We start from the raw sequence: 113,547 nt of genomic DNA on the forward strand, positions 1-113,547 counted from the left end.
GGGTACGGGGGAGACGCCGACCAGCCTGCGGACCCGGTGCGGGGCGACCGTGAGGACCCGCTGGGCGACGCTGCCGCCCATCGAGTGGCCGATCAGCGAGAACCGGTCCCAGCCGAGGTGGTCGGCCAGGCCGATGACATCGGCGGCCCCCTCGGAGGTCGTGTACGCGCCGGTGGCGTCCTTCGCCTCCCCGTATCCGCGCAGGTCGACCACCGCGTACTGGAACGAGGCGAGGTCGAGGTCCGCGAGCACCGGCGCGTACGCCGAGCGGTCGGCGAACCAGCCGTGCACGGCGATCACCTTGTGCGGACCTTCGCCCAGCAGGACATGGGGAAGCGAGAAGGAGGCCACGGCGACTCCGATCGGCGTCAGCATGAGTGTGAGCGTGAGCATGAGTGTGGGTGTGCGGAACGGGCCGGTCGACGGGCCCGCGAACCAACCGTGGCCCCCACGCCCCCGTACCGCAAGGGCACGGCTTCAACCGGGGTGCGGGCGTAAGAGGCCCGGCCGCACCCGTGCGGGGAGACCTACGATTCCGCCGCGGCCTCGTCCACGGCCCTCCGCCTCAGCTCGGCCAGCCGCGCGTCGGCTGCCGCTCGGCCCTGGTCGGTGTCCTGGAGCGAGCGGTACAGACGCTGGGCGCGCATCGCCTGGGTGTAGTCGCCGATGAGTGCCAACTCGTCGGCGAGCACCGCCAGTTGCGCAGCGTCAGGACCGGTGTCGTCCAGCTCGCGGATCAGATACGTGCGGGCCACCTCCACCATCCCCTGCTCCCGGGCGAGCTCCAGCCAGGTGGACTCCGGTTCGTCGTCGGGGTCCACCCCATAGTTGGAGGCGTCGAACGAGCGTGCCCAGTCCTGGACTTGACCGGCCTCCTCGGGGAGCCCGGCCAGGCCGCACCAGGTGTCGTAGGTCGTCTCATGGACCTCCCGCAGCAGCGGCAGATCCTCGGCCAGGCAGTGCAGCCCCACCAGCACGACGGCGAGCCGCAGTTCGTCGGACATGGAGGCGTTCGCCGCCTCGTGCTTGAGGAGGTGGCGCAGGAGGGCCCGGTCCGTGTTCCGCCGGTCGTACTGCGCGGCCCGCAACGCCGCCACCCGTCGGGTACGGTCGCCGGCCACGCCGTCCCAGACCGTGCGGTCCCCCGTGCGCAGCAGGGCGAGGTCGGTGCGGCCCTTGGCGAGCACCTGCTCCCACAGGGGAGGGCGCGGATGCGGGTCGAGGCGCTGGTACGCCAGGTGCTCGACGGCGTTCAGGAGGAGGTGGTCCGGCTCGGTGCGCAGGAGCGCGGCGTGCAGACGCGCGACGAGCCGCACGGGGGAGCACTCCGAAAAGCCGAGCGCCGCCCGCAGTTCGGCGCGGCGCGCGTCGAGATCGGGCACACAATCCTCGCGGAAGTCGCCCTCCGTGTCGGCGATCTCGGTGAGGATCCGTGCCTCGCCGTCCGTGGGCGAGAGACCTACGTAGTCATGCCAGCCGGGCAGGCCGACGAGGATCTCCAGGGCGTCGTCCACGCTGTCCCCGATCACCCCGGCCGACCCCTCGGAGTCGGCGTACAGAACGGCCCCGTCCGCGCAGAGGAAATACGTGCCCCCGGAATCATCCCCCGCGATCGGTTCCAGCGGTCCGCCCGACGCGAGGCGGACCTCTTCGACGTGGTCCGCGCGGGACAGGTCGAATGCGAAAGGGAACGCGGCCAGCTCGGCCAGACGCGGGTCCCGGCGCAGCAGACGGAGAGCACGTTCGGTCATGCATCGAAAGTAACAGTGGTCACTGACAGCAGACCCACAACAGGACCTCCCGCTTCCCATTACGGTTTCCGAGACTTTTCTTGCGGAATGAGGGATTCGTGGAACTTGGCGGGTGCGCCAGGAGTCTTCCCCTGTGAGAGGCGGCCACTGACCGGGCCGCTCAACCGGCCGCACATCAGGGGCCATTGCATTGCATTGCGGAACACGGGGGTGTTCATCTTGACCGACATCATTGAGCGCGTCACGGACCGGCTCACCGGCACGTCCGCGGCCGGTGAGCCGTCCGCGGCAGCGGGGGAGCTCACGCCGTACGTCACACCGCTGCCGGTCCCGCCGGTCCTGCGGCCGGACTCCGTCGACGTACGCGACGAGACGGATGTGCCCGCGGAGACGGAGATCGCGCTGCGCCCGGCCTGGATCCGGCTGCACCCACAGCTGCCGCCCACCCTGATGTGGGGATACGACGGCTGTGTCCCGGGCCCGACGATCGAGGTCCGGCGAGGTCGGCGCATCCGGATCGCGTGGACCAACCGCATCCCGAAGGACAGCGAGTATCCGGTCACCGCGGTGGAGGTGCGGTCGGCCGACCCGAACCCGGCCACCCTGCCGGGGCGCGCGGGCGTCGAGCCGAACAAGGACGTCGCCGCGCTGCCCGCGTGGTCGGTGACGCATCTGCACGGCGCGCAGACCGGCGGGGGCAACGACGGGTGGACGGACAACGCGGTGGGGACCGGCGACGCGCAGCTCTCCGAGTATCCGAACGACCACCAGGCGGTGCAGTGGTGGTATCACGACCATGCCATGAACATCACCCGTTGGAATGTCCAGGCGGGGTTGTACGGCACGTACCTCGTCCGTGACGACGAGGAGGACGCGCTCCATCTCCCCTGCGGGGAGCGGGAGATCCCGCTGCTGCTCGCCGACCGGAACCTGGACACGGACGAGGACGGGCGTCTGAACGGCCGCCTTCTGCACAAGACCGTCATCGTCCAGGACAAGAACCCGGAGACGGGAAAGCCGGTCTCGCTTCCCTTCACGGGCCCGTACAGCACGGTGAACGGCAGGATCTGGCCGTACGCGGACGTCGACGCGGCATGGCACCGCTTCCGCCTGGTCAACGCGTCGAACGCCCGTATCTACGACCTCGTCCTGGTCGACGAGGACAACGAACCGGTGCGGGGCGTGCTGCACCAGATCGGCAGTGACGGCGGCCTGTTGCCGCGTCCGGTCCCGGTCGACTTCGACGAGGCGCTGCCCACGCTGACCGTCGCCCCGGCCGAGCGGATGGACCTCCTGATCGACTTCCGTGCGCTGGCGGGCCGGCGGGTGCGGCTGGTGAACAAGGGCAGGGGGCAGGCCCCCGGAGTGCCGGACCCCGCCAACAACGTGCGTTACCCGCAGGTGATGGAGTTCCGCGTGCGGGACACCGAGGTCGACGACCCCTTCTCGCTCCCGGAGGTCCTCTCGGGCTCGTTCCGCCCGCTGAGCCACGATGTCGAGCACGGCCACCGGCTGATCGTCCTGACGCCGCCCGCCACGAAGGGCGGTGGGGGCCACCCCGAGATCTGGGAGATGACCGAGATCAAGGACGCGGGCGACTTCCGGGTCCCGACCGAGGGAATCATCCAGCTCCGGGGCGCGGACGGACAGACCAAGACCTACCGCCGGACCGCCCGTACGTTCAACGATGGCCTGGGCTTCACCATCGCCGAGGGCAGCCACGAGCAGTGGAGCTTCCTGAACCTCGCGGTGAACCCTCCGGTGACCCACCCCATGCACATCCACCTGGCCGACTTCCAGCTCATGGGCCGGGACGCCTACGACACGTCAGGCTTCGACGTCACGGTGGGCGGCACGTTGTCTCCGGTCACCTTCGACCCGAAGAGGGAGATCCCCCTCGCCCCGAACGAGCGCGGATGGAAGGACGTCTTCCTGGTGCCCGGCGGTCAACTGCTCCGGGTGATGGGCAAGTTCGACGGGGCGTACGGCCGCTTCATGTACCACTGCCACCTCCTGGAGCACGAGGACATGGGCATGATGCGCCCCTTCGTGGTCATGCCGAAGGAGGCCCTGAAGTTCGACCACGGGGCGGGGCATGGGGGCCATGACGAGGCAGGACATGAGGGAGGTCACGCGGGCTGACAGAGCCCGCGGGCGGCGATCCTTCAGCTACGGGGGCGTCGCGATTCCTTGATGGCGTGCACACCGCTGATCGCAGCGGTGAACCACAGGAGGGCGGAGCTGACCGCGATCCCGCTCTCAACGTGCGCTGCCGCAGTCGCCGCTATGTAGACGGCGGCTGCGACGAGGACGCCAGACGCGATCGAGGTCGCATCCCGCCACGGCGGCACGACCGAATTCCGTCCCGCGATCAGCCGGATCGCGATGGAGAGGACGACGGCGATACAGGCGCTGTACAGGACCCACATGATCAAGAACCTCAACTTCTGCTTGCGGTAACTGCCAGATTATTCACCGGGCAGAAAGAGCCCGGCGGCAAACTTGATCTTGACGCAGCGCTTGTCGTTCTTGGCGCTGCCGCGCCTGGGGGTGGGGCGCCCCGGCCGCACACCTGGACATCACTCGTTCGTGAATCGTCGCGCCGGGTCACGCCGGGTAGGGCTGTGGCCGGAGGCGAGCCATGGAACAGACTGCGTTGCGTCCCAAGCCGATGCCAGGACAGGAGCCCGGCAGCGGCGGCAGGTCGACCGCCGGCCGGAAGCTCCGCATCGGGCGGAAGCTCGGCACGGGCCGGAAGTTCGGCATCGGGCGGAAGGACGGTATCGAGGAGGAGGGCGGTGCCGGGCAGAGTCACGGTGCCGGGCGGAAACCCGGCACCGGCCACAGATCCGGACCGGGGCACCGGCCGCACGCCGCGCGGCGGAGGGGGCGGCGGCTGGTGACCCTGCTCCTCGGGCTGCTCGTCTCGGCCGTCCTCGTGCTGACGGGGGTGGGGCTCGGCACCGTCAGCGCCACCGTCATCGGCATGAGCAAGCTCGCCGACATGCGGAAGGCGGCGCAGGCACAGGGAGGCCAGCCGGGCCGCCAGGCAGGACCCGGCGCCCCCAACGCGGCCCCCGCGCCCGCCCCTACCGCGAAGCCACCTCAGAAACACCCCGCCAAGCCGGCCAAGCCCGACGCGCGGATCGAGGGGGCACGGCCCGCCCTCGGTGTCGAGGCCGTCGACGCCCCGGCCGGCCCCGGAGCCCTGCTCATCGGCGTGCACAGCCCGGGACCGGGCCACACGGCCGGTCTCGTACGCGGCGACGTCCTGCTCGCCCTCGGCAAGACCCGCGTCGGCTCGGCCAAGGCACTCGCGGCTGCCGTCGCCGACGCGGCCCCCGGCAGGAACGTCACTGTGACCGTCCGGCACGGGAACGGAGCGCGGCAGATGTTGACGGTGACACCGGGCTTCGTCACGTGACGGCCGCCGCGGCCCGCTCGGGCAGGCGTGGCGGGGTACGACTGGATCGGCGTGCGCGACCCGTTCCGTCCCCGCTGCGGCACGGGCAACATCGGCGCGCGCAACCCGTTCCCTCCCGCGCTGCGGTACCGGCGGCACCGGCCCCCGCAACCCGCTCGCGTACGCCCGGCGGTACGGGCAGGATCGGCGTACACGACATCGCGCCTACGACGACCAGTGGCGCGCAGCAGCAAGCAGCCCTGGAGGCCCCATGCCCGGCACCCCCATGACCGGCAGTACCCCCACGCCCTTCGCCCCCGCCCCCTTCACCGCCGCCGACTACAAGGCCCGCATGGACCGCGCCGCCGCCTCCGCGGCTGACGCGGGGCTTGCTGGGTTGCTTGTCGCGCCGGGGCCCGATCTGGCCTGGCTCACCGGCTACCGGCCTACCGCCGACACCGAGCGGCTCACCGTCCTCGTACTCGCGGCGGGGCAGGAGCCGACGCTCGTGGTGCCCACCCTGGAGGCCCCGGACGCGGCACTGGCGGCGGGCGCGGGCGCGCTCTCCCTGCGTGACTGGACCGACGGCAAGGACCCCTACGCCGCCACCGCCCCGCTCCTGGACGTCGACGGGCGCTTCGGGATCAGTGACAACTCCTGGGCCATGCATCTCCTCGGCTTCCAGAAGGAGCTGCCCGGCACCTCCTACGTGTCCCTCACCGAAGCGCTCCCCATGCTGCGCGCCGTCAAGGACGCCGCGGAACTGGAGCGCCTCACGGCGGCCGGTGCCGCTGCCGACTCAACGTACGAGGAGATCAAGAAGGTTCCCTTCGCGGGCCGCAAGGAGAGTGACGTCGCCGCCGATCTCGCGGATCTGCTGCGGCGGTTCGGGCATTCCCAGGTCGATTTCACCGTCGTCGGGTCCGGCCCGAACGGCGCCAACCCGCACCACGAAGCGGGCGAGCGTGTCATCGAGAACGGCGACATGGTGGTCCTCGACTTCGGCGGCCTGCTGCACGGCTACGGCTCGGACACCTCACGCACCGTGCACGTGGGCGAGCCGGGCGCCGAGGAACAGCGGGTGCACGACATCGTGCGCGAGGCACAGGAGGCAGGCTGCCGCGCGGTGCGGCCCGGGGCCGCCTGCCAGGACGTCGACCGGGCGGCCCGCGCGGTGATCACCGACGCCGGGTACGGCGAGTACTTCATCCACCGCACCGGGCACGGCATCGGGGTCACCACCCACGAGCCGCCCTACATGATCGAGGGCGAGGAACTGCCGCTCGTGCCCGGCATGTGCTTCTCCGTGGAGCCCGGCATCTATCTGCCGGGCCGTTTCGGAGTGCGTATCGAGGACATCGTGACGGTCACCGAGGACGGGGTGCGGCGCCTCAACTCCACGCCACGCGAGCTGGCGGTCGTCAACTGAAGCCGCCCGGCGGCCTCATGGCATCGCAAGGACCGCGCACGACTCGGCGGGCAGCCGAAGCAGCCCGTCCGCGCCGGGCGCGGTGACCGGCTCCCACGCCGCGAGCACCCGCGCCCCCCGGCCGCCCAGCGGCACGTCCACCGCCTCCTTGCCGATGTTCACGGCGATGCGCAGATCGCCGCGCCGGAACGCGAACCAGCGCTGCTCCTCGTCGTACGCGACCCGCAGCGCCGCCAGATCGGCGTCGAGGAGGTCGCCGCGGGTGCGGCGCAGGGCGATGAGGCGGCGGTACCAGGCCAGCACGCGCGCGTGGGGATCGGTCAGGGGCTCGGCCCAGTCGAGACAGGAACGGTCGCGCGTGGCCGCGTCCTGCGGATCCGGAATGTCGGCCTCGGCCCATCCATGCGCGGCGAACTCCCGGCGCCTGCCGAGCCGTACGGCTTCGGCGAGTTCGGGATCGGTGTGGTCCGTGAAGAACTGCCAGGGCGTGCCCGCGCCCCACTCCTCGCCCATGAACAGCATCGGCGTGAACGGCCCGGTGAGGGTGAGTGTGGCCGCGCAGGCGAGCAGGCCGGGGGAGAGTGTGGCGGAGAGCCGGTCTCCTTGTGCGCGATTGCCGATCTGGTCATGGGTCTGCGCGTAGCCGAGGAAGCGGTACGCGGGCGTCCTTGCCCGGTCCACGGGACGGCCGTGTCCGCGCCCCCGGAAGGTCGAGTAGGTGCCGTCGTGGAAGAAGCCGCCCGTCAGCGTCTTGGCGAGCGCGGCGAGCGGCGCCCGGGCGAAGTCCTCGTAGTAGCCGTGCGATTCGCCGGTGAGCGTGGCGTGCAGTGCGTGGTGGAAGTCGTCGTTCCACTGTGCGTGCAGACCGAGCCCGCCCTCCGCGCGCGGAGTGATCACCCGGGGGTTGCCCTCATCGGACTCGGCGATCAGCGAGAGCGGCCTGCCGAGCTCGTCGGCCAGCCCGTCCACGGCCGCCGAAAGCTCCTCCAGGAAGTGCCGCGCGCGCGTGTCCCGCAGCGCGTGCACCGCGTCGAGGCGCAGACCGTCGAGGCGGTAGTCCCGCAGCCAGGCCAGCGCGCTGCCGATCAGATACGCGCGGACCTCGTCCGAGCCGGGCGCGTCGAGATTGACCGCAGCGCCCCACGGCGTGTGATGGGTCTCCGTGAAGTAGGGCCCGAACGCGGGCAGATGGTTGCCGGACGGGCCGAGGTGGTTGTGGACCACGTCGAGCACGACGCCGATGCCGTGCGCGTGCGCGACGTCGACGAAGCGTTTCAGCGCGTCAGGTCCCCCGTACGGCTCATGCACGGCCCACAGCGACACGCCCTCGTACCCCCAGCCGTGCCGCCCAGGGAACGGGCAGAGCGGCATCAGCTCCACATGAGTGATGCCCAGTTCGGCGAGATGGCCGAGCCGGCCCGCGGCCGAGTCGAGCGTGCCGTCCGGTGTGTACGTCCCCACGTGCAGCTCGTACAGGACCGCCTCCCGCACCGAGCGCCCCGCCCAGGGCGCGCGCCACGCGTACCGCTCGTGGTCGACGACGGCGCTGAGGCCGTCGGGGCCGTCGGGCTGGCGCCGCGAGCGCGGGTCGGGCAGTACGGGGCCGCCGTCGAGCGAGAAGCCGTACCGCGCCCCCTCGGCGGCCTCCGCCTCCACCGTCCACCACCCCGCCCGGTCCCCGGCGCGCTCCAGCACGTGCGTGGTGTCCTCGCACAGCAGCGTGACGCGTTCGGCTCCCGGTGCCCACACCTCGAACTCCACCGACAGTTCCCCCTTGTCCGCCATCAGTCTTCGTCCGTCCGTACGTCATCCGTGGTGACGCCCGTCCATCGTGCTTCAGAAATGATCGGCCCGCGATCGTTCCGCGTTTTCTGGACACCCCGGCCCGGCTGACCGACAATCACGAGGGTGACGTCGTCCTTTGAGATCCATACGTACCCCGCGCGGCTGACCGACGCCGAGCGCGACAGGGCGCTGGAAGTCCTCAGGGAGGGCGCCGCACTCGGCAAGCTGTCGCACGACACGTTCGTGCGGCGCATGGAGCTCGCGCTCGCCGCTCGCCAGTCCGACGAACTCGCCGCGCTCACCGCGGACCTGCGGACCGAGGGACGCCTTTCGCGGGCGGTGTTCGGCACCGTCGGCGCGGTCTCCGGATTCACCGTTCGGCTGCGCAGGGCCTGGCAGGCCGAGCGGCTGCCGAAGCTGCTCCTTCCGGTGCCGACGAGTCCGTACCCCCTGCGGATCGGCCGCGACCCGGCGAACGGGCTGCGGCTCAGCCACGAGACGGTCTCCCGGGTGCACGCCGAGCTGTGCAGGCAGGCCGGCATGTGGGTGCTGCGTGACCTCGGGTCGACCAACGGCACGTCCGTGAACGGCCGCAGGGTGATCGGCGCGGCCGTCGTCCAGGACGGCGACCAGGTGAGCTTCGGGAAGATGGCGTTCCGGCTCGCTGTCTCCTGACCTTCTCGCGGTCAGTCGCCCGCCACGCGCGCGTGGCGTGCCGCCGCGACCGCCGTGCGTGACTGGTGCTCGACCTGGTCCGCCAGCGGCACCCAGCGCGCATCGAACTGCTCGGCGAACGCCTCGCTCCAGTGCATGACGAGCCGCTCGAGCCGGGGCGCGGCCCGGTCGCCCGCCGCGTCCAGGACCCGCAGCAGCATCGCCGCCGCCCGCAGCGGAAGGCGCCGCCCGAAGGCGTCCACGCTGCCGATGTACGCCATCGACGTCCCCGCGGGTGGCCGCCGCGCCCAGTCGTCGGCGAGGCCGGGCACCAGATCGAGCGCCCAGCGTGCCGCGCGCAACAGCGGGCCTTCCGCTCCCGGGAGCCGCGGGAGCGCCTCGCCGAGGATGTCCTCGACCAGGCGGGCGTCGTGGCGCAGCCGCCGCGAGAAGCCGCGCAGGGCCATCACCGGGGCGGGGTGGGGAGCGGCGTCGTCCACCCGGTCGCTCGCCCACATCGGCACCTCGACGATGGCGGTCAGGCCGCCGTACCGGTGGGCGTGGTGCCAGGTCGTGTTCCGGGCGTCCTCGGGGAGGCTCGGATAGGCGGCAGCCGAGCCCGGGCCCGGCAGCACATGCACCCCCGGCCCCGAGACCGGCCAGCCCGCGGCGTCCGAAGCCCCCGTCTCCACCGGGATGCGCAGCTCCGCCGCGGATTTGGCGAACGGCTCGGCGAGCCCCGGGATGTCCCGCGTCAGCTGCACCCAGCTGCCGCCGAGATCCGTGCCGTGCAGGGACACCTGCAAGTAGGGCCGCAGTTCGTCGATGACGCCGGTCAGGGCGCGCGTCTCGGGCGGCAGCCGGTCGGGAGGCAGCACGGAGGGCGACCACTCCGGCTGCTCGGGTCCGGCGGGACGGAAGAAGTGCCGGTGGTAGTCGTACAGCGTGCGCGGGGCGGGCGTGCGGTGCAGGCTCGCGCCGTCCGGGTCGGCGCAGAGCAGGAAGTGCCAGGAGGTGTCGGCGCGCAGGGCCTCGTCCCGCAGTGTCCACTCCGCGAGGTGCAGCAGCGTCGAGCCGCCGGTGGGCTCGTTGGCGTGCGCGCCCGCGACGACCAGGACGGCGCGGGGGGAGCGGCCGACGGAGAGCAGGTGCAGGGGCCTGCCGGCACGAGAGGCGCCCACCTGGCGCAGGGTGCTCAGCTCGGGGCGGTGTGCCGCCAACTCCCGGGAGGCCAGCAGGAGTTCGGCCACATTGGGATAGCGCTGCTCCGCCAGTTGACTCACCCCCGTCTTGTCCGCTGACGCAATCCGCAGTACGCCACGCGGCAGGGCGGGTGTCAAGCGTGCGGCCCACGGGACGTCACCCCGGGTGGCGGCGGTGTACTGGCACGCCACCACACCACCACGCCACCCGAATGGGCGTACGGGAACCGCGCGGGCGGCCCCGCGGTGATCCCCGGCTCCGCGGGACGCGATCCGTACCGCTTCGAGGACCCCGACCGCCGCCATCCTGGCCGGACTCGGGCTGCGCTGGGCGCCCGGCTTCAGGGCCGCGCCCCAGGGGCTCATGGCACGGGCGCCGCGCCTGCTACTCGTCCGCCCCCGCTGAGACCCGCTCCAAGAGCGCCACCGGCAGCTCCCCGAAAAGCTCCGCCACGCGCGCGTGCCCCGTGAACTCCCGCCCCGGAGTGAGCAGATCCGCCCACCGCCCCTCCGGAAGCGCCAGTTCCGTCGTGCGCCAGCCGCCCGCGTCGGCGAGCCGCGAGGAGAGCCGGGTCGCCGCCGAGATCACCTCTCCGGAGCGCGTGAAGGCCACGCAGTGCGGCGCGCCAGGCCCGAGCGCCGCCAGGGGCTCGTACGTCGCGGCGCCGCCGAACAGCTCCGGGCGCCGCCTCCGCAGCCGCAGCGCGGTCGCCGTCAGGGCCAGCTTCTCGTCGGAGAGCTCCCAGCGGTCCCGGTGCTGCTCCAGGTGTTCCAGGACGTGCGGCTGGAACCGCACGGGCCCCCGGTTGTCCGGGTCCACCAGGGCGCGGTACTCGACCTCCGTGCCCTGGTAGACGTCCGGCACCCCGGGCATCGTCAGCTGGAGCAGGGTGGCGCCCAGGACATTGGCCCGTACGTGGGGCCGCAGCGCGCCCGCGAACTCCGCGACCGTGTAGAGCGGCGGTCCGCACGGCCCCGCCTCCACAAAGGCCGTCACGGCCTTCTCGTACGCCTCGTTCGGCTCGGTCCAGCTCGTGTGCAGGCCCGCCTCGCGCACATGCTTGAGCAACGCCTGCTGGAGCCGCTCGTCGTAGGGGAAGCCGAAGCCGACCGCCGTCTGCCAGGCCGCCCACGCCAGTTGGGGATCCGGCGCGCAGGTGCCGCCCACCCGGGCGGTCTGCTCGGTCACGTCGACCAGGAGGTCGGCCCACCGCTCCGGACACTGGGTGAGTACGGCGATGCCCGCCCGCACGTCGGCGCTGCGCTTCGTGTCGTGCGTGGTGAGCACCGTCCCCGAGTAGGGCCAGTCGCGCTGCACGCGCGCGCAGTAGGCGTGAAACGCCTCCGGAGCCACCGCCGGGCGCTCCGGAGAGCCGCCCACCTCGGCCGCGGACAGCAGCGGCGCGTGCCGGTAGAACGCCGTGTCCTCGACCGCCTTGGCCCGCAGCGCCGACGAGATCTGCGCGAACCGCGCGCGAAAGCCGTCGACCGCGGGCCCGGATCCAAGGCGTCCGAGCGCCAGGTCCCGTACGACGTCGACCGCCTCGGCCTCCTCCCGCACCGCGAAGGCCGCCTTGGCCTCCTCGGCGGCCGCCACGGTGAGCACCGAAGCCGGTTCGGCGCCCCCGGAGACGTACGGCCGGTACACGGGAAGCCGCACGAGCAGTTCCAGGAGCGCGGTGCGCAGCGCCCACGGCGCGTGGTCGCGCAGGGCCGGATCCGGGGCGCAGAGCGCGGTCGCCTCGCGCGTGAGGCGGTCGGTCTCGGCGGCCAGCTCATGGGTGAGCACCTTGTACGCGGCGCGCCGCACCGTCGCGTCCCAGTCGCCGCCCCTGTCCACCTCGGGCGCCGTGAACCGCCGGTACTGGCCGAGGAGTTCACCCGCTCCGGCCGGGTCCGTGAAGAGGCCGTCGAGGTGACGCAGCGCGTCGTAGCCCGTCGTGCCCGCGACCGGCCACGCGGCGGGCAGCCGCTCCCCGTCGGCGAGGATCTTCTCGACGACCGTCCAGCGTCCGCGCGTGGCCTCGTGGAGCCGCTGGAGATACGCCCCGGGGTCCGCGAGCCCGTCGGGGTGGTCGATCCGCAGCCCCTCCACGACCCCGTCCCGCAGCAGTTCGAGCACCTTCGCGTGGGTGGCGTCGAACACCTCCGGATCCTCGACGCGCACCCCGATGAGGTCCGAAATGGTGAAGAAGCGCCGGTAGTTGAGTTCGGTGCGGGCGAGCCGCCACCAGGAGAGGCGGTACCACTGCGCGTCGAGGAGCCGCGGCAGCGGCAGATCCCCGGTGCCTTCGCGCAGGGGGAACGCGTGCTCGTGGTAGCGCAGGACGTCCCCGTCGACCCGCAGCCGCTCCAGCTCGTCCCCGAGCCCCCGCCCGAGCACCGGAAGCAGCACCTGCCCGCCGCCCGCGTCCCAGTCGATGTCGAACCACCGCGCGTACGGCGACCGGGGCCCCTCCCGCAGCACCTCCCACAGGGCGTGGTTGTGGCGCGGTACCGCCGCCATATGGTTCGGCACGATGTCCACGACAAGTCCGAGCCCGTGCGCCCGCGCGGTGCGCGACAGCGCCCGCAGCCCCTCCTCGCCGCCCAGCTCGTCACGCACACGCGCGTGGTCCACGACGTCGTAGCCGTGCGTGGACCCCGGGACGGCATCGAGCACCGGCGACAGATGCAGGTGCGAGACACCGAGCGAGGCCAGATAGGGGACGGCCGCCTCGGCGGCGTCGAACGGGAACTCGGGCTGGAGCTGCAATCTGTACGTGGCCGTGGGCGGTGGCGGGACCGCGGGATCCGAGCGCTCTGGCGTCATGCGAACGTACTTACCCGCCTGGCGGGCTTTCGTGTCATCGACTCATGCATGTGGCCACAAGGGCGTCGTTAACGTCGGACGATGGACACCAAGGCACAGGCCGAGCGGGGAGAGCACGCCGACCGGGGACTTCTGGACACCTACCGGGAAGTGATCGGGCACACCGGGGCGCTCCTCCCGGTGATCTCGTTCCTCGGCAGGCTCCCCGTCGCGATGATCCAGTTCGGCAGTGTCCTCCTGGTGACCGAGACCAGCGGCTCGCTCGCCACCGGCGGTGTTGTCGCCTGCGCGCTCGCGCTCGGCCAGGTGACCATGGGCCCGCTCGTCGGCCGCCTCGCCGACCGGCGCGGCCAGCGCTCCGTCGTCCTCGGCTTCTCGCTGCTCAACGCCGTGGCGATCGCGGTGTACACGCTGGGCGCCCTGCTTGAGCTGCCCACGGCCGCCCTTGTCGTCCTCGCGGTGCTCGCCGGCGCCAGCATCCCGGGGATCGGCCCGCTGGCCCGCGCACGCTCCGTCCCGCTGGTCCGCCGGGCGGGCGGGGACGGCCGTCTGGTCAACACCGTCCTGTCCATGGAGAGCACCATGGACGAACTGTCCTTCGTGCTCGGCCCCGCCTTGGTCGGCCTCGCGGCCGTGCTGGGCCATCCGGCGTACGCCTTCGGGGCGGCGGCGCTCCTGGTCGCCCTCTGCGGCTCCGGCTTCGCGCTGCACCCCACGGGCCGGACAGCGGAACCGACGGCACGATCCCACGCCGACGCCGGCCGCCCGCCCCTGCCGCGCGAGGTCGTCGTCGTACGCGTCGGGCTCGTCTTCGTGGGCGTCCTGCTCGGCGCCTGTGGAGCGGGCATCACGGCCCTCACCGAGGAGTTGGGGCAGCCGGGCCAGGCGGGCCTCGTCTACGCCGCCATGGGCGTCATGAGCGCCGTCGTGGGCCTCTCCATGGCCGCGCTGCCCGAGCGCTTCGGCCTGCACGCCCGCTGGCGCGTGGCGACGGCCGCCGCGGCGCTGCTCTCGCTGCCGCTGGTGTGGACGGACACCATGACCGGGCTGTACCTCGTGGTGACCGTGTTCGGCGCGATCTACGCACCGAACCTCATCACCGGCTTCGCGCTCACCGAACGCTCCTGCCCGCCCCAGCGCCTCGCCGAAGGGATGACCTTCGCCGCGAGCGCCTTCGTCGGAGGCCAGGCGGTCACGCTCGCCGTGGCGGGCCGCCTGGCCGAGTCCTACGGGCCCGAAGCCGCGTTCGCCCTCGGCAGCGCGGCCGCCGCCGTCGCGTTCCTGGTCGCGCTGGCGGCACGGCCAAGGACGGACGACGGCGAGCGCGCCCCCGTGGTCACGCGGGACGCTGCAGGACGGTGAGGCTCCGGTGGGTGAGCGTCAGGCGCTCGCCCGCCCCCGCCTTCGGCCCCGTGTCCGGCGGCACGCCCTCCGGGCGCGCGGTGTCGACGACGACCTGCCACTGGCGGCCGTGATTGACCGGAATGACGAACTCCAGTGGTTCCGGAGAGGCGTTGAACATCAGCAGGAACGAGTCGTCGGCGATCCGCTCACCGCGTGAGCCCGGCTCGGAGATCGCGTTGCCGTTCAGGAACACCGTCAGCGCCCGTGCCTGCGACGCGTCCCAGTCCTCCCGCGTCATCTCCTCGCCCTCCGGCGTGAACCAGGCGATGTCGGAGAGCTCGTCGTGCGTCCCCTCGACCGGACGGCCGTGGAAGAACCGCCTCCTGCGGAAGACGGGGTGGTCGCGCCGCAGCCACGCCATCGCGCGCGTGAACGCCAGCTGCGTGCTCTCGCCCTCGGGCCAGCGCACCCAGGCGACTTCGTTGTCCTGGCAGTAGGCGTTGTTGTTGCCCCCTTGCGTCCGCGCGAACTCGTCGCCGTGGCTGAGCATCGGGACGCCCTGGGAGAGCATCAGCGTCGCGATGAAGTTGCGCATCTGCCGCTCGCGCAGTTCGAGGACCTCCGGGTCGTCGGTCTCGCCCTCGGCGCCGCAGTTCCAGGAGCGGTTGTGGCTCTCGCCGTCCTGATTGTCCTCTCCGTTGGCTTCGTTGTGCTTGTCGTTGTACGCGACCAGGTCGTGCAGCGTGAACCCGTCGTGGCAGGTCGTGAAGTTGATCGAGGCCAGCGGGCGCCGCCCGTCGTCCTGGTAGAGGTCCGATGAGCCCGTGAGCCGCGAGGCGAACTCCGCCAGGGTGCGCGGTTCGCCGCGCCACAGGTCCCGCACCGTGTCGCGGTACATGCCGTTCCACTCGGTCCACATCGGCGGGAAATTGCCCACCTGGTAGCCGCCCTCGCCGACGTCCCACGGTTCGGCGATCAGCTTGACCTGGCTCACCACCGGATCCTGCTGCACCAGATCGAAGAACGACGAGAGCCGGTCCACCTCGTGGAACTGCCGTGCGAGCGTCGCCGCGAGATCGAAGCGGAAGCCGTCCACGTGCATGTCGGTGACCCAGTGCCGCAGCGAGTCCATGATCAGCTGGAGCACGTGCGGGGAGCGCATCAGGAGCGAATTGCCCGTCCCCGTGGTGTCCATGTAGTAGCGCTGGTCGTCCGCGAGGCGGTAGTACGAGGCGTTGTCCAGGCCCCTGAAGGAGAGCGTCGGTCCCAGGTGGTTGCCCTCGGCCGTGTGGTTGTAGACCACGTCGAGGATCACCTCGATGCCCGCCTCGTGCAGCGCCTTCACCGCCTGCTTGAACTCCAGGACCTGTTCGCCCCGGTCGCCCCAGGAGGCGTACGCGTTGTGGGGCGCGAAGAAGCCGATCGTGTTGTAGCCCCAGTAGTTGTTCAGGCCCATGTCGACCAGACGGTGGTCGTTCACGAACTGGTGCACCGGCATCAGCTCGAGGGCCGTCACACCCAGCTGCGTCAGGTGATCGATGACCGCCGGATGCGCGAGCGCCGCGTACGTGCCCCGTAAGTCCTCGGGGAGATCCGGGTGCCGCATGGTCAGGCCCTTCACATGGGCCTCGTAGAGCACGGTTTCGTTGTACGGGGTCCGGGGCGGCCGGTCGTCGCCCCAGTCGAAGTACGGATTGACCACCACGGAGGACATCATCTGTGGCGCCGAGTCCATGTCGTTGCGCTTGTCGGGGGCGCCGAAGCGGTAGCCGTACACCTCCTCTCCCCAGTCGACCCGGCCGCTGACCGCGCGTGCGTACGGGTCGAGCAGCAGCTTCGCGGAGTTGCAGCGGTGCCCGCGCGCGGGCGCGTACGGGCCGTGCACCCGGAAGCCGTACCGCTGGCCCGGCATCACACCCGGCACGTACGCGTGCAGCACGAAAGCGTCGGACTCGCGCAGCTCTACAGCTGTCTCCGAGCCGTCGTCGTGCAGCAAACACAGCTCTATTCGTTCGGCGGCCTCCGAGAAGACCGCGAAGTTCGTTCCGGCGCCGTCGTACGTGGCGCCGAGTGGATACGCCTGCCCTGGCCACACCTGCATGCATATGACTCTTCCACTATCGCCCCCTCGGCTCGGGGTGACTTTGGCCAGAGTCTCCCCGAAAGTGGGGCAACCACCCAGGAGTTGAGACCGTCTAACGGGTCGACCACATACTCGGTATGCCCCTTCTTGGGGCTGGTGGGGGAAAAGGGGAGTAAGTGCGAGAGCTAGTCAGACGCCACCTGGGGAAGGTGATGGCGGGCGCGGCAGTCGCGGTGGCCGCCACCGCGGTGCTGGTGGGCGTCACATTGCCGGGGGCGGGCGAGTCGGGGGACCGCCAGACCAACGCGGCGGACGCGAAGCAGAACGCGATCGCGAAGGACGGCGTCGTCGAGGCCGCGCCCGACGAGGGCGAGAAGGGCATAGGCAGCGACCCGCTGACCGACGCCGAGATCGAACGCGCGGAGAAGGCGTCGGTGACGGGGGCCCTGCGCTCCAGCGCCAGGGACGTCGAGGGCGACCGCGGCCCGCAGCTCCTTTCGACGAACCTCAGTGACCAGGAGCCCACCGACACGGGCGCCGCGGCCCCGCGCAGGGCAGAGGTCGTCTACTACGACTACAAGAAGGACGCCGTCATCACCAAGACGGTCAACGTGGAGACCGGCAAGGTGGAGAACACGACCACCGCGCAGAACGTCCAGCCGCCGCCCAGCCAGGAAGAGCTCGCCGAGGGCGCCGGGCTGCTGATCGCCGACCCGCTCGGCAAGGGCCTGAAGCAGGACTTCAAGCACGCCACGGGCAAGGCGCTGACCGGTCCGGGACAGCTGCAGCTGAGCGGCATGGTCTTCCGCAAGGAGACCATCAAGCAGGTCCCGTCCGACCTCACCGAGTGCGGCAAGCACCGGTGCCTCCAGGTCGTCACCAAGGTCAAGAACGGCCCGTGGATCGACACCCGGTCCCTCGTCGTCGACCTGAGCACCCGCTCCGTGGGCCGCCTCGGCTGATCTTGGCCGACCGCGCACGACACCACACTTCTGCTTCTCCTCGTACGAGGGAGTTCACACCGCAATGCACGTCAACAGAGTTTCGCGCGCCCGCAAACGGGCCACCATGGCCCTCGCGGTCTCCGCGCTGATCGGCGGCGCCGTCACCGTCGCCTCGCCCGCATCGGCCGCCCCCCAGGCGCCGAACGCCCCCGCGGCGGCGGCCGACTGCAGTGACGCCTACAAGATCGAGCAGACCGTCGACGGCGGCACGACCTGGCGCATGTGCTGGCACTACAACACGCTCTCCGGCCTGATCCTCGACAAGATCAGCTACCAGCCCAAGGACGAGGCCAAGCCGATACCCGTCCTGACCAGCGCCCGGCTGGCGCAGGTCCACGTCCCCTACGACGACGGCGAGGCCGAGTACGACGACGTCACCGGCACCGACTTCGGCCAAGCCCTGCAGAACCTGAACCCGGGCGAGTGCCCCGGCGGCACCATCAAGACCGTGAAGGTCCCGCAGCGGGGCGACGTGAAGGGGCTGTGCGCCACCACGCGCGCGCGTGGGCACGCGTACCGCCTCAACGACGACGAGAGCACCGGCGGCACCGGCAAGGTCTACACCGACCAGGGCAAGGACCTGCTCGTCTACACCGTGAACAAGGCGTCCTGGTACGAGTACATAACCGAGTGGCGGTTCTCCTCGGACGGCACCATCACCTCCCAGGTCGGCGCGACCGGCAGCCTCTCGCCGTACGACTACGACGGTGGCGACAGCCGCGGCTGGCCCATCGGCAAGGGCGACCAGGCCAAGGCCGAGAGCCACGCCCACAACGTCTTCTGGCGGCTCAACTTCGGCCTGGACGGCTCCTCGAAGGCCAAGGTCGAGCAGTACGACTCCAAGGTCACCCCGCCCGCCGGCCAGGGCAGCCCCACCACGAAGACCACCCGCACCAAGGTCACCAAGGAGCTCGCGGGCGACCGCAAGGACATGCGCTGGTGGCGCGTGGTCAGCGGGGCCGGCAAGAACAAGGACGGCCACCCCCGTTCGTACGAGATCGTGCCCGGGGCCAGCAACAAGCACGCCGGACGCCCCTTCACCAAGCACGACGTGTACTTCACCGAGTACAAGAAGTGCGAGCAGTACTCCAGCAACAACCCGGGGTGCGCGAGCGGCGCACCGACCAGCGTCGACAAGTGGGTGAACGGCCAGTCCCTCACGCACCCGGTCACCTGGGTCCATATCGGCTTCCACCACATCGCCCGTGACGAGGACCAGCAGCCGATGCCGGTCCACTGGCAGGGCTTCTCGCTGGCCGCGCGCGACGTGACCGCTATGAGCCCGCTCACTCCGCAGGACCTCGCCGACCAGAACGGCCAGCCGACGCCGGTCGGTTGAGAATCCACCCTTGCCATCCGGCTGCACCGGCCGCCGCTCCCGGAGTACCCTTCCTTGATCGTTGAACGGGGGAGTGCTCGGGGGAGCGGAAGGGGTGCGCCGGGTGAGCTCGGGAGGGCGGGAACTACCCACTGGTGACGAGGGTCACGAGGGGAGTTCCGTGGACGGCCCGCCCGGAGCGGTGTCCTTGGCGCGGCCGATGGAGATGGGATCTCAGATCGGACCCGAACTGGACTGGGGCACCGAGGCCTGGCGCGAGGTGCGCACACGCGCCCAGCGCGCCGGGCGGGCCTACATCTGGCTCAATCTCGTGGAGCAGCGGCTGCGCGCCGTCGTGGCCGCTGTGCTGCGCCCCATCTACGAACCCGTCCACGCGGACGACTGGGTGGTCGCCGCAGCGGGACCCGCGGGGCAGGAGTGGGTCCAGCGGGCCGTCGCCGTACGCGAAGTGAGCCGCCGCAAGGGCTACTTGCTCGACCCGGCCGACGACAACGTCCTCAGCTTCCTCACACTGCCCCAGCTGCGCGAACTGATGGTGCAGCACTGGCCGTGCTTCGAACCCTATTTCGACGACCGCCGGGACGTCGAACTCGCCCTGGACGAGCTGGAAGTCACCCGCAACGTCGTCTCCCGCAACCGCGCCCTGTCCACCGCCGTGCTCGCCCAGGCCGAGCGGGCGTCGGCGAAGCTCCTGGACATACTCGGCGCGGGCACCGACACACCGTCCGCGCGCCGGCTGCCGATCGACGCCGTCGAGTCCCTGGTCGGCGACCGGTACGCCGATGTGGTGGGCGTCCACTCCGACCGGGTGCGGCTGCTGCGGCAGTTCCCTGCCGAGGACATCTTCGGCGGGGCGCGCCGGCTCGACGCGATCGGGATAGGCCTGAACCTGCTGGTCCAGAACTTCTCCGGGCGTCGCCTCGTGCGCCTCGCGGAGTCCGGCTGCCGGGTGCGGCTGCTCTTCCTCAACCCGGCGAGCAGCGCGGTCAAGCGCCGGGAGCGTGAACTGGGCCTGAAACGGGGCGAGCTGAGCCGCAGCGTCGAGATGAACATCCTGCACATGCGCCGGGTGCGGGCCCGGCTGCGCGACCCGGGCGCCTTCGAGATCCAGGTCTTCGACGAGACGCCGCGCTTCACCGCGTATCTGGTCGACGGGGACGGCGCGGACGGCATCGCGGTCGTCCAGTCGTATCTGCGCCGGACCCGCGGGATGGAGGCACCGGTGCTCGTGCTGCGCGGGGGCCGCCGGGTGGTGAAGGCGGATGAACCGGACGAGGGCGGACTCTTCGAGACGTACCGGGAGGAGTTCGAGCTTGCCTGGGCGGACTCACGACCGGTCTCCTGACCCCTCGCCCCGCCGCCGGACGGACGCCAAGCGGAACGCGGCCCTCGGATTGTCAGTGGCGCGTGGGATCGTGGTGGTCACTGGGGGAAAGCACCACACAGAAGGGGGCGGCCATGGGCTGGCACCGGGAGCTGCTGATCGGGTTCGACCTGGAGACGACCGGGACGGATCCGAGCGAGGCGCGCATCGTCACGGGGGCCGTGATCGAGGTCAGGGGCGATGACACGCTGGGCCGGCGGGAGTGGCTCGCCGATCCGGGGGTCGAGATCCCGGCGGACGCCGTGGCGGTGCACGGCATCTCGAACGAACGGGCCGCCGCGTACGGCAGACCGGCCGCGGAGGTCGCGGACGCGATAGCGGGCGTGCTCGTCTCGTACTGGCAGTCGGGCGTCCCGGTGGTCGCCTACAACGCCACCTTCGATCTGACTCTGCTCTCCGCCGAGCTGCGCCGGCACGGCCTGCCCTCGCTCCGTGACCGCCTGGGCGGCGCGGAACCGGCCCCGGTCATCGACCCGTACACCATCGACCGCTCGGTGGAGCGCTACCGCAAGGGCAAGCGGAACCTGGAAGCGGTCTGCAAGGAGTACGGGGTGCTTCTCGAGTCGGCCCACGACGCCACGTCGGACGCCTTGGCCGCGGCGCGCCTCGCCACCGCGATAGCCGACCGCCATCCCAAGCTCGCCGCTTTCGGCCCCGCGGAACTGCACCGCCGTCAGATCACCTGGTACGCGGAGTGGGCGGCGGACTTCCAGAAGTTCCTCAGGAAGAAGGGCGAGACCGAGGCGGTGGTGGACGGCCTGTGGCCGCTGCGCGAGCAGGTCAGCCCGACCGGCGTCTGATCGGCAGGACCGATCCGGCGTCCGGCCTCTCAGAAGGGGTACCACCGCACACCCGGGTCACCGTCACGCAGTGACGCGACCCGGCGGCGGAACTCGGCCAGTGCCTTCGGGTTGGTGGGCGCGTGCTGCGCGACCCACGCACAGCTGGCCGTCTCCCGGGCGCCCCGGAGCACCGCGCAGCCGTCCCACTCGCGCACATCCCAGCCGTACGCCGCGACGAACCCGTCGTAGGCCTCGGTCGGCACGCCGTACCGGTCACGGGAGAGCGCCATCACCACCAAGTCGTGCTCCCGCAGATCAAAGGAGAAGGTCTCCAGGTCCACCAGGACAGGACCGTCCGCGCCCACCAGGACATTGCGGGGCAGGGCGTCGCCGTGGATGGGGCCGGGTGCCAGCCGGGGCGTGAGCGCCGCGGCCGCCGCTTCGAAGCCGTCCCTGCGCTCCCGCAGATAGTCCGCGTCCTCGACGTCGATCGCGTCGCCGGCCAGCCGCAGCCAGCGCTCGACCCCGCCCAGCAACTCCCGCCGCGGCAGCTCGAACCCGGGTGCCTCAAGCGCGTGCACGAGCCGAAGCAGTGCGGCGAGGTCACGCGGTTCGGCCGGCCGCACGGCCTGCGGCAGCCGGTGCCACACCGTCACCGGATGCCCGTCCACCAGGCGGGGCTCGTCCTCGGCCGCCCGCACCGCCGGCACGCCCGAATCCTCCAGCCAGCGCGCCACCCGCAGCTCCCGCCGCGCGCGGTCGAGGAGCTCGGGCGCCGCGCGCCCGACCTTGATCACCGAGTCGCCGCTGCCGAACACCGCGTTCTCGCCCATCGCGAGCAGCGCCGCGTCCCGCCCAAGCCCCGCCGCGCCCAGTACGTCCCGTGCCCGCGCCTCATCCACCGAATGCCTCCCGCACCACTTGCCACGTTCGCCGGAACAGTCTCCCATTCGCACTGGCCAACAGGCTTGCGCGGCCTGCGAAGGAGCTTGACGTATCAAGATCCCATCAGCACGATGACGGGGGCCGCGTGGGCGGCCAAACCCCGATGAGCCGCCCAAAGGAGCCGATTCCGTGACATTGGCGACCGCGAGGAAGCGGTCAGCGAGAGGCGCGTCCCCCCGCGAACGGGTGGACCACGGCGCCTGGTTCCTGGTGCTGCCCGCGCTGATCCCGATCCTGATCCTCAGTGTGGGCCCGCTCCTCTACGGCATCACGCTCGCGTTCACCGACTCCCAGTCGGGCCGCACCGAGCCGACCGAGTGGATCGGGTTCCTCAACTTCCAGGATCTGCTGCACGACACCCTGTTCTGGGACTCGTTCCGCATCGGGCTGCTGTGGGCGGTCGGCGTGACCGTGCCGCAGTTCCTCCTGGCGCTCGGCCTGGCCCTCCTGCTCAACCAGAATCTGCGCTTCCGCTGGCTGGCGCGGTCGCTCGCGATCATCCCCTGGGCGATGCCCGAAGTCGTCGTCGGCATCATGTGGCGCCTGGTCTACAACCCGGACGCGGGCGTCCTGAACGAGACACTGGGCAACCTCGGCCTCGGTGACGGCCGCGACTGGCTCACGGGGCTGGGCACCGCACTGCCCGCCGTGATCATCGTAGGCATCTGGGCGGGCATGCCGCAGACCACCGTGGCGCTGCTCGCCGGACTGCAGAACACCCCGCGCGAACTGCACGAGGCGGCCGAGATGGACGGCGCGGGCGCCTGGCGCCGCTTCCTCACGGTCACCTGGCCCGCGCTGAAACCGGTCGCCCTCGCCATCACGGCGCTCAACTTCATCTGGAACTTCAACTCCTTCGCCCTGGTCTACGTCCTGACCAACGGAGGCCCCGGCGGCCGCACCCGACTCCCCATGCTCTTCGCCTACGAAGAGGCCTTCCGCTACGGCCAGTTCGGCTACGCGGCGGCGATGGGCTGCGTGATGGTCGCGGTGATCTCGGTGATCCTCGCGTTCCACCTCGTGGGCCGGCTGAAGGGAGGCGACGAGAAGTGAGCACCACACGCACCACACGCACCAGCAAGCCCGCCCGCGCGGGCCAGTACCTCGCGCTCCTCTGCTACCTCGTCTTCCTCGCCTTCCCCTTCCTCTGGCTGATCTCCACGTCCTTCAAGCCGCCGCGCGAGCTGGCGAGCCTGCACCCCACCTGGATCCCCAAGGACCCGACCCTCGCCAACTTCCGCCAGGCCTTCGACGAACAGCCGCTGCTGCGCGCCGCGGGCAACTCGCTGATCGCCGCGGTCTGCGCGGCACTGATCGCCGTCCTCATCGCGACCCCGATGGCGTACGTCATGGCACGGCACCGCACGCTCCTCGCGCGGGCGGCCACCGGCTGGGTCGTGGTCAGCCAGGCGTTCCCCTTCGTCCTGGTGATCATCCCGCTCTTCCTCGTCCTGAAGAACCTCGGCCAGATCAACTCCCTGCCGGGCTTGATCATGGTGTACGTGGTGTGGTCGCTGCCCTTCGCGCTGTGGATGCTCGTGGGGTATGTGCGCGCCGTGCCCACCGAGTTGGAGGAGGCGGCCTCCGTCGACGGCGCGGGCAAGCTGCGTACGCTCGTCTCGATCACCGCGCCGCTGCTCGCACCCGGCATCGTGGCGACGGTCCTGTTCGCCTTCATCACCGCGTGGAACGAGTTCTTCTTCGCGCTCGTTCTGCTCAAGACCCCGGAGAAACAGACGTTGCCGGTCGTCCTCACGCACTTCATTGGCGCGGAGGGCACCGCGGACCTCGGCCCGCTCGCCGCCGCCGCGTTCCTCGCGACCCTTCCCTCGCTCGTCATCTTCGCGCTCATCCAGAAGCGGATCACGGGCGGCATGCTGACCGGGGCGGTGAAGAGCTGATGCGCGCACGGCTCGCCACCGCGGTCACCGCGGCCCTCGCGCTGCTGCTCTCCGGATGCGGCGGCGACTCCGACGGGTCCGACGACGGCCGGATCACTCTCCGCTTCCAGTCGCTCGCCTGGCAGGAGCAGTCGGTCGAGGCCAACAAGGAGCTCGTCAAGGAGTGGAACGCCGCCCACCCTGACGTCAAGGTCGAGTATGTCCAGGGCAGTTGGGACAGCGTCCACGACCAGCTCCTCACGTCCTTCGAGGGCGGTGAGGCACCGGACATCATCCACGACGCCTCGGACGACCTCGCCGACTTCGCGTACGGGGGCTATCTCGCGGACCTGAGTGATCTCCTGCCGCAGCGGCTGAAGTCCGATATCCCGCAGCGCAGTTGGGACACCACGACGTTCGGGGACGGCGTCTACGGAGTCCCGTTCCTCCAGGAGCCCCGCGTCCTCATCGCCAACGCCAAGTGGCTGAAGGAGTCGGGCGTACGGATCCCGACGCCCGAGAAGCCCTGGTCCTGGGACGAGTTCCGGGAGGTCACCAAGGACCTGAGCGACGGCAAGGGCAAGTACGGCGTGGCCTGGCCGCTCAAGGAGCCCGTCTCCGCGACGCTCAACCTCTCGCTCTCGACGGGCGGCCGGATGTTCCACCGCGGCGAGGACGGCAAGGTCGACATCCGCTTCGGCAAGGCCGACGAGATCATGCCGCGCACGGTCCACGACCAGGTCGACACCGACAAGAGCGCGTCCGGCACGACCCTGGGAATGGGCGGCTCCGACACGCTGCCGGGCTTCTTCGGCGGCAAGTACGCGATGGTCCCGCTCGGCTTCTCCTACCGCCAGCAGATCGTCCAGCAGGCGCCCAAGGGCTTCGACTGGCAGGTGCTGCCCGCCCCGGCAGGCGCGGAGGGGCTCACGCAGGGCGTAAGCCCGCAGACCCTGTCGGTCTCTCAGGACACCGCACACAAGAAGGAGGCGGCCGAGTTCATCGACTTCCTTCTTCAGCCGAAGAACATGGTGCGCCTCGCGCAGGGCGACTGGATGCTGCCGACGGGCGAACAGGCGCTGAAGGACCCGGCGCTGCACACCAAGAAGAACGACTGGGCCACGGGCACCGCCCTCGCGAAGGACCTCCGCTCGGCGCCCGCGCAGTCGGTGCGGGGGTACGCGGAGTGGAAGGACAAGGTGGCCACCCCGGCGCTCCAGGAGTACTACAGCGGGGCGATCGGCCTGGAGGAACTGCGCAAACGCCTGGTGAAGGACGGCAACCTGGTCCTGGCGCGCTACCAGCGGTGAGCTGATCGCGATTGCAGGAAACTCCCGGCGACGCGGGGCGTGTCGCCGGGAGTTTCCCGCAATGGGCCGCGTTCAGACGCCGACCGACTCCTCCATCTCCTCTTCCGCCTCCTCCACGGACTCCTGGTGTGGGGAGGCAGCGGGGGATTGAGCCTGCGCGGTAGCCCGCTGCCAGCGCTCGAAGAGACCCGCCACCCCCGTGACCACCAGGCCGAGCAGGAGCCAGCCCGCCAGCGTCCACACGTGTCCGGCGGTGCCGTGGCCGCCGAAGTAGAGGTGGCTGCGGATGCCCTCGACAAATCCGGCGCCGTTCCAGAAGGCGTGCAGCGAGCCGAAGAAGCCGTTCTGGAGTTCCGGCCGGAAGAGACCGCCGGACGACGTGAAGTTGAGCATCACGAAGAGGACCATCATCGCCAGCGTCGTCCAGCGCTTGAGGAACGTATGCAGTCCGACGCCGATGAAGAGGATCCCGGCCGCGTACAGCCACGCCATCGCCCATACGCCCCACAGGCCCTGGTGTACGAGGCCGAAGACGGGCCCGGCGAGCGCCGCGCCGATCAGGCTGACGGCGAACGAGACACCCACGACGAGCCCCGCGCGGGCCCGCATCCGCATCCCGGCCCCCGCGGCGCCGAGGGCCGCCACCGAGGCGTACGAGCCGATGCTCACCGCGACGAGCAGGAAGAACAGGCCCTGGCCCGTGGGGTCGTCGCCCACCGTCGGTGCCACGTCGGAGACCTTCAGGGGGACGCCCTGCTCCGCCGCGACCGGCGTGAAGATCTTCTCGACCGCGATGGCGCTCATGTCGGAGCCCGCGGTGGCCACGAGCACCTCTGGGGTCTTGGCGTCGGGGATGTATGCGCCCGAGATGTCCATCGACCTGAGTGCGTCGACCGCCTCTGCGCGGGAGCCGAGGGTCCGCACGTCGAGGGCGTCGCCCGCCTTGTCCTTGACGGTCTGCGCGAGGACCTGCGTCTGCTCGCCCGATCCGACGACCGCGATCGGCAGGTCGTGCGGCTCCGGCGTGACGAACGCGCCCATGTAGGCGAGGCCCATGCCGAGGCACATCAGCAGCGGCGTCACCAGGTGGAGGAGGACGTGACGGAGCGGGCCGAGTGGTCCGGAGGCGGTTGCCGGGCCGGCAGGTGCCTTGTGGGCGGGCGCCGAGGTGGCGGTCATCGGGAGACCTCTCGAAGTGGTTGGCTTATACACTCATTCTCGGTGTTGTACTGTACAACCATTGGCGGGAAGGGAGAAATCGTGTCCGACCGAGACGGGTCCATCGAGATCATTCAGCGGGAGATGACGGCGTTCGCCCGGCGGGCCCGCGCCACCGCCGCGCGGATGCACCCCGAGCTTTCGCTCGTGTCGTACACACTGCTGAGTCACCTTGAGTTCCAGGGCGGATGCCGGGCCACGGACCTGGCGGCGCACTACACCCTGGACAAGTCGACGATCAGCCGGCAGGTGGGGGCGCTGGAGAAGGGCGGGCTCGTCGAGCGGCGCCAGGACCCGACCGATCACCGGGTGCACGTGCTGCACCTCACCGACCGGGGCAACGAGGTGCTGGCGCAGGTCACCGACGCGCGCCGGGTGGCGTTCCAGGAGCGGCTCACGGACTGGAGCGGCCCGGATCTGGAGAAGTTCGCCGAGTGCCTGCTGCGCTACAACGACGCCGCGTCGCGGGGCGATCTGGACGTCGAATAAGCTTGTACGAGACGTCTCGTCTCGCATATGGTCGGCGCATGACCACAGCACAGCGTGCCCATATCGCCATGTTCTCGATCGCCGCGCACGGGCACGTCAACCCGAGCCTCGAAGTGATCCGCGAACTCGTCGCCCGCGGCCACCGCGTCACGTACGCGATCCCGCACCTCTTCGCCGAGAAGGTCGCCGAGACCGGTGCCGAGCCCGTCCTCCATACGACGACGCTGCCGGGCCCGGACGACGATCCCGAGGCCTGGGGGACCGAACTGATCGACAACATCGAGCCGTTCCTCGCCGACGCGATCGCGACGCTGCCCCAGCTGGCGTCGGCGTACGAAGGCGACGAACCGGACCTCGTCCTGCACGACATCACCAGCTATCCCGCGCGCGTGCTCGCCCGCCGCTGGGGCGTGCCCGAGATCTCGCTCTCGCCGAACCTGGTGGCCTGGGACGGCTACGAGGAAGAGGTCGCGGAGCCGATGTACGCCGAGCTGAAGAGGACCGAACGGGGGCGGGAGTACTACGCGCGCTTTCACGCGTGGCTGGCGGAGAACGGGATCACGCAGCACCCCGATGCCTTTGTCGGACGCCCGCCCCGCTCCCTGGTCCTGATCCCCAAGGCGCTCCAGCCGAACGCGGAGCGGGTCGACGAGACGGTGCATACGTTCGTCGGTGCCTGCCAGGGCGACCGCTCGGCGCAGGGGGACTGGCAGCGGCCCGCCGGCGTGGAGAGGGTGCTGCTCGTCTCGCTCGGCTCGTCCTTCACCAAGCAGCCCGCCTTCTACCGCGAGTGCGTCAAGGCGTTCGGGAATCTGCCCGGGTGGCATGTGGTGCTCCAGGTCGGCAAGCATGTCGGGGCGAGCGAGCTGGGGGACGTACCCGGGAACGTGGAGGTCCGCCAGTGGATCCCGCAGCTCGCGGTGCTCGGGCAGGCCGACGCGTTCATCACCCACGCGGGCGCGGGCGGATGCCAGGAGGGGCTCGCCACGCGGACGCCGATGGTCGCGGTGCCGCAAGCCGTCGACCAGTTCGGCAACGCGGACATGCTGCAAGGTCTCGGGGTGGCCCGGCATATGCCCATGGAGGAGGCCACGGCCGAGACCTTGCGGGAAGCGGTCCTCGGCCTGGTCGACGACCCGGAGGTGGCGCGGCGCCTGGCCGAAGTGGCGGCCGGGATGGCGGGGGAGGGTGGCACGAAGACGGCCGCGGACCTGATCGAGGAGGAGCTGGCGAAAGCGGCCGGGAGGGCCGGGGCGTAAGGCTCCGCGAAGCGTTTCTGTTACGCCCCGGTCATTTCTGTTACGCCCTTGTCATTCGATAACGCTCAGGTAACGCAGGTGGGTTCCAGTATAGGTATTGACTCGTCCTGAAAGGTTGACCGTTACCCCCCACCAAAGGTTGCACGCTCCGGTTCTTGTTACTTGAACCAAGACCTTCTTAGCGTGAGGTGAACGTTCCGCGAACGCCAGGAAGTTGACCCCCATGCGACGAGACATACCGCCCCTCGACGAGGTGCGCCGCATCACCCAGAAGAAGCGCGACGCGTGGTGGACCGTGATTCTGGTCGATCCGGTCGCCACGCCGCTCGTGCGGTGGACGGCGATGCGGACCCGGATCACCCCCAACCAGATCACCTGGGGCGCGTTCTTGCTGGGGCTCGTCTCCGCGGCGTTCTTCGCGCTGGGTGACTGGCAGTGGCTCGTCGCCGGTGCCGTCGTCTACCACTTCAGCTTCATCCTCGACTGCATGGACGGCAAGGTCGCCCGGCTCACCGGAACCGGGTCGGTGTTCGGCGCCTGGCTGGACTTCGTCTTCGACCGGATTCGCGTGATGGCCTGTGCGGTGGCCCTGATGGGCGGCCAGTTCCAACGCACCGGGGACGCCTTCTACATCTGGGCCGCGGTGGCAGTGGTCGCCCTCGACACCCTGCGCTACATCAACGGGCTCGAGATCTTCAAGATCCGTCACACCATGCGCAAGCAGATCAAGGTCCGCATGAGGGCGGCCCGCCGGGCCGAGAACGAGGCCGAGCTGGCCTTCATGGAGGACCTCCTCCGGGACAACCCCGAGGCCGACATCGAGCAGGATCTGCAGAAGACGCTGTCGGAGCAGGGAGTCCCGGAAACCCCGGAGGCTCCGGACGCCGCCCCCAAGCGCCAGGTGATCGACCTGCACCAGGAGTTCCGGCACAAGTTCCCCGCGTATCTGCGGGCGAGGTCCTTCCTGCTGCGCCACCGGATCCGTACGCACCTGGTGAGCGGGATCGAGTTCCAGATGGGCGTCTTCATGATCGGCCCGCTCTTCGACGTGGTGCTTCCGGCGACGATCGTCTCCGGCGCGCTGCTCCTCGTATTCGAGCTGGCGATCATCTACAAGCTGCTGCTTTCGACGCGGGACTTCACGCGCACGATCGACTCCTTCGAGGAGCGCAAGGTCCTGGCCGCGGCGTAGGGGTGTCCAGTCGGCCCGGGCGGTTGTCCCCGTACCCGGGCCGTAACAAGCCCCTTACATCTATGGCGACTTGGTGGGTTTCAGCCCCGTGGTGTCCGATCTGCTGATCGGCACCCGTTTTGTTATTACAGAACCTTGTTGAACAAGTCACAGGTGTATGTAGGTATTGATCTGCGCGCGTCAATCAGACAGGGTTTCGTCCCAACGCCCGGAGATCTTCCGGATCTCAGGGGGCGTCGCAGTGAAGTTTTGAAAACCCCCACATCCCCCCACATCACCACGAGGAGACCCCTCTTCATGGCAACTCACAAGCGTGTCCGTTCGGTGAAGCTCGTGGCGGCGATAGCCACCACGGCCACCGCGGTAGGCGTCACCGTCTTCGCCACCTCGTTCGCAGGCGCGGCAACCCCCGCCGAGGGCAAGGTCTACGGAGCCGACGCCAAGGGCGCCGTGTCCGGCAGCTACATCGTCATGCTCGACGAGAAGGCGAACAAGGGCGCCAAGTCCGACCTGGCCGAGGAGTACGGCGGTTCGCTGAAGCGCAACTACTCCTCCGCCATCAACGGTTTCTCCGCCAAGGACCTCAGCGAGACCGAGGCCAGGCGCCTGGCCGCCGACCCGGCCGTCGGCAAGGTCGTCCAGTCCAAGAAGTTCTCCATCGACGCCACCCAGGACAACCCGCCGTCGTGGGGCCTGGACCGCATCGACCAGGCGGACACCGCCGCCGACAAGAAGTACACGTACCCGGACGCGGCCGGTGAGGGCGCCACGGCGTACGTCATCGACACCGGTGTCCGCGTCAGCCACAAGGACTTCGGCGGCCGTGCCACGTCCGGCTTCGACGCCGTCGACAACGACGACAACGCGGACGACGGCAACGGCCACGGCACGCACGTCGCCGGCACCATCGCCGGTGAGGCGCACGGCGTCGCCAAGAAGGCCAAGATCGTCGCGGTCCGCGTCCTCGACGACCAGGGCTCCGGTACCACCGAGCAGGTCGTCGCGGGCATCGACTGGGTCACCAAGAACCACCAGGGCCCCTCGGTCGCCAACATGAGCCTCGGCGGCGGCGCCGACGAGGCGCTCGACGCGGCGGTCCAGAAGGCGATCGCCTCCGGCGTCACCTTCGCGGTCGCGGCGGGCAACGAGTCCGCTGACGCCGGCCAGGGCTCCCCGGCCCGCGTGAAGGAGGCCATCACGGTCGCCTCCTCCACCAAGGACGACAAGCAGTCGGACTTCTCCAACTTCGGCTCGTCCGTGGACATCTACGCTCCCGGTTCGGACATCACGTCCGACTGGAACACGGATGACGAGGCCACCAACACGATCTCCGGTACGTCGATGGCGACCCCGCACGTCGTCGGCGCCGCCGCCGTCTACCTGGCCGCCCACCCGGACGCCAAGCCGGACGCCGTCTCCAAGGCGCTGACCGACGGCGCGACCCCGGACAAGATCTCCAACCCGAGCGAGGGCACGCCCAACAAGCTGCTCAAGGTCGTCGAGTAACACCCACTGGACCGGCGGCCGTCGCGCCCACCCCCACGGGGCGCGACGGCCGCCTTATGGTGTGCGGATGACGGTCAAGGCATACGCGGCGCTGCTTCGCGGCATCAATGTGGGCGGCAAGAGAAAGCTGCCGATGGGGGAGTTGCGCACGCTGCTCGCCGGGCTCGGATTCGGCGACGTACGCACCCATCTGCAGAGCGGCAACGCGGTCTTCACGGCCGAGGCGGCGGACGACGACACCCTTGCCGGGCGGATCGGCGAGGCCATCCAGCGGCACTTCGGCTTCCCCGTGGAGGTGCTGGTGCGCGACGGGGCGTACTTGAAGGCGGTCGCAGACGCCTGCCCGTTCCCCGCGGACGCGCTCGAAGGCAAGCAGCTGCACGCCACGTACTTCTCCGGTCCTGTGGACACCACCCGGCTCGACGCGCTCGACCAGGCGGCGTTCCTGCCCGAGGAGTTCAGGCTCGGCGACCGCGTGCTCTATCTCTACGCGCCGAACGGCCTCGGCCGCTCCAGGCTGGGCGAGGTCCTCTCGCGGCCGGCCCTGTTCAAGGGCGTCATCGCCACCTCCCGCAACTGGAACACCGTGGCCAAGTTGGTGGAGATGACCGCAGAGAAGACGGGGGAGCCCGACCGTGACTGACCGCACGCCCGCCGTCGAGGCGGCCATCGAGGCCGAACTGCACCTGCTCGCCCCCGAGGTCCGCGCCTCCCCCGAGCTGCTCGGAGAGCTGCTGCACCCGGAATTCACCGAGTTCGGCGTTTCCGGCACCCGCTGGGACCGTGCGTCGATCATCACGGCCCTGACCGAGAGCACCGACCGGACCGGCCGCGCGATCATGACGTCCCGGATGCGGGGCGTCCAGCTCGCCGACGACCTGGTGCACCTCACCTTCGACACGGACAGCAACGGCCGTCTGGCGCACCGCAGTTCACTGTGGCGGCTGTGTGACGGCGCATGGCTCCTCTGGTTCCACCAGGGGACACCGTTCGAAGCGGACCGGCCTTCGGGGGCCTGACCCTGCGGGCCTGATGTGCGAGGCTCGGCTCCATGCGCTACATCATCATCGGGGCAGGGGCGATCGGCGGCACCGTGGGCGGGCGCCTCGCCGAGAGCGGACATGACGTGGTTCTCGTCGCGCGGGGCGCGCACTACGAAGCGGTGCGGGAGGGCGGCCTGCGGGTCAGGACTCCCGACGGGACGCGGACGCACCGGCTTTCCGTCGTCCAAGAACCCGCCGAACTGGGTGAGTTGGGGGCGGACGACGTCCTGTTCCTCGCCGTGAAGACCCAGGACTGCGCGGCGGCCCTCGACGCCTGGAGCGGACGTCCGGTGGCGGGCGGCGGAACCGCGGGCGAGAGACTCGCGCTGGTCTGCGCGCAGAACGGCGTGGAGAGCGAACGCATCGCCCTGCGCCGCTTCCGGCGGGTGTACGGGATGTGCGTCTGGCTGCCCGCGACCCATGTCGAGCCGGGCGCCGTCTCCGCGGCCGGCGCCCCGTACACCGGCATCCTGCACCTCGGCCGCTACCCGAAGGGCACGGACGACACGGCCCGCGACATCTCCGCCGACCTGGAGAAGTCGAAGCTGCTCTCGCCCGTCGTGGCGGACGTGATGCGCTGGAAGTACGGGAAGCTGCTCGCCAACCTCGCCAACGCCGTCGAGGCGGTCACCGGAGTGCTCGGCAGCGACGAGGCCATCGCGCTCTACCGGCGAGCCCGCGCCGAGGGCGAGGCGGTGCTCGCCGCGGCCGGCATCGAGGCGGTGAGCGAGCAGGAGCAGAAGGAGACCCGCGGCGACCGCGTCCACTTCGAGCCCTTCGACGGCTCGGAGCGCGGCGGCGGCTCCTCCTGGCAGAGTCTGAGCCGGGGCACGGGCACGATCGAGGCGGACTACCTCAATGGCGAGATCGCGCTGCTCGGGCGTCTGCACGGAGTGCCGACACCGGTGAACGACGCCTTGCGGAGCGTGGCGAACGCGTTCGCGCGAGAGCGGCGGGAGGCGGGCTCGATGGCGGTGGCCGAGCTGGTGGAGAGCGCGGTCGCGAGGGCGGCCACCGGCTGAGAGGGGCCTCAGTCGGCCACCGAGGTCATCAGGAGCGTCGTACGGCCGTTGTCCTCCGCGACCGCGCGGCCCTGCGTGAAGCCGAGGCGCTTGAGGACGGTGAGGGAGGCGATGTTCTGCGCGTCCACGGTCGCGTGCACCTCGGGCAGGGCCAGCGTCTCATGGCCGTACGAGGTGAGCAGGCGGGCCAGTTCGGTGCCGAGGCCGATGCCCCAGCTGTTACGGGTCAGGCCGTAGACGATCTCGTGGCCGTCGAGCCAGGTCTCGGGTGACGGTTTTATCTCCGCGTGGCCGATATAGCGCCCCTCGTGCCGTACCGCCCAGACCGGAAACTTGTTCTCCGCGTACACGAGGCTGAAGATCCGGCGGAACAGTGAATGGGTCTGCTCCGCGGTCTGCGTCCCGTCTCCGAACCAGTGGCCCACGGCCTCGTCCTGCAACAGCGCGACGAACAGTTCCTCGTCAGCGGCGGCGTAGGGCGAGAGGGTCAGGCGCTCGGAACGGATTACGGGGGTCATCGGCGTGACGCTAGAGCCAGAAGGGAGGCTCGGGCAACCGGATTGGCTTGAACCATACCCCTTCTCACACCGCGGGCCGCGGAAGACCGATCGGGTTGGGAAAGGGCAGCACACCCGCAGCGAGGATCTGCCGCACCGGCCGTTCCAGTGCCGCGAGGAGAGTGTCGGCGTCCCGGGCGGCGAGCGGGCGCAGCAGCCGCGCCGACAGACGGTCCGTGGCGTCCTCGACCAACTCGCGTTCCGTGCGGCCGTGTTCGGTGACGCGGCCGTCCCCGTCGAGCAGGCCACGGCCCCGCAGCCGGTCCACCGCGTGCTCCCAGTCCTCCTCGTCCCACCCGCGGTCCTGCCGGATGGTGTCCGGGTCCACACGGTCGGTGGCGGCGGCGAGCACCAGGGCCTCGCAGGCGTCCAGGCCATGGTCGGCGAGCGTGGCGACATGCGCGTCGCCCCTGAACTCCCGCACGCACGTGACCAGTTGCCAAAGCCGCTGCACCGGGTCGGTCCGCTCGGGCACCTCACGGTTGGCCGTGAACAGCGGGCGGGCCAGCGAGGGGGCGTCCGCGACCATCGCCGCGAGGGGCGGACAGAGGGCGGCTGCCTGGTCGTCGATGTCCGGGACCAGCGCCCGCAGGGCCCGCGCCGTGTAGGCCGCGCGCTCCTCCACGATCCGCCCCGGGTGCGCGTACTGCCATGCGGAGGGCAGGGCCCGCGCCACCATGCCGGGGGCGAAGACCCCGAGCGCGGCGGTCGCCGTACCCGACTCGACCGGGCCCATGGGGGCGGTGCGGGTCGCGAAATAGCCCATCCAGAAACCCTTGAGGCCCAGCGCCCGGCCCATACCGCGGCAGCGCTCCTCGAAGTAGATCACTGCGTGCAGGGGCTCGGTCCGCAGCCAGAGCGTGCGGGATCTGGTGAGGGTCATGAACCCACAAACTAGGCCAGCACGGGAACCCGCGCCACCCGCCCGACCACACGGAACCCGGCGCGTGCCTCGTCGTACCGCCGCACGAGCAGCCGCGCCACCTCCGGTGAGGGGCCGAGGACTTGGGCGAGTACGTCGGCGTCGGCGGCGCCCCGCGCGATGCGGTCCGGCAGAAAACCGGGCGCTATGACGTAGGGCGCCACCGCCACGGTGCGCACACCGAGAGCGCGCAGTTCCCGCACGGCGTCCTGAGTGCGGGGCAGAGATGCGGAGGCGAACGCAGGCCGCACGGCGCACCAACCGGTGTGCCGCCACTCCCGCGCGATTTCAGCGATCACTGCGATCGCCTCCGGGTCGGAGGATCCCGCCGAGGCCAGCACGACCCCGGTCGAGGACTTGTCGGCGGGGCTGAGCCCCGCCTCGTACAGCCGCTGGTCAAGAGCGGTCAGGAGCAGCGGCGAAGGGCCGAGCACCGCCGCCTGCCGGATGCGCAGGCGCGGTGGTGCCTGGCTCAGGACCGCGGGGATGTCCGACTTCGCGTGGAACGCCCGCGTCAGGAGCAGCGGGAGGGCGATGACGTCGCGCACTCCCTCGGCGTCCAGGGACTCGAGGACCTCCGGGACCGAGGGCGAGTTGAAGTCCAAGAAGCCCGTCTCGACCCGAAGCTGCGGCCGTTGTTCCCGCACCCGCCGCACCAGCGCGCGCACCGTCGCGGCATGCCGCGGGTCGCGGCTGCCGTGGGCGATGACGAACAGGACGGGACGGGTACGGGGGAACATGGTGGGCCTCAGCTCTTCACGAGGAGCCCGCGGCTGCGCAGTACGCGCCGCTCGAGCGGGCTGAAGATGAGCAGGTCGATGGCGATGCCGACGATGAGGATGAGGAAGATGGCGAAGAACACCTGCGCCATGCTGCTGTTCGTGCGGCCCGCTTCAAGGAGCTGGCCGAGCCCCATGCCCAGGTCCGGCGACTGCGCGATGATCTCCGCGGCCATGAGCGAGCGCCACGAGAACGCCCAGCCCTGCTTCAGACCGGCGAGGTAGCCGGGGAGCGCGGCCGGCATGACGATGTGCCAGGTGTGGCGCACCCCGGTCGCGCCCAGGGTCCGGCCCGCCCGCAGGAACAGCGGCGGCACCTGGTCGACGCCCGCCACCAGGCCGTTGGCGATCGAGGGCACCGCGCCGAGCAGGATCACCGCGTACATCATCTGGTCGTTGAGCCCCAGCCAGATCACGGCAGGCGGCACCCACGCCACCGAAGGCAGCGACTGGAGTCCCGAGAGGATGGGGCCGATCGCGGCCCTGATGAACCGCACCCGGGCCACGATCAGGCCGAGCGGCGTACCGATCGCGAGGGCCATCAGGAAGCCGAGCAGACCGCGCGATACGGACGTCCAGATGTACTCCAGGAGCGTGCCCTGGAGCCAGGCGTCCTCCACCTCGTGCCAGACGTCGGCGGGCGGCGGCAGCTTGTAGGTGTCGGTCACCTTCGCCCACACCAGGATCTGCCACACCACTAGAACCAGCACGACGGCGGTCACCGGGGGCAGGATCTTCTGCACGAAGGTCTGCCGGAAGGGCGTACGCCCGGTCTGGACCGCGTCCAGGGCGTCGAGACCCGCCTCCAGACCGGCCAGGTCCTGGCTGCCGTCCCGGTCGGTCTTGTCGACCGGGGTGTCAGTGCTGGCCATGTCGGCGGATCTCCCCACGCAGTTGTTCGGTGATCTCGACGGACAGTTCCGCCACGGCGGAGTCCTCGATGCGGCGCGGGTGGGGGATGTCCACCCGCCACTCGTGCGCCACGCGGCCCGGACGCGACGAGAGGAGCACGACGCGCTCGGCGAGGCGGACCGCCTCGCGCACGTTGTGCGTGACGAAGAGGACGGAGACGTCGGTCTCGCGCCAGATGCGGGTCAGCTCGTCGTGCAGGACGTCCCGCGTGATCGCGTCGAGCGCCGCGAACGGCTCGTCCATCAGCAGGATCTTGGCGTCCTGCGCGAGCGCGCGGGCCAGCGCGACGCGCTGGCGCATGCCGCCGGACAGCTCGTGCACCCGCTTGCCGTACGCCCCTTGCAGCCGTACGAGACCGAGGAGCTCCTCGGCCCGCTCGCGCCGCTCCGCCTTCGCGACGCCGCGCAGCTTCAGGGCGAGTTCGATGTTCTTGCCCGCGGTCAGCCACGGGAAGAGCGCGTGCTCCTGGAACATCAGGGCGGGGCGGCCGTCCGTCGCGATGGCGCCCGCCGTGGGCTTGTCGAGCCCGGCCACCAGATTGAGCAGCGTCGACTTGCCGCAGCCCGAGGCTCCCAGGAGGGTGACGAACTCGCCAGGAGCGACATCGAGGGTGATGTCGTCCAGGACGAGCTGCTGCCCGGCGGGTGTGGCGAAGGACTTCGAGACATGCTCGATCCGGGCTGCGTGCGGGGCGGCCGAGATGTCCTCGGCCGCCTTGGCGAGGGTGGTGGTCGCCATGGTCGTCACCTCCTGGGAACTGGTCTGATTCCGGGGTTACTTGACGCCGAGACCGGCGTCGTCGACCGCGGGCTCGCCCTCGGCCTTGAGGACCTTGTTCAGCGGCTTCAGGTCGTAGATGCCCTTGAGGTTCGGCTTGTCCAGGAGACCCGCCTTGACCGCGTGCTTCGCCTCGGAGTCGAGGGTCGCCGCCAGCGGGTCGTCCGTGGTCTGGATGGACTTCCACGCCGGGTCGATGACCTTGGCGGGCAGCTCCTTGCCGGACGCCTCCTTGAGGGCGGCGTTGGCGGAGGCCTTGGCCTTGTCCGGGTTGGCCTTGATCCAGTCATTGGTCTTCACCGAGCCGCGCAGCACGGCCTCGACGACCTTCGGGTGCTCCTTGAGGAACGACTGCGACACGATGATGTTCGTGATCACGAACTTCTTGTCCGGCCACAGGTCGGCCTCGTCGAGGATCACCTTGCCGCCCTCGGCGACCAGCTTCGAGGCGGTCGGCTCGGGCACCCAGGCACCGTCGATCGAGCCGGACTTGTAGGCATCCGGGGTGATCTTGTTGTCGGTGCGGACGACCGAGACATCGCCCTTGCCGCTCTCCGCGTCGACCTTCCAGCCCTTCTCGGCGATCCAGTTGAGGAAGGCCACGTCCTGGGTGTTGCCGAGCTGCGGCGTCGCGATCTTCTTGCCCTTGACGTCGTCCAGGGACTTGATCTTGTCCGGGTTGACCACCAGCTTCACGCCACCGGAGGCCGAGCCGCCGATGATGCGCAGGTTCTTGCCCTGGGACTTGGTGTAGCCGTTGATGGCGGGCGACGGGCCGATCCAGCCGATGTCGATCGACTTCGAGTTCAGCGCCTCGATCTCGGAGGGGCCCGCGTTGAACTGCGTGTACTTCGCCTTCGTCGCGCCCAGTTCCTTCTGGAACAGGCCCTCCTGGTCGCCGACGAGCGCGGTGGCGTGCGTGAGGTTCGGGAAGTACCCGATCTTCACCTCGTCAAGGCCCTCGATCTTCTTGGCCCCGGCGGCGACGTTGGCCTTGTCGTTCTTGTCCGAGTCCGCGTCGGAGCCGTAGCCGCAGGAGGTGAGCACCACGGCGAGCAACGGCAGGGCGGCTACGGCGGCCAGGGCACGGCGGCCGCCGGTGGCACGAGGGAGCGGGAAGCTGGCAGGCACGGGAGGTGGTCCTCTCGTTGGCCCGGCACTCACGCCGTCAGGACGTGGCCGGGAGGTCGGCAGGTTTTCGTCTTCGCTGGTCGAACTCGCGGGGGGTGTGGGCGCGCAGGCAGTGCGCGTACGTCATCACGCACATCGCCCGACCCCGCCCTGCCCGCTGCCGAGGGCGCCGCTGCCGATGCGGCCGCCCTCCTTCGCGAAGGTCGAGAAGTAGTCGATGGAGGTCATGGCTAGAAGTCCCAGCCCTCGTCGTCCGCCGCCGCCGGCTCGGCCTTGTCGGCCGCCTCGGTGGTGGTGGCGAACGCGTCGCCCGCCATGCCCGCCGCGAGCGTGGTGCCGTCCGCCGGGTCGATGAGCAGGAACGAGCCGGTGCGACGCGACGCGGCGTACGAGTCGACCGCGATCGGCTCGGCGGTGCGTACGAGGACACGGCCGATGTCGTTGGCGACCAGCTGGCCGGGGGCCGGGTGCTGGGAGAGGTCGTCCAGGGTGAGCCGCGAGGGGATCTCCTTGACGATGGCCTTGACCGTGCGCGTGGTGTGCTTGAGCAGCACACGCTGGCCGACCTTCAACGCGGTGTCCGCGACGTGGCAGACCGTCGCCGAGATGTCCTGCGAGCTCGGCGGCTCGTCGCCGCTCGGCACGATCAGGTCGCCGCGCGAGATGTCGATGTCGCTCTCCAGAAGCAGCGTCACGGACTGCGGCGTCCAGGCGACGTCCACCTGCTTGCCGAGCAGGTCGATGCCCGCGATCTTCGACGTCTTGCCCGAGGGAAGCACGGTCACGGACTCGCCGACCCGGAAGGTGCCCGCCGCGATCTGTCCCGCGTAGCCCCGGTAGTCGGGGTGCTCGGCGGTCTGCGGGCGGATCACGTACTGGACGGGGAGACGCGCGTGGCAGGAGGTCAGGTCGTGGCTGACCGGGACCGTCTCCAGGTGTTCGAGGACGGTGGGGCCGCCGTACCAGTCCATGTTGGAGGACGGCTCGACGACATTGTCACCGGCGAGCGCCGAGATCGGGATCGCGGTGATCTCCGGGACGCCCAACTCACTCGCGTACGCGGTGAATTCCTTGGCGATCTCCGCGAAGACGGTCTCCTCGTACTCCACGAGGTCCATCTTGTTCACGGCGAGCACCACGTGCGGGACGCGAAGGAGCGCGGCGACGGCGGCGTGCCTGCGGGTCTGCTCGATGACGCCGTTGCGGGCGTCCACCAGGACCACGGCCAGGTCGGCGGTGGAGGCACCGGTGACCATGTTCCGCGTGTACTGCACATGCCCCGGGGTGTCGGCGAGGATGAACCGGCGCCGCGCGGTGGCGAAGTAGCGGTAGGCCACGTCGATGGTGATGCCCTGCTCACGCTCGGCCCGAAGACCGTCGGTGAGCAGCGCGAGGTCGGGCGTCTCCTGGCCGCGGCCGAGCGAGACGCGTTCCACGGCCTCCAGCTGGTCGGTGAGGACCGACTTGGAGTCGTGCAGGAGGCGGCCCACGAGGGTGGACTTGCCGTCGTCGACGGACCCCGCGGTGGCGAACCGCAGCAGGGTGGTGGCCGAGAGCTGCTCGGTGGAGAGCGGCTGCGCCTTGTCGGGTTCGGTGGTGCTGGTCATGGTTAGAAGTACCCCTCGCGCTTGCGGTCTTCCATCGCGGCCTCGGACATCTTGTCGTCGGCGCGGGTGGCACCGCGCTCGGTCAGCCGCGACGCGGCGATCTCGGCGATGACGGCGTCCAGCGTGGTGGCGTCGGAGTCGACGGCACCGGTGCAGGACATGTCGCCGACGGTGCGGTAGCGGACGAGCCGCTTCTCCACCGTCTCGTCGTCCTTGGGGCCGCCCCACTCACCGGCGGTCAGCCACATGCCCGAGCGCGAGAACACGTCCCGCTCGTGCGCGAAGTAGATCTGGGGGAGCTCGATGCCCTCGCGGGCGATGTACTGCCACACGTCCAGCTCGGTCCAGTTGGACAGCGGGAAGACGCGGACGTGCTCGCCCGGCGCGTGGCGGCCGTTGTAGAGCTGCCACAGCTCGGGGCGCTGGCGGCGCGGGTCCCACTGCGAGAACTCGTCCCGCAGCGAGAACACCCGCTCCTTGGCGCGCGCCTTCTCCTCGTCACGGCGTCCGCCGCCGAAGACCGCGTCGAACTTCTCGCTCTGGATCTTCTCGGTGAGCGGCACGGTCTGCAGCGGGTTGCGTGTCCCGTCCGGGCGCTCGCGCAGCTTGCCCGCGTCGATGTACTCCTGCACGGAGGCGACGTGCAGCCGCAGACCGTGCTCGGCGACGACGCGGTCGCGGTACTCGATGACCTCGGGGAAGTTGTGCCCGGTGTCGACGTGCAGCAGCGTGAAGGGGACCGCCGCCGGGGCGAACGCCTTCAGCGCCAGGTGCAGCATGACGATGGAGTCCTTGCCGCCGGAGAAGAGGATCACCGGCCGCTCGAACTCCCCCGCCACCTCGCGGAAGATGTGCACGCCCTCGGACTCCAGGGCGTCCAAGTGGGACAGTGCGTAGGGGCTGTCCGTCCCCTCGGTCACAGTGGCCACAGTGGTGGTCATGCCAGACCCCTCTCGATGAGCAGCGCGCGCACGGCCGCCGCGGACTCCTGCACGGTCTGGTCCTGGGACTCGATGCGCAGATCGGGCGACTCGGGTGCCTCGTAGGGGTCGTCGACGCCGGTGAGCCCGGAGATCTCGCCGGCCGCCTGCTTGGCGTACAGACCCTTCACGTCGCGTACGGAGCAGACCTCCACCGGCGTGGCCACATGGACCTCCAGGTAGGGCGTGCCGCCCCCCTGGTGGCGCTTGCGCACCGCCTCACGGCTGTCGGCGAAGGGCGCGATCACCGGCACCAGGACCTTCACGCCGTTGCGTGCGAGCAGCTCGGCGACGAAGCCGATGCGCTGCACGTTGGTGTGCCGGTCCTCGCGGCTGAAGCCGAGGCCCGACGAGAGGAACTCGCGGATCTCGTCGCCGTCGAGCACCTCGACCTGGTGGCCCTCGTCGCGCAGCTTGCCCGCGAGTTCGTACGCGATGGTGGTCTTGCCCGCGCTGGGCAGGCCGGTGAGCCAGATGGTGGCTCCGGTGGTCACGCGCTTCTCCGATTCATTCTGAGGCTCTGTCATCAGCTGAGGCTCTGTCATCAGTGGATCCCGCACTCGGTCTTGGCGTTGCCCGCCCACCGCCCGGCGCGCGCGTCCTCGCCCTCCAGGAGACGGCGGGTGCAGGGGGCGCAGCCCACGGAGCCGTAGCCGTCCATGAGGAGGGGGTTGGTGAGGACGCCGTGCTCGGCGACGTAGGCGTCCACGTCGTCCTGAGTCCAGCGGGCGATCGGCGAGACCTTGACCTTGCGGCGCTTCTCGTCCCAGCCGACGACCGGGGTGTTCGCCCGGGTCGGGGACTCGTCGCGGCGCAGTCCTGTGGCCCACGCGGCGTACGAAGTCAGGCCCTCCTCAAGGGGCTTGACCTTCCGCATGGCGCAGCACAGGTCCGGGTTGCGGTCGTGCAGCTTCGCGCCGAACTCGGCGTCCTGCTCGGCGACGGACTGCCGCGGCGTGAGCGTGATGACGTTGACGTCCATCACGGCGGCGACGGCGTCACGGGTGCCGATGGTCTCGGGGAAGTGGTAGCCGGTGTCGAGGAACACGACGTCCACGCCGGGGCGCGCCCGGGAGGCGAGATGGGCGACGACGGCGTCCTCCATGGAGGAGGTCACGCAGAAGCGCTCCCCGAAGGTGTCGACGGCCCACTGGAGGATCTCAAGGGCGGTGGCGTCCTCGAGGTCGCGCCCGGCCTGCTCGGCGAGAGCCTTCAATTCCTCGTCGGTGCGCTGCTCTTGACTCTGAACGGCTGTCATATCTCTTCCCCTCCACCGTCGTTGCGCTGAACCCCACGGGCGAGGAGCCCGAGGAACTTCAACTGGAAGGCGCGATTGCACGCGGCGCATTCCCAGGCGCCGTGACCGGTCTCGTTGGGACGCAGGTCCTCGTCACCGCAGTAGGGGCAGTGGAACGGAGCGGCACGCTCGCTCATGACAGTGCCTCCTCGCTGGCACGGCCCACCCAGGTGGCGAAGCGCTCGTCGTCCACGCGCTCCTCCTGGAAGCGCTTGAGGACCCGCTCGACGTAGTCGGGCAGCTCGGCCGAAGTGACCTTCAGGCCACGGACCTTGCGGCCGAACCCGGCGTCGAGGCCGAGAGCGCCGCCCAGGTGCACCTGGAAGCCCTCGACCTGATTGCCCTCGCCGTCCAGGACCAACTGCCCCTTGAGGCCGATGTCGGCGACCTGGATACGGGCGCAGGCGTTGGGGCAGCCGTTGATGTTGATGGTGATCGGCTGGTCGAACTCCGGGATGCGGCGCTCCAGTTCATCGATGAGCTGGGAGCCGCGCGCCTTGGTCTCGACGATCGCCAGCTTGCAGAACTCGATGCCGGTGCAGGCCATCGTGCCGCGCCGGAAGGGGGAGGGAGTGACCCGCAGATCAAGGGCTTCGAGCCCAGCCACGAGGGACTCGACCTGCGCCTCTTCGACGTCGAGCACGATCATCTTCTGCTCGGCGGTGGTACGGAGCCGTCCCGAGCCGTGCGCGGCGGCGACGTCGGCGATCTTCGTGAGCGTGGTGCCGTCCACGCGGCCGACGCGGGGGGCGAAGCCGACGTAGAAACGGCCGTCCTTCTGCTTGTGCACGCCGAGGTGGTCGCGCCAGGTGCCCGCGGGCTGCTCGGGGGCGGGCCCGTCGACGAGCTCGCGCTTGAGGTACTCGTCCTGAAGGACCTGCCGGAACTTCTCGGGGCCCCAGTCGGCGACGAGGAACTTCAACCGGGCGCGGGTGCGAAGGCGCCGGTAGCCGTAGTCACGGAAGATGCCGATGACGCCGGTCCAGACGTCCGGCACCTCGTCGAGCGGCACCCAGGCGCCGAGCCGCACACCCAGCTTGGGGTTGGTGGAGAGCCCGCCGCCGACCCAGAGGTCGAAGCCGGGCCCGTGCTCGGGGTGGTCGACGCCGACGAAGGCGACGTCATTGATCTCATGCGCGACATCGAGCTGAGGAGAACCCGAGATGGCCGTCTTGAACTTGCGCGGCAGGTTCGAGTACTCCGGGTTGCCGATGAAGCGGCGCTGGATCTCGTCGATGGCGGAGGAGCCGTCGATGATCTCGTTCTCGGCGACACCGGCGACGGGCGAACCGAGGATGACGCGGGGCGTGTCACCGCAGGCCTCGGTCGTGGAGAGCCCCACGGCTTCGAGCCGCTCCCAGATGGCGGGAACGTCCTCGATGCGAATCCAGTGATACTGCACGTTCTGCCGGTCGGTGAGGTCGGCGGTGCCGCGCGCGAACTCCTGCGAGATCTCGCCGATGACGCGCAGCTGCTCGGTGGTCAGCCGGCCGCCGTCGATGCGCACCCGGAGCATGAAGTACTCGTCGTCCAGCTCCTCCGGCTCCAGGATCGCGGTCTTGCCGCCGTCGATCCCCTGCCGGCGCTGGGTGTAAAGCCCCCACCAGCGCATACGTCCACGGAGATCGTTCGGGTCGATCGAGTCGAAGCCACGCTTGGAGTAGATCGTCTCAATGCGTGTCCGCACATTGAGACCGTCGTCGTCCTTCTTGAACTGTTCGTTCCCGTTCAGCGGCGTGAAGTGGCCCACGGCCCACTGGCCCTCACCACGGTGACGGCTCACCTTGCGCCGGGGCGCGGCAGTCGTGGGCTTTTCGGGGGTGGCAGCCATGGCTATACGTCCTTCAAGGCGGGCTGAGGTCGGCTTCGACCTGCACACTTCGCGCAGGGGCGCGGCGGCGCGCAGGGAGAAAGGCAGAAAGAGAGATGCGGCGGTGCTGGTGCTGTCAGCTCGCCGGACACATGGCGCTGGACATGCGGCAGAGATCGACGTGACGTCGACTCACCAAGGCAATTCCAGTGCGATCCATGACGGAAGCGTGTCACGGGACTTTCGGCCCAGTCCACCACTGTCCGCAGTGTGGACATTCTCGTCCCACCTGATGGGACACCGTGACGTGGGTCACTTAACGCGCCGATCCCCCTATCCTGCTGTGCAGGCATACGGGCCGATGGGGGGCTCTCGTGTGGGGACAGGCGTGGGGGTGGCTGGCCACCGGGGCGGTGTCCGGCCTGGCGCTGATCGGCGGCTCCATTGTGGCCGTGGTCAATGATGCCTTCAAGAGCTGGCTGAAGGGGCTGCCGGGCAGGCTCCTGTTCGCCTGTGGCGGGGAGCGGCGATTCCTCGACCGGTACGCCGACGAGCTCCACGCGCGCCACCACGAGGTCCCGATCCCCTTCGCCGTTCCCTCGGGCCCCGACGTGAAGATTTCGGTCGCCTCTGTATACGTCCCCCTGCGGGCCGTCGAAGGCATCTCATCCCGAAGCCCGGCGGGCGCCGAAGCCCTGGGGTGGGAGGCGGTGGACGCGCTGCTCGCCGACGGCAAGAAGGTGATCGTCTGCGGTGACCCGGGGGCGGGCAAGAGCATGTACCTCAGGCGCGCGGTTCTCGCGTGGACGGAGTCCAGGCGAGCGGCGGACGCAGGGGCACGCGAGCGCCGGGGGCGCGGGCGGGGCCGGAGGGGGCAACGCCGTGAAGCCCTTCCGGAGCGTGTCCCCGTACTCCTGGAACTGCACGAGCTCAAGCCCGATGCCCTGAGGCCCGACGCCCTCGACGTCGTCGCGCTCCTGGCCCAGCACTTCGCGGGACCCGCGGGCCGCAACGTGCCCCGGCGCTGGATCGAGAGGCAGCTCCTCGCCGGTCGCGCGACCCTCTACCTGGACGGCCTCGACGAGGTCCCGGCGGCGGAGCGGCACGATGTCGTGCACTGGATCAAGGGTGTGGCGAGGAAGTACCCCAAGGCGGGGATGCTCGTCACCTGCCGCACGGCCGTCTACCCCGCGCACCGCGAGCACCTCAAGGAGACGGTCGACCGCTCGCTGGCGATCCAGGAGTTCACCGACCTGCACATCCACCAGTTCCTACGGGGCTGGCGCTGGCCGGAGCAGACCGCACAGACCTCCGTCGACCGCCTCCTGAAGGCGCTCGGTGAGACCCCGAGGCTGATGTCCCTGGCCCGAAACCCCTTGCTCCTCACGGCGATCGCCTACCTCTACAGCTACGTATATCCGCACACCGACAAGGAGTTGCCGCGCACCCGCGCGGAGTTCTACCAGCAGGTGTCCGACGCCTTCGTCGACGACAGGGGCCGGCAGGGCGAGTTCGGCAGCGAACTCAAGCGCGCGGTGCTGTGCAACGCAGGCCTCAAGGCCCAGGACGCCCTCGCCGAGTCGGGCGACCGCAGGAGCGCCGACGAGGGAGTGGGACGCGAGTTCTCCGACGGCGTGCTGATGGAATGGGTCGCGCAGGCTCTGGAGTGCCAGCACGAGACGCCGGACAAGGCTCGGAGGGTCATCGACGAGATCTGCGTACGGAGCGGTCTGCTCAGCAGGATCGAGAACGGCCGCTACTACCAGTTCGCGCACATCTCCCTCCAGGAGTATCTCGCCGCCGAGGCCCTGGCCGACGACTGGGACGCGCTGCTCACCCGCTACGACGCCGACCCCGAACGGTGGCGGGAGACGGTCCGCCTGTGGTGCGGCGTGACTCGGCGCGACTGCTCGCCGATGATCAGGGACCTGCGTGCGCGTGACCTGTTGCTGTCGTTCCAGTGCCTGGCCGAAGCGCGGCATGCGGACGGGGCCCTGATCCGGGAGATGGTCCACGATGCGGGCGCCCGTCTCGGGCTGGGTGACGTCAGCAAGGCGTCGGCCCTGGAAGCGGCGCTCGGGGTCGCGGCCACCGGCCCGGCGTCCATGTCGGACCCGGTGTTCGCGCTGCTTGAACCCACGGCCACGGACCGGACCGCCCCGGAGCTTGTACGCGACGCGGCGATCCGGGCCCTGGCCGCGACGGTCTCGCCTCGCGCGGCGCGCTGCCTCGCCCCGCTGCTCGACCACCACACGTCGGCGAGTGCGGCGCTCGTGAGCATGGGCGACATCGCGGTGCCCGCACTGGGGGAGGTCGCGATGTCGGGGAGCCTGCGTGCCGTCGACGCGCTGGGGACCGTGGGGACGGGGCGGGCGGCGGTGGCGTTGGCGGTTGTCATGGCCACGGAGTCCGATGTGGAGGTGACTCTGCGCGGCCGATGCGCCGTCCTGCTCGGCGGCCTTGTCGCGGAACCGGAGGTGGAGGAGGCGCTGCGGGAGGCGAGGCGCCAGATCCTCGACCAACTGATGCCGGTCAGCCTGCTGGAGAGGCTGAGCGGCGATCCGCGCGTGTGGGTCCCGTTCGCCCAGGGCGCCGACGATCCGATCATCCCGGTGATGGGGGTGGTCGTGGCACTGGTCGGCAGGGCCTTCGAGGAGGGTGAACTGCCGGTGGAGGCGGGGCTCGACGCGCGGCTGGTGGCGGCTTTGCTGCTTCCTGTGAGCGGTGTGCGGGGCGAGCTGATTCCGCTGACCGGTTCCGAACATCTTGAGGAGCTGGTGGGCTGGTTGGGGTATGCGCCCAGCAGCTTCGGCCTCGATTTGCGCTATACGCACGAAGTGCCTCACTCCGTCTATGGGTCGCTGGGGCGAGTTCTGGTCGACGGGAGCTTCGTGCAGGCAGGAGCGCACGACGACTTGTACCGTCTGTACCGCCGGGCGATGACCTCTGCGGGGGACGCGGCCGCGGGCACGTTGCGTCTGATGGACGAGCTCCCGGTCACCGAGCGCCTGCGCACGCTCGGTGTCTGGTGGCTGGGCAAGCGCGTGCCCCCGGACGTGTGGGAGACCTGCGCCGAGCCGCCTCTGGACGCCGACTTCGACTTCGAAGAGAGCTGGCACTACAGGCTCGTGTTCGGCCTGCTCCTCGTGGTTTCAGCGGTGGCGGGAGTCCGTGCCGTGCTCACCGCCCTGATGGTGGACGGCTGGGGCCCCTGGTGGCTGGGTTGGGCAGCTCTCGGCGCGATCATCTTCGGCTGGCTGGCGCTGTGGCTCGGTCAGACGTACGACGACAGAGAGGAACTCCTACTGGCGACTATCCCCTTCGCCAGCAGTTACGGCTATGGAGCCCCCATGGACGCGGAGGACTGGCGGCAACAGATCAGCGGTCTAGTGTTCTTGCCCGCCACAGCGCTCTACTCCTTCGTGGGGTGGTCCGGCTGGTGGGGAACCACCACCGCGATCGTGCTCTCGGTGGCGGTCGTCGCCGTCGGCGTCGCGGCGGTCCTGAGCGGCACGGCCCGCGATCGCCGCGCGCGCCAGGCCAGGGACACCCCCCGTCGAGCGGCGCACGAGGTTGTCACCGCCCTGCGCCGACCCGCGGGCACGGCGGCGGCCGAATAGCGCGGATTGCAAGAAAGTCCCGGCCGTACCCCGCCCGCCTCAGGCCCCCGCGCCCGCCCCCGCCCCCGGCCAAGGCCCCGGCGTCGCCACCTCCGCCTCCTCCTCGACCTTCGTGTCGAAGAGCTTGAAGCCGCGCCGCAGGTAATTCCCCATCGCGTGCTCGCCGTCCTTGGAGCACGTGTGCAGCCACACCCGCTTCGTCGGCGGGAGCTCCGGCCACCGGTCCGCCAGGTCCCAGGCCCGCCGCACCCCGTACGAGAGAAGATGCCCGCCGATCCGACGCCCCCGGAACGCGGGGACAAGGCCGAAGTACACGATCTCCACGACACCGCCCTCCTGCGCCGCCAGCTCCACATACCCGGCAGGCGTCCCCCTCTCGTACGCCACCCACGTCTCGACGCCCGGCTTCCCGAGCTCCTCCTGCCACTGGGCGTAGGAGAGGGAGAGGCGGTCCGTCCAGAGGATGTCGCCGCCGACCGAGGCGTACAGGAAGCGGCTGAACTCGGGGGAGGGGATCTCCGCCCGCACGATCCGTACGTCGTCGCCCTCGGGCGCGGCTGCGGGCAGCAGGTCGGTGGGAGCGGTCTGCTCAAGGGACCACGTGGTGACAGTGAGGCTCATGCGGGTCAGCGAATCATGTGCCCCGCACCCTGGCCAAAGGTGCCCGGGATGCGGGAAGATCCCGCAGCTGCCACCCCCCGCATTCTTCGAGCTGGAGGATGTCCCATGGCCCGCCGCACACCCCGCGGCCTGCTCGCCGCGGCCACACTCACCGTGGCCCTCGCGACGCTTGCCGCCCCCGCATCGGCCTCCGCGGACCCGCAGGCCCGCGTCTTCATGGTCAACCCCGTCCAGTCGTCGGGGGACCAGACCCTCGTCGACGCCAAGGACTCCGGGTCTGCCGTTCCCGCCAGTGCCTACGCCACCGCCGCCCTGCGCAATCTCGACTCCAGTGGCGGGCTCTCCGGGAAGTGGGCGTACATCAGATCCGAGACCGGTGCCCCCGCCAAGGTCGCCGACGCGGGGAGCTACGCCCGCGACGACGACCAGTTCGAGCAGGTCATGGCGTACTTCTGGGTCAACGAGGCGCAGGAGTACCTGCAGAGCCTCGGCTTCGGCACCGAACTGCCGGGGGCGAACGACCGCGCCCAGCCCGTCCGCATCAACCAGTGGGGCGCGGACAACTCGTTCTTCACCGACAAGAAGGCCGAGATCCGCTTCGGCAAGGGCGGCGTCGACGACGCCGAGGACGCGGAGGTCATCGTCCACGAGTACGGGCACGCCGTGCACCACGCCCAGGTACCCGGCTTCGGCACGTCCCTGGAGGCGGGCTCGATCGGCGAGGCCTGGGGCGACTATCTGGCGGTGTCGGTCGGAGCCCACGCGGACGCCAAGTACGGCTGGCCCGCCAAGGCCGACCTCGCCTGCGTCGCCGACTGGGACTCCGTCCCGTACTCGGACGCCCCGCACTGTCTGCGCCGGATCGACAGCGACAAGACGTACGCCGACAAGGTGGGGGAGGTGCACGCGGACGGCGAGATCTGGTCCCGCGCGCTCTTCGACATCCGTGGCTCGCTCGGCGCCCGCAGCGCGGACCGGATCATCGTCAACGCCCAGTTCGGCTTCGCGCCCGACACCAGCTTCAAGGACGCGGCCCTGACGACGATCGCGACCGCCCAGAAGATGTACGGCAAGAGCGCGGCGGACGCGGTGCGCAAGGCCTTCCAGGCGCGGGAGATACCCGGCGTGTGAGCCGAGTCGTCCTGCCGCCGGGTGGTCCATCGGGGCGCCGGCGGCAGGACGCCGTCAGCGCCGCGCCAGCCGTACCGCCAGGTCGAACGCGTTCTGGATCGAGCCGGTGTTGGCCTCGCCCCGGCCCACCAGGTCGAACGCGGTGCCGTGGGCCGCGGTGCAGATCGGGATCGGGAGGCCGCCCGCGATGGTGACGCCGCCGTCGAAGCCCATCAGCTTCATCGCGATCTGGCCCTGGTCGTGGTACATCGTGAGGATTCCGTCGAACTCCCCGGCCCGCGCCCGCAGGAAGATCGTGTCCGAGGGGAACGGGCCCGACAGGTCGAGGCCGTCCGCGCGGAGCTCGGCCACCACCGGCGCGATGATGTCCAGCTCGTGGCGGCCGAAGCGGCCGTTCTCGCCCGCGTGCGGGTTCAGCGCGCACACCCCGATCCGGGGCGAGGAGACCCCGGCCCCGCGCAGCACCGCGTCCAGGAGTCGCCCGGCGGCCTTCACGTTCTCGTACGTGATGCCCGTGTCGACCTCCGCGATCGAGACGTGGGACGTGACGCGCGCCGTCCACAGGCCCGGCACCACGTTCAGCTCCGAGGTGAAGCCGGATACCGCCAACTCCTCCTCGAACCAGCGCAGTTCATCGCTCTGCGTCATGCCCGCCAGATGCAGTGACGACTTGTTCAGCGGCGCGAAGACGATCGCGTCGACCTCGCCCGCCTTCGCCAGGTCGAGCGCGGCCTGGAGTCGGCCGAGCGCCCATCGGCCGCCCTCGGCGGTGGCCGCCTTGCGCTGGAAGCCTCCCTCGGGCCGCTCGGCCCCACCGCCGGGACGCAGCAGTGGCTTCGCCCACTCCAGGTCGACGCCCGCGTCCACGCCCGCCGCGTGCAGCTCCTCCTCGTCGGCGATGAGTACGAGGTCCGCGGCGGCCCGCGTCCGCGGACGGTCGAGGAGGCGGGCGATCAGCTCGGGGCCGATCCCGGCGGGGTCGCCGAACGTGACCGCTACACGCGGAAGGCGAGGGCTCATGGGGTCTTCTCCGGAGTCTTGGGGGCGGGGGATTCCGTACGAGGGGTGCGGCGCAGCCGCCGGGTGAGCGGCGGGCCCGCGACGAGGGCGAGGGCGAGCAGCAGGATCGTGACCGCGGCCGGGCTGCGCAGCATGATCAGCGAGTCGTCGCCCGCGAGGGCGGAGGTCTGGACGAGCGCCTTCTCGAAGAGCGGACCGATGACCAGGCCGAGCACGAGGGGCGCCACCGGGAAGTTGAGGCGTTTCATCGCATAGCCGGCGAGGCCGAAGAAGAGCACGATCCAGATGCTGAACATGCTGTTCTTCACCGAGTACGCGCCGATCAGGCTCGTCACGATGATCAGCGGATAGAGGAACGCGTAACGCACGCGCAGGAGTTGGGCGAAGACGGGGGCGAGGGGGAGGTTCAGGATCAGCAGCAGGACGTTGCCGATGAAGAACGACACGAGCAGGCCCCACACCAGCTCCGGCTGGTTCTCGAAGAGCAGCGGGCCCGGCTGGATCCCGTAGACGAGGAACGCGCCGAGCAGGACCGCCGTCGTCGCGCCGCCCGGCACACCGAGGACCAGGGTGGGCACGAAGTTGGCGTTGGAGGCCGAGTTCGTGGCCGCGTCCGGGGCCACCACCCCCTCGATGGCGCCCTTGCCGAGCTGGTCGCGGTTGCGTGAGAACCGCTTCTCCGCGCCGTACGCCATGAACGAGGCGAGCGTCGTGCCCGCCCCCGGCAGACAGCCGAGCAGGAACCCGAGCACCGTGCCGCGCGCGGTCGGCGCGAGCGAGCGCTTCAGGTCCTCCTTGGTCAGGAGCAGATCGCGGAACCGGGCCCGGATCGGCTCCGCCATCCCGATGTGCAGCTGGTTGAGCAGCTCGCCGATCGCGAAGAGGCCGATCATCACCTCCACGAACGGGATGCCGCCGAAGAGGTCGATCTGCCCGAACGTGTAGCGGGGTGTGCCGCTGCCGCCGTCCACGCCGACGCAGGCGATGAGGATGCCGGTGAGGCCGAGCGCAAGGCCGAGGAGGAGATTGCGGCCCGAGAAGACGACGATCGTGCAGAGACCCAGGACCATCACCGCGAGCATCTCCGGTGGCCCGAAGTCCAGGGCGAGGGAGGCGAAGAACGGCGCCACCGCCATCAGCGCGATCAGCGACACCATGGCCGACACGAAGGCCCCGAGCGCCGAGATCGCGAGCGCGGGCCCGGCCCGTCCCGCCCGCGCCATGCGGTAGCCGTCGAGCGTGCTGACCACGGACGACGCCTCGCCGGGCGTCGCGATGAGGATCGCGGTGATCGTCGCCCCGAACTGCGCCCCGTGGTAGATCCCGGCCAGCATGATCAGCGCGGTGAGCGGGGCGAAGGTGAGGGTGACGGGGATCAGGATCGCCACGCCGGTGGCCGAGCCGAGGCCCGGCAGGATGCCGATGACGGTGCCGAGGAGCACCCCGACGAAGCACCACAGGACGTTCTCCGGACTGAGGGCCGCGCCGAATCCGGTGACGAGATGGTCGATCACAGCTGGCTCCAGACGGCGGGGTCGAAGAGACCGAACGGCAGCGGGATCCGCAGGACCACGATGAAGAGCAGATAGGAGAGGGCCATGACGAGGACCGCGACGAGGACCGAGCGGGTGAGCGGCTGGCGCTCCACGACGGCCGTCAGGAAGAGCGTCATGAGGGTGAGCGCCGGCAGCAGCCCGAGGAACGGGACCAGGAGCGCGGTGACCACCATCGTCACCACGACCACGATCAGCTTCGTCCGCATCCGGTGGGCTTCATCGGCCGTGACCTCGGCGGCCTCCTCGACGTGCCCGTCACCCTCAAGGACCGAGCCGGTCCGCAGCTCCTGGCGGATGAGCAGCGCGCCCAGGACGGCGAGCAGCAGCCCCGCCGTGCGCGGCAGCGCGCCCGCGCCGACCGTGCCGTCCTCGGGGGACGTCCACGGATAGGCGAAGGAACCCGCGAAGAAGAGGGCGCCGAGGGCGGTGAGGACGCCGTAAGCGAGGAGGACAGGCCTTCGGCCGGTTTCGGTGGTGGTCACTGGGGCCGTCACTTGAGTACCTCCCTCACCTGCGCGTCGTACTTCTTCAGATACGCCGCGAACTCCGCGCCGCTGAGATCGGCGGGCGTCAGCAGGTCGGAGGCGAGATAGTCGCGGTAGGCCTTGGACTTCATGGCCCGCTCCAGATCCCTGATCCAGTACCGCCGCTGTACGTCGTCGATGCCGGCGGGGGCCAGGACGCCGCGCCACAGCGTCACTTGGGCGTCAAGGCCCTGCTCCTTCGCGGTCGGTACGCGGCCGAGCACGGGATCGTCGTAGCGCTCGGCGGAGAGGGTGCACAGCGCCTTCATGTCGCCGCTCTCCAGATACGGTTTCGCGGACGACGCGCTGGACGGCGCGACATCGATCTGCTTGCCGAGCAGGCCGGTGAGGACCTCGCCGGTGGAGCCGTACGGGACGACGCCGAACTGGCCGCCCTCCTGCTTGAACTCGGCGATGACGAGCGCGTCCGCCCCGGTCTTGCCGCTCGATCCGGTGACCACCCGCTCCTTCCTGGCGGCCTCGACCACGTCCGAACAGGTCTTGTACGGGGAGTCCTCGCGGGCCACGACGATCCGGGAGTCCTTGGCGAACATCACCAGAGGCGTGAACGACTTGTAGGTGAAGGGCACGTCGTAGACGAGGGGCAGCGTGTTGAGCGCCCCCTCGGCGACGAGCAGGGCATTGCCGTTGCCCTTCTCGGCGAGGAAGCCCGCCCAGCCGACGGCTCCCGAACCGCCTTCCTTGTTCTCCACGTTGACGTGGTAGCCCGCGTCGAGCTCGTTGAGCCCCTGGGCCATGACCCGGGCCGAGCGGTCGCTGCCGCCGCCGGGGGCGAACGCGACGAGCGAGGAGACCGAGCCGCGCGGGGCCCAGTCGTCCGGCACGGGCGGGGTGGCGTTGAGCAGTGTGCACGAGGTGAGCAGCGCGGTGCTCGCCGCGATGCCCGCGAGACAGCGAGTCGTGCGCAGCGGTGACGTCATCGTCGACCTTCCTGCGGATCCGAGATCCTATGGGATATGGCCGAGACCGTAGGCGTGCACGGGGAGATGTGACAAGAGGTGTGCGGGAAATGGCGTGCGGCGCCGGTGGGTCAGGCGTCGTCGAGGGAGCGCCGGGTCACGCTCTCCAGGTGCGTACGCATCGCCCGCGCCGGGGCCTCGCGGTCGCCGGACTCGAACGCGGCCAGGATCGCGGTGTGTTCGGCGATCGCCTGGTCGATGTCGAAGGTTCCGTGGTCGACGGTCTGCCGCATCCGGTGGACGTGCGCGCTCAGCGACTCGGCCATCTGCACCATGAAGCGGTTGTCCGTGGCCTGGATGATCGCGAGATGGAACTCCCAGTCGGCCGCGAAGTATTCCCGCAGGTCGGAGTGGTCCGTGGCGGTCGCGTCCGGACTGCCGCGCAGCTTGCGCACGCGGTGCGCAGCGAGGACATGCCGGGCGTGCGCGGCCTGGAGCTCGGGGATGAGGTCGTCGGCCCGGTCGATGGCGCGCTCCACTGCCGCCAGCTCCAGCATCGTGCGCGCGTCGAAGAGTTCGGTGACCTGGCGCGGGGTGAGGGGCGGCGCCACCCGGTAGCCCTTGAGGGCGACGCGGTTCACCAGGCCCGTGTGCTCCATCTGAACGAGCGCCTCGCGTACGGGAGTCGGGGAGACCCCCAGCTCACGGGCGAGCGAGTCGATGCCGAGCGAGGCGCCGGGCGGCGTGGAGCCGTCGAGCAGCTTCTCCAGGATCGCGTCGTACACCCCGTCGCGCAGGGCGCGGCGCGCCACCAGCGGGGACTCTTTTGCGTGCGTGCTCTTCGGGCTCATCTCGCCGTCCAGGTTAGTCGAGGGGGAGGCGCTCGGTGGCGGACATCGGGCAGCCCAGTCTGTTGCGGACAGAAAAGATCCTATAGGGTCCACGATTCATAGGGACCCAGTAGGCCGACGAGGGAGTCGCCCATGCCCCGCACAGCAGAGGACTGGCCCATCGGGGCCGCGCTCCTCCAATTCCCCGAAGCGCAGAACGCGCCCGTGAGCCACTGGAGTTCGGTCTTCCGCGAGGTCGCGGCGGAGGGCTTCGACCACGTGGACCTCACCGACAGCTGGGTACGCCCCGGCGACCTGAACGCCGGGCGGCGGGCGGAACTCGCCCGCGTACTCAAGGAGTCGGAGCTGGGCGTCACCGCCATATCGACGATCCGCCGCAGCGTGATCGACCCGGACGAACAGGCGGCCCGCGCGCACCTGGCCTATCTGCTCAGGACGGTGGACGCGGCGGCGGAACTCGGCGTCACCGTCGTCTCGGCCGGGCTGCACAGGGAGCTGACCGCCGCACAGAAGGCGGCGACGTGGTTCTGGCACGAACCGGGCGCGAGCGACCCGGTGGGCGACGCGCGGGTCTGGGATCTGGCGGTCACCCGCTTCCGGGAGGTGGGCGAACGGGCCGCACGGCACGGCATCCAGCTCTCCCTGGAGATGTACGAGGACACCTACCTCGGCACGGCGGACAGCGCCGTCTCCCTGGTCACGGACATCGGCCTGCCGAATGTCGGCCTCAACCCCGACATCGGCAACCTCGTCCGGCTGCACCGCCCCGTGGAGGACTGGGAGCAGATGCTCGCCAAGACCCTCCCGCACGCCAACTACTGGCACATCAAGAACTACTACCGCGACCGCGACCCGGCCACCGGCGCCTACTTCACGGTCCCGGCCCCCGCCGTCTCGGGCCTGATCAGCTACCGCCGGGCCCTCACGCTCGCCCTCGACGCCGGCTTCGAAGGACCGATCTGCGTGGAGCACTACGGCGGCGACGGCCTCGGTGTCTCGGCCGTGAACCGCGACTACTTGCGGGGAATCCTGCGCGTGCGGCTGGGGGAGCGCAAGGGGAGCGAGGGTGGGGTGAGCGAGGGATGACGCTCCTGGTCAACGACGCCCGCGCCTTCGCCCGCGAGGCGCTCGCCGGATTCAGCGCCGCCCACGCCGACCTCGTACGTCCCGTGTACGGCGGAGTCGTCCGCGCCTCGTCGACTCCCGCGGGCCACGCGGCCGTCGTCCTCGGCGGCGGGAGCGGACACTACCCGGCGTTCGCGGGCTGGGTGGGACCCGGCCTCGCGCATGGGGCGGCCTGCGGTGAGGTCTTCGCGTCCCCGTCCGCGTCCCAGATAGCCTCCGTCGCGCGTGCCGCGGAGAACGGCGGCGGGGTCCTCTTCGGCTTCGGCAACTACGCGGGCGACGTACTCCACTTCGGCCAGGCCGCCGAGCGCCTGCGCGCGGAGGGTATCGAGGCCCGCGTCCTCACGGTCACGGACGACATCGCATCCCACCCCGACACCGCACAACGCCGGGGCATCGCAGGCGACTTGACCGTATTCAAGATCCTCTGTGCGGCGGCCGAACAGGGTCTGGGCCTGGACGAGGTGGAGCGCGTCGGCCGCAAGGCCAACGCGGCGACCCGGACCCTGGGCATCGCCTTCGGCGGCTGCACGCTGCCGGGAGCGCCCCGCCCCCTGTTCACCGTCGCCGCCGGGCAGATGGCCTTCGGTCTCGGGATCCATGGCGAACCAGGCCTGACAGAAGGAGAGTTGGCGAGCGCCGACGTGGTCGCGGACCGGCTGCTCGCCGGGGTCCTTGACGACTTCGGCGCAGACCCCGGCGGGGGCTCCAGCGGGGCCACCGAGAGGGCGGCCGTCCTCCTCAACGGCCTGGGAGCCACCAAATACGAGGAGCTCTTCGTCGTCTACCGGCGTATCGCCGAGCGTCTCGCCGCCGCCGGTATCGAGGCCGTCGCCCCCGAAGTCGGCGAGCACGTCACCAGCCTCGACATGGCGGGGCTCTCCCTCACCCTCACCTTCCTCGACGACGAACTCGACGCCCTGTGGCGCGCCCCCGCCCTCGCCCCCGCCTTCCGCCGCGGCGCCCTCACAGCACCGCCGCCGCGCACCGACGACCTGACGGCGCCCCGCGCCCCCGAGATCGTTCCCGGAAGCGAGGCCTCCCAGCAGGCGGCCGCCCATATCGCACGGGCCCTGCACACCGTGCGGCGCACCGTCGCCGCGCACGAGGAGCACCTCGGCGCGCTCGACGCGGTCGCGGGGGACGGTGACCATGGGATCGGCATGCGGCGCGGGACCGACGCCGCCGCCGAAGCCGCCGACCGGGCGCTCAAGGCAGGGGCCGGGGCCAAGACGCTGCTCGTGCGGGCCGGGGAGGCCTGGTCGGACGGGGCGGGCGGAACCTCCGGAGCGCTGTGGGGCGCGGCGCTCACCGCCGCCGGCGCGACCCTGGGTGACGCGGCGCCTGTGACGTACGAACAGCTCGTGCGGGCCGTACGCGAAGCCGTCGACGCCGTCGTACGGCTCGGTGGCGCGCGGCCCGGTGACAAGACCCTCGTCGACGCCGCCCTCCCCTTCGCCGACCGTATCGCGGACGACGGCTGGGCCGAGGCGGCCACCGCCGCCACCCGCGCCGCCGATGACACGGCCCGCATCCCCGCACGCAAGGGCCGCGCCCGCACCCACGGCGACCGCTCCCTTGGCACCCCGGACCCCGGGGCCGTCTCCTTCGCCCTGATCGTCACCGCACTGGCCCCACGGCCGGCCCCCACGAAGGACGTACCTGATGAGTGAGCAGCCATTGCTCCGTGTCGTCGTCGGCTCCGACAGCGCCGGACTCGACTACAAGGAGGCCCTCAAGGCCGACCTGGAGGCCAGCGGCGCCGTCGGTGAAGTCCTCGACGCCGGTATCGCACCCGGCCAGGACACCGCCTACCCGCACGTCGCCGTCGACGCGGCCCGCCTCGTCGCCGAGGGACGCGCCGACCGCGCCCTGCTCGTCTGCGGGACGGGGCTCGGCGTCGCGATCGCCGCGAACAAGGTCCCCGGCATCCGCGCCGTCACCGCCCACGACTCCTTCTCCGTGGAGCGCGCCGTCCTGTCCAACGACGCCCAGGTCCTCTGCCTCGGCCAGCGCGTCATCGGCCTCGAACTCGCCCGCAGACTGGCCCGCGAATGGCTCACCTACACCTTCGACCCGGCGTCCGCTTCGGCCGAGAAGGTGGCCGCGATCCGCACCTATGAGACGGGCTGATCCGGCGTGCTGTGGCTCGGGACCAGTTTCAAGATGACCAAGACGCGGGCCGAAGCGGCGGCCTACGCGGCCCGGTTGAAGGAGGCCGTGGGGGACGGCGTCGAGGGGGTGCGGCCGTTCGTCATCCCGTCGGCGACCGCCATCGCCACCGTCGCCGACACGCTCGGCCGCGATTCCCCCGCCCTCGTCGGCGCCCAGAACACCCACTGGGCCGACAGCGGTGCCTGGACCGGCGAGATCTCCGTGCCGCAGGCCGCTGACGCGGGCGCCCGCCTCATCGAGATAGGCCACTCCGAGCGGCGCGCGCACTTCGGGGAGAGCGATGCCACCGTACGGCTGAAGACGGCGGCCGTGCTGCGGCACGGTCTCGTGCCGCTGGTGTGCGTGGGGGAGAGCGAGGAGACCCGGGCGGCGGGCATGGCGTCCGCCACCGCCGCCGTCCTCGCCCAGGCCGCGGCGGCGCTCGACGGTGCGGCGAACCCCAGGCACGTACTCATCGCCTACGAGCCCCTCTGGGCGATCGGCGAACACGGCCGCGAGCCGCGCCCGCAGGACATCGCCCCGGTCCTCGCGGAGCTTGCTCAACTGCCGGTCAGGGGTGTGCTGTACGGGGGTTCCGTCAACGAGGGCAACGCGGCGGGGCTGCTGCGGCTGCCCGGTGTCGACGGGCTGTTCGTGGGGCGTGCCGCCTGGGACGCGGAGGCATACGTACGGCTGCTCGCGATGGCGGCGTCATAGGCCGCGTCATAGGCGGAGACGGAGGCGGAGGTGGGGGGCGGGGGCACGGTGGCACTCAAGGCTCCGCCGCCCTCCGCGCCTCGCGCACCGCCGGTGCCGTCGAGTGGGGAAGCAGGTTCGCCGGGTGCTCGGGCAGGATCACCTTGACGTCCACGTCCTCCGTGAAGCGGTAGGGGCGGTGGACGAGCAGCCCGCCCAAGTAGCGGCGCACCCGGGAGAGTTCGGCGCGCACCGTCACCGTCCGGGTGGGGTCGCCGAACATGTCGTCGGCGAGGCCCGAAGCGCTGCGGCCCCTGCGGTGAGTGCTGAGGAGATACAGCAACTCGGCGTGCCGGGGGGTGAGTTCGTGCGTCCAGCTGCCCGCGCCGCCGCCCTCGACGGTGACCGACCAGCGGCGCGGCGCGCTCACGTCGAGTATGACGCGGGTCGCGGCCAGCGGCTGCGGGTCCTCCTCGACGCGCAGCAGCCAGCCGCCGGGCAGCGTCTCCACCGCGCAGGTGCCGAGCGAGGGCAGCCACGTGTGGCCCAACGTCAGGGACTTGGGCAGGGCGAACCGGTCCGTCGGCGGCATTCCCGTGACCGCCGCCGTCCAGCCGTGCGTGTCCACCGCGACGGCGCGTCCCGTGAGGCGGGCGAGGACCGGCGCCGCCACCGAACGCAGCCGGTCGAGCGCCGTCACATGGGCCTCCCGCAGCCGAGCCTCGGCGAGCTTCGCCACCGAGTCGACCAGGGCGAGCGTCGCCGGATGCATCGTGTTCAGCGGGCCGCTGATGTCGACCACGCCGAGCAGGCGGCCGTCACGGGGGTCGGAGATGGGCGAGCCCGAACACGTCCACGCGTGATGGGTCTCCACGAAGTGCTCGGCGGAGAACACCTGCACGGGCCGGCGCACGACGAGCGGCGTCCCTATGCCGTTCGTGCCGACGACGCTCTCACCCCAGTCGGCGCCCAGTTCGAAGCCGAGCGAGTCCGCCTTGCGCAGCACCGTGGAGTTGCCCTCGCGCCACAGGACCCGGCCCTCCGCGTCGCAGACGACCATGATGTGGTGCGCGGCGTCCGCCACCGAGACGAGCGCGTCCCGCAGCACCGGCATGATCTCCGTCAGGGGCGAGGCACGGCGGCGCTCCTCAAGCTCCTCGACGCTGAGCAGCCGGGACCGGAAGTCGTGGTCCGGGTCGACCCCGTCGAGCATCATGCGCTCCCAGGATTCCTCGATCACCGGACGCGGCAGCACACGCGACCGCTGCCCAGAGAGCGCCGCCTGACGGACGCCCGCGAGCAGTCGCGCGGCCTGCGTGCTGTCCATGGTGGAGATCCTCGCGAGGTTGACCGTCGAAGGCGCCGAAGCCGTCGAAGCCGTCCAGGCCGTCGAAGTCGCGTTCATCACTGGGTCCTTCCCGAACAGAGCCAGTGCGTCAGGGCATCCCCTCATCGTGCCCCCTCGGCGCCCGTAAGGGTATTGGTTCGGTAATGAACCGAAGTCTTGCAACCGTCTGCAACTCTCGCGAACAGCCGTGCGGGGGCCGAAACTGGTGCCGACGCCGTTCAGGCGGCGTCCACGCTCCCTCGACGGGGCTTGAAAGCGGGGGTGGTGCCGTGTCGGCGCAGCACCACCCCCGCGACTCCCGTCAGTTGTCCCGGGGGGCGGCCCGCTCCACCACGGTGGCCAGATCGAGACTGTGCGGCAGCGTCCCGAACGCCGATCCCCAGTCACCGCCGAGCCGCGAGGCACAGAACGCGTCGGCCACCTCGGGCGGCGCGTACCGCACGAGCAGCGAGCCCTGGAGCACCAGCGCCATCCGCTCCACGACCCGGCGCGCCCGCGCCTCGATGCCGTCCAGGTCGGCCAGCTCGGTCAGCAGCCCCTTGATCGCGCCGTCCAGGCGGTGATCGGCGCCGCGCGAGAGCCCGACCTCCTGGAGGAAGGCGTTCAGCGCCTGCGGCTCCCGCTGCAGCGCCCGCAGCACATCGAGCGCCTGTACGTTCCCCGAGCCCTCCCAGATCGAGTTGAGCGGCGACTCGCGGAGCAGCCGCGGCATGCCCGACTCCTCGACGTACCCGTTGCCGCCGAGCACCTCGAGGGCCTCCACCGCCAGCGGCGTGCAGCGCTTGGTCACCCAGTACTTCGCGGCCGGCACCGCGATGCGCAGGAACGCCTTCTCCTGCTCGCTGCCGTCGTCGTACGCGGCGGCGAGCCGCAGCGCGAGCGTCGTGGCGGCCTCCGACTCAAGGGCCAGGTCCGCCAGGACGTTGCGCATCAGCGGCTTGTCGATGAGCTTGCCGCCGAACGCCTCGCGGTACGTGGCGTGGTGCACGGCCTGCGCGACGGCCTGCCGCATGATCCCCGCCGAACCCACGACACAGTCGAGCCGCGTCGCCGCCACCATCTCGATGATGGTGCGCACCCCGCGCCCCTCGTCGCCGACCCGGCGCGCCCACGTCCCGTCGAACTCGACCTCGCTCGACGCGTTCGACCTGTTGCCCAGTTTGTCCTTGAGGCGCTGAATGGCGAAGGCGTTCCGGGTGCCGTCCTCAAGGACACGCGGCACGAGGAAACACGTGAGCCCCGATTCGGCCTGGCCGAGCACGAGGAAGCCGTCGGACATGGGTGCGGAACAGAACCACTTGTGCCCGGTGAGTTCATAGGTGCCGTCTTCCGCGAGGGCACGCGCGCGTGTCGTGTTCGCGCGTACGTCGCTGCCGCCCTGTTTCTCCGTCATGCCCATCCCGAAGAGGGCACCGGCCTTCTGGGACGCGGGCCGCAGGGCCTCCTCGTAGACAAGAGAAGTGAGCCGGGGTTCCCACTCGGCGGCAAGCGCGGGATCGGCCCGCAGCGCGGGCACCGCCGCGTGCGTCATCGACACGGGACAGCCGTGACCGGCCTCGACCTGCGTCCACACCAGGAACCCGGCCGCGCGCCGCAGGTGGCCGCCCGGCCGTGACCAGGCGGCGGTCAGACCCGACGACACGGCCTTGCCGAGCAGCCGGTGCCACGCGGGATGGAAGGTGACCTCGTCGACGCGATTCCCATAGCGGTCATGGGTGTGCAGAACGGGCGGATTCTCGTTGGCGAGGAATCCCCACTCCCGCGACTGGGCGGAACCCGCGGCGCGCCCGAGTTCGGAGAGTTGCTCGCGCGCGGTACTGAGAAGGGCGGGATCCAGATGCCGTTCGACCCCCTCGGCGAGCGCGCGGTCGGACGTAAAGACGTCATATCCCACCAGGGGCGGAGCCTGGTTGGTCACTGTGTGGGTGGTGGCTGCCATGCCGCTACGGTAAGGAGGTGCACCAGGCAAAAGAAACACCCGGGAGGCCGAACGGCCGCTGGAACCGGGCCCGCGCTCTCTACAGCAACGTCTCCAAGCGCAGGACCGCCTGGCTGCTGCTCAAAGACACGGTCAACTCGTGCGTCGAATACCGGATCCTGGGTCTCGCGGCCGAGGCGGCGTTCTTCTCGCTCCTTTCCGTGCCGCCGCTGCTCCTGAGCCTCATCGGCCTGCTCGCGTACGTGGACCGCTGGACCGGCGCGAACACGATCGCCAGCGTCGAGAACAACATCCTCGAGGCGTCCCGCACGGTCCTCTCCGACAAGGGCGTCAGCCAGATCGCGCAGCCGATACTGGAGGACGTGATGCGGGTCGGCAGGCCCGACGTCATCTCCATCGGTTTCCTCTTCGCCCTGTGGTCGGGCTCGCGCGCGGTGAACGTCTTCATCGACACGATCACGGTCATGTACGGCCTCGACGGCGCGCGCGGCATCGTCAAGACCCGCCTCCTGGCCTTCGGCCTGTTCATCGTGGCGCTCCTGATCGGCTCGGTCGCGCTGCCGCTGATGGTGGCCGGACCGGACGCCGTGGTGCAGCTGGTGCCCGGCTCCACGACGGTGGTGCAGATCCTTTACTGGCCGGTCGTGACGCTCCTTGCCCTGGTGTTCCTGACGACGCTGTACCACGTGTCGGTGCCGGTGCGCTCGCCCTGGGTGGAGGACATGCCGGGCTCGCTGATCGCCCTTGGCATGTGGGTCCTCGGGAGCTTCCTGCTCCGGATCTATCTGACGAGCACGGTCGAAGGGCCCACGATCTACGGCTCGTTGGCGGCGCCGGTGGCCGTGCTGCTGTGGATCGGCGTGTCGGCGTTCGCGGTCCTGGTGGGCGCGGCGGTGAACGCGGCGATCGACCGGGTGTGGCCCTCCGTCGCCACGGCCGCCGCGCGTGCGGCCAATGACCGGATAAGGGAGGCGCGCGCCGTGGAGGTGGTGGCGCGGGCCGCCGCCGCGAGGGAGGCGTCGCAGGACCCCGACGACCCGGACATGCCGTCCGAGTTCCCCGAGCGGTGGTCGCGGTTTCTGCCCCCGGACGATGTCTCTTCGAGGCTGCGGACGCATGTGAAGAAGAGCGGGGGCGGGGAGAAGCCGCCGGAGTAGGGGCGTGCCCCGCGGTTTCAGCCCGTCCGGCGCTTGAGGACGAACTCGGCGAAGCCGGTGATGACGCCGCGCAAGGCTCCGGAGCCCGCTACGCCTTCCAGACCCCCGCCTCCGCCTGCTCCCTGGCGAACTCGGCGAAGTCACGCGGCGCCCGCCCGAGGACCTCCCGCACCCCCTCGGAGAGGTACGCGTTGCGGCCGTCGAGATTCGTCTCGAACAGCTCGATGAGGAACTCCGCCTCCTCCGCCGGAACCCCGTACCCGGCGAGCGCGCCCCCGTACTCCCGAGCCGAAACGGGAACGTACCGGATCTCCCGCCCCGTGGCCGCCGACACCTCCGCCACCGCGTCGCGGAACGACAGCAGCCGCGGCCCCGATATCTCCACGACCCGCCCCGCGTACCCCGAGTCGGGGCGCAGCACCTCCACCACCACATCCGCGATGTCACGCGAGTCGATGAACGGCTCAAGGACCTCCCCGGCGGGGAATACGAGTTCCCCGGCCCGCATCCCCTCAAGGAGCGGCCCCTCGCTGAGGTTCTGGGCGAACCAGCTCGCCCGTACGACGGTCCACCGCGCCCCGGACTCCCGCACCGCCCGCTCGGCGGGCTCCGCCTGGTCCTCGCCCCGCGCCGAAAGGAGCACGAGCCGCCGCACCCCGAGCGCCACCGCCTGTCGCGCCAGCGCGCCCACCGCCTCGCCCGCGCCGGGCGCACCGACGTCCGGCATATAGGCCAGGTACGCGGCGTCCGCGCCCCGCAGCGCGTCCTCCCACGTCGTCGGGTCGTACCAGTCGAACCGCACGGCGCCCGACCGCGAAGCCGCCCGCACCGTGTGTCCCGCCGCCTCGGCGGCCTCCGCGACCCGGCGCCCGGTCTTGCCGGAAGCGCCCGTGACCAACACCGTCATGCTCTGCCCGTTCGACTGCGGCTCGTTCAACTGCTGCGTGTTCAACGCGTTCTCTGTCATGACTTCAGTGAACTGCCGCGCGCCACAAGGAACCATCCGCCAGGGGCTCGCCCCCATACGCGTACGTCTACGCTTCCCGCATGGACGTACTGGCAGGCTTGCTGGAGGGCCCACGCGCGCGAGGAGCCTTCATGATCCGCGCGTGCTTCGAACCGCCCTGGTCCGTCCGCATCGCGGACGAGGCACCGCTCTCGGTCATGATCATGGTGCGGGGCACCGCCTGGATCGTGCCCGACGACGGCGAACCGCAGCTGATCCGTCCCGGAGACGTCGCCATCGCCCGCGGCCCCGACCACTACACGGTCGCCCACGAGCAGGCGGCGAAACCCCGCGTCGAGATCCGGCCCGGCGAACTCTGCGTGCCCCTCGGCGACACCCCGGCCGACCAGTACCGGGACCTTGGGCGGCGCACTTGGGGCCAAACGCTCGACGGCGCCACGGAGATGCTGATCGGGACCTATCAGGCGCGCGGCGAGATCACCGGGCGGCTCCTCGACGCGCTGCCCCCGCTCCTGGTCCTGCCCACGGAGGTGTGGGACTGCCCGCTCACGCCGCTGCTCGCCGACGAGATAGCCAAGGACGAGCCGGGGCAGGACGTCGTGCTCGACCGGCTGCTCGACCTGCTGATGATCGCCTCCCTGCGCGCCTGGTTCTCCCGGCCTGAGGCCGAGGCGCCCGCCTGGTACCGGGCGATGGGGGACCCCGTCGTCGGGCAGGCGATCCGGCTGCTCCAGGACGACCCCGCGCACCCCTGGACGATCGCCGCGCTCGCCGCGAAGGCGGGGGTCTCGCGGGCCGCGCTCGCCCGGCGGTTCACCGAACTCGTGGGCGAGCCGCCGATGGCGTATCTGACGGGCTGGCGGCTCGCGCTCGCCGCCGACCTGCTGCGGGACAGCGGACAGACGATCGCCGCGATCGCCCGCCGCGTCGGGTACGGCAGCGCGTTCGCGCTGTCCAGCGCCTTCAAGCGGGTGTACGGGGTCAGCCCGCAGGAACACCGCACCCGGGCGGCCTAGCCCGTGAGCGGCGTAACCTTGACCCTGTGCCGTACGAGACCGTCGAGTACGCGGAGCGGCCCTCCCGAGTGAGCGGCGCGGTCCTGTGGACCCGTGCCGGCGGCGGCGCGGACAGCCCGGTGTACCCCGTCCTGCCGGACGGCTGCATGGACCTGCTGTGGTCCGGGGGCAGGCTGCTCGTCGCCGGTCCTGACACCCGCGCGTACCACCCCGCCCCGGATCCGGCCGCCCGGTACGTCGGCATCCGCTTCTATCCCGGCACCGCCCCCGCCTTCCTCGGCGTGCCCGCGCACGAACTCCGCGACCGGCGCGTCGACCTCGCCGACCTGTGGCCGTCCGCCGAAGCCCGCCGCCTGACCGAGCGCATGGACGCGGCCCGTGAACCGGCCGCCGTCCTGGAGTCCGTGGCCCTGGCACGCGCGGGCGATTCGGAGCCGCCCGACCCGCTGCTCGCACACATCGTCAAGTCCCTCGACGCGGGCCTGTCCATCGCGGCGACGGCGGCGGAGACGGGCCTCAACGCCCGCCTCCTGCACCGGCGTTCGCTCGCCGCGTTCGGCTACGGACCCAAGACGCTGGCCCGCGTCCTGCGACTCCAGCGCGCCCTCGCCCTGGCCAGGGACGGTGTGCCGTACGCGGAGACGGCGGTCGTCGCGGGCTTCGCCGACCAGGCCCATCTGGCGCGCGACGTCAAGGAGTTGACCGGCGTGACACTGGGCGAACTGCTCAGTCCGCGGCCGGCGTAGCCAGCGGCGCGAAGAGGTCGACGCCGTTGCCGTCCGGGTCGAGGACGCTCGCGTACCGCTGGCCCCAGAAGGCGTCCCACGGCTTGAGCTCGCCATGGTGACCGGCGGCGACCAGCTCCTCGTACGCCGCGTCGACGCCCGCCGGGGTCTCGCAGTGGAACGCGAGGCCGATGCGGCCGGCGCTCCGCGGCGGCTCCCAGTCCTCGCCGGCGAAGGAGCGGATGGTCTCCTCCGTGTCGAACGCGATCCGCAGACCGCCCGGGAGCGCCGCCTCGATGTGCGGCTGCTCCTCGGAACCCGCGGGGAAGTCGATGCCAAGACGGCGGTAGAAGGCGAGTGAGGCGGCCATGTCGGAGACGACGATACCGACCAGGTCGAAGCGGGGTGTGAGGTGCGTGTTCATGTCCCGCAGCCTAGGCAGCGCCCCATCGGCCGGTCTTGAAGAAAACGGACGACGCGCCACTCCTTGCCGCCGCACTCATACGGTCGTACATGTGCAGGGAGACCAGTGAGGGAGTTGACCGCCATGTCCGCCATTCCCACGGCGACAGCGCTCGGCAAACAGCCCATCGGCAGGCACCCGGTAAGCCCGGTCCGTCTGGAGACGGAGTACGACGCGACGCTCTCCCGCTGGCTGTGGCTCGTGAAGTGGCTGCTCGTGATCCCGCACTACGTCGTGCTTGCCTTCCTGTGGGTCGGCTTCCTCCTCGTCACCGTCGTCGCGTTCTTCGCCGTCCTGATCACCGGCCGGTACCCACGTGCGCTCTTCGACTACAACGTCGGTGTCCTGCGCTGGACTTGGCGCGTCGAGTACTACGCTTACGCGTCCCTCGGCACCGACCGCTATCCGCCCTTCGCGCTGCGCGACGTGGCCGACTACCCGGCCCACCTGGACATCGCCTATCCGGAGCACCTGTCCAGGGGCCTCGTCCTCGTCAAGGGCTGGCTCCTGGTGCTGCCGCAGCTCCTGATCGCCGTACTGCTCTCGGGCGGCTACCGCTTCAACGCGGGCCTCGCCGGGCTCCTCGCCTTCTACGCGGGCGTGTCCCTGCTCTTCACCGGCCGCTATCCCCGGGGCATGTACGACCTCAACATCGGCCTGCACCGCTGGGTCGCGCGCGTCATGGCCTATGGCCTGCTGCTGACGGACGTCTACCCGCCGTACCGGCTCGATCAGGGGGAGCGGGAGCCCCTTGGCTGACGGTCAGGGCGAGGTTCGCGAGAAAGTGAGCGCGAACTCCGCCGGAGCGGCGTGAAGTTCGTACTGCGGCAGAACGCCTGGTCCGCAGGACTGCGAGCCGATGCCGTGCTGCCCGTGGTCGAGGTGGACCCACACCGTGTCGCCGGGGGTGAGATCCGTGCGGTGCGTGGCCGCGTCGAGCTGCTCGGTGGTCCAGCGCCGCGCCGTGAACCGGAAGGCGGGCTCGCCGACGACTCGTACCCCCTCGCCGGTGAAGTCCGTCCGCAGCTCGGCCCAGCGGACGTCCGCGCGGGCGCCGTTCTCCTGCGGGCGCACGTACGGGGTCTGCATCCGGTCGACCGGCATGAACCAGCGGCTGGTGTCGGCTGCCGCGGCCGTGTCCGGATACGCCTCGCCGGGCCCGCCGCCGAACCAGTGCGCGTACCCGTACGCGGCGGGCAGGCCGAGCCGGATGCCGAGCCGGGGCAGCGGCACGGTCCACTCGCCTTCCGGTACGACGGAGACCGCGAGGCGCAACCGGGTGCCGTCGGACGTCCAGCGGTAGACGGTGCGCAGGCCGATGTCGCGCGAGGCGGGTGCCACGCGGGTGCGGACGGTGAGCGCTTCGGCCGTCAACTCGACGGCGTCCAGACGGTGTTGCATCCGGTGCAGGCCGAGCTCACGCCAGACGATGCCGTTGCGCTGCCCGCCCTGCCAGGACGCCCCGTTGTCGTTGTCGGTGGGGGCCCGCCAGATGTCCAGGCGCGGGGCGCTGGACAGAGGGATGCCGTTCAGGGTGTGCAGCTCGCCGGTACGGGCGTCGAAGGTGCCGGGGCCTAGCGTGATGAAGCCTGCTTCGGGCAGGGGCCGTTCGCCCGTCGCGGCGCGGACGGAGGGCCGTGGGGTGACGGGGAACTCGGCGCGCGCGACGACGTGGTCCAGCTTCGTCCAGTTCGTCTTGACACCCACCATCGCCGTGAGATGCAGGAAGGTCTCGGCGTCACGACCGGTCGACGGTGCGTCCGGCAGCTTCAGTTCGACGGACGCACCGGGGGCGAGATCCGGCGGCACGGCGAGCTCTCCGCCTTCGGTCGCCGCATCGTCGTCGCTGATGTACGTCCACTCGAAGGACAGGTGGGACAGGTCCGCGAAGTCGTGCAGATTGGTGATCCGAGCCGTCCCCGCGTCCGCGTCGTACGCGAAACGCACCGGCTGGATGACCCGCTTGTACGCGTGGAGCCCCGGCGACGGCAGCCGGTCGGGGAACACCAGGCCGTCGCAGACGAAGTTCCCGTCGTGCAGCTCCTCGCCGAAGTCGCCGCCGTAGGCGTAGCCGAACTCCGGGTGCTTCAGGCCGTGGTCGATCCACTCCCAGATGAAACCGCCCTGATTGCGCTCGTGCGCCTCGAACAACTCCTGATACTCGCTCAGGCCACCCGGGCCGTTGCCCATCGCGTGCCCGTACTCGCAGAGGATGAAGGGGAGTTGGCGACGCGTGTCCGGTCCGTCCGTGTCCTGCCTGCGGCCGATCAGCTCGACATCGGCATGCTCGGGGTACATGCGCGAGTACATGTCGGTGTCCGCGCAGGACCGGTCGCCCTCGTAGTGGATGAGGCGCCCGGCATCTCGTGCGCGGATCCAGCGGGCCATGGCGGTCAGGCCGCGGCCCGTACCGCACTCGTTGCCGAGCGACCAGATGATCACCGAGGCGTGGTTCTTGTCGCGCTCGACCATGCGGGCCGCGCGGTCCAGGAGGGCGGGCGTCCAGCGGTCGTCGTCGACGGGGTTGTCGCGCCAGCCCTGCTCGGTGAAGCCGTGGGTCTCCAGGTCGCACTCGTCGATGACCCACAGGCCCAGCTCGTCGCAGAGGTCGAGGAAGGCGGGGTGCGGCGGATAGTGGCTGGTGCGGACGGCGTTGATGTTGTGCTGCTTCATCAGGAGGACGTCGGTGCGCATCGTTTCGAGGTCGAGCGCACGGCCCGTCTCCGGGTGGAACTCGTGCCGGTTCACGCCCCGGAACAGGATGCGCCGCCCGTTGACCTTGATGAGGCCGTCCTCGACGACGACCGTGCGGAAGCCGATCCGCAGCGGGACGCGCTCGCCCGCCGTGGCCAGGACCCCGTCGTACAGGCGCGGCGTCTCGGCCGTCCAGGGCTCGACCCGCACTGTCACGGAGTCGCCGGTCGCAATGTCGACCCCCAGCTCGGGCACGGTGACCCGGCCGACGGCGTCCGAGTCGACCCGCAGCGTTCCCGTCCCCGCCTGATGGTCGTACGAGGCGTGCGTGAAGAAGTCGACCGCGCAGCCCTCGGGGCGGTGCAGGAGGGTCACGTCCCGGAAGATGCCGGGCAGCCACCACTGGTCCTGGTCCTCCAGATACGAACCGGACGACCACTGGTGGACGCGGACCGCGAGGACATTGCCCGACGGCTTCAGGAGGTGCCCGACCGTGAACTCGTGCGCGAGCCGGGAGCCCTTGAAGTCGCCGAGCTCCGTGCCGTTCAGCCAGAGGCGGGCGCAGGACTCGACGCCGTCGAAGCGGAGCACGGCGCCACCGGTCGCGGGCCAGTCGTCCGGCAGGTCGAAGGTGCGCAGGTGGTCGCCGGTGGGGTTCTCGGTGGGCACGCGGGGCGGGTCGACCGGGAAGGGATAGACCATGTTCGTGTAGAGGGGCGCGCCGTGCCCCTGCAGCACCCAGTGACCGGGCACCGCCACGGTGCCCCAGGCACCGGCGTCGTACCCGTCCGACGCGAAGGAGTCGTCTTCGGCGTCGGCGGCCGGGGAGAGCCTGAAGCGCCAACTGCCGTTCAGGGAGAGGGAAGCGGCATCCGAGCGTGCGTACCACGCGCGGGGCGGGAGGCTGCCGGTGCCGGGGGATACGTCCTCAAGATAGGGGAGCTCCATGGGCTCCATCAGACAGTGGGGACGTGGGACGTCACAACACTCCGGCGGGGGAGGTTGTTGGATTCTCGGTGAGTGAGTTGGACGGAAGACGGATGGAGTGCGAATTTCGTCGTACGAGGGCTACATAGCGGATGTAATGAACTGAGGGATAGCAATCTGGGCGCGATATCGGTAGCTTTCCGAGGCGTGACCACCAGCCAGCAGAAGAACCCCCGCCCGACCCGCCCGTCCTTGCCCCGCACGCTCCCGCAGACCGGCCGCACCCGCCACAGCCGCCTGCGCGAGCAGGGCAGCCTGGACCGCGCCGACCTCGAAGCGATCCTCGACGCGGGGTTCGTCTGCCATCTTGGCGTCGTCGTCGACGGTCACCCGATGGTGGTCCCCACCGTGTACGGCCGCGACGACACCCAGCTGTATCTGCACGGCTCGGTCGCGAGCCGCAGCCTGGCCGCCGACCCCGGCGCGACGGTCTGCGTCACCGTCACACACGTGGACGGCCTGATCCTGGCCCGCTCCGTCTTCGAGCACGGCCTCAACTACCGCAGCGCCATGATCTACGGCACTCCCCGCAAGGTCACCGACCCGGACGAGAAACTGACGGGCCTGCGCCTGCTCACCGAACACGTGACGCCCGGCCAGTGGGACTACGCCCGCCGCCCCAGCCGCAAGGAACTCGCCGCGACGACGCTGCTCGCCCTCTCCCTTGAGGAGGCGTCGGTCAAGACGAGCGTGGGCCCTCCGGACGACGGCGAAGGCCCGGACGCCGAGCTCGGCATCTGGGCCGGAAACCTTCCGCTGACGTCCAGTTGGGGCGCGCCCGCCGCCGACCCGCTGCTCCCGCCCGGCATAGCGGTCCCGCCGCACATCGCCGAGCGGGGCGGGACACGGCACGGCTGAGCGGGGCGGGGACTACCAGAGCTTCAGTGCCCCGGAGAGGACCTGCCGGGCCACTGATTCGAGGGGCTCGTCCAGGGTGTACGCCCGTGCCTTGATGAGCGCCAGGGCGTCCACCGTCGAGCTGCCCGCCTGCTGGGACAGGACGCCCGCCGCCTGGTGGACCACGGCGCGCAGGTCCGTGCCGCCGTAGAGGTCGGGGTCCCCGTCCGGGCCGATCAGTACGCCCTCCGCCAGAGCGTCGGCGACCTCGCGGAACGTCCCCGCCCGGGCGAGCGTCGGCCGGGGATCGAAGACGGTGAGCGCCCCGATGCAGCCCGAGGGCACCCGCAGGGGCAGCGCGGCGACCGCCCTCAGGCCGAGGGCGGCGAGACCGGAGCCGTACCCCGGCCAGCGTCTTTCGAGGGCGGCGCCGGACGCGTAGACCGCGCGGAGGTCGCGGGCCGCGTCACGGCCGGGGCCCGCGGTCAGGACGTACTCCAGATCCTGGGCACCGCGCGATGGCCGGTCCGACGCGGCAACCGCGAGCTGGCCCAGGTCGTCCCCGACCAGCGTGAGCGCGACACTGCGCGTCCCGCAGGCCTCCGCGACCGCCGTCATGAACAAGGGATGGCGGTCATCGGCGGCCCGCGTGGGCCGGGAGCCGCCGCTCTTGGCCCACTCACCGAGCCTCTGCGCGTACGACTCCTGGAGCCGGGCCGTGGTCAGATGCCGCTCCGCGATGGCGCGGTGCCGCTCCGCCATCGTCGCGTGGAACGGCCGGCCGCTCTCCCTGTGGAGCAGCTCGTGGCGCTCGGCGTTCGCGGTCTCCCGTGCCGCGCGCGCCTTCGCCCGTGCGGCACGCTGCCGGGCGTCGTCCGCCTGGCCGCCGCGCGATTCCCGCGAACTGCCTTCAGTGGCGCTCATGTTCACCAGAGTACGACTCGGGAGGTCAGCTGCCGCCTGTGGCGCCGGCGTCTTCCATCAAGAGGACGACGCCTCCGTTGTGCCCGTCGAACGGAGAGCAGACGACCGAACAGTCGATGTGCCGTCCGATGCGGTTCACGGCGGGGATCACAACGGGGCCCGCCCGCCTTCCCGACGCGATGCACTCCTCGATGATCTCGCGCAGACCGCCGGTGGGCAGCCCGAAGTCCAGGGAGAAGAAATCCTCGCCGAGGACCTCGTCGCCGCGCAGCCCCCACAGCTCGGCCGCGCCGCGGTTCCAGCTCTTCGTCCGCATGTCGCTGGAGATGACCACGAGCCCCGCCGCGACACTGCTCACCACGCCTTCCAAGAAGGCCCGGGCCTCGTCCAGGTCGGTGGAGCGCAGACGCATCTCGTCGTTCATGGTCTCCAGCTCCTCGTTGCCGGAGCGGAGTTCCTCGTTGGTGGTCTCCAGCTCCTCGTTCGTGGACTGGAGTTCTTCATTGGTCGTCTCCAGTTCCTCGATGCTCGACTGGAGTTCCTCGTTGGTGGTCTCCAACTCCTCGTTGGTGGACTGGAGTTCCTCGTAGGCCGTCTCCAAGTCCTCTCGTACCTGTTTGACCTCTGCCTTCAGCTGCGTGGCCAGGGTGACGTCCGTGAAGGTGATGTTGATGGCGACCGGCAGCCCCGGGCCACTGGAGATCGGCTGGATGACGATGTCGAAGTACTGCACGCCGCTGCCCACACGCCGCTCCGCGCCGTTCGTCCGCATCGTCCGGCGCTCGGCGGTGGCCTGGTCGATCAGGGAGCGCAGCTCGGCAGGCCGGTAGGAGAGCTCGAGATCCTGGAAGGGGCGGCCCACGTCGTGCGAGGTGAGACCGAACTCGGACCGCGCCTCGTTGTTGATCATCACGACGACGCCGTCGTCGTCAAGGGCGACGGCGGCACCCGGAGCGGCGTCGAGGATCAGGTCGCGCAGCTGACGCGTGTGCGTAAGGGTCTGCGACTCCATGCTGCCGGGCCTGATCTTCATCGGGACCGTGGGGTAGGGCGGAGGGCTGCCGCCGGGCCTGCGCCGGAACACGCGCTGGCGGATGCTGAGCGCCTCGAACCGCTCCCCGTCGCTCAGGAGCATCTCCGCCTTGCCGAGGAAGAGATAGCGGCCCTCGCGCAGGGCGAAGTGGAAGCGGTCGATGATCTGGGTCTGTGCCTCGACGTTGAAGTACATCAGGGTGTTGCGGCAGACGAGCAGGTCGAGGCGGGAGATCGGGGCGTCACGGGTGATGTCGTGCCGGCCGAAGATCACCCGGCGGCGCAGATCGGCGCGGAAGAGGTAGTGGGAGCCGTGCTGCTCGAAGTACTTCTCGCGCAGTCCGGGGGCGAGCGATTCGAGGTCCTTGGCCAGGTACTGGCCCTGGCGCGCGTCCCGCAGCGCCTCCTCGTCGACATCCGTGGCGTAGATCTTGACCCGTTTCAGGGCCTCCTCGATGCCGAGTGCCTCCGCGAAGGCGATGGCCAGTGAGTAGGCCTCCTCGCCGCTCGAGCAGCCCGCGCTCCATACCCGGATCTCGTCCTCGGGGCTCGTGTCCGCGATCAGATGGGGGACCACCTCGCGCTGGAGCAGGTCCCAGGCGTCGGGATCGCGGAACATCGAGGTGACGTTGATCAGGATCGTGTTGAACAGCGCGGGAAACTCGGCCGTGTCGGTCTCCAGCAGGTCGCGGTAGTCCTCGTAGTCGCGCGCGCCGACGTCGACCATCCGCTTGCGGATACGGCGGTCGAGGGTGGACCGCTTGTAGCCGGTGAAGTCGAAGCCGCGCGAGTCGCGGATGAACGCGAGCAGGCCCTCCAGGCCCTGGTCGACGGCCGGACCGGGCAAAGGCACCGCGATCTCCGCGCTCTTCGCGATCTCCGCGGCTCCGGCTCCCTGCTCGTCCCCGGTGTCCTCCCTGTCGGTGTTTTCGGCGTCGGGTGTCTTGCTCATCACTGCCTCTTGCTCTCGACCAGTCCGCGGACGGCCGCGGCGATTTCGTCCAGGCGGAGCACGAAGTCCACGGAGCCCGTGGCGAGGGCCGCCGACGGCATGCCCGGGAACTGCGCGGTCTGCGGATCCTCGACGATCACGGTGCCACCCCGCGACTTGACCGCGCCCACCCCCATCGCGCCGTCCACACCGGTGCCGGTGAGGACGCAGGCGAGGGCCCGCGGTCCATAGGCGCCGGCCACCGACTCGAAGAGGAGATCGGCGGAGGGGCGTACGAAGTGCACCAGCTCGCTGTTCGACAGGGCGAGGGTGCCCTCCGGCCCCACGAGGAGGTGCCGGTCGGGCGGCGCCAGATAGACCGTCCCCGGCTCGATGCGCTCCTGGTCCGCCGCCAGCTTCACGCGGAGCTTCGTACGACGGGACAGAACCTCCGCCAGGAGCGTCCGGTGACGCGGATCGAGGTGCTGGACCACGAGGACCGGTACCGGCAGATCGGCGTCCAGCGCGCCGAGGAGCGTGCCGAGGCCCTGAACACCCCCGGCGGACGACGCGACGGCAACGATGGCGTACTTCTCCGATGCCTGCTGCTCCGATGTCACATCCCGAGCCTAGCCGCTGCCCGCGAGATCGGTGTCGCGGTGCGGAGCGGTGTTCGGCCGCCTCTGCCACCTGCCGGGTCAGCCGTGTCGCCTGTCGTGTCGGCTTCCGCGCGGGGAGCGCCCACTCTTGTCGCGGATCGGGCCATCTGCTTGACTCCGCCCGCCAGAACGCCAGTACGCCAACTCACCGGCGGAGGTCGCCATGGAGATCACCCGCAGACGCCTGCTGTCCGCCCTCTCGGCCGCCGGTCTCCTGGCGGTGATCCCCAGGCATCCGGCGAGCGCCGCCGAGGCCGAGGCGGGCAGCGCCCGGCTGCTGGCCAACACCGTGGACATCTTCGCCGGGACCGCCGAGTCCAATGCCCGGCCTGAGACGGCCGCCAAGCTCGCCGCCGTCGACAAGACCGCGCGGACCGACCTGAAGTCGATGGACGACGCGGGCGAGGGCGAGCTCTTCGCCGGTCTGGCGCTCGGCACCGACGACGCCAACCTCAACACGGCCTACAAACGTCTGTACGAGATCGCCCTCGCCACCCGCGCGCCGAACCCCGCCGCCCCCTCCGACCTCTACGGGAACACCGCGGTGCGGCGCCGCGTGATCGACGGCCTCGAATGGCTGCACGAGCGCTACTACGGGGACCAGTCCAAGGGCTATTACGGCAACTGGTTCAACTGGGAGATCGGCATCTCCCAGCACGTCAGCAAGACCCTCGTGCTCCTCGCCGACGAGGTGCGGACCTACCGGCCCGCCCTCATCGCCACCTACATCACCTCGATGGACGCCTACCTCCGCAACGGCACCGGCGGGGACGTGAACCTCGACTCGCGCTTCCACACCGGCGCCAACCTCGCCGACATCACCACCAACCGGATCCTCCAGGGCGCGCTCCTCGGCGCGAGCGGCGACGCCCGCATCCGCAAGGCCCTCACCGACCAGCTGACGGTCTTCGTCACCGTCGACCCCTACCACCTCGCCCACGGGGTGACGGACGGCTACTACGCCGACGGTTCCTTCATCCAGCACGCCTCCGTCGCGTACACGGGCTCGTACGGCAAGGGCCTGCTCACCCGCGTCGTACAGACCCTCAAGATCCTCGACGGCACGGGCTTCGCGCACGGCGAGGAGCTGGTGCCGACCGTGCGGGGGTGGGTGCGCGACGGCTTCGCGCCGCTCATCTTCGAGGGCTGGATGATGGAGATCGTCAAGGGACGGGCGGTGTCACGGACGGACTCCGGCTATACCGATGTCGCGGTGGTCGTCGAGGCCGTCACCGACCTCTCCTCGCTCGCGGGCGGCGCCGACGCCACCGCCCTGAAGAGCTATGTGAAGCACATCCGGGCCACCTCGCGCGCCGCGCTCAACCCGGCCGGCTTCGTCTCACCCGTCAGCATCGTGCGCTACGCCGACATCATCGGCGACGCCTCGGTGCCTGCCGCGGACCTCAACCCGGCCTCGCGCAGCGTCGCTTTCAACGCCATGGACAGGAACGTCCACCGCAGACCGGGCTACGCGTTCGCCCTTGCCCGCAGCTCCGACCGGATCAGCAAGTACGAGTACATGAACTGCGAGAACCTCATGCCCTGGTTCCAGGGCGACGGCGCGTACTACCTCTACCTCTCCGGGCAGGACCAGACCCAGGCGTACGGAGTCGACTACTTCACCACGGTCTCGCCGTACGGCCTCGCGGGCGTCACCGCGCCCGTCGAGCAGCGCCGCACGATCCCCGACCTCTACGGGAAGCCGTACTACGACAACCCCGGCCACCCCCTGAACTTCACCTCGTCCTCCGAGTCGCAGAACAAGTACGTCTACTTCCCGCGCGGCACGAACCAGCACTCCGGTGGCGCCGTCCTCGGGGCCTACGGCTTAGCCGGAGCGGTGCAGTCGAGCGACGCCGCCTACCAGGACCGCGCGTTGCTGCCCGCGGACTTCGTCGTCCACCGGAACGCGACGGCGGCGAAGTCCTGGTTCCTGCTCGACGACGAGATCGTCGTCCTCGCGGCCGGGGTGGGCGACGGCGCGGGGCGGCCCGTGACGACGACGGTCGACGCGCGGACAGCCGCGCCCGACGACCAGGTGTCCCTCACCGGGGTGCTGCGGGACGGCCGTCCGTGGTCAGGCGCGGGCACGGGCGACCTCCGGTGGCTGCGGTACGCCAACGCCACCCAGGGCAGCTCCGTCGGCTACGTCTTCCTTGACACCCCGAAGGTCCGGGTCGCCCTGGAGAAGGTCACGCGCAGCCGCCGCGTCGTGCGCACCGCCAACCCGGACACCGCGGTGACCCGGACGGTCCTCGGCGTGACGGTGGACCGGGCCGCCGGGGCCCGGCCTGTCTCCCTGGCCTACGCCCTGGTGCCCAACGCCGCCGAGGCGGCCTTGCGTTCGTACCGCTCCGGGCAGCCGCTCAAGGTCGTGGCGAACACGGTGCGGCTGCAGGCCCTCAGCCACGCGGGCCTCGGTCTGACCGCGGCGAACAGCTTCACGGCGGGCCGCCACGAGGCCGCCGGGGTACGGATCGAGGGCCCCGCCTCGGTGATCGTGCGGCGCGAGCGGCGCGGTCATACCACCGTGGCGGTGTCCGACCCGACGATGGACCGGGAGAGGGTGGGCGTGCTGCTCCGCGGCCGTTCGCTGCGCCAGGTCAGGGCCGACGAGGGGGTGCGGGTGAGCCGGGCCCACGGCGGGACCCGGATCGACGTCGACACCCGCCAGGCGTACGGACGGAGCTTCACGGTGACGTTGCGCGACTAGGGGGCTTTTCAGACGCGCCCCGGGGAGTCATCGGCGCTGACGGCCTGCACGGGGCAGGCCCGTACCGCCTCGCGCACCAGGGGATCGCCGCCGCCGTCCTCGCGGCCCGCGATCACCTCGCTGAAGCCGTCGTCGTCCTGGGTGAAGACGCTCGGAGCGGTGAGCGCGCACATGCCCGCGCCCACGCACCGTTCCTTGTCGACCTGTACGCGCACGTCCAACTCCTACCAGGTGACGGGGAGTTCGAGCATCCCCTGGATCGTGTCGCCCGGCTTGAAGGGGATCTCCCGCGCGGGCACCGCGAGGCGGAGCCGCGGCATCCGCTCGAAGAGGGTCCGCAGGGCGATCTCGATCTCGGCGCGGGCGAGGTTCTGGCCCAGGCACTGGTGGATGCCGAACCCGAAGGCGAGGTGGTGGCGGGTCGCCCGGTGGAAGTCGAGCTCGTCCGCCGTCTCGTAGGCCGTGCCGTCGCGGTTGATGAGGGAGGTGGAGAAGACGACGCCGTCGGCCGCCCGGATGGTGCTGCCCGCGATGTCGATGTCCTCCTTGGCCACCCGCAGCATCCCGTCCGCGATGGACAGGAAACGCAGCAGCTCCTCGACCGCGGCCGGCATCAGCGCCTGCTCGGCACGGAGTTCGGCCAGTTGCTCCGGATGCTGGAGGAGAGTGAACGTACCGAGGGAGATCATGTTCGCCGTGGTCTCGTGCCCCGCGACCAGCAGGACCGTCGCCAGGCTGACCAGTTCCGCGCGGTCGAGCGCACCCTCCGCGAGCTGGCGGTGGATCAGCTCGTCGAGGAGTCCGTCCCCCGGCTCGCGCCGCTTGCGGTCGATCAACGCATGGAAGTACGCGTCAAGTTCGTCCCGCGCCCGCTCGGTGTCCTCGGCGCGCGGACCGCGCAGCAACCGCCGCGACCGCTCCTCGAAGAAGTCGTGGTCGGCGTAGGGCACGCCGAGGAGGGCGCAGATCACCATGGACGGAACCGGCAGCGCGAACGCCCCGACCAGCTCGGCCGGCGCGCCCCGCTCGGCCATGGCGTCGAGGAGCAGGTCGACGGTCTCCTGGATCCGTGGGCGCATCGCGGCGATCCGCTTGACCGAGAAGCTCGGGATCAGCATGCGGCGCTGCCTGTTGTGCACCGGGTCGTCGACGCCGAGGAGGGCGACGCTCCGGTTGCGGACCTTGGCGAAGCGCTCGGTGGGCGCGGGAAAGGCCTCGTTCTCCCGGTCGGTGGAAAGGCGTGGATCGACGAGCAGTTCGCGGGCTGTCCCGTGCCCGGTGACGACCCACACGGAACGCCCGTCGAACAGCTGGACGCGGGAGAGGGGGCGGGCCTCGCGGAGGGGGTCGTACGACTCGGGCGGGTGGTAGGGACACGTGCGGTTCTGGGGGAAGGCGATGGCTTCGGGTGCGGCTGAGTCCGTCATGGATCTACCTCGCAAGCGGAGTGGGGGCTCCCTTTCACCTCCCATTGGATGCCTGGGGCATCTACTTGGTACACGGCAAGACCGGCCAGATCAGAGGTCTTTTCGCGGACGGAACTGGCCGGAATCACCCCCTCCACTCAACCTGTCCGCGTCCGCTGCCGACCGACGGGTGTGCGACTGGTGCGCGACGGGCGCGCGGCGGGTGTGCGACCGGCGTGTGGTAGCACTGCACGCATGAAGGACAAGCCCGCAGCGCGTTCCGGCTACCACCACGGCTCCCTCCCCGAAGCGCTCACCACGGCGGCCCTCGAACTGGTCGACGAGAGTGGCCCGGCGGGAGTGAGCGTGCGCGAGGTCGCGCGCCGCGCGGGGGTCTCGCCGGGGGCGCCGTTCCGTCATTTCGCCGACCGGCAGGCGCTGTTGATGTCCGTCGCCGGACGCGTACTGGCCGACTACGAGGTGTGGCAGCGGGAGGCCGTCGCGCAGGCGGAGGGACCGGCGACGCGTGCCTTCGGGATCGGCTTCGTGCGGTACGCAATCCGCCATCCGCACCGCTTCGAGCTGGTCAAGCCCTGGGTGTTCGGCCCCCGGCGGCCCGCCGAACTCGACGCCAGGCTCTCCGGCATCGAGGAGACCTTCGCCGGCCTCGTCCGCGCGGACCAGCGGGAGGGCACGCTGCGCGCGGAGGACCCGGAGCTGGTGGCGCTGGCGGGGCAGGCGCTGGTCTACGGCCTGTCGCAGATGATCGTCGACGGATATCTGCCGCCGGAGCGAGCGGAGGACCTGGCCGTGCGGGTCCTGGACACGCTGGGCCTGGGAATCGCCAACCACGCCAACTAGGGCGCGGGTGCCGCCCCTTGACCCTCCTGCCGCGCACTGATGTAATCACCGCTTACATCAGCATCGCGTCATCACGCGTACGTCAGTGGACCGTCTTTCCTGGAGGCCGCATGTTCGCCAAGCCGACGCCCGGCTACACCACTGCCGCCGCCGAGGGAGACGTGGCGGTCCTGCTCATCGGCATGCGCGTCAACCACTTCTGGGCGGTGCACCACTGGCTTCCGGTGCTCCTGTCCATGCCCGCCATGCTCCGCGAACTCGCCAAGGACCCGAGCCGCGGACTGCTCGGCAGCGTGCTCCTGACCGCGTCGCCCCGTACGTATTACGTCGTCCAGTACTGGGAGTCGAAGGAGAAGCTCTATGCCTACGCCCAGTCGCCGGGAACCGTCCACCACAAGGCCTGGCAGATCGCCAACCGCAAGGTGCGGTCCGGAAAGACGCGCCGGCACGTGGGCCTGTGGCACGAGACGTACATAGCGCCGGAGGGCTCGTACGAGTCGATCTACTTCGACATGCCACCGTTCGGCCTCGCGGCGGCCACGGGGGTCCTGCCGGTGGAGAAGCGGGGGCGCAGGGCGGAGAAGCGGTTCGCTCATCGGTCGTCGGCGGTGGCCACGGGCGCCACCCCGAACGACTGACGGTGACGGGCGGGGGGCCGGGCCGGGGGCACGCGGGGCGTACGGGCGCGCCACGGGGGGCGTGCGGTTTGCCGGAACGCACGCCTCGGGAAGGTGTTCGGTGGGCGAGGGAACCTTGTGTATCCCATGAAAGCCCTGCCTCAGTATGGGACTCTGCCCCATGCTCATCCCCCCCTTCGTTGACATGCGGCCCATCGGAAGGTGCAACCTCAGCTGCCCCTTCTGTTTCGGCCCGAGGCATGAAGTTCCTTCCATGCCCAGGGAGACCGCTCTGCGCGTCGCCGCCGCGCTGAAGGACGGGGGAGTGCGTGGCGTCGTCATTTCCGGGGGTGAGCCGACTTTGCTCTCCTATCTCGCGGAGCTGGCCGAGGCGCTGCACCAACCCCAGGGCGACATCCCCTCGCCGAGGGTCGTACTGAGCACCAACGGCCTCGCGCCACTGCGCACGATGGAACGCGTCCTGCCCAGCCTCTCCTGGATCGCGCTGCCCCTGGAGTCCGCGGACGCGGCGGAGCACCGCGCCCTGCGCACCGGCGTCGCTCCGCACCGGGACAAGATGCTCACGCTGCTCAAAGAGGTGCGCAAGAACCACCGGTACGTCCAGGTGAAGCTCGGCACGGTCGTCACCCGCCTGAACATCGGCGGCGCGCCCGACGTACTGAGCCTCATCGATGACTCATGCCTGCCCGACGTATGGAAGGTCTACCAGATGTCGGAGTCCAACTACGGTGCGGACAACCGTGGTTGGCTCTCGCTCGGCGACGAGGAATTCGAGGACGTGGTCCACCGGTGCGAGGCCGCGGCCCGGGAGCGCGACGTGACGCTTCGCGTCTACCGGAACAGCACGCGCACCGGCAGCTATTTCTTCATCGACCCCGACTGCCAGGTCGTCGTCATCGACGAGAACGGTGAGCGGCGTATCGGGGACTTCTTCGAGCGTCTCGCGGAAAGCGGTTCGACGCTTGGCGCACCCGTGGCCGGGGAGCGGAACGCCGAGAACTTCACCGGCACTTACCCGGATATGAATCCGCACGCATGAGGAGCCCGCGATCACGTATGAGGAGTCCGCGATGACGACACACGTACGCGTAGGAGTCCAGGCGATCGTCCGCGCGGGTGGCCGCGTGCTGCTCGGGCTGCGCGCCAACACCTTCGGGCACGGCACCTGGGGGCTGCCCGGCGGGCACCTCGAAGTGGGGGAGTCCCTCACCGGCGCCGCCTGCCGGGAGCTTGAGGAGGAGACGGGCCTGCGCGCGCTCGGCACGCGCGTCGCCTGCGTCACCGACCCCGACCCGGCGGCCAACCACCATATGCAGGTCGGCGTGGAGATCCTCGACTTCGCCGGCGAACCCCGGGTCCGTGAGCCCGAGCGCTGTCTGCGCTGGGAGTTCTGGCACCTGGAGGAGCTGCCCGACCCGCTGTTCGTGGGATCAGCCGGGGTGCTGCGCAGCGTCAGGGGCGGCGCTCTCCATCTCCCTTGACGGTCCGCGGCAACCCGGTCGCCTTGAGCGAGCGGTCGTCGGCCTGCGCGCTCACGGCATCCCGCAGGGCCTTCTTGTGCTGGTCCTCGTTCGCCTCGAACTGGTCCAGGGGGCTGGCGAGTTCCCACTGGATCTCGAATTCGTACGCGCTGTCCGTGTAATACCTGCTGTCCTTGTGGAACTCCACCTCGAACACATTGAACTTGCGCCGGGTCCTGCGTTCGGGGTTGGACGTGATGTAGGGCTCGAAGAAGCCCTTGTGCTTCGTGAGGAGCGTCGAACCTGGTATGTCGATATGGGTGAGACGCAATTCGACCTGGCCGGGATATGTCTCCTGGAGCGTGCGGTAGGAGTCGATCACGGGAAGGAATGTCTTGTCGTAGTAATCGCTCGCCGCGACGATGTCGATGATGTTGTGGGAGTTGGGGCGCTCCGCCGTCGCGTCGTGTTTGGTGAACATGGCGAGGGAGTTCCAGGGGCTGCTGATGATGGCGTAGAAGTTGCTGCCCTGGTTCAGGGCGTGGACCACCTGGGGATGGAAGCGTTTGAGGTCTTTCAGGAAGAAGGACGCACCCGCGTGGGCGACCAGCCTGATCATGTTGCGTTCGCGCTTGATCGCCTCCGCCTTGGCCTTGTTGCGGGCCTTGCTCTCCTGAGGTGTGTAGACATGCTCGATGTCATACGGGAGTTCGTCGGGCGGGGCCGAGCCGCTCCGTATGTCCGCGAGCGCCGCACGCAGGGCCACCGTCTGGGAGTGGTCGTGGCCCAGGGTCCTGGCGGCCTTGGCGGTCGCCGAGTCGAGCAGCGCCACGGCCTGCTGCCTGCGCGCCGCGCTGAGCACGGCGCCACCGGCGGCGTCGTACTCAGCGGCGGCGAGGGCGGCCTGGGCGATCAGCGTCTGCTGGTGGTCGGAGCCGAGCAGCGCGACCGCCCGCAGATGGGCGATCTCCAGCTCGCCGAGCTGCTCCTCGGCCCGCTCGTCGTCCTGCGCGGCCCTGGCCAGCTGGAAGCGCGCCTCGGCCAGCGCGGACCGGGCCGCGATGGCCTTGGGGTCGTCGTCGTCCGTGAGGCTGGTGATGAACAAGTCGACGGACGCGGCGAACTCGCGGACGGCGACGGCGAGTTCAGCGGTGTCCCGCTGGATCGAGGCCACCTCCACGCGCACCCAGTCGGCGGTAAGCCGTGCCTCCGGATCGCCGCCGTAGGACTGTCCAAGGACGGTGACCGCCTTCTGCGCCCAGACCGAGGCGTCCTCCAGGTGCCCGGCACGCAGGCTCACCGCGCTCAGGTTGGCGAGAATCCTGGCGAGCTCGGGAGCCGCCCTCAACTGCGCCCTGTTCAAGGCGTAGTTGAGGACCATGCGGGCCCGGTCGAGATCGTCGTGCTCCGCGAGCAGCGAGCCGAGTTCGTTCCAGGTGTCGGGTGCGAACACCTCCATGTCCGCCTCGGTCAGCTCCATATGGCGCAGCGTCACATCGGCGACGGAGAATGAGCGCTCCGTCATGCCCAGGGCGAGAAGGAGCTGCGCGAGCGTGATGTGCTGCCGGGCGGTGGTCCGCAGGGGTTCGTGCGACGCTTCGGGGCTCGTGAGGCGTTTCACGTAGCCGGCGAGCGAGTCCTTGAGGTCCGCGCGGGCGTCACCCTGCGCTTCGAGGGCGTCCTCGGCCGCCGTCAGCGCCTCACCGATGTTCGCGATCGTCGTCATGTCCCCTCCAGGAGGCGGGCCGCTCCCGCGCGCGGCGTGCTCTTCACGGCCGGTGGTTCCAGCGCAGGTTCACGTAGCTGGACACCCCGGCCCGCTGCAGGCCGGCCCGGACCGTCTCGTCCTTGCGGGCCGCCGCCTCCGCCTGCGGGTCTTGCAGGACCGTGTAGATCTGCTCGGACTCGGACGGCGGCTGGGAGGGCTCGGGACGGAACCTGAAGGAGTCGAACCGCCGCACCGCCTCGATGATCACCCCGGCGAAGAGCGTGTTCGCCGAAGCCGTCGTGGCGGTGGGCCGGGCGACGAGGAGGCCGAGCACGACCGACGGGTGGTCGGGATCGGGATGCTCGCGGTCGATGGGACTGCCCGCGAACTTCTGTACGTTGCCGCACGAACCGTCGTGCCTGAGCTGGTGGCAGTTGACGGCCTGGTTGTCGCGCGTGCTCTGATAGATGACCGATACGTGGCTCACGGTTCCCCGCAGCACGACACCGTTGCCCGGCGGCTGGTGGGCGGCCGTCCAGGATTCCCCCGGCTGTGCCGCGTCGAAGTCGATGCCGGGCAGCGGTACGCTCTCGCCCTTACGGAAGATGATCCTCACGAGAGCCATGTCGGTGAGGAGGTCGCAGTCCTTCACCTCGCCCTCCAGGCGCCTTCCGTCCGAGAGCCGGACGACCACAGGCCGTCGGCGCTGCTCCCGGTCGTCTCCGAGGCGGTGCGCGGCGGTCAGGGCGAAGTACTTGGTCAGCCGCACGCCGGACGCGATGCGACGGTTTCCCCGGAATACCTGGATCAAGTGTTTGGGGTGCGTCATGGGTTCGTCCCCCCGTCCGATCCCAAGAACGAATGCGCCATTGCGCGTGGAATATGCAATGGTAGCCACGAAGGGTTCCGGACCGGCAGTAATCGCACAACTACTTTTGCCGGACCTTGAGTTGTACCTGGTCACTGCCTGCGTATTTCTCCCTTTCCCCCGCGCACCTCCTTGCGCAGAGTGATCCAGAAGACGCGGTCCGACTCCTCCGACGCCTCGACGCACAGGATGAACTTCCGCCACAGTTCGTCGGATTCGGACACCCGGGCGTTGTCCCCCTCCTGGTTGTCCCACTCCTCCCACGCGTCGATCCACGAGCGCATCGCCGTGAACGTCGCCCAGTGCGCGCCGAGAACCTCGGTCGTGGCATAGATCTCCAGCCGGGCCGCGAGGACATGGCTGTCGGTCACCGCCGCGCCGGTGCCCTCCGGCCAGTTCCCCGTCCTCCTCAACTCCGAGCGCAGATCGCCCAGCCGGTGGACGGCGATCATGGCTTCCTCGTACACGGTCATGCAGCGCGACCAGACACGGCTCTCGCGCTCGCGCTTGTTCGTCCAGTACTGGGTGAGCAGGGCGCCGGAGATGGTGGCGACCGCTCCCAGGGTCGTGCCGATGATCGCCGCGGTTGCCGGGTTCAGTGTCACTCCGCCAGCATGGCGGCTCCGTCCGGAAGCGGAGGTGGTGCGCTGAGGGAACCGGAAAAATAGATGGCGCCCTGCCGAGGCCCGCGGCTAGGGTCCTTCCTTGTACGGCGGCGGTGAGTCGCCGTCGTCCGCTGTGTGTCCGACCAGGAGGTGTGATCGATGGCTGTCGTTGAGATGGGCGCTGCCCGCATCGAGAAGTCCGTTCATTCCACCTCCGTGGTCGCCGGCTGACCTACCTCTCAACTCCCGCGCGCCAACGCCGGCATCGGCGTGCGCGTGTGCCGGGGCCACCCCTGTGAAGGGTCCCCCTTGTCTTCCTCATCTGCCTCTCCTACCTCTTCTTCTCTCCAGGCTTCTCCCTCGTCCCCGGACCCGCTCGCGCCGTACGGCTGGGACGCGGACTGGGAAGCCGAGTTCACCCCGTACGCGGCGCAGGGCCTGCTGCCCGGCCGTGTCCTGCGCGTCGACCGCGGGCAGTGCGACATCGTCACCCCCGAGGGTGTGATCCGCGCCGACACCGAGTTCGTCGTTCCACGCGACCCGATGAAGGTCGTGTGCACGGGGGACTGGGCCGCCGTCGACCCCGACGGCGGTGACCCGCGCTACGTGCGTACGCTGCTGCCGCGCCGCACCGCGTTCGTGCGTTCGACCTCGTCCAAGCGGTCCGACGGCCAGATCCTCGCGGCCAACGTCGACGTCGCGATCATCGCGGTCTCGCTCGCCGTCGAACTCGATCTGGGCCGCATCGAGCGGTTCCTGGCCCTGGCCTGGGAATCGGGTGCCCAGCCGGTGGTCGTGCTCACCAAGGCCGACCTGGTGCCGGACGTCACGGGTCTGTCCTATCTGGTCGAGGACGCGCAGACGGCGGCTCCAGGCGTCCAGGTCCTGCCCGTCAGCGCCACGACCGGAGAGGGCATCGAAATTCTCGCCGCCCTCGTGTCCGGCGGTACGTCCGTCCTGCTCGGCCTCTCCGGCGCGGGCAAGTCGACGCTCGCCAACGCGCTCGTCGGCGAGGACGTCATGGACGTCAGGGCCGCGCGTGACGTGGACGGCAAGGGCCGGCACACCACGACGACCCGCAACCTCCTCGTCCTGCCGGACGGCGGCGTCCTCATCGACACACCGGGGCTGCGCGGCGTCGGACTGTTCGACGCCGGATCCGGAGTCGGGCAGGTCTTCTCCGAGATCGAGGAGCTGGCCGCCGACTGCCGGTTCCAGGACTGCGCCCATACGGCGGAGCCGGGCTGCGCGGTGCTCGCGGCCCTGGAGGACGGCAGCCTGCCGGAGCGCCGCCTCGACAGCTACCGCAAGCTGATCCGCGAGAACCAGCGGATCGTCGCCAAGACGGACGCACGGGTCCGCGCGGACCTGCGGCGCGAGTGGAAGCTGCGGGGCGCGCAAGGCAAGGCGGCGATGGAGGCCAAGCGGGGCCGGATGCGCTGACCCTGCCGGGGCCGTCAGGTCGGGGAGGGGCGGGGCGGGGGCTTTGCGCGCCCCCCCGTCGAACAACGCAGAGTCCGAATTCCGCCAGCCGAAGCGGTGGCGACCCCGCACACTGGGAGACGTGATCGATGAAGAGACCAGGTACGAGGCGGTGCGCAGCCGCGACGCGCGCTTCGACGGAGAGTTCTTCTTCGCCGTCGAGACCACCGGCATCTACTGCCGGCCCAGCTGCCCGGCCGTCACGCCCAAGCGCCAGAACGTCCGCTACTACACCACGGCCGCCGCCGCCCAGGGCTCCGGATTCCGGGCCTGCCGGCGCTGCCGCCCGGACGCCGTACCGGGGTCCGCTGAGTGGAACGTACGCGCGGATGTAGTGGGCCGCGCCATGCGCATGATCGGGGACGGCGTCGTCGACCGCGAGGGCGTCCCCGGTCTCGCCGTACGGCTCGGCTACAGCTCCCGGCAGGTCCAGCGGCAGCTCACCGCCGAGGTCGGCGCGGGCCCCGTCGCCCTCGCGCGGGCCCAACGCGCGCACACGGCAAGGGTGTTGCTCCAGACCACGGGGCTGCCGATCACGGAGATCGCCTTCGCCGCGGGGTTCGCCAGCGTGCGGCAGTTCAACGACACGATCCGGGCCGTGTACGCGATGACCCCCACCGCGCTGCGGGCCGCCGCACCGAAGGGCGGGGCCGCCGGGCGCGCCACCCCTGCCGCCGGGGTTCCGCTGAGGCTCGCCTACCGGGGGGCGTACCAGGCCGGTGCCGTCTTCGACCTGCTCGCCGATGAGGCCGTCGCCGGGGTCGAGCAGGTGAGCGGGGAGCGGGGCGGGCGGACGTACCGGCGTACGTTGCGGCTGCCGTACGGCACGGGGATCGTGGCCGTCGAGGAGAGCGACCACGGGGTCGGCGGCTGGCTGGACGCGCGGCTCCACCTGACGGACCTGCGCGACCTCACCACCGCCGTGCAGCGACTGCGACGGCTCTTCGACCTCGACGCGGATCCGTACGCCGTCGACGAGCGGCTCGCTGCCGACGCGCGGCTCGCTCCGCTGATCGCCGCACGGCCCGGCCTGCGGTCGCCGGGCGCCGCGGATCCCGAGGAGTTCGCGATGCGGGCGCTTGTGGGGCGCGAGGAGGCCGCGGTACTCGTGGAGCGCTACGGGAAGGCGCTGGACGCGGCGTGCGGTTCCCTCACCCATGTCTTCCCCGAGGCGGGGGCGCTTGCCGGGGAGCGTGGCGCGCTGGGGGAGCTGGCTTCGGCGCTCGCGGATGGGCGGGTGCGGCTTGACGCGGGGGCGGACCGGGAGGAGGCGGAGGCGACGCTTTCGGCTCTGGAGGGGCTGGACGCGGGGGTTGTGGCGGTCATTCGGATGCGGGCGCTGGGGGATCCGGATGTGGGGCTGCCGGGGGTGGAGGTGGGCGAGGGGTGGCGGCCGTGGCGGTCTTATGGGATGAGGCATGTTCTGGCGCGGAGGCCTTGCGTGCCGTCATCACCGGCTCCGCCGAGTTCGTCCTCAAACGCCGGACGGGCTATCCATAGCCCCTCCGGCGTTTGAGGAATCAGTCCTCCAAGCCCCAGCTATGAATCCGCCGAGGGTGAATCCGGATCAACTCCTCGCTGAAGTGAGGCCCCAAGTCATGCGGCCCCGTGAGGAGTTCCGCGTCACCCCGGATGTCAACGCCCCGCACTTTCCACGGCCGCTCACTCACCACATCGTCCACGACCAGCGACACCTTCGGATTCCCTTGCAGATTGCGCCACTTCTTGGTGGTCCCCAGTGCGTACCCGCCGATCAGGATCGTCCCGTCGTCCTGGGGGAAGAACCCCACAGGATTCGCCTGCGGCTGACCCGTCGCGTCCACGCTGGCCATCCGGCCCAGACGCTGGGACTTGAGGTACGCACGCTCGGCCTCGCTGAATTCGGTCATGCCGCGAGCCTCGCACGCGTACCCCGGCCAAGCAGCGGGCAGCCCCCAGCCCGGCGCCTCCCCGCCCCGGGGCGATCCTCCCCCTCAGCCCCACATCACCGCCCCCAGCCACGCCCCAGCGATCAACAAGCACGTGAACAGCTCCGTCAGCACGCTCCACCCACCCGCCCGCATGGCCGTCCTCGTCGCCGTAGCCGCCTCCCCGTGGCCACCGAGCCGCAGCCGCTCACCCAGGTAGATCCCTCCGATGAATCCCGGCAAGGCCCCGATCACCGGCACCACGCAGAAACCGACGAGCGCCCCGGCCCCCGCGTACATGGCTGTCCTGCGCGTGGCCCCGCTCTCCCTGAAGCGTCGCGGGGGCAGCAGCCAGCGGACGCCCTGCGCCACCAGGAGCAGGACGGTCGCGCCCACCAGGACGCCCCAGGCGACCGGCTCCGGGTCCTGCAGCGCCCACCAGAGAACCGCGGCCCACACCAGCCACGGCCCCGGTACGCCGGGAACAAGCACTCCGCCGATGCCGAGCAGCAGTACCACTCCGACCAGCAGGAGTTCCCACACTCCCATCTGTCAAGCGTGCAGGAAACGGGAGAAAACCGCAGGTCGCGTCAGAGCTCCCCGGGCCAGGCTCAGCGCGCCACCCAGCCCCGCTCGTACGCGTGCCAGCCCAGCTGCAGCCGCGTGGTCACGCCCGCCAGCTCCATCAGGCGCTTGACCCGGCGCTGCACCGTCCGCAGGCCCAGATCGAGCTGCTTGGCGACGCTCGCGTCCGTCAGGCCCGCCAGCAGCAGCGACAAGATCTCCAGGTCGGCGCCGTCCGGGCCCTCGGGCGCGTCCTCGGTGACGGACCTGCCGCCCTCGCCGAGGCGCAGCGGAAGGGCGTCCCGCCACACCGCCTCGAAGAGCCCCGCCAAGGATTCGAGCAGGCCGCTGGCGTGCACGACCAGCGCGGCGGGCTCGGCCGTGCGCGAGGTCAGCGGGACCATCGCGAGCGAGCCGTCGGCGATCACCAGCTTGGTCGGGACGCGGTCCACGACGCGCACCTGTTCGTCGCGGCCGATCGCCGTCGACAGTTCGAGCAGACCCGTGGGGAGCGCGAGGACGGAGCGTTCGACCACCACGCGGTAGCTGACGCCGCGACCCGCGGCCTGCTCCTCCGCGACGTTCTCCATGCCGGAGACCACCACCGGATTGCCGGTCACCAGCGCGCACACCTCGTCACTCGCGCCCAGCTGCAGCTGGAGGAAGCGCTGCGAGACCGCGCCCGCGCCGGTGACCACCTCGACCAGGTCGTGCACCGCGGGCTCTGCGGCCTGCGCGCGGTACTCCTCGGCCAGCAGCTTCGCCGCCAGCTCGGCCTTCTCCAGTTCGTGCCGCTGCTGGGTCAGGAGCGCCCCGAGCGCGACGCCGGGCGGGGCCGCCACCCACCGGCCCGCCTTGCCGGACGCCTGGGCCGCGAGGCCGTGCAGCTCAAGGCGGCGCAGCGCGCGCACCGTCTCCGGTTCGCCCAGCGTGAGCCGCCGCGCGAGATCGGGCACATCGGCGGCGCCCACCGACACCAGCGCGCGGTACGCCGCTTCGTGTGTCTCGTCCAGGCCTATCGCAGCCAGCATCCGGCGACACCCCTCCCCAGGATCCGTTCCGACGGCGCCCTGGCGGAAAAGAGCCACGGCGTAAACCCGCCCCAGGACATCATCCCCGTACCGGCCGCCTCTCTGCCAAGGTCAAGCCACCGCAGCACCAACCACCGCCGCGAACACGGCCTTTCGGCCGGTTCGTCCTGCGGTCATGCATGCCTGTCAACCCTTGGGGAGAGCGATGCGACCGATATCGCGTACGGCGATGGGGGCGGCCTGTGCCGCAGTCCTCGCCGTCACCGCGGCGGCGCCGTCCGTGGCCGAGCCACGCGCGGCGGCCGGCACGAGTCCGCTGGTGGGCAGCGCCCCACGGGGCGAGGGAAGCTCCGTCGTCACGCTCGTCACCGGCGACCGCGTCCTGGTGACGTCCGACGGCGAGAATCGCGCGGGCGCCACCGTCCTGCCCGACGCCGAAGGCGCCGTGCCCCTCGTCCAGACGAGGCAGTCCGGCAAGGACCTGTACGTCTACCCCGAGGGCGCCGTCCACGCGATAGCCGACGGCAGGGTCGACGAGGAACTGTTCAACGTCACCGGCCTCGTCCGCCAGGGCTACGACGACGCGCACGCCAAGAAGCTCCCCCTCATCGCCGTCTACGACAAGACCGTCGACGTCACCCGCTCCGTGCCCGCCACGCTGCGTGGCGCCGAGCGCGGCCTCGTCCTCGAACCCGTCGACGGCGTCGCGCTGAAGGCCGACAAGAAGAAGGCGACGGGCTTCTGGGCGGACTTCACCTCCGCCAAGTCCCGCTCCGGATACAGCACTTCGGGCATGAAGAAGCTCTGGCTCGACGCCAAGGTGCGGGCCACCCTCGACAGGTCGACGAAGCAGGTGCACGCCCCCGAGGCCTGGGCCGCGGGCTACGACGGCAAGGGCACCAAGGTCGCCGTGCTCGACACCGGCGCCGACGCGGAGCACCCCGACCTCAAGGGCCGGATCGCCGCGACCAAGAACTTCACCGACTCCCCGGACAACGAGGACCGCCAGGGCCACGGCACCCACACCACTTCCACGGTCGGCGGCACCGGCGCGGCGAGCGGCGGCAAGAAGAAGGGCGTCGCGCCCGGCGCCGACCTGCTGCACGGCAAGGTCCTCGACGACAGTGGCTCCGGGGCGACTTCCTGGATCATCGCGGGCATGCAGTGGGCCGTCGACGAGAAGGCCGACGTCGTCTCCATGAGCCTCGGCAACCCGGCGCGGACCGACTGCACGGACCCGATGAGCATGGCCACGGAGGAGCTCGCGCGCTCGGCCACGGACACCCTCTTCGTCCTCGCGGCCGGCAACACGGGCCCGACTCTCAACTCCGTCTCCTCGCCCGGCTGCGCGCCGAGTGTCCTCACCGTCGGCGCCGTCGACCGCGACGACTCGACGGCCCCCTTCTCCAGCCGGGGCCCCGCCTACGGCTCGCACACCCTCAAGCCGGAGATCGCCGCGCCCGGCGTGGCCATCTCCGCGGCGGCGGCGGGTGGCCGCGGCGTCTACGCCTACCAGTCCATGAGCGGTACGTCGATGGCGACCCCGCACGTCGCGGGCGCCGCCGCCCTGGTCAAGCAGCGCCATCCGGAGTGGAACGCGCGGCAGATCAAGTCGGCTCTCGTGTCGTCCGCGGACAGCCGCATCCCCGGTGACGTGACCGAGACGGGCGGCGGGCGGCTCGATGTGAAGGCGGCCGTCGACCAGAAGGTGCTCGGCTCGCCCGCCGTGCAGGGCGGCAGCTTCGGCTGGCCGCAGGACAACTCCGACCGGACCTCGGTCGACGTGCCGTACACCAACACCACTGACAGAACAGTGGAGTTGAAGCTCACCGTCCAGGGTGTCACCGGCAATGACGGTTCCGCCGTACGGTCGGGGGTCGCCCGGCTCGGCGAGCGCTCGGTGAAGGTTCCGGCGGGCGCGAGCGTCAAGGTCCCGCTGAAGCTGGACCCCGACGCGGACCTCGCGCGGTCCCAGTACGGCGATGTCACCGGCCGCGTCCTGGCGAAGGCCGATGGCGGCATCGCGGTCTCCACGCCCTTCTCCCTCTACGTACAGCCCAAGACGGTCAGCCTCCGCGTCAAACTCGTCGACCGGGGCGGCAAGCCCGCCGACGGCCCGTCGTCCGTCGACGTCATCGGCACCGACGACGCCAGCGGTGAGCGGCGCTTCAACGAGGGCGCGAACGACCAGACGTTCCAAGTCCGCCCCGGCGCCTACTTCTTGACCGGTTACATCGCGACGCCGGACGCGGACGGCGGCACACTGACCGACTCGCTCACGCACATCGCCCGGCCCCAGGTCGAGGTGAAGAAGGACACGACGCTCACGCTCGACGCCCGCACGGCGCACCGCCTGGCCGTCAAGACGGACAAGGAGTCCGAAGTGCGCGGCGCCACGCTCGGGTTCGCCCGCACATGGGGCACCGACCACTGGCTGCACGCGGGCACCGCGGCGGGACCGCGCTCCATCCGCGGCTTCTACCAGTCCGTCGAGGGCAAGGCGAAGGACGGCACCTTCGAATCCGGCAGCTACTGGCGCGCCGCAGCGCCCCAGCTCACCGAACTCTCCGTGGTGGGCGGCGAATCGCTGCATCCGGTGACCGCCTCCACCGGTTCGGCCAACCTCGACGGCACCGGCAGGGCGGCCCTCGTGGACGCCAAGTCCGGAACACCGGCCGAGCTGGAGGCCGCGGGCGTCAAGGGCAAGATCGCCCTCGTCAAGGTCCCCGACAGCGGCAGCGCGAGCGCCGTCGCGACCAACGCGAAGGCAGCCGGAGCGATCGCGGTCATCGCCCACCGCGCGGCACCCGGCCGCTGGTACCCGTCGGTCGGCCTCGCCGGATCGCCGCTGCCGGTCCTGGGAATCGAGACGACGGAGGCGGCCACACTGCTCTCCGAACTCTCCTCTGGACCAGTCGAGTTGAAGTGGAAGGGAGTGGCGAAGAGCCCCTTCGTCTACAACCTCGCCTTCCCCGAGAGCGGTCAGATCCGCGAGGACCGCACCTACCGGGTACGGGACAAGGACCTCGCCGCGAACGAGGCGACGTACCGCGCGATGGGCGCGGCCACGGACTACGTGGACCTGCCGTCCGCCGTCCGCCCCTCGGGCCTGGAGATCTACTTCGCCGACATCGAATCGGTCCCGGCCCCCGGCAAGCGCACCGAGTACTACTCGGCGGGCACGACCGGCTGGGGCCACCAGGTGTCCAGCAGCTTCCCGTTCGGGGAGTTCATGATCGACCCGGTGCGTACGTACGAGAAGGGGGAGCGGCGCGATGAGAACTGGTACGAGGGTGTGCTGACCCCTGCCGCGCCGCGCGACGCCGAGGGCGGCCTCTCTCTCGCCGGGGAGCGGCAGGGCAACCTGATCGGAGTGGCGCCCGGGTTCTGGGCCGACAGTGAACACGCCGGTATTCAGGGCGGGTTCGGTGACATCGGCAGCGTGGCGCTGAAGCGGAACGGCGAGGTGGTGGGGGAGTCGGGCTGGCCGTCCGGGGTGTTCACGGTCCCGGCGGAGGACTCCGCGTACGAACTGACCCTCACCACCCACAAGATCGGCTCCAAGGTCTGGAAGCGGTCCACGGGCACGAGCACCACGTGGGCGTTCCGCTCGCACCTCGACGAGGAGGCGTACTCGCAAGGGATCCCGATGCTGTTCCCGCGCTATGCGCTCCCGGAGGACGGCATGAAGACCCTCGCCGCCGAGGACGGTCAGCGCATCGGGCTCACGGTGACGGGTCACGCCGGCTACAAGCCCGGCGCGGTCAAGTCCGCGGCCCTGTCCTACTCGTACGACGAGGGCGAGACCTGGACGAAGGCGGCCACCTCCGCATCCGGCGGGAAGTGGACCGCGACCGTGAACCACGCGGGAGCCTCGGGGAAGCAGGTCTGGCTCAAAACCGAACTGACGGATACGAACGGAAGTTCCGTCACTCAGACAGTGGCTCGCGCCTACGACGTGCGCTAGACACACAGACACCGCCGGGCGGTCCTCCCGTGGGGGGTGGGCCCGCCCGGCGGCCCTCCATCACCCTCCCGGTGGCCGGAATTTCCGGATGCACCGTTTTCGTACGGCCCGTGCGGTGGACAATAAGGGCATGAGCCAGCAGGGGGAGAGGCACGACGGGACCTCCGGCCAGGAGGACGACTGGTGGGGTCAGCTGTACGACGACTCCGCACATGACACGGGTCCGGCCGAGGTGGCCGACACCCTCGACGACAGGTTCGCATCGGCGGTGAGCGCGGCGGGTTCAGCTCCGGACGTACCGTCCGAGGCCGTTGAGCCGCCGCCGCGGGACGCCCCGCCGGGCCCGCGCGAGCCGTACGTCCACCGAGAGCCGCCCTCGACCGGTGAACCACCGGGGCCTGGCGAGCCCTCGGGCCCAGTCGAACGAGAGGGTCCACGCGAGCCCTACGTCCGCCCGGAACGGCCGCCGGCCGAGGCCGCCGCTCCGGGCGACCGCACCCCGAGTGGGGCGTGGGGCGGGGGGCCACTCCCACCGGCCCCCTGGGAACCCCCCTCCACCCCACCCGGGCCCGTGACCTTCCCCGGAGGGGTGAAGCCCTCCGGTGGCGCATCGGAGGCGGGGCCCTCCAGCCGCACCACCGCCGTTCCCGCGCCCCGGCTGCCCGACGCCTCCGCCGCACCCCGCGTGCAACCGCAGGAGCAACCCCCGGAAGCCGGGCTCCCCGACGTCCCGGACGGTGTTTCCTACGTAGGCGACGGGCCCCCCACCTACGACGCCGAACCCACCGTGCTTCCCGCCGCCGACCCCGACGACCTCGGCGATCTCGTCGCCGACACCGTGCTCGACGGCGCCCGCTACGGCACCTCCACGCTGCGGGCCGTCTCCGTGCGCGGGGACTCCGCGCGGTATCGGGGCGAGCCACGGCGGGACTCGCTGCTCACCGCGCGGTTCGGGAGCGGGGACAGCGCCCTGGTCCTGGTGGCCATGGCCACCGGCGCGCGGGCCACCCCGGGGGCCCACCGCGCCGCCGCCGAGGCCTGCGCGTGGATCGGGCGGGCCGTGGGGCGCAGCCATCAGCGGCTGTCCGAGGACATCAGGGCCGCCCGGCGCGGGGACCTCAAGAGCGGCCTTCACCGCCTCACGGACCGCAGCCTCGGCAAGCTCCGCGCCCAGGCGGCCGACCTCGGCATCGAACCCGAGGAGTACGCCGCCTCCCTGCGCTGCCTGCTGCTGCCCGCCGACCCCGAATGCCGCACCCGCGTCTTCTTCGGCGTCGGCGGCGGCGGACTCTTCCGGCTGCGGGACGGCGCCTGGCAGGACATCGAGCCACGGGTCAGCGACACCGCCGTCGACGCAGGACCGCCCGTGGTCGGGTTCGGGTCCGTGCCGCCGGAGACCCCCGAGGGCGACCGGCTCACCATGGACATGGGGATCATCACGCCCCCGAGCCCCTACGAGCCCGCCCCCGAGCCCCCGCCCCGCGAACCCTTCCGCTTCCGGGCCTCCGTAGCCCGCCCGGGTGACGCCCTGATGCTCTGCAGCGGCGGCCTCGCCGAGCCCCTGCGCGGGGAGCCCGAGCTCGCCGCGCACCTCACGCAGCGGTGGACGAAGAGCGGTCCGCCGGGCCTCGCGACCTTCCTCGCGGACATCCAGGTCAGGGTCAAGGGGTACGCCGACGACCGGACAGCGGCCGCCGTTTGGGAGGCGTGAGCGCCCGCACTGTGAATTCATGGAACCCAGATGAGTCCAAGGGGACCGAAGGGTTCGTGAAGCCATGGCCAAGCAGAACGTCGCCGAACAGTTCGTCGACATCCTCGTCCGCGCCGGCGTCCGCCGCATGTACGGAGTCGTGGGCGACAGCCTCAACCCGGTCGTCGACGCGATCAGACGCACCAAGGGCATCGACTGGGTGCAGGTCAGGCACGAGGAGACGGCCGCCTTCGCGGCGGGCGCCGAGGCCCAGATCACCGGCAGCCTCGCCGCCTGCGCCGGTTCCTGCGGCCCCGGAAACCTGCACCTGATCAACGGCCTCTACGACGCCCACCGCTCCATGGCCCCCGTCCTCGCCCTCGCCTCGCACATCCCCTCCAGCGAGATCGGCCTCGGGTTCTTCCAGGAGACCCACCCCGACCGGCTCTTCCGCGACTGCAGCAACTACAGCGAGATGATCTCCAGCCCGAAGCAGATGCCACGGCTGCTCCAGACCGCCATCCAGCACGCGATCGGCCAGTCCGGCGTCAGCGTCGTCACCCTGCCCGGTGACATCGCCGACGAGCCCGCCCCGGACAAGTCCCCCGAGAGCGCCCTCGTCACTTCGCGCCCCACCGTGCGCCCAGGCGACACGGAGATCGACAAGCTCGCCGCGATGATCGACGAGGCCGACAAGATCACCCTCTTCTGCGGCAGCGGCACCGCCGGCGCGCACGCCGAGGTCATGGCGTTCGCCGAGAAGATCAAGTCCCCGGTGGGCCACGCCCTGCGCGGCAAGGAATGGATCCAGTACGACAACCCGTACGACGTGGGAATGAGCGGGCTCCTCGGCTATGGCGCCGCCTACGAAGCCACCCACGAATGCGACCTGCTGATCCTCCTCGGCACCGACTTCCCCTACAACGCCTTCCTGCCCGACGACGTCAAGATCGCCCAGGTCGACGTGCGCCCCGAACGCCTCGGCCGCCGCTCCAAACTGGACCTCGCCGTCTGGGGCGACGTACGCGAGACCCTGCGCTGTCTCACCCCGCGCGTCACGCCGAAGACCAACCGCAAGTTCCTCGACAAGATGCTCAAGAAGCACGCGGACGCCCTGGAAGGCGTCATCAAGGCGTACACCCGCAAGGTCGACAAGCACATCCCGATCCACCCCGAGTACGTCGCCTCCGTGGTCGACGAACTCGCCGCCGATGACGCGGTGTTCACCGTCGACACGGGCATGTGCAACGTCTGGGCGGCCCGCTATCTCACCCCGAACGGCAAGCGCCGCATCATCGGATCCTTCAGCCACGGCTCGATGGCCAACGCCCTGCCGCAGGCGATCGGCGCCCAGTTCACCGACCGCGGACGCCAGGTCATCTCCATGTCGGGCGACGGCGGATTCTCCATGCTGATGGGCGACTTCCTCACCCTCGTCCAGCACGACCTGCCGGTGAAGATCGTCCTGTTCAACAACTCCTCCCTGGGCATGGTCGAGTTGGAGATGCTGGTCGCCGGGCTCCCCTCCTTCGGTACGCACAACCACAATCCCGACTTCGCCGCCGTGGCCCGCGCCGCCGGCGCCTATGGCGTACGCGTCGAGAAGCCCAAGCAGCTCGCGGGCGCCCTGAAGGACGCCTTCGCGCACAAGGGCCCCGCCCTCGTCGACATCGTCACGGACCCGAACGCCCTCTCCATCCCGCCCAAGATCAGCTCGGACATGGTGACCGGTTTCGCGCTCTCCGCCAGCAAGATCGTCCTTGACGGCGGTGTCGGCCGCATGGTGCAGATGGCACGCTCCAACCTCCGGAACGTGCCCCGCCCCTGACGCCAGGTCAGCGCGCGGGCCGCAGCCGCAGCGTCACGATCTGGAACGGGCGCAACGCGAGCACGAGCCCCGCGCTGTCGGTGTGGGCCTCTTCGGTCGGCCGCTCCAGGAGATCGGTCACCTCGGCCGCGCTCACCGCGAAGGATGTGGTGAGCGTGGCCGCCGCGCGTCCGCCCCGCGACTCGTAAAGGCGCACCACGACATCGCCGCTCCCGTCGTCCGCGAGCTTCACGGACTCCACGGTCACCGCCGGATTGTCGACGCTCACCAGCGAGGGCAGGACGGGCGCGTCCGCCACCCGCAGCGGCAGATTGAGCGCGAGCCCCTCCGCGACCGCGTCGCCGATCGTCGCGCCGGGCAGCAGCGCGTACGTGAAGCGGTGCGTGCCCTGGTCCGTCTCCGGGTCCGGGCTGTGCGGGGCGCGCAGGAGCGTGAGCCGCACGGTGGTGCCGAGCCCGTCGCCGTGCGGCGCGCGCGTCACGTCATGGCCGTACGTCGAGTCGTTGAGCACCGCCACGCCGTACGCCTCCTCGGCGACCCGCAGCCACCGGTGCGCGCAGATCTCGAAACGGGCCGCGTCCCAGCCCGTGTTGGCGTGCGTCGAGCGGTGCACATGCCCGAACTGGATCTCGGCGGCGGACCGTTCGGCGTGCACGTCCAGCGGGAAGGCGGCCTTGAGCACCTTCTCCGACTCCCGCCAGTCGACGTCCGTGACGACGTCGACGCGACGGCTGCCCGCCGCGAGCCGGATCTCCTGCGTGATGCGCGAGTTCCCGAAGGCCCGCACCACGCGGACGGCGACCCGCAGCGGCCCGTCCTCGACCAGCTCGACGGACTCGGCCTCCGTGAGATCCGTGTGCGTGTTGCGGTAGTGCTTGTCCAGGTCCCAGGCGTCGTAGTGCGTGGGGTGGTCCGGGTGCAGCTGAAGGAGGTTGCCCCGCGAGGCGGGGGACAGGACCTCGCGCTGCGCGTCGATGTCGTGCACGGAGGTCAGAAGACCGTCCTCGTCGATGGCGACGCGCAGATGCTCGTTCAGCAACTGGATCTCGCCGTCGGCCAGGAGAGCGGTGGCCCCCGTCTCCCGCGTGTACGAGGCGGCCTCCGCGAGCCCCTTGCTTCCCAGGGCCGGGACACTGACATGCACCAGAGTGCCGTCGTCGGCCGTGACGACCTCACTGCGCGCGTACGGCGACGAGTTGAGCGCGGCGGGCTCCCCCGCGCCCAGGGAACGCACCGCCTCCGCGGTGATCTCATCGAGCTCGGCCAGCACGCGCGCGTAGGTGTCGCGAGCCTCCCGGTGCACCCACGCGATCGACGAGCCCGGCAGGATGTCGTGGAACTGATGCAGGAGCACCGTCTTCCAGAGGCGGTCGAGGTCCGCGTAGGGGTAGACGTACGAAGAGTCACGCACCGAAGCGGCCGTGCACCACAACTCGGCTTCTCGCAAGGCGTGTTCGGTGCGACGATTACCGCGCTTGGTCGCTGCCTGGGTTGTGTACGTCGCGCGGTGCAGCTCCAGATAGAGCTCGCCCGACCAGACCGGCGCCTTGGCCCCGTACTCCTCCTCGGCGGCGGCGAAGAACGCCGACGGCTTCTCGATCTCGACGCGCGGTGAGCCCTCCAGGGAGCGCGTCCGCCGCGCCTTCTCCAGCATCTCGCGGGTCGGACCGCCGCCCCCGTCGCCCCAGCCGAACGGCACAAGAGAACGGGTCGCGCGCCCCTTCTCGGCGAAGTTCCGTTCGGCGTGGGCGAGTTCGGCGCCGTGGATCTGGGAGTTGTAGGTGTCCACCGGAGGGAAGTGCGTGAACACGCGGGTGCCGTCGATGCCCTCCCACCAGAACGTGTGGTGCGGCATCTTGTTGGTCTGGTTCCAGCTCAGCTTCTGCGTGAGGAACCAGCGGACGCCCGCGAGCTTGGCCAGCTGCGGGAACGCCGCCGTGTAGCCGAAGGAGTCCGGCAGCCAGATCTCCTGCGTCTGAACCCCCAGCTCCTCGCGGAAGAACCGCATCCCGTGCGTGATCTGGCGCGCGAGCGCCTCGCCGCCCGGCATGTTGGCGTCCGACTCGACCCACATCGAGCCCACGGGCGCCCAATTGCCGTCCGTCACAGCCTTCTTGATGCGCTCCCAGATGTGCGGCTGGTGCTCCTTCACCCAGGCGTACTGCTGGGCCTGCGAACAGGCGAAGACCAGCTCCGGATAGTCCTGCGCGAGAGCCGTCACATTGGCAAAGGTGCGCGAAGCCTTGCGCACCGTCTCGCGCAGGGGCCACAGCCATGCCGAGTCGATGTGCGCGTGCCCGGTCGCCGACACCCGGTGCGCACTGGCATGGGCGGGGCTCGCGAGGACCTCCGCAAGCTCGGCGCGGGCCGCTGCCGCCGTGCCCGAAACGTCATGCAGATCGAGCGCGTCGAGTGCTCTCTCCAGGGCGCGCAGAATCTCGTGGCGGCGCGGACGGGCGGCGTCCAGTTCGTACATCAGCTCCGAGAGGACCTCGATGTCCAGGGTCAACTGCCATACGTCCTCGTCCAATACGGCGACATCGGCAGACGCGAATCGGTAGATGGGGCGATCGCCCGCGGTCAGAACGTCGCCCAGGGGCGTCGGTTCGAAGTCGTGCAGGACAAGCGGGTTGGCCGCGGCCTCCAGGAGAAGGTGCACCGGCTCGCCGCCCCGCGCGGCAGCTGCCACGGGGATGTGCCGGTTGCGGGGGTGAATACCCTTGAGGGGTACGCCCGTGGCGTCGTACACAAGACCCTCGGCCTGGAAGCCGGGGCCGTCACCGGTGAAGCCGGGGTCGATGACCACCTCGACATGGCGCCCGGTCCACTCCTCGGGCACCTGACCCCGCAGCCGGAACCAACTTGTTGACCAGGGTTTTCCCCACTCGGTGCCTGCTTCGAAGGGTTCGTACGAAGCCTTCAGCGCCTCGGCGACGGGGACGGGTTCGCCCGGCGCGTGCCAGACGGAGAGGGTGAGCGGCACACGGTCCGCGTACTGGGCGGGGCGGATGAACTGCCGCAGGGCGCGCTCCAGGCGTCCCTCCACCAGCAGTCGGTCGTCGTGCACGGCGGCTCCTCGAAAGCTCGGTCGGACGCTCGATCGGACGTGATCGGGATCAAGCAGAATCGGTCCACCGCTTCACTTCCCCGCAGGGCTCGCGCGCACCCACCCCAATAGTTGATGAATGGACATGAGTGCCGCCAACGGGGTGGGGCATGCATTCCGTGAAGGTGTTCGAGCAGGAAGGATCGGGCTAGCTGCTTTTTGGGCGGGGGTCATGACAAGGCAGGCAAGAGGGGGCGGCCCTCTGCATAGGGGGACGTCGTCGCCGAAAGCAAGGGACGAGCCGACCGACACGGTGCCGCTGGGGTCCCACAGGGGCCAACTGCGGCGCAGATTGGGGCGATCCGATCTCAGAGCGGTCCCCGAAGCAAGGGGAGCGCTGCGCGATTTGCTCCGGACCTGGGGGAGGCCCGGACGAGCCGAGATAGCGGAGCTGCTGACCAGCGAACTGGTCACCAACGCACTGGTGCACACCGACCGCGACGCCATCCTGACCGCGACCATCGGGGCGGGCAGGCTGCGGGTCGAGGTAAGGGATTTCGTGGGACGCCACCCGAAACTCTGCGTACCGATCGCCGACGACGGTACGCACGGCAGAGGTCTTGTGCTCGTGCAGTCGCTCTCCGACGCCTGGGGCGTGCGCGCGCACGGGGTGGGAAAGGCGGTGTGGTTCGAGCTGGAAGGCGGCCCGGCGTGAACCGGACCGCCGCGCTACTGCTCCCTTCTTTCCTTCATCCGTCAGCCCCGCGTCAGCCGAACTGCTGCTCAAGGTCCTTGAGTTTGCGCTCAAGGGAGTCGAGCCGCGGCAGCGCCTGGGTGTCGTCCTCGGCCGTCAGGTCGACGGAGACGGGCTCAGTGCCGTTCTTCACGGCCTGGAGGGAGGGACGGGAGCGCAGAGGCAGCTGTTCCTGAGGCTGCGGTGCTATCGCAGGGTCCGCGCCGACCTGTGCGGACCCTGCAGCCGGCGCGACGGCGGGCAGATCCACCTGGCGCCCCCCGCCACGGCCCGGGAGGCCGCGATGGCCCCTGCTGATGGCCTTGAGCTGCGCACGCTCCAGCTTCTCCCTGTCCCGCCTGCGAATCCGGGTGTGCTCCTTCTCGCGCCGGTCCTCGCGGACCTCCTCGACCGCTTCGTCCAGGGTGCGTACGTTCTCCAGGAGCATCAGCGACCAGGCGCCGAAGGTCTCCCGGGGCGCGCGCAGCCAGCGGACGATCCGGATCTGCGGCAACGGCCTCGGCACCAGCCCCTGTTCACGCAGTGCCGCACGGCGTGTCTGCTTCAGCGCGCGGTCGAAGAGCACCGCTGCCGAGAGCGACATCCCGGAGAAGAACTGCGGGGCGCCCGCGTGGCCGAGCCCCCTGGGCGCGTGCACCCAGTTGAACCAGGCCGCCGCGCCCGCGAACGTCCACACCAGGAGCCGCGAGCCGAGCGCCGCGTCACCGTGGCTGGCCTCGCGCACGGCCAGTACGGAGCAGAACATCGCCGCGCCGTCGAGGCCGAACGGGACGAGGTACTCCCAGCCACCGGTGAGGTTGAGGTTCTGCCGGCCGAAGCCGACCAGGCCGTGGAAGGAGAGTGCGGCGGCGACCGCCGCACAGCAGAACAGCAGTACATACGAGGCCGTTCCGTAGACGGCTTCCTTGCGCCGTCGGCGCTCCTCGCTGCGTTCCCACGAGTCGTCGCCGGGGGTGCCGGCGGCAGCCTTCTGCCCGGCGCGCTTGCCGCGTGCGAGTACCGCCACCGCCACCAGCATGCCCAGGAGCAGGACGCCACCCGGAAGCAGCCAGTCCAGCGATATATCGGTCAGTCTCATCTGGGGTCCCTTGCGTCGCGGTAGGGCGTTCGGGCGCCATAGTGGCCCAATCCCGGTGGCCCCCAGAGGGGTTTTTGGGCAAGAGAACGCCAAGGGGGGTGCAAGGGGTGCGGCGCGCGCCGTTTTGCTCGAACTCAGGGGTACGGAGGGGTAGTTGAGTTCGATTAAACGAACACGAAAGGGTGGTTCAAGGGGGAGGGGTCGGGGTTTCGCCCCGCCGTACGGGACTTGTCAGGCCGCCGCGGCGGAGCTGAGCCGCGCGACGCGCTCCGCGTCGCAGGTGCGCGGGCAGGTCACGCAGGTGTCCTCGGGGCGCAGCGTGTAGAACATGCAGCAGCTCGCGCGATCACGCGTCGGCAGCGGCTCGCCGCCCGGCCCCGTCAGCTCACGGAACCCCGCCGTCCCGACGTACGGCTTGGTGGCACCCGGAAGCAGCCGCTCAAGTTCGGCCGTGGCGCGCTGCTCCTCGCCGAGGAGATGGGCGATGTACCAGAGCCCCTCGACGATCTCGTCCGTGGCGACGGACCACAGGCCTCGCGAGCGGCGCCGCATCCGGGGACCGAAGGCGTCGAGGAGTGGCCCGAGGTGCTCGGCGACGGACGCGCGCACCTCGGCGCGCAGCGCCTCCTCGTCCGGTACGACACGGGCGCCGGGCAGCGCTGCCGCCGGATCGCCGGGCAGGCACGCGAAGCCCGCGTCGCGGACGGCCATCCGGCCCAGGGTGCGCTGGAAGGCGACGTTCTGTACGGGGTAGCGGGGAACGCGGCGGTGCAGGAACCAGGGCAGGGTGATGAGGAGGGTGGCGGGCCAGGCGTAGCGGTGCAGGGCGAAGCTGGCGATGACGTCGGGGCGGCCCTGCTTCCCGTAGTCCTTCAGTACCTGCGCCTCGTCCCACGCCAGGAACGCGTCGAGGTCGGCCCCGCCCTCCGCGAGCCGGGCCGCGGTGACCCAGCCGCCGCCCTGGGGCGCCTGCTCGTCCTCGCCGAGTTGGCTCACGCGCAGTCCGGGGAACACCTCGGTGAGGCGGGCGTAGGCATCCGCGAGGGCGCTCGGCGCGCGCTTCGCCAGGGCGGGAACGGACATGCGGGGACCACCGAATCACGATCGATTGCAGGTAAGCCTAACCTTACCCAGAATGATCGAGGTTTCAACTGCGGGGCTGTCCGCCTATGGTGCCTCTCGTACCTTTCGGACCGAGCGGACTTTGGGGTGGACCTCGTGGAGCAGGCCAGAGCGCATGACGCGTACCGCCTCCCCGCCCGTGTACCGCAGCAGGTGCGGCCCTCCACGGCCCGGGACACGGCCTCGGCCCGCGGTGAGCACACGCACGGGGAAACGGCGCTGCCCGCGCCCCGCAGGACGGTGCGGCGCAACTCGGTCCGCGGCCAGATCCTGGACGCCCTGCGGGACGCGCTCGTCGGCGGCGACCTCGCGCCCGGCGAGGTGTACTCCGCGCCCGTGCTCGGCGAGCGGTTCGGCGTCTCGGCCACTCCGGTGCGCGAGGCGATGCAGCAGCTGGCGACCGAGGGCGCGGTGGAGGTCGTACCGAACCGCGGCTTCAGGGTCACCGAGCGCAGCTCGCGCGAGCTGGGTGAGCTGGCGGAGGTGCGGGCGCTGATCGAGGTACCGGTGATGCTGCGCCTGGCCCGTACGGTGCCCGCGGCGCGCTGGTGCGAGCTGCGGCCCCTGGCGGAGGCGAGCGCGGTGGCGGCGGCGGGCGGTGACCTGGCCCGGTACGCGGAGGCGGACCGGGCCTTTCACGGGGCGGTACTGGGCCTTTCGGGGAACCAGCAGCTGGTCCAGGTGGCGGACGATTTGCACCGCCGGTCGCAGTGGCCCTTGGTGAGTGGCCCGGTGGCCGGGCGCCGCGCCGACCTGGTGGCCGACGCGGCGGAACACATGGCACTCCTGGAGGCGCTGGCGGCGCGGGACCTGCCGGTGGTCCAGTCGCTGGTGCGGGAGCATTTCGCGGGGGCGGGGGGCTGACGTATGGCTGGCCCGAAGCCCTGCGCGCCGTAGATCACCGGCTCCGCCGAGTTCGTCCTCAAACGCCGGACGGGCTGAATCCCCTCACGCCGCCGGCGCCGGCGGCGACAGATGCTGCGCAAGCCAGGCCGGCACCCCGCCCATCAGGCGGAAGAGCCGCGCGGCCTCGGCCCGCAGCCGCCCCGCCTCAGGCTCAGGCTCCGCATCGGCCAACGCGGCCAGCGCCGGAGCCGTCCCCACCAGATACCCCAGCTCCTCCCGGATCCGCAGCGACTCCGCGAACCCGTGCCGGGCCTCCGCCAACTCCCCTTCCCGCAGGGCGAGTCCGGCCAGGTGGCGCCAGGTGAAGGAGAGTAGCAAAGGATCCGAGTGCGCCGTGGCCCCCGCATGCGCCCGCCGGTAGGCGGCCCGCGCCGCCTGCGGCGAATCCGCGATGTGCTCGGCGATGAGACCCCGGCGGAAGTCGAGGAGAGGGCGCCCCGAAGCGTTCGGGGCGAGCAGGGCGGCGGCCCGCCCCAGCGCCGTACGCGCCTCGTCGGCCCGGTCCCGCACAGCGAGCACCGTGGACGCGTACGCCAACTGCCCCCGCTCGCACGCCGCCGCGCCCCGGTCGTCGTCCTCCACGGCCAGCGCCTCCGCCGTACGCAGCCCGTCCTCCGCCTCGGCCCATCCCTCGCCCGTGAACAGGCAGCGCTCGACTAGCAGTGAGGTTCTCTGGAGTGCCGCTCCCGGCCCCTCGCGCGAGGCCAGCAGCGCGGCCGCGTCGGTCCAACAGCCGCGCGAGCGCAGCCGCCATACCGCGGTCTGGAGTGGATCGTCCCCTGCAGTCGTTCCGGAACCAGACATGGCGGTATGCGCCACGTTGCCCTCCCCGAGCACGCCATTGAGCTGTTGAGTCGTGGGCGCATCTCAGCATGGATCGGCTCATCCGGCCAAGGGGCTGGGTGAAAGAATTCACAAAGGGCTGACCATGAAAGGGGTTCGACCGGCGGCGCCCGCCTCATCGGCGAGCGGCGTCCACCTCAGCTCATCCGCAGTGCGAGGAAGAAATCCAGCTTGTCCTCGAGCCGCGAGAGGTCACGACCCGTCAACTGCTCGATACGGCCCACGCGGTAGCGCAATGTGTTGACATGCAGGTGGAGCCGCGCCGCGCACCGCGTCCACGAACCGTCGCTGTCGAGGAACGCCTCAAGGGTCGGGATGAGCTCGGCCCGGTGGCGCCGGTCGTAGTCCCGCAGCGGGTCGAGGAGGCGGGCCGTGAACGCCCGGCGTACGTCGTCCGGGACGAAGGGCAGCAGCAGGACGTGCGAGGCCAGCTCCTGGTGGCCCGCGGCGCAGACCCGGCCGGGGCGTGCCGCCGCGACCCGGCGGGCGTGCCGCGCCTCTTCCAGGGCGCCCCGAAGACCCTCCGCCGAGTGCACGGAGGCGCTGACGCCCAGCGTGAGGCGGCCGTCGTTGTCGAGGCCCGCCGACAGGGGGTCGCGGACGGACTCGAGGAGTGAGTCGGCGAGCAGGCCCGACTCCGGTCCTTCGTGCTCCGTGGACATCGCGGGCAGCGGCACGAGCGCGATCGCCTCGTCACCCATATGGGCTACGGCGATCCGGTCGGAGGGCTCGGGGCCCGCCGACAGCGGGTCGACGAGGATCTCCTCCAGGAGCGACTGCGCCACGGGACCGCCCTCGATCTCTCCGCCGTCCCACTCGACGCGGGCCACGACGACCTGCCAGTGCGGTGCCGCGCCGAGGCCGGGCAGCAGCACCGGGGCCGCGACCCTCAGGCGCGCCGCGATCTCCGCGGGGGCCGCGCCCGTCTGGACCAGTTCGAGGACCTCCTGGGCGAGCCTGCGCCGCACCGTCCTGGCGGCGTCGCGCCGGTCGCGCTCCACCGCGATCAGCTGGGTGACGCCCTGGAGCAGGTCGAGCCGCTCCTCGGGCCAGTCGCCCGCGTCGGCCTCGACCGCGAGGAACCAGTCCGAGAGGACCGTCTCGCGTACGTCACGCAGTGCCGCCGCGCTCGCCGAAGCCGCGGCCGACGCCGGTCCTGAAGCCGCACCGCGCCCGCTGCTCCGAATGGGGAACAGGGAGTACGCCGTGCCCTCCACCTGGACCCGGTGGGGACCCCGGCGGCCCGTGCGGACCGCCGCCAGGTGCTCGGCCGCCAGACGCCCGCACACCGCCTGGGAGAGGGCGGGACCCGCCGCGCTCGACCCCGCGATGGCGCGGCCCGCGGGGGACAGGACCCAGGCCCGCAGATCCAGGTCGGTGCCGAGCAGGTCCAGGACGACGTCGGGGCCGCCGCCCGTGGGGCCCGAGGTCATCAGTCGGCGGTGCCGGTCGACGACGGCCGCCAGGTCGCCCGCCCGCTCGCCGGAGACCTGGCGCACCACGTGCTCGGTGATCGTCGCGAAGGCCACCGACTCGTTCACGGCGAACAGCGGCAGGCGGTGGCGCTCGCAGGCCTCGACGATGTCGACCGGGATGGCGCCCAGCTCGGCCTCGCCCGCGGCGAGCGCGGCCACTCCGGCGCCGGCGAGGATCCGTACGAAGGGTTCGGTGTCCGAGGCGTCGCGGCGCCAGGCGAGCCCCGTCAGGACGAGCTCGCCGCCCGCGAGGTAGCGGCTGGGGTCGCGCAGGTCGGTGGTCATCACACCGCGCACGGTGCGGTCGAGTTCTTCCTCACCGCCGAGCAGCCGCAGGCCCAGCGCGTCGGTGTCAAGGAGTGCGCGCAGCCGCATGGTGTCGTCGCCGCCGATCTGTCTCGAATGGTGTGTACAAACATGTGCGCTCTGTAGCGCCGGGGCCCTGTGTCGTGGGGCGTCCCCGGTTTCCAGGGGGAATCCGCGAGGTTACTGAGGCCCGTTCTTCATACGAATCTACAAGACGCGCGCCTTGGCCAGCCAACTCCTTCAGTGTTTCGGTGACTGACCCCATCGGACGAGCGAGCGGTGTACTTGGCCCACTCCGCGTTAACAGCACATGAACGAGCAGTCGAGGGACCAACGGCCCGAGTGGCCAAAACGAAGTCCCTTGAAGCGAACGACCCTCGACACGAAGAAGAGAGCCTCATGGACTTCCTTCGCCCCGCCAGCTGGGAGGAGGCGCTCGCCGCCAAGGCCGAGCACCCGACAGCTGTGCCGATTGCGGGTGGCACCGACGTCATGGTCGAGATCAACTTCGACCACCGGCGTCCTGACTACCTGCTCGACCTGAACCGCATCGGCGAGCTGCGCGAGTGGACGGTGGGCGAGGAGACGGTCCAGCTTGGCGCCTCCGTCCCGTACACCCAGATCATGGAAGAGCTGCGCACGGAGCTTCCCGGCCTCGCGCTCGCCTCGCACACGGTCGCATCCCCGCAGATCCGCAACCGCGGCGGTGTCGGCGGCAACCTCGGCACGGCGTCCCCGGCCGGTGACGCCCACCCGGCGCTGCTCGCCGCCGACTGCGAGGTCGAGGTGGAGTCCGTACGCGGCTCGCGCCTCATCCCCATCGACGACTTCTACACCGGCGTCAAGCGCAACGCGCTCGCCGCCGACGAGCTGATCAAGTCCGTCCACATCAAGAAGGCGGACGGACCCCAGCAGTACTCGAAGGTCGGTACCCGCAACGCCATGGTCATCGCGGTGTGCGCCTTCGGCGTCGCCCTGCACCCCGAGACCCGGACCGTGAGGACCGGCATCGGATCCGCGGCCCCGACCCCCATCCGGGCGAAGGCCGCCGAGGAGTTCTTGAACGCCGCGCTCGACGAGGGCGGCTTCTGGGACAGCGGCAAGATCATCACCCCGTCGATCGCCAAGCAGTTCGCCGAGCTCTGCTCCGGCGCCGCCAACCCGATCGACGACGTCCGCGGCACGGCGAACTACCGCCGGCACGCCGTGGGCATCATGGCCCGCCGCACGCTCGGCTGGACCTGGGAGTCGTACCGCAGCGGCAAGGGCCGTGGCGCGGAAGGAGCTGCGTAACAATGCGCGTCAATTTCACGGTCAACGGCCGTCAGCAGGAAGCCGACGACGTCTGGGAGGGCGAGTCCCTTCTCTACGTGCTGCGTGAGCGCATGGGGCTTCCCGGTTCGAAGAACGCCTGCGAGCAGGGCGAGTGCGGATCCTGCACCGTCCGCCTCGACGGTGTGCCGGTGTGTTCGTGTCTGGTCGCCGCCGGACAGGCCGAGGGCCGCGAGGTCGTCACCGTCGAGGGCCTCGCGGACTACGCCAAGCACCGCGAGGACTCCCACCCGGGCGGCGCCTGCGGCTCCGTCTGCGGCGGCACCAGCCTCCAGGAGGCCCGCCAGTGGCAGGCCAAGGGAACGGACGGCCAGACGGGCGAGCAAGGCGGACTCTCCCCGATCCAGCAGGCGTTCATCGACGCCGGCGCCGTCCAGTGCGGTTTCTGCACCCCCGGACTCCTCGTCGCGGCCGACGAACTGCTCGAGCGCAACGCCTCGCCGTCGGACGCCGACATCCGTGAGGCGCTCTCCGGCAACCTCTGCCGCTGCACCGGTTACGAGAAGATCCTGGACGCGGTCCGCCTGGCGGCCGCCCGTCAGGAAGAGACGGTCTGATCATGGCTGGAACCAAGACCACCACGGGCGCGCCCACCGAAGTCACCCAGAAGCACACCAAGGGCGGCATCGGCGAGTCCACGCTCCGCCCGGACGGCACCCTGAAGGTCACCGGCGAGTTCGCCTACTCCTCGGACATGTGGCACGAGGACATGCTCTGGGGCCAGACGCTCCGCAGCACCGTGGCGCACGCCGAGATCGTCTCGATCGACACCGTCGAGGCGCTCAAGACCCCGGGCGTCTACGCCGTCCTGACCTACGACGACCTCCCGGCCGAGATGAAGAACTACGGCCTGGAGATCCAGGACACCCCGGTGCTCGCCCACGGCAAGGTCCGTCACCACGGTGAGCCGGTCGCCCTCGTGGCCGCCGACCACCCGGAGACCGCCCGCCGTGCCGCCGCGAAGATCGTGGTCGAGTACAAGGAACTGCCCGTCATCACCGACGAGGCCTCGGCGACCGCTCCGGACGCCGTCCTCGTGCACGAGGGCCGCACCGACGAGTACATCAAGCACGTCCCGCACCCGAACATCGTGCACAACCAGCCGATCGTCCGCGGCAACGCGGACGAGGCGGCCAAGAAGGCCGACTTCATCGTCAAGGGCGAGTACACCTTCGGCATGCAGGACCAGGCCTTCCTCGGCCCGGAGTCCGGCCTCGCCATCCCGGCCGAGGACGGCGGCGTCGACCTGTACGTCGCCACCCAGTGGCTGCACTCGGACCTCGAACAGATCGCCCCCGTCCTCGGCCTGCCCGAGGACAAGGTGCGCATGACGCTCTCCGGCGTCGGCGGTGCCTTCGGCGGTCGCGAGGACATCTCGATGCAGATCCACGCCTGCCTCCTCGCGCTGCGCACCGGCAAGCCGGTCAAGATCGTCTACAACCGCTTCGAGTCCTTCTTCGGCCATGTGCACCGCCACCCGGCGAAGCTCTACTACGAGCACGGCGCCACCAAGGACGGCAAGATCACGCACATGAAGTGCAAGATCGTCCTGGACGGCGGCGCCTACGCGTCGGCCTCCCCGGCGGTCGTGGGCAACGCCTCGTCCCTGTCGGTCGGCCCGTACGTGGTCGAGGACGTCGACATCGAGGCGATCGCCCTCTACTCCAACAACCCCCCGTGCGGCGCGATGCGCGGCTTCGGCGCCGTCCAGGCCTGCTTCGCCTACGAGGCCCAGATGGACAAGCTCGCCGACAAGGTGGGCATGGACCGGGTCGAGTTCCGCCAGCTGAACGCCATGTCGCAGGGCACCCTCCTGCCGACGGGGCAGGCGGTCGACTCGCCGGCCCCGGTCGCCGAGATCCTGCGCCGCGTCAAGGCCCGCCCGCTGCCGCCCGAGCGCCAGTGGGAGTCCAGCGAGGGCGCCGACGTCCGCGCGCTGCCCGGTGGACTCTCCAACACCACGCACGGCGAAGGCGTCGTCCGCGGCGTCGGCTACGCGGTCGGCATAAAGAACGTCGGCTTCTCCGAGGGCTTCGACGACTACTCCACCGCCAAGGTGCGCATGGAGGTCATCAACGGTGAGCCGGTGGCGACCGTGCACACCGCGATGGCGGAGGTCGGCCAGGGCGGCATCACCGTCCACGCGCAGATCGCCCGCACCGAGCTCGGCGTCCAGCAGGTGACCATCCACCCCGCCGACACCCAGGTGGGCTCCGCGGGGTCGACGTCCGCGTCCCGTCAGACGTACGTCACCGGTGGCGCGGTCAAGAACTCCTGCGAGCTCGTCCGCGAGAAGGTCCTGGAGATCGGCCGCCGCAAGTTCGGCTCGTACCACCCCGCGTGGGCCACCGCCGAGCTGGTCCTCGAAGGCGGCAAGGTCCTCACCGACGGCGGCGAGGCCCTCGCGGACCTCGCCGAGCTGCTCGAAGGCGAGAGCGTCGAGGTCGAGGCCGAGTGGCGGCACCGTCCGACCGTGGCCTTCGACAAGAAGACCGGTCAGGGCAACGGCCACGTCCAGTACTCGTTCGCCGCGCACCGCGCGGTCGTCGAGGTGGACACCGAACTCGGCCTGGTCAAGGTCATCGAGCTCGCCACCGCCCAGGACGTCGGCAAGGCGCTCAACCCGCTCTCCGTGATCGGCCAGATCCAGGGTGGTACCACCCAGGGCCTCGGCGTCGCGGTGATGGAAGAGATCATCGTCGACCCGAAGACCGCGAAGGTGCGCAACCCCTCCTTCACGGACTACCTCATCCCGACCATCCTCGACACGCCGACCATCCCGGTCGACGTACTCGAACTGGCCGACCCGAACGCGCCGTACGGCCTTCGCGGCATGGGTGAGGCCCCGACCCTCTCCTCGACTCCGGCGGTCCTCGCGGCCATCCGGAACGCGACGGGTCTGGAACTGAACAGGACGCCGGTACGCCCGGAACACCTCACCGGTACCTGATCCCAAGATCTCTCCGGGCGGCGCGTGCCTCCCAAGGAACGTCACACTTCCCGTCGCCCGCGCCGCCCGGAGAACACCAGTACCGCACCGCTCGCGGTCACAGCAGTACCTACGCCCCACCCACGCTCTTATGAGCCCCAGTTCGTCTCGGGCCGTCCCCCGGGTCGTGCAGCCAAACGCACCATCCCAAATCCCGCAGTCTCCTCAGGCCCAACCCCTGTACACAACAGCCTGATGCGGGTGCCCCTTTGAACCTTGGGAGTTAGGCACCATGACCCAGCAGTCAACGGAGCCGAAGACGACGGCAGAGGACGCGGGCAACGGCTCACGCGTCCCGGCCGGCAGGTCTTGGCTCGACCGGTATTTCCACATAACCCACAGAGGCTCGACGGTCGGTCGGGAGGTGCGTGGCGGCATCACCACCTTCATGGCGATGGCCTACATCATCCTTCTGAACCCCGTGATCCTCTCGGTGCCCGACGCCACGGGACACCGCCTCGACGGTGATCAGCTGACCACCGCCACCGTCTTCGCGGCGGCCGCCACCACCATCGTCATGGGCATCCTCGGCAATGTGCCGCTGGCCCTGGCGGCGGGACTCGGTGTCTCGGCCGTGATGGCCTTCCAGGTCGCCCCGGAGATGACCTGGGGCAACGCGATGGCGATGTGCGTCATCTACGGCGTCATCATCATCCTGCTGGTCCTCACCGGCCTGCGGACCCTGATCATGGACGCGATCCCCCTGGCGCTGAAGCACGCCATCACCATGGGCATCGGCATGTTCGTCACGCTGATCGGTCTGGTGCAGGCGGGCTTCGTCACCTCCATGCCGTCCAAGTACGGCGACATGGGCGCGAAGCCGATCCAGATGGGCATCGACGACAAGCTCATCGGCTGGCCCGTCCTCTGCTTCGCCGTCACCGTCCTGCTGATCTTCGTGCTCCAGGTCCGCAAGGTCCCGGGCGCGATCCTCATCGGCATCGTCGGCGGCACCGTATTCGCCGCGATCGTCAACCAGGTCGCGGGCATGTCCGCGAAGGACTGGGGCCTGAACGCCCCGGAGATCAACGGCTCCATCGTCTCGTCGCCCGACTTCGGCCTCTTCGGCGAGGTGTCCTTCAGCGGCATCGGCGACATCGGCGGCATCACCGTGGGTGTCATCGTCTTCACCCTGGTGCTCGCCGGGTTCTTCGACGCCATGGGCACCATCATCGGCATCGGCCAGCAGGCCAACCTCGCCGACAAGGACGGCAAGATGCCGGGCCTGAACAAGGCCCTGGCCATCGACGGTGCCGGCGGCGTCGTCGGCGGTCTCGCCGGTGCCTCGGGCCAGACCGTCTTCGTCGAGTCCACCGCGGGCGTCGGCGACGGCGCGCGCACCGGCTTCGCGAGCGTGGTCACCGGCCTCGCGTTCACGCTCTGCCTCTTCTTCACCCCGCTGGCCCAGCTCATCCCGACACAGGTCGCGGCCGCCGCGCTCGTGGTCATCGGCGCGATGATGCTGTCCAACGCCCGGCACATCGACTGGACCGACCAGGCCACCGCCATTCCGGTGTTCCTGACCACGGTTCTGATGCCGTTCACGTACTCCATCACGGTGGGTATCGCGGCCGGTGTCCTCGCCCACGTCCTGATCAAGGCCGCGCAGGGCAAGGTCCGGGAGATCGGCTGGCTGATGTGGGTGCTCGCGCTCGTGTTCCTGGCCTTCTTCGCACTCCACCCGATCGAGAACTGGCTGGGCGTCAAGTAGCCCATCCTGGAGATCACACACCCGTTAGGAGACGGACATGCTGGACATCGCCGAAGAGCTGAACCGGTGGGTCGAGCAGGGACGCGACTTCGCCGTCGCCACCGTGGTGGCGGTCGGCGGCAGCGCGCCCCGGCAACCGGGCGCGGCCCTCGCCGTCGACTCCGACGGCACGGCGATCGGCTCCGTCTCCGGCGGGTGTGTGGAAGGCGCCGTCTACGACCTGTGTCAGCAGGCCCTGGAAGACGGCGAAAGCGTCAGCGAACGCTTCGGATACAGCGACGAGGATGCCTTCGCCGTGGGTCTGACCTGCGGCGGCGTCATCGACATCCTCGTCACCCCGGTCCGCGCGGACTCCTCCGCGCGGCCCGTTCTCGCCGCCGCGCTCGCGGCGGCCGCATCGGGCGAGGCGGCCGCGGTCGCCCGGATCACCTCCGGGCCCGCGGAGCTCGTCGGGCGCGCCCTTCTCGTACGTTCGGACGCCGGGGAGTACGAGGGCGGGCTCGGCGGACATCCCGAGCTCGACCGCACCGTGGCGGGCGAAGCCCGCGCCCTGCTGGACGCGGGGCGCACCGGCACCGTCGAGATCGGCGAGGACGGCTCGCGCTGCGGGCAGCCGCTCACGGTCCTCGTCGAGTCGAGCGTCCCGCCGCCCCGCATGATCGTGTTCGGTGCGATCGACTTCGCGTCGGCGCTCGTACGGATGGGCAAGTTCCTCGGCTACCGGGTGACGGTGTGCGACGCGCGGCCCGTCTTCGCGACGCCGACACGCTTCCCGGACGCCGACGAGATCGTCGTCGAATGGCCGCACAAGTACCTGGAGCGGACGGAGGTCGACGGGCGCACCGTGCTCTGCGTGCTGACGCACGACGCGAAGTTCGACGTGCCGCTGCTCGAACTGGCGCTGCGCCTTCAGGTCGCCTACGTCGGCGCGATGGGCTCACGCCGTACGCACGAGGACCGCAACAAGCGCCTGCGCGAAGTCGGCGTCAGCGAGCTGGAGTTGTCCCGACTGCGCTCGCCCATCGGCCTCGACCTCGGGGCGCGTACTCCGGAGGAGACGGCCCTGTCGATCGCCGCGGAGATCGTCGCGGGCCGGCGCGGCGGCAGCGGGGTCTCGCTGACCGGCGCGCACACGCCGATCCACCACGACGGCTCACGGCCGCCGGTGGGGCGCATAGGTTCCGTGGCCTGATCCCTGTTACCTTGCGTCACAAAATGATCACTTTGTGACGCAATGGGAGCACGTGTGAAGGTCGCCTGCGTCGGTGGCGGGCCCGCCGCCCTGTATCTGTCGATCCTGCTCAAGCGGCAGGACCCGTCCCACGACATCACCGTCCACGAGCGCAACCCGGCCGGATCGACCTACGGCTGGGGCGTCACCTACTGGGGCGGTCTCCTCGACAAGCTCCACGCCGGTGACCCCGAGTCCGCGCGCGCCATCAGCGAGCACTCGGTCCGCTGGAGCGACGGCATCGCCCACGTCGGCGACCGGACCACGGTCCACCACGGCGACCAGGGCCACGGCATCGGGCGCCACCGGCTGCTCGACATCCTCGCCGAGCGGGCCCGATCCCTCGGCGTACGCGTCGAGTTCGAGCACGAGATCACGGACGCGGCCCAGCTGCCCGACGCCGATCTGATCGTCGCGGGCGACGGCGTCAGGAGCGTGCTGCGCGAGCGCCACCGCGGCCACTTCGGCACCGAGGTCGCCGTCGGACGGAACCACTACATCTGGCTCGGCACCACCAAGGT

At 70.6% G+C, this 113,547-nt stretch carries 97 protein-coding genes (2 of these 97 running past the window's edge); 48 read left to right on the forward strand and 49 right to left on the reverse strand.

What is annotated here, in order from left to right:
- A protein-coding gene (locus tag ACGFX9_RS11655; RefSeq protein WP_393468686.1) for an alpha/beta fold hydrolase crosses the window boundary here: on the reverse strand, positions 1-375 show its beginning. It extends 441 nt beyond the left edge of the window; the window shows 375 of its 816 coding nt (coding positions 1-375); the start codon lies at positions 373-375; its stop codon lies off the left edge, out of view.
- A gap of 152 nt (positions 376-527) precedes the next feature.
- The gene (locus ACGFX9_RS11660) at positions 528-1,751 is read right to left on the reverse strand and encodes a hypothetical protein (protein WP_393468689.1); all 1,224 of its coding nucleotides are present in this window, start codon (positions 1,749-1,751) and stop codon (positions 528-530) included.
- Positions 1,752-1,970: 219 nt separating this feature from the next.
- Here ACGFX9_RS11660 and phsA point away from each other — a divergent pair, with 219 nt between their 5' ends.
- Positions 1,971-3,893, forward strand: coding sequence for an O-aminophenol oxidase PhsA (gene phsA / locus ACGFX9_RS11665; RefSeq protein ID WP_393468691.1), 1,923 nt, complete (start codon positions 1,971-1,973; stop codon positions 3,891-3,893).
- Between the two features lie 23 nt (positions 3,894-3,916).
- On the opposite strand, the gene ACGFX9_RS11670 is transcribed toward phsA, so the two are convergent.
- On the reverse strand, positions 3,917-4,180 hold the full coding sequence (locus ACGFX9_RS11670; RefSeq protein ID WP_393468694.1) for a hypothetical protein: 264 nt from the start codon (positions 4,178-4,180) through the stop codon (positions 3,917-3,919).
- A gap of 212 nt (positions 4,181-4,392) precedes the next feature.
- Between ACGFX9_RS11670 and ACGFX9_RS11675 the strand changes: the two genes are divergently transcribed.
- Positions 4,393-5,175, forward strand: coding sequence for a PDZ domain-containing protein (locus tag ACGFX9_RS11675; RefSeq protein ID WP_393468697.1), 783 nt, complete (start codon positions 4,393-4,395; stop codon positions 5,173-5,175).
- A 265-nt stretch (positions 5,176-5,440) separates the two neighbouring features.
- Positions 5,441-6,583: a M24 family metallopeptidase gene (locus tag ACGFX9_RS11680; protein ID WP_393470399.1), complete on the forward strand. Its 1,143-nt coding sequence runs from the start codon at positions 5,441-5,443 to the stop codon at positions 6,581-6,583.
- Between the two features lie 15 nt (positions 6,584-6,598).
- Here ACGFX9_RS11680 and treZ read toward each other — a convergent pair whose 3' ends face one another.
- A complete protein-coding gene (treZ, locus tag ACGFX9_RS11685; protein WP_393470403.1) occupies positions 6,599-8,344 on the reverse strand; it encodes a malto-oligosyltrehalose trehalohydrolase in 1,746 nt (581 codons plus the stop codon).
- A gap of 147 nt (positions 8,345-8,491) precedes the next feature.
- On the opposite strand from treZ, the gene ACGFX9_RS11690 reads away from it, so the two are divergent.
- Positions 8,492-9,043, forward strand: coding sequence for a DUF1707 and FHA domain-containing protein (locus ACGFX9_RS11690; RefSeq protein ID WP_393468700.1), 552 nt, complete (start codon positions 8,492-8,494; stop codon positions 9,041-9,043).
- Positions 9,044-9,054: 11 nt separating this feature from the next.
- Here ACGFX9_RS11690 and ACGFX9_RS11695 read toward each other — a convergent pair whose 3' ends face one another.
- Positions 9,055-10,305, reverse strand: coding sequence for a M14 family zinc carboxypeptidase (locus ACGFX9_RS11695; RefSeq protein WP_393470406.1), 1,251 nt, complete (start codon positions 10,303-10,305; stop codon positions 9,055-9,057).
- 304 nt (positions 10,306-10,609) lie between these two features.
- Positions 10,610-13,036 (reverse strand): malto-oligosyltrehalose synthase, encoded by a 2,427-nt coding sequence (gene treY / locus ACGFX9_RS11700; RefSeq protein ID WP_393468702.1) that lies wholly within the window; start codon positions 13,034-13,036, stop codon positions 10,610-10,612.
- A gap of 81 nt (positions 13,037-13,117) precedes the next feature.
- On the opposite strand from treY, the gene ACGFX9_RS11705 reads away from it, so the two are divergent.
- Positions 13,118-14,398 carry an MFS transporter gene (locus tag ACGFX9_RS11705; protein WP_393468705.1) on the forward strand — a complete coding sequence of 427 codons (1,281 nt, stop codon included), beginning with the start codon at positions 13,118-13,120 and terminating at the stop codon, positions 14,396-14,398.
- Here ACGFX9_RS11705 and glgX read toward each other — a convergent pair.
- The gene (gene glgX, locus ACGFX9_RS11710) at positions 14,373-16,481 is read right to left on the reverse strand and encodes a glycogen debranching protein GlgX (RefSeq protein WP_393468708.1); all 2,109 of its coding nucleotides are present in this window, start codon (positions 16,479-16,481) and stop codon (positions 14,373-14,375) included. The genes ACGFX9_RS11705 and glgX overlap by 26 nt on opposite strands.
- Positions 16,482-16,639: 158 nt before the next feature.
- Between glgX and ACGFX9_RS11715 the strand changes: the two genes are divergently transcribed.
- The 4 genes from ACGFX9_RS11715 (at position 16,640) to ACGFX9_RS11730 (ending at position 20,990) form a co-directional block, all read left to right on the forward strand.
- Positions 16,640-17,425: a Tat pathway signal sequence domain protein gene (locus ACGFX9_RS11715; RefSeq protein WP_393468711.1), complete on the forward strand. Its 786-nt coding sequence runs from the start codon at positions 16,640-16,642 to the stop codon at positions 17,423-17,425.
- Between the two features lie 64 nt (positions 17,426-17,489).
- Complete coding sequence (locus tag ACGFX9_RS11720; protein WP_393468714.1) at positions 17,490-18,806, forward strand: copper amine oxidase; 1,317 nt, start codon at positions 17,490-17,492, stop codon at positions 18,804-18,806.
- A 73-nt stretch (positions 18,807-18,879) separates the two neighbouring features.
- Positions 18,880-20,151 carry an SAV2148 family HEPN domain-containing protein gene (locus ACGFX9_RS11725; RefSeq protein WP_393470409.1) on the forward strand — a complete coding sequence of 424 codons (1,272 nt, stop codon included), beginning with the start codon at positions 18,880-18,882 and terminating at the stop codon, positions 20,149-20,151.
- Positions 20,152-20,264: 113 nt separating this feature from the next.
- Positions 20,265-20,990 (forward strand): 3'-5' exonuclease, encoded by a 726-nt coding sequence (locus ACGFX9_RS11730; RefSeq protein WP_393468717.1) that lies wholly within the window; start codon positions 20,265-20,267, stop codon positions 20,988-20,990.
- Positions 20,991-21,019: 29 nt separating this feature from the next.
- On the opposite strand, the gene ACGFX9_RS11735 is transcribed toward ACGFX9_RS11730, so the two are convergent.
- Complete coding sequence (locus ACGFX9_RS11735; RefSeq protein WP_393468720.1) at positions 21,020-21,874, reverse strand: phosphotransferase enzyme family protein; 855 nt, start codon at positions 21,872-21,874, stop codon at positions 21,020-21,022.
- A gap of 172 nt (positions 21,875-22,046) precedes the next feature.
- Between ACGFX9_RS11735 and ACGFX9_RS11740 the strand changes: the two genes are divergently transcribed.
- The 3 genes from ACGFX9_RS11740 to ACGFX9_RS11750 are packed head-to-tail and all read left to right on the forward strand — an operon-like array spanning position 22,047 to position 25,107.
- Entirely contained in the window at positions 22,047-22,970 is a 924-nt protein-coding gene (locus ACGFX9_RS11740; protein WP_393468723.1) for a carbohydrate ABC transporter permease, read from the forward strand.
- Entirely contained in the window at positions 22,967-23,818 is an 852-nt protein-coding gene (locus tag ACGFX9_RS11745) for a carbohydrate ABC transporter permease (RefSeq protein ID WP_393468727.1), read from the forward strand. Before ACGFX9_RS11740 ends, ACGFX9_RS11745 begins: the two co-directional genes overlap by 4 nt.
- Complete coding sequence (locus ACGFX9_RS11750) at positions 23,818-25,107, forward strand: ABC transporter substrate-binding protein (protein ID WP_393468731.1); 1,290 nt, start codon at positions 23,818-23,820, stop codon at positions 25,105-25,107. The genes ACGFX9_RS11745 and ACGFX9_RS11750 overlap by 1 nt, the downstream gene beginning before the upstream one ends.
- A gap of 72 nt (positions 25,108-25,179) precedes the next feature.
- Here ACGFX9_RS11750 and ACGFX9_RS11755 read toward each other — a convergent pair whose 3' ends face one another.
- On the reverse strand, positions 25,180-26,286 hold the full coding sequence (locus ACGFX9_RS11755; protein ID WP_393468734.1) for a hypothetical protein: 1,107 nt from the start codon (positions 26,284-26,286) through the stop codon (positions 25,180-25,182).
- Between the two features lie 123 nt (positions 26,287-26,409).
- On the opposite strand from ACGFX9_RS11755, the gene ACGFX9_RS11760 reads away from it, so the two are divergent.
- From ACGFX9_RS11760 to ACGFX9_RS11790, 7 genes are all read left to right on the forward strand, one after another.
- Positions 26,410-26,814: a MarR family winged helix-turn-helix transcriptional regulator gene (locus ACGFX9_RS11760; protein WP_393470412.1), complete on the forward strand. Its 405-nt coding sequence runs from the start codon at positions 26,410-26,412 to the stop codon at positions 26,812-26,814.
- A gap of 38 nt (positions 26,815-26,852) precedes the next feature.
- On the forward strand, positions 26,853-28,073 hold the full coding sequence (gene mgt / locus ACGFX9_RS11765; RefSeq protein WP_393468737.1) for a macrolide-inactivating glycosyltransferase: 1,221 nt from the start codon (positions 26,853-26,855) through the stop codon (positions 28,071-28,073).
- A gap of 223 nt (positions 28,074-28,296) precedes the next feature.
- Entirely contained in the window at positions 28,297-29,265 is a 969-nt protein-coding gene (locus ACGFX9_RS11770; RefSeq protein WP_393468740.1) for a CDP-alcohol phosphatidyltransferase family protein, read from the forward strand.
- A 297-nt stretch (positions 29,266-29,562) separates the two neighbouring features.
- Positions 29,563-30,771 carry a S8 family serine peptidase gene (locus tag ACGFX9_RS11775; RefSeq protein ID WP_393468743.1) on the forward strand — a complete coding sequence of 403 codons (1,209 nt, stop codon included), beginning with the start codon at positions 29,563-29,565 and terminating at the stop codon, positions 30,769-30,771.
- Positions 30,772-30,838: 67 nt separating this feature from the next.
- Positions 30,839-31,414, forward strand: a complete 576-nt coding sequence (locus tag ACGFX9_RS11780) for a DUF1697 domain-containing protein (protein WP_393468746.1) — start codon at positions 30,839-30,841, stop codon at positions 31,412-31,414.
- On the forward strand, positions 31,407-31,790 hold the full coding sequence (locus tag ACGFX9_RS11785) for a DUF4440 domain-containing protein (protein ID WP_393468749.1): 384 nt from the start codon (positions 31,407-31,409) through the stop codon (positions 31,788-31,790). The genes ACGFX9_RS11780 and ACGFX9_RS11785 overlap by 8 nt, the downstream gene beginning before the upstream one ends.
- Before the next feature lie 32 nt (positions 31,791-31,822).
- Positions 31,823-32,836, forward strand: a complete 1,014-nt coding sequence (locus tag ACGFX9_RS11790) for a ketopantoate reductase family protein (protein ID WP_393468752.1) — start codon at positions 31,823-31,825, stop codon at positions 32,834-32,836.
- 8 nt (positions 32,837-32,844) lie between these two features.
- Here the strand turns inward: ACGFX9_RS11790 and ACGFX9_RS11795 are convergent, their stop codons facing one another.
- The 13 genes from ACGFX9_RS11795 to ACGFX9_RS11855 form a co-directional block, all read right to left on the reverse strand.
- Positions 32,845-33,354, reverse strand: a complete 510-nt coding sequence (locus tag ACGFX9_RS11795; protein WP_393468755.1) for a GNAT family N-acetyltransferase — start codon at positions 33,352-33,354, stop codon at positions 32,845-32,847.
- A gap of 64 nt (positions 33,355-33,418) precedes the next feature.
- Positions 33,419-34,276, reverse strand: coding sequence for a hypothetical protein (locus ACGFX9_RS11800; protein ID WP_393468758.1), 858 nt, complete (start codon positions 34,274-34,276; stop codon positions 33,419-33,421).
- A gap of 11 nt (positions 34,277-34,287) precedes the next feature.
- Positions 34,288-35,055, reverse strand: a complete 768-nt coding sequence (locus ACGFX9_RS11805; RefSeq protein ID WP_393468761.1) for a sirohydrochlorin chelatase — start codon at positions 35,053-35,055, stop codon at positions 34,288-34,290.
- Between the two features lie 8 nt (positions 35,056-35,063).
- Positions 35,064-35,966: an ABC transporter permease gene (locus ACGFX9_RS11810; protein ID WP_393468764.1), complete on the reverse strand. Its 903-nt coding sequence runs from the start codon at positions 35,964-35,966 to the stop codon at positions 35,064-35,066.
- A complete protein-coding gene (locus ACGFX9_RS11815) occupies positions 35,953-36,744 on the reverse strand; it encodes an ABC transporter ATP-binding protein (RefSeq protein ID WP_393468767.1) in 792 nt (263 codons plus the stop codon). Before ACGFX9_RS11815 ends, ACGFX9_RS11810 begins: the two co-directional genes overlap by 14 nt.
- A 36-nt stretch (positions 36,745-36,780) precedes the next feature.
- On the reverse strand, positions 36,781-37,914 hold the full coding sequence (locus ACGFX9_RS11820) for an aliphatic sulfonate ABC transporter substrate-binding protein (RefSeq protein WP_393468770.1): 1,134 nt from the start codon (positions 37,912-37,914) through the stop codon (positions 36,781-36,783).
- Between the two features lie 230 nt (positions 37,915-38,144).
- Entirely contained in the window at positions 38,145-39,521 is a 1,377-nt protein-coding gene (locus ACGFX9_RS11825; RefSeq protein WP_393468774.1) for a sulfate adenylyltransferase subunit 1, read from the reverse strand.
- A gap of 2 nt (positions 39,522-39,523) precedes the next feature.
- Positions 39,524-40,462: a sulfate adenylyltransferase subunit CysD gene (gene cysD, locus ACGFX9_RS11830; protein ID WP_393468777.1), complete on the reverse strand. Its 939-nt coding sequence runs from the start codon at positions 40,460-40,462 to the stop codon at positions 39,524-39,526.
- The gene (gene cysC, locus ACGFX9_RS11835) at positions 40,459-41,028 is read right to left on the reverse strand and encodes an adenylyl-sulfate kinase (RefSeq protein ID WP_393468780.1); all 570 of its coding nucleotides are present in this window, start codon (positions 41,026-41,028) and stop codon (positions 40,459-40,461) included. The genes cysD and cysC overlap by 4 nt, the downstream gene beginning before the upstream one ends.
- A gap of 17 nt (positions 41,029-41,045) precedes the next feature.
- Positions 41,046-41,759: a phosphoadenylyl-sulfate reductase gene (locus tag ACGFX9_RS11840; RefSeq protein WP_393468783.1), complete on the reverse strand. Its 714-nt coding sequence runs from the start codon at positions 41,757-41,759 to the stop codon at positions 41,046-41,048.
- Positions 41,756-41,935, reverse strand: coding sequence for a hypothetical protein (locus ACGFX9_RS11845; protein WP_393468786.1), 180 nt, complete (start codon positions 41,933-41,935; stop codon positions 41,756-41,758). The genes ACGFX9_RS11840 and ACGFX9_RS11845 overlap by 4 nt, the downstream gene beginning before the upstream one ends.
- Positions 41,932-43,629 (reverse strand): nitrite/sulfite reductase, encoded by a 1,698-nt coding sequence (locus tag ACGFX9_RS11850; RefSeq protein WP_393468789.1) that lies wholly within the window; start codon positions 43,627-43,629, stop codon positions 41,932-41,934. Before ACGFX9_RS11850 ends, ACGFX9_RS11845 begins: the two co-directional genes overlap by 4 nt.
- Positions 43,630-43,744: 115 nt before the next feature.
- Positions 43,745-43,828 (reverse strand): putative leader peptide, encoded by an 84-nt coding sequence (locus ACGFX9_RS11855; RefSeq protein WP_323178717.1) that lies wholly within the window; start codon positions 43,826-43,828, stop codon positions 43,745-43,747.
- 154 nt (positions 43,829-43,982) lie between these two features.
- On the opposite strand from ACGFX9_RS11855, the gene ACGFX9_RS11860 reads away from it, so the two are divergent.
- Positions 43,983-47,228: an NACHT domain-containing protein gene (locus ACGFX9_RS11860; RefSeq protein ID WP_393468792.1), complete on the forward strand. Its 3,246-nt coding sequence runs from the start codon at positions 43,983-43,985 to the stop codon at positions 47,226-47,228.
- A 39-nt stretch (positions 47,229-47,267) separates the two neighbouring features.
- Here the strand turns inward: ACGFX9_RS11860 and ACGFX9_RS11865 are convergent, their stop codons facing one another.
- Entirely contained in the window at positions 47,268-47,849 is a 582-nt protein-coding gene (locus ACGFX9_RS11865) for a GNAT family N-acetyltransferase (RefSeq protein WP_393468795.1), read from the reverse strand.
- A 105-nt stretch (positions 47,850-47,954) separates the two neighbouring features.
- On the opposite strand from ACGFX9_RS11865, the gene ACGFX9_RS11870 reads away from it, so the two are divergent.
- A complete protein-coding gene (locus ACGFX9_RS11870) occupies positions 47,955-48,980 on the forward strand; it encodes a M36 family metallopeptidase (RefSeq protein WP_393468798.1) in 1,026 nt (341 codons plus the stop codon).
- 54 nt (positions 48,981-49,034) lie between these two features.
- Here the strand turns inward: ACGFX9_RS11870 and ACGFX9_RS11875 are convergent, their stop codons facing one another.
- The 5 genes from ACGFX9_RS11875 to ACGFX9_RS11895 all read right to left on the reverse strand — a co-directional run bounded on the left by ACGFX9_RS11875 (position 49,035) and on the right by ACGFX9_RS11895 (position 53,851).
- Positions 49,035-50,000 (reverse strand): 4-hydroxythreonine-4-phosphate dehydrogenase PdxA, encoded by a 966-nt coding sequence (locus ACGFX9_RS11875; protein ID WP_393468801.1) that lies wholly within the window; start codon positions 49,998-50,000, stop codon positions 49,035-49,037.
- Complete coding sequence (locus ACGFX9_RS11880; protein ID WP_393468803.1) at positions 49,997-51,514, reverse strand: tripartite tricarboxylate transporter permease; 1,518 nt, start codon at positions 51,512-51,514, stop codon at positions 49,997-49,999. Before ACGFX9_RS11880 ends, ACGFX9_RS11875 begins: the two co-directional genes overlap by 4 nt.
- The gene (locus tag ACGFX9_RS11885; protein WP_393468806.1) at positions 51,511-52,050 is read right to left on the reverse strand and encodes a tripartite tricarboxylate transporter TctB family protein; all 540 of its coding nucleotides are present in this window, start codon (positions 52,048-52,050) and stop codon (positions 51,511-51,513) included. Before ACGFX9_RS11885 ends, ACGFX9_RS11880 begins: the two co-directional genes overlap by 4 nt.
- Positions 52,047-53,021, reverse strand: a complete 975-nt coding sequence (locus ACGFX9_RS11890) for a tripartite tricarboxylate transporter substrate binding protein (protein ID WP_393468809.1) — start codon at positions 53,019-53,021, stop codon at positions 52,047-52,049. The genes ACGFX9_RS11885 and ACGFX9_RS11890 overlap by 4 nt, the downstream gene beginning before the upstream one ends.
- Positions 53,022-53,131: 110 nt before the next feature.
- Positions 53,132-53,851, reverse strand: a complete 720-nt coding sequence (locus tag ACGFX9_RS11895) for a GntR family transcriptional regulator (protein WP_393468812.1) — start codon at positions 53,849-53,851, stop codon at positions 53,132-53,134.
- Positions 53,852-53,983: 132 nt separating this feature from the next.
- On the opposite strand from ACGFX9_RS11895, the gene ACGFX9_RS11900 reads away from it, so the two are divergent.
- The 4 genes from ACGFX9_RS11900 to ACGFX9_RS11915 are packed head-to-tail and all read left to right on the forward strand — an operon-like array spanning position 53,984 to position 57,847.
- Positions 53,984-54,937, forward strand: a complete 954-nt coding sequence (locus ACGFX9_RS11900; RefSeq protein ID WP_393468815.1) for a sugar phosphate isomerase/epimerase family protein — start codon at positions 53,984-53,986, stop codon at positions 54,935-54,937.
- Positions 54,934-56,649, forward strand: a complete 1,716-nt coding sequence (locus tag ACGFX9_RS11905; RefSeq protein WP_393468818.1) for a dihydroxyacetone kinase family protein — start codon at positions 54,934-54,936, stop codon at positions 56,647-56,649. The genes ACGFX9_RS11900 and ACGFX9_RS11905 overlap by 4 nt, the downstream gene beginning before the upstream one ends.
- On the forward strand, positions 56,642-57,109 hold the full coding sequence (locus ACGFX9_RS11910) for a ribose-5-phosphate isomerase (protein WP_393468823.1): 468 nt from the start codon (positions 56,642-56,644) through the stop codon (positions 57,107-57,109). Before ACGFX9_RS11905 ends, ACGFX9_RS11910 begins: the two co-directional genes overlap by 8 nt.
- A gap of 6 nt (positions 57,110-57,115) precedes the next feature.
- Complete coding sequence (locus tag ACGFX9_RS11915) at positions 57,116-57,847, forward strand: triose-phosphate isomerase (protein WP_393468826.1); 732 nt, start codon at positions 57,116-57,118, stop codon at positions 57,845-57,847.
- Between the two features lie 55 nt (positions 57,848-57,902).
- On the opposite strand, the gene ACGFX9_RS11920 is transcribed toward ACGFX9_RS11915, so the two are convergent.
- Positions 57,903-59,231, reverse strand: a complete 1,329-nt coding sequence (locus ACGFX9_RS11920; RefSeq protein ID WP_393468829.1) for a GAF domain-containing protein — start codon at positions 59,229-59,231, stop codon at positions 57,903-57,905.
- A gap of 244 nt (positions 59,232-59,475) precedes the next feature.
- On the reverse strand, positions 59,476-61,113 hold the full coding sequence (locus ACGFX9_RS11925; RefSeq protein WP_393468832.1) for an acyl-CoA dehydrogenase family protein: 1,638 nt from the start codon (positions 61,111-61,113) through the stop codon (positions 59,476-59,478).
- A gap of 17 nt (positions 61,114-61,130) precedes the next feature.
- Here ACGFX9_RS11925 and ACGFX9_RS11930 point away from each other — a divergent pair, with 17 nt between their 5' ends.
- Positions 61,131-62,270, forward strand: a complete 1,140-nt coding sequence (locus ACGFX9_RS11930; RefSeq protein ID WP_393468835.1) for a YihY/virulence factor BrkB family protein — start codon at positions 61,131-61,133, stop codon at positions 62,268-62,270.
- An 88-nt stretch (positions 62,271-62,358) separates the two neighbouring features.
- Here ACGFX9_RS11930 and ACGFX9_RS11935 read toward each other — a convergent pair whose 3' ends face one another.
- Entirely contained in the window at positions 62,359-63,237 is an 879-nt protein-coding gene (locus ACGFX9_RS11935; protein ID WP_393468838.1) for an NAD(P)H-binding protein, read from the reverse strand.
- 80 nt (positions 63,238-63,317) lie between these two features.
- Here ACGFX9_RS11935 and ACGFX9_RS11940 point away from each other — a divergent pair, with 80 nt between their 5' ends.
- Positions 63,318-64,253 (forward strand): AraC family transcriptional regulator, encoded by a 936-nt coding sequence (locus ACGFX9_RS11940; RefSeq protein WP_393468841.1) that lies wholly within the window; start codon positions 63,318-63,320, stop codon positions 64,251-64,253.
- A gap of 26 nt (positions 64,254-64,279) precedes the next feature.
- On the forward strand, positions 64,280-64,999 hold the full coding sequence (locus ACGFX9_RS11945; RefSeq protein WP_393468844.1) for a DUF6597 domain-containing transcriptional factor: 720 nt from the start codon (positions 64,280-64,282) through the stop codon (positions 64,997-64,999).
- Here ACGFX9_RS11945 and ACGFX9_RS11950 read toward each other — a convergent pair.
- Positions 64,980-65,402 carry a VOC family protein gene (locus ACGFX9_RS11950; protein WP_393468847.1) on the reverse strand — a complete coding sequence of 141 codons (423 nt, stop codon included), beginning with the start codon at positions 65,400-65,402 and terminating at the stop codon, positions 64,980-64,982. The genes ACGFX9_RS11945 and ACGFX9_RS11950 overlap by 20 nt on opposite strands.
- A gap of 123 nt (positions 65,403-65,525) precedes the next feature.
- Between ACGFX9_RS11950 and ACGFX9_RS11955 the strand changes: the two genes are divergently transcribed.
- Complete coding sequence (locus ACGFX9_RS11955) at positions 65,526-66,200, forward strand: DUF4389 domain-containing protein (RefSeq protein WP_393468850.1); 675 nt, start codon at positions 65,526-65,528, stop codon at positions 66,198-66,200.
- Between the two features lie 3 nt (positions 66,201-66,203).
- On the opposite strand, the gene ACGFX9_RS11960 is transcribed toward ACGFX9_RS11955, so the two are convergent.
- Positions 66,204-69,083 (reverse strand): glycoside hydrolase family 2 TIM barrel-domain containing protein, encoded by a 2,880-nt coding sequence (locus ACGFX9_RS11960; RefSeq protein WP_393468853.1) that lies wholly within the window; start codon positions 69,081-69,083, stop codon positions 66,204-66,206.
- Positions 69,084-69,269: 186 nt separating this feature from the next.
- Between ACGFX9_RS11960 and ACGFX9_RS11965 the strand changes: the two genes are divergently transcribed.
- Positions 69,270-69,980, forward strand: coding sequence for a pyridoxamine 5'-phosphate oxidase family protein (locus ACGFX9_RS11965; RefSeq protein ID WP_393468856.1), 711 nt, complete (start codon positions 69,270-69,272; stop codon positions 69,978-69,980).
- A gap of 12 nt (positions 69,981-69,992) precedes the next feature.
- Here the strand turns inward: ACGFX9_RS11965 and ACGFX9_RS11970 are convergent, their stop codons facing one another.
- The 3 genes from ACGFX9_RS11970 to ACGFX9_RS11980 are packed head-to-tail and all read right to left on the reverse strand — an operon-like array spanning position 69,993 to position 73,466.
- A complete protein-coding gene (locus tag ACGFX9_RS11970; RefSeq protein ID WP_393468860.1) occupies positions 69,993-70,883 on the reverse strand; it encodes a GAF and ANTAR domain-containing protein in 891 nt (296 codons plus the stop codon).
- A gap of 25 nt (positions 70,884-70,908) precedes the next feature.
- On the reverse strand, positions 70,909-72,867 hold the full coding sequence (locus ACGFX9_RS11975; protein ID WP_393468863.1) for a CheR family methyltransferase: 1,959 nt from the start codon (positions 72,865-72,867) through the stop codon (positions 70,909-70,911).
- The gene (locus tag ACGFX9_RS11980) at positions 72,867-73,466 is read right to left on the reverse strand and encodes a chemotaxis protein CheB (protein ID WP_393468866.1); all 600 of its coding nucleotides are present in this window, start codon (positions 73,464-73,466) and stop codon (positions 72,867-72,869) included. Before ACGFX9_RS11980 ends, ACGFX9_RS11975 begins: the two co-directional genes overlap by 1 nt.
- 202 nt (positions 73,467-73,668) lie before the next feature.
- Here ACGFX9_RS11980 and ACGFX9_RS11985 point away from each other — a divergent pair, with 202 nt between their 5' ends.
- A complete protein-coding gene (locus ACGFX9_RS11985; RefSeq protein WP_393468869.1) occupies positions 73,669-76,218 on the forward strand; it encodes a polysaccharide lyase family 8 super-sandwich domain-containing protein in 2,550 nt (849 codons plus the stop codon).
- 8 nt (positions 76,219-76,226) lie between these two features.
- Here the strand turns inward: ACGFX9_RS11985 and ACGFX9_RS11990 are convergent, their stop codons facing one another.
- Both ACGFX9_RS11990 and ACGFX9_RS11995 read right to left on the reverse strand, forming a co-directional pair.
- Positions 76,227-76,433 carry a ferredoxin gene (locus ACGFX9_RS11990; protein ID WP_393468872.1) on the reverse strand — a complete coding sequence of 69 codons (207 nt, stop codon included), beginning with the start codon at positions 76,431-76,433 and terminating at the stop codon, positions 76,227-76,229.
- Positions 76,434-76,442: 9 nt separating this feature from the next.
- Positions 76,443-77,645, reverse strand: a complete 1,203-nt coding sequence (locus ACGFX9_RS11995; RefSeq protein WP_393468875.1) for a cytochrome P450 — start codon at positions 77,643-77,645, stop codon at positions 76,443-76,445.
- Positions 77,646-77,879: 234 nt separating this feature from the next.
- Between ACGFX9_RS11995 and ACGFX9_RS12000 the strand changes: the two genes are divergently transcribed.
- The 4 genes from ACGFX9_RS12000 (at position 77,880) to ACGFX9_RS12015 (ending at position 80,604) form a co-directional block, all read left to right on the forward strand.
- On the forward strand, positions 77,880-78,485 hold the full coding sequence (locus ACGFX9_RS12000; protein ID WP_393468878.1) for a TetR/AcrR family transcriptional regulator: 606 nt from the start codon (positions 77,880-77,882) through the stop codon (positions 78,483-78,485).
- Positions 78,486-78,595: 110 nt separating this feature from the next.
- Positions 78,596-79,123, forward strand: a complete 528-nt coding sequence (locus ACGFX9_RS12005) for a DUF4188 domain-containing protein (RefSeq protein ID WP_393468881.1) — start codon at positions 78,596-78,598, stop codon at positions 79,121-79,123.
- A 184-nt stretch (positions 79,124-79,307) separates the two neighbouring features.
- Positions 79,308-80,162 (forward strand): radical SAM protein, encoded by an 855-nt coding sequence (locus tag ACGFX9_RS12010; RefSeq protein WP_393468884.1) that lies wholly within the window; start codon positions 79,308-79,310, stop codon positions 80,160-80,162.
- A 31-nt stretch (positions 80,163-80,193) separates the two neighbouring features.
- Positions 80,194-80,604 carry an NUDIX hydrolase gene (locus ACGFX9_RS12015; RefSeq protein ID WP_393468886.1) on the forward strand — a complete coding sequence of 137 codons (411 nt, stop codon included), beginning with the start codon at positions 80,194-80,196 and terminating at the stop codon, positions 80,602-80,604.
- Here ACGFX9_RS12015 and ACGFX9_RS12020 read toward each other — a convergent pair.
- From ACGFX9_RS12020 to ACGFX9_RS12030, 3 genes are all read right to left on the reverse strand, one after another.
- Positions 80,576-82,309 (reverse strand): hypothetical protein, encoded by a 1,734-nt coding sequence (locus ACGFX9_RS12020; RefSeq protein ID WP_393468889.1) that lies wholly within the window; start codon positions 82,307-82,309, stop codon positions 80,576-80,578. The genes ACGFX9_RS12015 and ACGFX9_RS12020 overlap by 29 nt on opposite strands.
- Before the next feature lie 43 nt (positions 82,310-82,352).
- Entirely contained in the window at positions 82,353-83,120 is a 768-nt protein-coding gene (locus ACGFX9_RS12025; RefSeq protein ID WP_393468892.1) for a trypsin-like peptidase domain-containing protein, read from the reverse strand.
- Between the two features lie 131 nt (positions 83,121-83,251).
- Entirely contained in the window at positions 83,252-83,764 is a 513-nt protein-coding gene (locus ACGFX9_RS12030; RefSeq protein ID WP_393468895.1) for a hypothetical protein, read from the reverse strand.
- 309 nt (positions 83,765-84,073) lie between these two features.
- Between ACGFX9_RS12030 and rsgA the strand changes: the two genes are divergently transcribed.
- Complete coding sequence (gene rsgA, locus ACGFX9_RS12035) at positions 84,074-85,207, forward strand: ribosome small subunit-dependent GTPase A (RefSeq protein WP_393468898.1); 1,134 nt, start codon at positions 84,074-84,076, stop codon at positions 85,205-85,207.
- Between the two features lie 124 nt (positions 85,208-85,331).
- Entirely contained in the window at positions 85,332-86,762 is a 1,431-nt protein-coding gene (locus tag ACGFX9_RS12040) for a bifunctional transcriptional activator/DNA repair enzyme AdaA (RefSeq protein WP_393470415.1), read from the forward strand.
- Positions 86,763-86,766: 4 nt separating this feature from the next.
- Here the strand turns inward: ACGFX9_RS12040 and ACGFX9_RS12045 are convergent, their stop codons facing one another.
- The 3 genes from ACGFX9_RS12045 to ACGFX9_RS12055 form a co-directional block, all read right to left on the reverse strand.
- On the reverse strand, positions 86,767-87,135 hold the full coding sequence (locus ACGFX9_RS12045; RefSeq protein WP_393468901.1) for a PPOX class F420-dependent oxidoreductase: 369 nt from the start codon (positions 87,133-87,135) through the stop codon (positions 86,767-86,769).
- A gap of 84 nt (positions 87,136-87,219) precedes the next feature.
- Positions 87,220-87,702, reverse strand: coding sequence for a DUF456 domain-containing protein (locus ACGFX9_RS12050; protein ID WP_393468904.1), 483 nt, complete (start codon positions 87,700-87,702; stop codon positions 87,220-87,222).
- Positions 87,703-87,764: 62 nt separating this feature from the next.
- Positions 87,765-88,748, reverse strand: coding sequence for a helix-turn-helix transcriptional regulator (locus ACGFX9_RS12055; RefSeq protein WP_393468907.1), 984 nt, complete (start codon positions 88,746-88,748; stop codon positions 87,765-87,767).
- A 205-nt stretch (positions 88,749-88,953) separates the two neighbouring features.
- Here ACGFX9_RS12055 and ACGFX9_RS12060 point away from each other — a divergent pair, with 205 nt between their 5' ends.
- From ACGFX9_RS12060 to ACGFX9_RS12070, 3 genes are all read left to right on the forward strand, one after another.
- The gene (locus tag ACGFX9_RS12060; RefSeq protein WP_393468909.1) at positions 88,954-92,715 is read left to right on the forward strand and encodes a S8 family serine peptidase; all 3,762 of its coding nucleotides are present in this window, start codon (positions 88,954-88,956) and stop codon (positions 92,713-92,715) included.
- A 130-nt stretch (positions 92,716-92,845) separates the two neighbouring features.
- The gene (locus ACGFX9_RS12065) at positions 92,846-94,426 is read left to right on the forward strand and encodes a protein phosphatase 2C domain-containing protein (RefSeq protein ID WP_393468912.1); all 1,581 of its coding nucleotides are present in this window, start codon (positions 92,846-92,848) and stop codon (positions 94,424-94,426) included.
- A gap of 64 nt (positions 94,427-94,490) precedes the next feature.
- On the forward strand, positions 94,491-96,233 hold the full coding sequence (locus ACGFX9_RS12070; RefSeq protein WP_393468915.1) for a pyruvate dehydrogenase: 1,743 nt from the start codon (positions 94,491-94,493) through the stop codon (positions 96,231-96,233).
- 7 nt (positions 96,234-96,240) lie between these two features.
- On the opposite strand, the gene ACGFX9_RS12075 is transcribed toward ACGFX9_RS12070, so the two are convergent.
- Entirely contained in the window at positions 96,241-99,300 is a 3,060-nt protein-coding gene (locus tag ACGFX9_RS12075) for an alpha-mannosidase (protein ID WP_393468918.1), read from the reverse strand.
- 211 nt (positions 99,301-99,511) lie between these two features.
- Here ACGFX9_RS12075 and ACGFX9_RS12080 point away from each other — a divergent pair, with 211 nt between their 5' ends.
- Positions 99,512-99,994, forward strand: coding sequence for an ATP-binding protein (locus tag ACGFX9_RS12080; protein WP_393468921.1), 483 nt, complete (start codon positions 99,512-99,514; stop codon positions 99,992-99,994).
- 52 nt (positions 99,995-100,046) lie between these two features.
- Here the strand turns inward: ACGFX9_RS12080 and ACGFX9_RS12085 are convergent, their stop codons facing one another.
- Positions 100,047-101,111 (reverse strand): DUF2637 domain-containing protein, encoded by a 1,065-nt coding sequence (locus ACGFX9_RS12085; protein ID WP_393468924.1) that lies wholly within the window; start codon positions 101,109-101,111, stop codon positions 100,047-100,049.
- Between the two features lie 231 nt (positions 101,112-101,342).
- A complete protein-coding gene (locus ACGFX9_RS12090; protein WP_393468927.1) occupies positions 101,343-102,194 on the reverse strand; it encodes a (2Fe-2S)-binding protein in 852 nt (283 codons plus the stop codon).
- A gap of 135 nt (positions 102,195-102,329) precedes the next feature.
- On the opposite strand from ACGFX9_RS12090, the gene ACGFX9_RS12095 reads away from it, so the two are divergent.
- Positions 102,330-103,097 (forward strand): GntR family transcriptional regulator, encoded by a 768-nt coding sequence (locus tag ACGFX9_RS12095; protein ID WP_393468930.1) that lies wholly within the window; start codon positions 102,330-102,332, stop codon positions 103,095-103,097.
- 84 nt (positions 103,098-103,181) lie between these two features.
- Here the strand turns inward: ACGFX9_RS12095 and ACGFX9_RS12100 are convergent, their stop codons facing one another.
- Both ACGFX9_RS12100 and ACGFX9_RS12105 read right to left on the reverse strand, forming a co-directional pair.
- Positions 103,182-103,943 carry a hypothetical protein gene (locus ACGFX9_RS12100; protein ID WP_393468933.1) on the reverse strand — a complete coding sequence of 254 codons (762 nt, stop codon included), beginning with the start codon at positions 103,941-103,943 and terminating at the stop codon, positions 103,182-103,184.
- Between the two features lie 176 nt (positions 103,944-104,119).
- A complete protein-coding gene (locus ACGFX9_RS12105; RefSeq protein ID WP_393468936.1) occupies positions 104,120-105,832 on the reverse strand; it encodes a PucR family transcriptional regulator in 1,713 nt (570 codons plus the stop codon).
- Positions 105,833-106,162: 330 nt separating this feature from the next.
- Between ACGFX9_RS12105 and ACGFX9_RS12110 the strand changes: the two genes are divergently transcribed.
- From ACGFX9_RS12110 to ACGFX9_RS12135, 6 genes are all read left to right on the forward strand, one after another.
- A complete protein-coding gene (locus ACGFX9_RS12110; RefSeq protein WP_393468939.1) occupies positions 106,163-107,056 on the forward strand; it encodes an FAD binding domain-containing protein in 894 nt (297 codons plus the stop codon).
- Between the two features lie 2 nt (positions 107,057-107,058).
- Positions 107,059-107,652 (forward strand): (2Fe-2S)-binding protein, encoded by a 594-nt coding sequence (locus ACGFX9_RS12115; protein ID WP_393468941.1) that lies wholly within the window; start codon positions 107,059-107,061, stop codon positions 107,650-107,652.
- 2 nt (positions 107,653-107,654) lie between these two features.
- Positions 107,655-110,045 carry a xanthine dehydrogenase family protein molybdopterin-binding subunit gene (locus tag ACGFX9_RS12120; protein ID WP_393468944.1) on the forward strand — a complete coding sequence of 797 codons (2,391 nt, stop codon included), beginning with the start codon at positions 107,655-107,657 and terminating at the stop codon, positions 110,043-110,045.
- Positions 110,046-110,316: 271 nt separating this feature from the next.
- On the forward strand, positions 110,317-111,795 hold the full coding sequence (locus tag ACGFX9_RS12125) for an NCS2 family permease (protein WP_393468946.1): 1,479 nt from the start codon (positions 110,317-110,319) through the stop codon (positions 111,793-111,795).
- A gap of 37 nt (positions 111,796-111,832) precedes the next feature.
- Entirely contained in the window at positions 111,833-112,987 is a 1,155-nt protein-coding gene (locus ACGFX9_RS12130) for an XdhC family protein (protein ID WP_393468948.1), read from the forward strand.
- Between the two features lie 54 nt (positions 112,988-113,041).
- Positions 113,042-113,547, forward strand: partial view of an FAD-dependent monooxygenase gene (locus tag ACGFX9_RS12135; protein WP_393470418.1) — the 5' portion only. It continues 709 nt past the right edge of the window; only the first 506 of its 1,215 coding nucleotides appear in the window; it begins with the start codon at positions 113,042-113,044; its stop codon lies off the right edge, out of view.

This window comes from Streptomyces sp. NPDC048436, from assembly GCF_043200355.1.
Taxonomy (GTDB): Bacteria; Actinomycetota; Actinomycetes; order Streptomycetales; family Streptomycetaceae; genus Streptomyces.

What these genes read in the sequence shown, in the direction of transcription:
- ACGFX9_RS11660 (WP_393468689.1), bottom strand. Translation starts at nt 1,751, where the DNA reads ATGACCGAACGTGCTCTCCGTCTGCTGCGCCGGGACCCGCGTCTGGCC.
- ACGFX9_RS11670 (WP_393468694.1), bottom strand. Translation starts at nt 4,180, where the DNA reads ATGTGGGTCCTGTACAGCGCCTGTATCGCCGTCGTCCTCTCCATCGCG.
- ACGFX9_RS11675 (WP_393468697.1), top strand. Translation starts at nt 4,393, where the DNA reads ATGGAACAGACTGCGTTGCGTCCCAAGCCGATGCCAGGACAGGAGCCC.
- ACGFX9_RS11680 (WP_393470399.1), top strand. Translation starts at nt 5,441, where the DNA reads ATGACCGGCAGTACCCCCACGCCCTTCGCCCCCGCCCCCTTCACCGCC.
- treY (WP_393468702.1), bottom strand. Translation starts at nt 13,036, where the DNA reads ATGACGCCAGAGCGCTCGGATCCCGCGGTCCCGCCACCGCCCACGGCC.
- ACGFX9_RS11705 (WP_393468705.1), top strand. Translation starts at nt 13,118, where the DNA reads ATGGACACCAAGGCACAGGCCGAGCGGGGAGAGCACGCCGACCGGGGA.
- glgX (WP_393468708.1), bottom strand. Translation starts at nt 16,481, where the DNA reads ATGCAGGTGTGGCCAGGGCAGGCGTATCCACTCGGCGCCACGTACGAC.
- ACGFX9_RS11720 (WP_393468714.1), top strand. Translation starts at nt 17,490, where the DNA reads ATGCACGTCAACAGAGTTTCGCGCGCCCGCAAACGGGCCACCATGGCC.
- ACGFX9_RS11730 (WP_393468717.1), top strand. Translation starts at nt 20,265, where the DNA reads ATGGGCTGGCACCGGGAGCTGCTGATCGGGTTCGACCTGGAGACGACC.
- ACGFX9_RS11750 (WP_393468731.1), top strand. Translation starts at nt 23,818, where the DNA reads ATGCGCGCACGGCTCGCCACCGCGGTCACCGCGGCCCTCGCGCTGCTG.
- ACGFX9_RS11755 (WP_393468734.1), bottom strand. Translation starts at nt 26,286, where the DNA reads ATGACCGCCACCTCGGCGCCCGCCCACAAGGCACCTGCCGGCCCGGCA.
- ACGFX9_RS11760 (WP_393470412.1), top strand. Translation starts at nt 26,410, where the DNA reads ATGACGGCGTTCGCCCGGCGGGCCCGCGCCACCGCCGCGCGGATGCAC.
- mgt (WP_393468737.1), top strand. Translation starts at nt 26,853, where the DNA reads ATGACCACAGCACAGCGTGCCCATATCGCCATGTTCTCGATCGCCGCG.
- ACGFX9_RS11770 (WP_393468740.1), top strand. Translation starts at nt 28,297, where the DNA reads ATGCGACGAGACATACCGCCCCTCGACGAGGTGCGCCGCATCACCCAG.
- ACGFX9_RS11775 (WP_393468743.1), top strand. Translation starts at nt 29,563, where the DNA reads ATGGCAACTCACAAGCGTGTCCGTTCGGTGAAGCTCGTGGCGGCGATA.
- ACGFX9_RS11780 (WP_393468746.1), top strand. Translation starts at nt 30,839, where the DNA reads ATGACGGTCAAGGCATACGCGGCGCTGCTTCGCGGCATCAATGTGGGC.
- ACGFX9_RS11790 (WP_393468752.1), top strand. Translation starts at nt 31,823, where the DNA reads ATGCGCTACATCATCATCGGGGCAGGGGCGATCGGCGGCACCGTGGGC.
- ACGFX9_RS11795 (WP_393468755.1), bottom strand. Translation starts at nt 33,354, where the DNA reads ATGACCCCCGTAATCCGTTCCGAGCGCCTGACCCTCTCGCCCTACGCC.
- ACGFX9_RS11800 (WP_393468758.1), bottom strand. Translation starts at nt 34,276, where the DNA reads ATGACCCTCACCAGATCCCGCACGCTCTGGCTGCGGACCGAGCCCCTG.
- ACGFX9_RS11805 (WP_393468761.1), bottom strand. Translation starts at nt 35,055, where the DNA reads ATGTTCCCCCGTACCCGTCCCGTCCTGTTCGTCATCGCCCACGGCAGC.
- ACGFX9_RS11810 (WP_393468764.1), bottom strand. Translation starts at nt 35,966, where the DNA reads ATGGCCAGCACTGACACCCCGGTCGACAAGACCGACCGGGACGGCAGC.
- ACGFX9_RS11815 (WP_393468767.1), bottom strand. Translation starts at nt 36,744, where the DNA reads ATGGCGACCACCACCCTCGCCAAGGCGGCCGAGGACATCTCGGCCGCC.
- ACGFX9_RS11825 (WP_393468774.1), bottom strand. Translation starts at nt 39,521, where the DNA reads ATGACCAGCACCACCGAACCCGACAAGGCGCAGCCGCTCTCCACCGAG.
- cysD (WP_393468777.1), bottom strand. Translation starts at nt 40,462, where the DNA reads ATGACCACCACTGTGGCCACTGTGACCGAGGGGACGGACAGCCCCTAC.
- cysC (WP_393468780.1), bottom strand. Translation starts at nt 41,028, where the DNA reads ATGACAGAGCCTCAGAATGAATCGGAGAAGCGCGTGACCACCGGAGCC.
- ACGFX9_RS11840 (WP_393468783.1), bottom strand. Translation starts at nt 41,759, where the DNA reads ATGACAGCCGTTCAGAGTCAAGAGCAGCGCACCGACGAGGAATTGAAG.
- ACGFX9_RS11845 (WP_393468786.1), bottom strand. Translation starts at nt 41,935, where the DNA reads ATGAGCGAGCGTGCCGCTCCGTTCCACTGCCCCTACTGCGGTGACGAG.
- ACGFX9_RS11850 (WP_393468789.1), bottom strand. Translation starts at nt 43,629, where the DNA reads ATGGCTGCCACCCCCGAAAAGCCCACGACTGCCGCGCCCCGGCGCAAG.
- ACGFX9_RS11855 (WP_323178717.1), bottom strand. Translation starts at nt 43,828, where the DNA reads ATGGATCGCACTGGAATTGCCTTGGTGAGTCGACGTCACGTCGATCTC.
- ACGFX9_RS11865 (WP_393468795.1), bottom strand. Translation starts at nt 47,849, where the DNA reads ATGAGCCTCACTGTCACCACGTGGTCCCTTGAGCAGACCGCTCCCACC.
- ACGFX9_RS11870 (WP_393468798.1), top strand. Translation starts at nt 47,955, where the DNA reads ATGGCCCGCCGCACACCCCGCGGCCTGCTCGCCGCGGCCACACTCACC.
- ACGFX9_RS11875 (WP_393468801.1), bottom strand. Translation starts at nt 50,000, where the DNA reads ATGAGCCCTCGCCTTCCGCGTGTAGCGGTCACGTTCGGCGACCCCGCC.
- ACGFX9_RS11890 (WP_393468809.1), bottom strand. Translation starts at nt 53,021, where the DNA reads ATGACGTCACCGCTGCGCACGACTCGCTGTCTCGCGGGCATCGCGGCG.
- ACGFX9_RS11895 (WP_393468812.1), bottom strand. Translation starts at nt 53,851, where the DNA reads ATGAGCCCGAAGAGCACGCACGCAAAAGAGTCCCCGCTGGTGGCGCGC.
- ACGFX9_RS11900 (WP_393468815.1), top strand. Translation starts at nt 53,984, where the DNA reads ATGCCCCGCACAGCAGAGGACTGGCCCATCGGGGCCGCGCTCCTCCAA.
- ACGFX9_RS11905 (WP_393468818.1), top strand. Translation starts at nt 54,934, where the DNA reads ATGACGCTCCTGGTCAACGACGCCCGCGCCTTCGCCCGCGAGGCGCTC.
- ACGFX9_RS11910 (WP_393468823.1), top strand. Translation starts at nt 56,642, where the DNA reads ATGAGTGAGCAGCCATTGCTCCGTGTCGTCGTCGGCTCCGACAGCGCC.
- ACGFX9_RS11920 (WP_393468829.1), bottom strand. Translation starts at nt 59,231, where the DNA reads ATGAACGCGACTTCGACGGCCTGGACGGCTTCGACGGCTTCGGCGCCT.
- ACGFX9_RS11925 (WP_393468832.1), bottom strand. Translation starts at nt 61,113, where the DNA reads ATGGCAGCCACCACCCACACAGTGACCAACCAGGCTCCGCCCCTGGTG.
- ACGFX9_RS11935 (WP_393468838.1), bottom strand. Translation starts at nt 63,237, where the DNA reads ATGACAGAGAACGCGTTGAACACGCAGCAGTTGAACGAGCCGCAGTCG.
- ACGFX9_RS11940 (WP_393468841.1), top strand. Translation starts at nt 63,318, where the DNA reads ATGGACGTACTGGCAGGCTTGCTGGAGGGCCCACGCGCGCGAGGAGCC.
- ACGFX9_RS11950 (WP_393468847.1), bottom strand. Translation starts at nt 65,402, where the DNA reads ATGAACACGCACCTCACACCCCGCTTCGACCTGGTCGGTATCGTCGTC.
- ACGFX9_RS11955 (WP_393468850.1), top strand. Translation starts at nt 65,526, where the DNA reads ATGTCCGCCATTCCCACGGCGACAGCGCTCGGCAAACAGCCCATCGGC.
- ACGFX9_RS11960 (WP_393468853.1), bottom strand. Translation starts at nt 69,083, where the DNA reads ATGGAGCTCCCCTATCTTGAGGACGTATCCCCCGGCACCGGCAGCCTC.
- ACGFX9_RS11970 (WP_393468860.1), bottom strand. Translation starts at nt 70,883, where the DNA reads ATGAGCGCCACTGAAGGCAGTTCGCGGGAATCGCGCGGCGGCCAGGCG.
- ACGFX9_RS11975 (WP_393468863.1), bottom strand. Translation starts at nt 72,867, where the DNA reads ATGAGCAAGACACCCGACGCCGAAAACACCGACAGGGAGGACACCGGG.
- ACGFX9_RS11985 (WP_393468869.1), top strand. Translation starts at nt 73,669, where the DNA reads ATGGAGATCACCCGCAGACGCCTGCTGTCCGCCCTCTCGGCCGCCGGT.
- ACGFX9_RS11995 (WP_393468875.1), bottom strand. Translation starts at nt 77,645, where the DNA reads ATGACGGACTCAGCCGCACCCGAAGCCATCGCCTTCCCCCAGAACCGC.
- ACGFX9_RS12000 (WP_393468878.1), top strand. Translation starts at nt 77,880, where the DNA reads ATGAAGGACAAGCCCGCAGCGCGTTCCGGCTACCACCACGGCTCCCTC.
- ACGFX9_RS12005 (WP_393468881.1), top strand. Translation starts at nt 78,596, where the DNA reads ATGTTCGCCAAGCCGACGCCCGGCTACACCACTGCCGCCGCCGAGGGA.
- ACGFX9_RS12010 (WP_393468884.1), top strand. Translation starts at nt 79,308, where the DNA reads ATGCGGCCCATCGGAAGGTGCAACCTCAGCTGCCCCTTCTGTTTCGGC.
- ACGFX9_RS12015 (WP_393468886.1), top strand. Translation starts at nt 80,194, where the DNA reads ATGACGACACACGTACGCGTAGGAGTCCAGGCGATCGTCCGCGCGGGT.
- ACGFX9_RS12020 (WP_393468889.1), bottom strand. Translation starts at nt 82,309, where the DNA reads ATGACGACGATCGCGAACATCGGTGAGGCGCTGACGGCGGCCGAGGAC.
- ACGFX9_RS12025 (WP_393468892.1), bottom strand. Translation starts at nt 83,120, where the DNA reads ATGACGCACCCCAAACACTTGATCCAGGTATTCCGGGGAAACCGTCGC.
- ACGFX9_RS12045 (WP_393468901.1), bottom strand. Translation starts at nt 87,135, where the DNA reads ATGACCGAATTCAGCGAGGCCGAGCGTGCGTACCTCAAGTCCCAGCGT.
- ACGFX9_RS12050 (WP_393468904.1), bottom strand. Translation starts at nt 87,702, where the DNA reads ATGGGAGTGTGGGAACTCCTGCTGGTCGGAGTGGTACTGCTGCTCGGC.
- ACGFX9_RS12055 (WP_393468907.1), bottom strand. Translation starts at nt 88,748, where the DNA reads ATGCTGGCTGCGATAGGCCTGGACGAGACACACGAAGCGGCGTACCGC.
- ACGFX9_RS12060 (WP_393468909.1), top strand. Translation starts at nt 88,954, where the DNA reads ATGCGACCGATATCGCGTACGGCGATGGGGGCGGCCTGTGCCGCAGTC.
- ACGFX9_RS12065 (WP_393468912.1), top strand. Translation starts at nt 92,846, where the DNA reads ATGAGCCAGCAGGGGGAGAGGCACGACGGGACCTCCGGCCAGGAGGAC.
- ACGFX9_RS12070 (WP_393468915.1), top strand. Translation starts at nt 94,491, where the DNA reads ATGGCCAAGCAGAACGTCGCCGAACAGTTCGTCGACATCCTCGTCCGC.
- ACGFX9_RS12080 (WP_393468921.1), top strand. Translation starts at nt 99,512, where the DNA reads ATGACAAGGCAGGCAAGAGGGGGCGGCCCTCTGCATAGGGGGACGTCG.
- ACGFX9_RS12085 (WP_393468924.1), bottom strand. Translation starts at nt 101,111, where the DNA reads ATGAGACTGACCGATATATCGCTGGACTGGCTGCTTCCGGGTGGCGTC.
- ACGFX9_RS12090 (WP_393468927.1), bottom strand. Translation starts at nt 102,194, where the DNA reads ATGTCCGTTCCCGCCCTGGCGAAGCGCGCGCCGAGCGCCCTCGCGGAT.
- ACGFX9_RS12100 (WP_393468933.1), bottom strand. Translation starts at nt 103,943, where the DNA reads ATGTCTGGTTCCGGAACGACTGCAGGGGACGATCCACTCCAGACCGCG.
- ACGFX9_RS12105 (WP_393468936.1), bottom strand. Translation starts at nt 105,832, where the DNA reads ATGCGGCTGCGCGCACTCCTTGACACCGACGCGCTGGGCCTGCGGCTG.
- ACGFX9_RS12110 (WP_393468939.1), top strand. Translation starts at nt 106,163, where the DNA reads ATGGACTTCCTTCGCCCCGCCAGCTGGGAGGAGGCGCTCGCCGCCAAG.
- ACGFX9_RS12115 (WP_393468941.1), top strand. Translation starts at nt 107,059, where the DNA reads ATGCGCGTCAATTTCACGGTCAACGGCCGTCAGCAGGAAGCCGACGAC.
- ACGFX9_RS12120 (WP_393468944.1), top strand. Translation starts at nt 107,655, where the DNA reads ATGGCTGGAACCAAGACCACCACGGGCGCGCCCACCGAAGTCACCCAG.
- ACGFX9_RS12125 (WP_393468946.1), top strand. Translation starts at nt 110,317, where the DNA reads ATGACCCAGCAGTCAACGGAGCCGAAGACGACGGCAGAGGACGCGGGC.
- ACGFX9_RS12130 (WP_393468948.1), top strand. Translation starts at nt 111,833, where the DNA reads ATGCTGGACATCGCCGAAGAGCTGAACCGGTGGGTCGAGCAGGGACGC.